Source organism: Stenotrophomonas sp. 169 (assembly GCF_014621775.1).
Lineage (GTDB): Bacteria > Pseudomonadota > Gammaproteobacteria > Xanthomonadales > Xanthomonadaceae > Stenotrophomonas.
Map to the genome: position 1 here is coordinate 3,206,442 of NZ_CP061204.1, position 109,365 is coordinate 3,315,806.

General features: G+C 63.5%; 108 protein-coding genes, 11 tRNA genes, 1 other RNA gene and 1 pseudogene (2 of these 121 running past the window's edge). 43 read left to right on the forward strand and 78 right to left on the reverse strand.

Translation table 11 applies throughout. The annotated features are described in order from the left end of the window. The 4 genes from ICJ04_RS13890 to ICJ04_RS13905 all read left to right on the forward strand — a co-directional run. A protein-coding gene (locus ICJ04_RS13890; protein ID WP_188324804.1) for a PQQ-dependent sugar dehydrogenase crosses the window boundary here: on the forward strand, positions 1-211 show its 3' portion. It extends 1,412 nt beyond the left edge of the window; the window shows 211 of its 1,623 coding nt (coding positions 1,413-1,623); the start codon falls outside the window, past its left edge; the stop codon is at positions 209-211. 71 nt (positions 212-282) lie between these two features. Beyond that, positions 283-873 (forward strand): DUF1349 domain-containing protein, encoded by a 591-nt coding sequence (locus ICJ04_RS13895; RefSeq protein ID WP_188324805.1) that lies wholly within the window; start codon positions 283-285, stop codon positions 871-873. A 122-nt stretch (positions 874-995) separates the two neighbouring features. After that, complete coding sequence (locus ICJ04_RS13900; RefSeq protein ID WP_188324806.1) at positions 996-2,084, forward strand: DUF5694 domain-containing protein; 1,089 nt, start codon at positions 996-998, stop codon at positions 2,082-2,084. A gap of 184 nt (positions 2,085-2,268) precedes the next feature. Further along, the gene (locus tag ICJ04_RS13905) at positions 2,269-3,495 is read left to right on the forward strand and encodes an MFS transporter (RefSeq protein WP_223202898.1); all 1,227 of its coding nucleotides are present in this window, start codon (positions 2,269-2,271) and stop codon (positions 3,493-3,495) included. On the opposite strand, the gene ICJ04_RS13910 is transcribed toward ICJ04_RS13905, so the two are convergent. Next, positions 3,470-4,363 (reverse strand): LysR family transcriptional regulator, encoded by an 894-nt coding sequence (locus ICJ04_RS13910; RefSeq protein ID WP_188324807.1) that lies wholly within the window; start codon positions 4,361-4,363, stop codon positions 3,470-3,472. The two genes, ICJ04_RS13905 and ICJ04_RS13910, sit on opposite strands and share 26 nt — an antisense overlap. A gap of 172 nt (positions 4,364-4,535) precedes the next feature. Here ICJ04_RS13910 and ICJ04_RS13915 point away from each other — a divergent pair, with 172 nt between their 5' ends. After that, a complete protein-coding gene (locus ICJ04_RS13915; RefSeq protein ID WP_188324808.1) occupies positions 4,536-5,573 on the forward strand; it encodes an alpha/beta hydrolase in 1,038 nt (345 codons plus the stop codon). Between the two features lie 127 nt (positions 5,574-5,700). On the opposite strand, the gene ICJ04_RS13920 is transcribed toward ICJ04_RS13915, so the two are convergent. Continuing rightward, a complete protein-coding gene (locus tag ICJ04_RS13920; protein ID WP_188324809.1) occupies positions 5,701-6,663 on the reverse strand; it encodes a LysR family transcriptional regulator in 963 nt (320 codons plus the stop codon). A 102-nt stretch (positions 6,664-6,765) separates the two neighbouring features. On the opposite strand from ICJ04_RS13920, the gene ICJ04_RS13925 reads away from it, so the two are divergent. Together ICJ04_RS13925 and ICJ04_RS13930 are read left to right on the forward strand one after the other, a co-directional pair. Beyond that, a complete protein-coding gene (locus tag ICJ04_RS13925) occupies positions 6,766-7,869 on the forward strand; it encodes an alkene reductase (RefSeq protein ID WP_188324810.1) in 1,104 nt (367 codons plus the stop codon). A gap of 52 nt (positions 7,870-7,921) precedes the next feature. Next, positions 7,922-8,305 (forward strand): nuclear transport factor 2 family protein, encoded by a 384-nt coding sequence (locus ICJ04_RS13930; protein ID WP_188324811.1) that lies wholly within the window; start codon positions 7,922-7,924, stop codon positions 8,303-8,305. Between the two features lie 187 nt (positions 8,306-8,492). Here ICJ04_RS13930 and ICJ04_RS13935 read toward each other — a convergent pair whose 3' ends face one another. Both ICJ04_RS13935 and ICJ04_RS13940 read right to left on the reverse strand, forming a co-directional pair. Continuing rightward, the gene (locus tag ICJ04_RS13935) at positions 8,493-9,695 is read right to left on the reverse strand and encodes an MFS transporter (protein WP_188324812.1); all 1,203 of its coding nucleotides are present in this window, start codon (positions 9,693-9,695) and stop codon (positions 8,493-8,495) included. Between the two features lie 32 nt (positions 9,696-9,727). After that, a complete protein-coding gene (locus ICJ04_RS13940; RefSeq protein ID WP_188324813.1) occupies positions 9,728-10,954 on the reverse strand; it encodes an MFS transporter in 1,227 nt (408 codons plus the stop codon). A 135-nt stretch (positions 10,955-11,089) separates the two neighbouring features. On the opposite strand from ICJ04_RS13940, the gene ICJ04_RS13945 reads away from it, so the two are divergent. Next, the gene (locus tag ICJ04_RS13945) at positions 11,090-11,674 is read left to right on the forward strand and encodes a TetR/AcrR family transcriptional regulator (RefSeq protein ID WP_188324814.1); all 585 of its coding nucleotides are present in this window, start codon (positions 11,090-11,092) and stop codon (positions 11,672-11,674) included. 318 nt (positions 11,675-11,992) lie between these two features. Here ICJ04_RS13945 and ICJ04_RS13950 read toward each other — a convergent pair whose 3' ends face one another. Together ICJ04_RS13950 and ICJ04_RS13955 are read right to left on the reverse strand one after the other, a co-directional pair. After that, entirely contained in the window at positions 11,993-12,463 is a 471-nt protein-coding gene (locus ICJ04_RS13950; RefSeq protein ID WP_188324815.1) for a DMT family transporter, read from the reverse strand. Positions 12,464-12,471: 8 nt separating this feature from the next. Further along, positions 12,472-13,866, reverse strand: a complete 1,395-nt coding sequence (locus ICJ04_RS13955) for an amidohydrolase family protein (protein ID WP_188324816.1) — start codon at positions 13,864-13,866, stop codon at positions 12,472-12,474. Positions 13,867-14,006: 140 nt separating this feature from the next. Between ICJ04_RS13955 and ICJ04_RS13960 the strand changes: the two genes are divergently transcribed. Beyond that, positions 14,007-14,912 carry a LysR family transcriptional regulator gene (locus ICJ04_RS13960; RefSeq protein WP_188324817.1) on the forward strand — a complete coding sequence of 302 codons (906 nt, stop codon included), beginning with the start codon at positions 14,007-14,009 and terminating at the stop codon, positions 14,910-14,912. Positions 14,913-15,124: 212 nt separating this feature from the next. On the opposite strand, the gene ICJ04_RS13965 is transcribed toward ICJ04_RS13960, so the two are convergent. Beyond that, the gene (locus ICJ04_RS13965; RefSeq protein ID WP_188324818.1) at positions 15,125-16,036 is read right to left on the reverse strand and encodes a type II CAAX endopeptidase family protein; all 912 of its coding nucleotides are present in this window, start codon (positions 16,034-16,036) and stop codon (positions 15,125-15,127) included. A 74-nt stretch (positions 16,037-16,110) separates the two neighbouring features. Here ICJ04_RS13965 and ICJ04_RS13970 point away from each other — a divergent pair. Then, a pseudogene (locus ICJ04_RS13970) lies at positions 16,111-16,529 on the forward strand (IS30 family transposase); the annotation flags it as partial. A 267-nt stretch (positions 16,530-16,796) separates the two neighbouring features. Further along, positions 16,797-20,225 carry a response regulator gene (locus ICJ04_RS13975; protein ID WP_188324819.1) on the forward strand — a complete coding sequence of 1,143 codons (3,429 nt, stop codon included), beginning with the start codon at positions 16,797-16,799 and terminating at the stop codon, positions 20,223-20,225. A 118-nt stretch (positions 20,226-20,343) separates the two neighbouring features. Here ICJ04_RS13975 and ICJ04_RS13980 read toward each other — a convergent pair whose 3' ends face one another. Continuing rightward, positions 20,344-21,684, reverse strand: coding sequence for a S41 family peptidase (locus tag ICJ04_RS13980; RefSeq protein WP_188324820.1), 1,341 nt, complete (start codon positions 21,682-21,684; stop codon positions 20,344-20,346). 198 nt (positions 21,685-21,882) lie between these two features. On the opposite strand from ICJ04_RS13980, the gene ICJ04_RS13985 reads away from it, so the two are divergent. Beyond that, entirely contained in the window at positions 21,883-22,371 is a 489-nt protein-coding gene (locus ICJ04_RS13985) for a hypothetical protein (RefSeq protein WP_223202899.1), read from the forward strand. A gap of 91 nt (positions 22,372-22,462) precedes the next feature. Here the strand turns inward: ICJ04_RS13985 and ICJ04_RS13990 are convergent, their stop codons facing one another. Next, positions 22,463-24,208, reverse strand: coding sequence for a hypothetical protein (locus tag ICJ04_RS13990; RefSeq protein WP_188324822.1), 1,746 nt, complete (start codon positions 24,206-24,208; stop codon positions 22,463-22,465). 109 nt (positions 24,209-24,317) lie between these two features. Here ICJ04_RS13990 and ICJ04_RS13995 point away from each other — a divergent pair, with 109 nt between their 5' ends. Next, positions 24,318-25,721 carry a S41 family peptidase gene (locus ICJ04_RS13995; protein ID WP_188324823.1) on the forward strand — a complete coding sequence of 468 codons (1,404 nt, stop codon included), beginning with the start codon at positions 24,318-24,320 and terminating at the stop codon, positions 25,719-25,721. Positions 25,722-25,823: 102 nt separating this feature from the next. On the opposite strand, the gene ICJ04_RS14000 is transcribed toward ICJ04_RS13995, so the two are convergent. The 5 genes from ICJ04_RS14000 to ICJ04_RS14020 form a co-directional block, all read right to left on the reverse strand. After that, positions 25,824-26,204 (reverse strand): YbjQ family protein, encoded by a 381-nt coding sequence (locus tag ICJ04_RS14000; protein ID WP_188324824.1) that lies wholly within the window; start codon positions 26,202-26,204, stop codon positions 25,824-25,826. A 129-nt stretch (positions 26,205-26,333) separates the two neighbouring features. After that, positions 26,334-27,242 (reverse strand): glycoside hydrolase family 43 protein, encoded by a 909-nt coding sequence (locus ICJ04_RS14005; protein ID WP_223202900.1) that lies wholly within the window; start codon positions 27,240-27,242, stop codon positions 26,334-26,336. Between the two features lie 169 nt (positions 27,243-27,411). Next, the gene (locus ICJ04_RS14010; RefSeq protein WP_223202901.1) at positions 27,412-28,128 is read right to left on the reverse strand and encodes a hypothetical protein; all 717 of its coding nucleotides are present in this window, start codon (positions 28,126-28,128) and stop codon (positions 27,412-27,414) included. A gap of 168 nt (positions 28,129-28,296) precedes the next feature. Beyond that, positions 28,297-28,713 (reverse strand): BLUF domain-containing protein, encoded by a 417-nt coding sequence (locus ICJ04_RS14015; protein ID WP_188324827.1) that lies wholly within the window; start codon positions 28,711-28,713, stop codon positions 28,297-28,299. Between the two features lie 102 nt (positions 28,714-28,815). Next, a complete protein-coding gene (locus tag ICJ04_RS14020; RefSeq protein WP_188324828.1) occupies positions 28,816-28,983 on the reverse strand; it encodes a hypothetical protein in 168 nt (55 codons plus the stop codon). A 307-nt stretch (positions 28,984-29,290) separates the two neighbouring features. On the opposite strand from ICJ04_RS14020, the gene ICJ04_RS14025 reads away from it, so the two are divergent. After that, complete coding sequence (locus ICJ04_RS14025) at positions 29,291-31,723, forward strand: membrane-bound PQQ-dependent dehydrogenase, glucose/quinate/shikimate family (RefSeq protein WP_188324829.1); 2,433 nt, start codon at positions 29,291-29,293, stop codon at positions 31,721-31,723. 266 nt (positions 31,724-31,989) lie between these two features. Here the strand turns inward: ICJ04_RS14025 and ICJ04_RS14030 are convergent, their stop codons facing one another. Then, on the reverse strand, positions 31,990-32,394 hold the full coding sequence (locus tag ICJ04_RS14030) for a hypothetical protein (protein WP_188324830.1): 405 nt from the start codon (positions 32,392-32,394) through the stop codon (positions 31,990-31,992). A 577-nt stretch (positions 32,395-32,971) separates the two neighbouring features. On the opposite strand from ICJ04_RS14030, the gene ICJ04_RS14035 reads away from it, so the two are divergent. Next, positions 32,972-33,277: a helix-turn-helix domain-containing protein gene (locus tag ICJ04_RS14035; RefSeq protein WP_188324831.1), complete on the forward strand. Its 306-nt coding sequence runs from the start codon at positions 32,972-32,974 to the stop codon at positions 33,275-33,277. Positions 33,278-33,425: 148 nt separating this feature from the next. Here ICJ04_RS14035 and ICJ04_RS14040 read toward each other — a convergent pair whose 3' ends face one another. The 15 genes from ICJ04_RS14040 to ICJ04_RS14110 form a co-directional block, all read right to left on the reverse strand. Continuing rightward, positions 33,426-34,067 carry a BRCT domain-containing protein gene (locus tag ICJ04_RS14040; RefSeq protein WP_188324832.1) on the reverse strand — a complete coding sequence of 214 codons (642 nt, stop codon included), beginning with the start codon at positions 34,065-34,067 and terminating at the stop codon, positions 33,426-33,428. Between the two features lie 633 nt (positions 34,068-34,700). After that, a tRNA-Val gene (locus ICJ04_RS14045) sits at positions 34,701-34,775 on the reverse strand. 66 nt (positions 34,776-34,841) lie between these two features. Continuing rightward, positions 34,842-35,195 (reverse strand): PilZ domain-containing protein, encoded by a 354-nt coding sequence (locus tag ICJ04_RS14050; protein ID WP_188324833.1) that lies wholly within the window; start codon positions 35,193-35,195, stop codon positions 34,842-34,844. Continuing rightward, positions 35,192-36,163: a DNA polymerase III subunit delta' gene (locus tag ICJ04_RS14055; protein WP_188324834.1), complete on the reverse strand. Its 972-nt coding sequence runs from the start codon at positions 36,161-36,163 to the stop codon at positions 35,192-35,194. The genes ICJ04_RS14050 and ICJ04_RS14055 overlap by 4 nt, the downstream gene beginning before the upstream one ends. Next, positions 36,160-36,825, reverse strand: coding sequence for a dTMP kinase (tmk, locus tag ICJ04_RS14060; protein ID WP_188324835.1), 666 nt, complete (start codon positions 36,823-36,825; stop codon positions 36,160-36,162). The genes ICJ04_RS14055 and tmk overlap by 4 nt, the downstream gene beginning before the upstream one ends. Beyond that, positions 36,822-37,883, reverse strand: coding sequence for an endolytic transglycosylase MltG (gene mltG, locus ICJ04_RS14065; protein ID WP_188324836.1), 1,062 nt, complete (start codon positions 37,881-37,883; stop codon positions 36,822-36,824). Before mltG ends, tmk begins: the two co-directional genes overlap by 4 nt. Before the next feature lie 144 nt (positions 37,884-38,027). Beyond that, positions 38,028-39,392 carry an aminodeoxychorismate synthase component I gene (locus tag ICJ04_RS14070; RefSeq protein ID WP_188324837.1) on the reverse strand — a complete coding sequence of 455 codons (1,365 nt, stop codon included), beginning with the start codon at positions 39,390-39,392 and terminating at the stop codon, positions 38,028-38,030. A 326-nt stretch (positions 39,393-39,718) separates the two neighbouring features. After that, entirely contained in the window at positions 39,719-40,981 is a 1,263-nt protein-coding gene (fabF, locus tag ICJ04_RS14075; protein WP_188324838.1) for a beta-ketoacyl-ACP synthase II, read from the reverse strand. A 151-nt stretch (positions 40,982-41,132) separates the two neighbouring features. After that, entirely contained in the window at positions 41,133-41,372 is a 240-nt protein-coding gene (acpP, locus tag ICJ04_RS14080; RefSeq protein ID WP_188324839.1) for an acyl carrier protein, read from the reverse strand. A 151-nt stretch (positions 41,373-41,523) separates the two neighbouring features. Continuing rightward, positions 41,524-42,267: a 3-oxoacyl-ACP reductase FabG gene (gene fabG / locus ICJ04_RS14085; protein WP_188324840.1), complete on the reverse strand. Its 744-nt coding sequence runs from the start codon at positions 42,265-42,267 to the stop codon at positions 41,524-41,526. Positions 42,268-42,346: 79 nt separating this feature from the next. Beyond that, on the reverse strand, positions 42,347-43,291 hold the full coding sequence (gene fabD / locus ICJ04_RS14090; RefSeq protein ID WP_188324841.1) for an ACP S-malonyltransferase: 945 nt from the start codon (positions 43,289-43,291) through the stop codon (positions 42,347-42,349). Between the two features lie 272 nt (positions 43,292-43,563). After that, on the reverse strand, positions 43,564-44,346 hold the full coding sequence (locus ICJ04_RS14095) for a serine/threonine protein phosphatase (RefSeq protein WP_188324842.1): 783 nt from the start codon (positions 44,344-44,346) through the stop codon (positions 43,564-43,566). Between the two features lie 73 nt (positions 44,347-44,419). After that, the gene (locus ICJ04_RS14100) at positions 44,420-45,397 is read right to left on the reverse strand and encodes a beta-ketoacyl-ACP synthase III (protein ID WP_188324843.1); all 978 of its coding nucleotides are present in this window, start codon (positions 45,395-45,397) and stop codon (positions 44,420-44,422) included. 90 nt (positions 45,398-45,487) lie between these two features. After that, positions 45,488-45,682 carry a 50S ribosomal protein L32 gene (rpmF, locus tag ICJ04_RS14105; RefSeq protein WP_042613380.1) on the reverse strand — a complete coding sequence of 65 codons (195 nt, stop codon included), beginning with the start codon at positions 45,680-45,682 and terminating at the stop codon, positions 45,488-45,490. A gap of 135 nt (positions 45,683-45,817) precedes the next feature. Beyond that, positions 45,818-46,333, reverse strand: coding sequence for a YceD family protein (locus ICJ04_RS14110; RefSeq protein ID WP_188327348.1), 516 nt, complete (start codon positions 46,331-46,333; stop codon positions 45,818-45,820). A 114-nt stretch (positions 46,334-46,447) separates the two neighbouring features. Here ICJ04_RS14110 and ICJ04_RS14115 point away from each other — a divergent pair, with 114 nt between their 5' ends. After that, positions 46,448-47,020, forward strand: a complete 573-nt coding sequence (locus ICJ04_RS14115; RefSeq protein ID WP_188324844.1) for a Maf family nucleotide pyrophosphatase — start codon at positions 46,448-46,450, stop codon at positions 47,018-47,020. A gap of 46 nt (positions 47,021-47,066) precedes the next feature. On the opposite strand, the gene ICJ04_RS14120 is transcribed toward ICJ04_RS14115, so the two are convergent. After that, the gene (locus tag ICJ04_RS14120) at positions 47,067-48,908 is read right to left on the reverse strand and encodes a glycosyltransferase family 39 protein (protein ID WP_188324845.1); all 1,842 of its coding nucleotides are present in this window, start codon (positions 48,906-48,908) and stop codon (positions 47,067-47,069) included. A gap of 67 nt (positions 48,909-48,975) precedes the next feature. On the opposite strand from ICJ04_RS14120, the gene ICJ04_RS14125 reads away from it, so the two are divergent. From ICJ04_RS14125 to ICJ04_RS14140, 4 genes are read left to right on the forward strand one after another with little or no spacing between them, the layout of a single operon-like run. Then, the gene (locus ICJ04_RS14125) at positions 48,976-49,902 is read left to right on the forward strand and encodes a MoxR family ATPase (protein ID WP_188327349.1); all 927 of its coding nucleotides are present in this window, start codon (positions 48,976-48,978) and stop codon (positions 49,900-49,902) included. Then, the gene (locus tag ICJ04_RS14130; RefSeq protein ID WP_223202902.1) at positions 49,899-50,855 is read left to right on the forward strand and encodes a DUF58 domain-containing protein; all 957 of its coding nucleotides are present in this window, start codon (positions 49,899-49,901) and stop codon (positions 50,853-50,855) included. Before ICJ04_RS14125 ends, ICJ04_RS14130 begins: the two co-directional genes overlap by 4 nt. Next, the gene (locus tag ICJ04_RS14135) at positions 50,848-52,791 is read left to right on the forward strand and encodes a DUF3488 and transglutaminase-like domain-containing protein (RefSeq protein ID WP_188324846.1); all 1,944 of its coding nucleotides are present in this window, start codon (positions 50,848-50,850) and stop codon (positions 52,789-52,791) included. The genes ICJ04_RS14130 and ICJ04_RS14135 overlap by 8 nt, the downstream gene beginning before the upstream one ends. After that, positions 52,788-53,312 carry a Slp family lipoprotein gene (locus ICJ04_RS14140; protein ID WP_188324847.1) on the forward strand — a complete coding sequence of 175 codons (525 nt, stop codon included), beginning with the start codon at positions 52,788-52,790 and terminating at the stop codon, positions 53,310-53,312. Before ICJ04_RS14135 ends, ICJ04_RS14140 begins: the two co-directional genes overlap by 4 nt. Before the next feature lie 65 nt (positions 53,313-53,377). Here the strand turns inward: ICJ04_RS14140 and ICJ04_RS14145 are convergent, their stop codons facing one another. Genes ICJ04_RS14145 through dnaX form a run of 4 tightly spaced genes read right to left on the reverse strand, consistent with a single transcriptional unit; the run spans position 53,378 to position 56,698 of the window. Further along, positions 53,378-53,737 (reverse strand): histidine triad nucleotide-binding protein, encoded by a 360-nt coding sequence (locus tag ICJ04_RS14145; protein WP_188324848.1) that lies wholly within the window; start codon positions 53,735-53,737, stop codon positions 53,378-53,380. Between the two features lie 17 nt (positions 53,738-53,754). Further along, on the reverse strand, positions 53,755-54,354 hold the full coding sequence (recR, locus tag ICJ04_RS14150; RefSeq protein WP_188324849.1) for a recombination mediator RecR: 600 nt from the start codon (positions 54,352-54,354) through the stop codon (positions 53,755-53,757). Between the two features lie 55 nt (positions 54,355-54,409). Next, positions 54,410-54,730: a YbaB/EbfC family nucleoid-associated protein gene (locus tag ICJ04_RS14155; RefSeq protein WP_188324850.1), complete on the reverse strand. Its 321-nt coding sequence runs from the start codon at positions 54,728-54,730 to the stop codon at positions 54,410-54,412. Between the two features lie 6 nt (positions 54,731-54,736). Further along, positions 54,737-56,698, reverse strand: coding sequence for a DNA polymerase III subunit gamma/tau (gene dnaX / locus ICJ04_RS14160; protein WP_188324851.1), 1,962 nt, complete (start codon positions 56,696-56,698; stop codon positions 54,737-54,739). A gap of 143 nt (positions 56,699-56,841) precedes the next feature. Between dnaX and ICJ04_RS14165 the strand changes: the two genes are divergently transcribed. From ICJ04_RS14165 to ICJ04_RS14175, 3 genes are all read left to right on the forward strand, one after another. After that, positions 56,842-56,934 (forward strand) — tRNA-Ser (locus ICJ04_RS14165). Between the two features lie 87 nt (positions 56,935-57,021). Beyond that, positions 57,022-58,557: a site-specific integrase gene (locus ICJ04_RS14170; protein ID WP_188324852.1), complete on the forward strand. Its 1,536-nt coding sequence runs from the start codon at positions 57,022-57,024 to the stop codon at positions 58,555-58,557. Then, positions 58,554-59,324 carry an NYN domain-containing protein gene (locus ICJ04_RS14175; protein ID WP_223202903.1) on the forward strand — a complete coding sequence of 257 codons (771 nt, stop codon included), beginning with the start codon at positions 58,554-58,556 and terminating at the stop codon, positions 59,322-59,324. Before ICJ04_RS14170 ends, ICJ04_RS14175 begins: the two co-directional genes overlap by 4 nt. Before the next feature lie 512 nt (positions 59,325-59,836). Here ICJ04_RS14175 and mobQ read toward each other — a convergent pair. Beyond that, positions 59,837-61,378 (reverse strand): MobQ family relaxase, encoded by a 1,542-nt coding sequence (gene mobQ / locus ICJ04_RS14180; RefSeq protein WP_188324853.1) that lies wholly within the window; start codon positions 61,376-61,378, stop codon positions 59,837-59,839. A 428-nt stretch (positions 61,379-61,806) separates the two neighbouring features. On the opposite strand from mobQ, the gene ICJ04_RS14185 reads away from it, so the two are divergent. Then, positions 61,807-62,337, forward strand: a complete 531-nt coding sequence (locus ICJ04_RS14185) for a DUF4760 domain-containing protein (protein ID WP_188324854.1) — start codon at positions 61,807-61,809, stop codon at positions 62,335-62,337. 1,380 nt (positions 62,338-63,717) lie between these two features. Here the strand turns inward: ICJ04_RS14185 and ICJ04_RS14190 are convergent. The 5 genes from ICJ04_RS14190 to ICJ04_RS14210 all read right to left on the reverse strand — a co-directional run bounded on the left by ICJ04_RS14190 (position 63,718) and on the right by ICJ04_RS14210 (position 67,210). Further along, positions 63,718-64,179: a hypothetical protein gene (locus ICJ04_RS14190; RefSeq protein ID WP_188324855.1), complete on the reverse strand. Its 462-nt coding sequence runs from the start codon at positions 64,177-64,179 to the stop codon at positions 63,718-63,720. A 688-nt stretch (positions 64,180-64,867) separates the two neighbouring features. Further along, positions 64,868-65,107, reverse strand: coding sequence for a hypothetical protein (locus ICJ04_RS14195; protein WP_188324856.1), 240 nt, complete (start codon positions 65,105-65,107; stop codon positions 64,868-64,870). Between the two features lie 51 nt (positions 65,108-65,158). Further along, positions 65,159-66,232 (reverse strand): Shedu anti-phage system protein SduA domain-containing protein, encoded by a 1,074-nt coding sequence (locus ICJ04_RS14200; protein ID WP_188324857.1) that lies wholly within the window; start codon positions 66,230-66,232, stop codon positions 65,159-65,161. Between the two features lie 35 nt (positions 66,233-66,267). After that, the gene (locus ICJ04_RS14205) at positions 66,268-67,002 is read right to left on the reverse strand and encodes a uracil-DNA glycosylase family protein (protein WP_188324858.1); all 735 of its coding nucleotides are present in this window, start codon (positions 67,000-67,002) and stop codon (positions 66,268-66,270) included. A gap of 61 nt (positions 67,003-67,063) precedes the next feature. After that, positions 67,064-67,210: a hypothetical protein gene (locus tag ICJ04_RS14210; RefSeq protein ID WP_188327393.1), complete on the reverse strand. Its 147-nt coding sequence runs from the start codon at positions 67,208-67,210 to the stop codon at positions 67,064-67,066. Positions 67,211-67,563: 353 nt separating this feature from the next. Here ICJ04_RS14210 and ICJ04_RS14215 point away from each other — a divergent pair, with 353 nt between their 5' ends. Continuing rightward, positions 67,564-68,955 (forward strand): site-specific integrase, encoded by a 1,392-nt coding sequence (locus ICJ04_RS14215; RefSeq protein ID WP_188324859.1) that lies wholly within the window; start codon positions 67,564-67,566, stop codon positions 68,953-68,955. Between the two features lie 69 nt (positions 68,956-69,024). On the opposite strand, the gene ICJ04_RS14220 is transcribed toward ICJ04_RS14215, so the two are convergent. From ICJ04_RS14220 to ICJ04_RS14230, 3 genes are all read right to left on the reverse strand, one after another. Beyond that, entirely contained in the window at positions 69,025-69,558 is a 534-nt protein-coding gene (locus tag ICJ04_RS14220; RefSeq protein ID WP_188324860.1) for an H-NS family nucleoid-associated regulatory protein, read from the reverse strand. Positions 69,559-69,689: 131 nt separating this feature from the next. Next, a complete protein-coding gene (locus ICJ04_RS14225; RefSeq protein ID WP_188324861.1) occupies positions 69,690-70,649 on the reverse strand; it encodes a toll/interleukin-1 receptor domain-containing protein in 960 nt (319 codons plus the stop codon). Positions 70,650-70,690: 41 nt separating this feature from the next. Beyond that, the gene (locus ICJ04_RS14230) at positions 70,691-71,020 is read right to left on the reverse strand and encodes a helix-turn-helix transcriptional regulator (RefSeq protein WP_188324862.1); all 330 of its coding nucleotides are present in this window, start codon (positions 71,018-71,020) and stop codon (positions 70,691-70,693) included. A gap of 127 nt (positions 71,021-71,147) precedes the next feature. Here ICJ04_RS14230 and ICJ04_RS14235 point away from each other — a divergent pair, with 127 nt between their 5' ends. The 3 genes from ICJ04_RS14235 (at position 71,148) to ICJ04_RS18385 (ending at position 72,621) form a co-directional block, all read left to right on the forward strand. Then, positions 71,148-71,903: a hypothetical protein gene (locus ICJ04_RS14235; protein ID WP_188327352.1), complete on the forward strand. Its 756-nt coding sequence runs from the start codon at positions 71,148-71,150 to the stop codon at positions 71,901-71,903. Positions 71,904-71,968: 65 nt separating this feature from the next. Continuing rightward, positions 71,969-72,283 carry a hypothetical protein gene (locus ICJ04_RS14240; RefSeq protein ID WP_188324863.1) on the forward strand — a complete coding sequence of 105 codons (315 nt, stop codon included), beginning with the start codon at positions 71,969-71,971 and terminating at the stop codon, positions 72,281-72,283. Continuing rightward, entirely contained in the window at positions 72,280-72,621 is a 342-nt protein-coding gene (locus ICJ04_RS18385; protein WP_223202905.1) for a hypothetical protein, read from the forward strand. Before ICJ04_RS14240 ends, ICJ04_RS18385 begins: the two co-directional genes overlap by 4 nt. A 112-nt stretch (positions 72,622-72,733) precedes the next feature. On the opposite strand, the gene ICJ04_RS14245 is transcribed toward ICJ04_RS18385, so the two are convergent. The 7 genes from ICJ04_RS14245 to ICJ04_RS14275 all read right to left on the reverse strand — a co-directional run bounded on the left by ICJ04_RS14245 (position 72,734) and on the right by ICJ04_RS14275 (position 80,473). Further along, positions 72,734-73,321, reverse strand: coding sequence for a hypothetical protein (locus ICJ04_RS14245; protein ID WP_188324864.1), 588 nt, complete (start codon positions 73,319-73,321; stop codon positions 72,734-72,736). 62 nt (positions 73,322-73,383) lie between these two features. Beyond that, complete coding sequence (locus ICJ04_RS14250; RefSeq protein WP_188324865.1) at positions 73,384-74,688, reverse strand: restriction endonuclease; 1,305 nt, start codon at positions 74,686-74,688, stop codon at positions 73,384-73,386. Between the two features lie 6 nt (positions 74,689-74,694). Further along, positions 74,695-75,792 carry an AAA family ATPase gene (locus ICJ04_RS14255; protein ID WP_188324866.1) on the reverse strand — a complete coding sequence of 366 codons (1,098 nt, stop codon included), beginning with the start codon at positions 75,790-75,792 and terminating at the stop codon, positions 74,695-74,697. Continuing rightward, complete coding sequence (locus ICJ04_RS14260; RefSeq protein ID WP_188324867.1) at positions 75,785-76,096, reverse strand: hypothetical protein; 312 nt, start codon at positions 76,094-76,096, stop codon at positions 75,785-75,787. The genes ICJ04_RS14255 and ICJ04_RS14260 overlap by 8 nt, the downstream gene beginning before the upstream one ends. Positions 76,097-76,373: 277 nt before the next feature. Then, entirely contained in the window at positions 76,374-78,596 is a 2,223-nt protein-coding gene (locus ICJ04_RS14265) for a class I SAM-dependent methyltransferase (protein ID WP_188324868.1), read from the reverse strand. Continuing rightward, a complete protein-coding gene (locus tag ICJ04_RS14270) occupies positions 78,593-79,663 on the reverse strand; it encodes a DNA adenine methylase (protein ID WP_188324869.1) in 1,071 nt (356 codons plus the stop codon). Before ICJ04_RS14270 ends, ICJ04_RS14265 begins: the two co-directional genes overlap by 4 nt. Before the next feature lie 435 nt (positions 79,664-80,098). Continuing rightward, complete coding sequence (locus tag ICJ04_RS14275; protein ID WP_188327394.1) at positions 80,099-80,473, reverse strand: hypothetical protein; 375 nt, start codon at positions 80,471-80,473, stop codon at positions 80,099-80,101. Positions 80,474-80,605: 132 nt separating this feature from the next. Here ICJ04_RS14275 and ICJ04_RS14280 point away from each other — a divergent pair, with 132 nt between their 5' ends. From ICJ04_RS14280 to ICJ04_RS14290, 3 genes are all read left to right on the forward strand, one after another. After that, a complete protein-coding gene (locus ICJ04_RS14280; RefSeq protein ID WP_188324870.1) occupies positions 80,606-81,148 on the forward strand; it encodes a DUF1543 domain-containing protein in 543 nt (180 codons plus the stop codon). A gap of 88 nt (positions 81,149-81,236) precedes the next feature. Further along, entirely contained in the window at positions 81,237-81,833 is a 597-nt protein-coding gene (locus ICJ04_RS14285; protein ID WP_188324871.1) for an NAD(P)H-dependent oxidoreductase, read from the forward strand. Positions 81,834-81,837: 4 nt separating this feature from the next. Then, positions 81,838-82,458 (forward strand): TetR/AcrR family transcriptional regulator, encoded by a 621-nt coding sequence (locus ICJ04_RS14290; RefSeq protein WP_223202906.1) that lies wholly within the window; start codon positions 81,838-81,840, stop codon positions 82,456-82,458. A gap of 64 nt (positions 82,459-82,522) precedes the next feature. Here ICJ04_RS14290 and sugE read toward each other — a convergent pair whose 3' ends face one another. Beyond that, positions 82,523-82,840, reverse strand: a complete 318-nt coding sequence (sugE, locus tag ICJ04_RS14295) for a quaternary ammonium compound efflux SMR transporter SugE (protein ID WP_188324872.1) — start codon at positions 82,838-82,840, stop codon at positions 82,523-82,525. Positions 82,841-83,112: 272 nt separating this feature from the next. Between sugE and ffs the strand changes: the two genes are divergently transcribed. Then, positions 83,113-83,209, forward strand: an RNA gene (gene ffs, locus ICJ04_RS14300) — signal recognition particle sRNA small type. A gap of 171 nt (positions 83,210-83,380) precedes the next feature. Here ffs and ICJ04_RS14305 read toward each other — a convergent pair. Together ICJ04_RS14305 and ICJ04_RS14310 are read right to left on the reverse strand one after the other, a co-directional pair. Next, complete coding sequence (locus ICJ04_RS14305) at positions 83,381-84,133, reverse strand: MBL fold metallo-hydrolase (RefSeq protein ID WP_188324873.1); 753 nt, start codon at positions 84,131-84,133, stop codon at positions 83,381-83,383. After that, positions 84,133-84,882, reverse strand: coding sequence for a 3-deoxy-D-manno-octulosonic acid kinase (locus ICJ04_RS14310; protein WP_188324874.1), 750 nt, complete (start codon positions 84,880-84,882; stop codon positions 84,133-84,135). Before ICJ04_RS14310 ends, ICJ04_RS14305 begins: the two co-directional genes overlap by 1 nt. A gap of 21 nt (positions 84,883-84,903) precedes the next feature. Here ICJ04_RS14310 and ICJ04_RS14315 point away from each other — a divergent pair, with 21 nt between their 5' ends. Then, positions 84,904-85,956: a glycosyltransferase family 9 protein gene (locus ICJ04_RS14315; RefSeq protein ID WP_188324875.1), complete on the forward strand. Its 1,053-nt coding sequence runs from the start codon at positions 84,904-84,906 to the stop codon at positions 85,954-85,956. A gap of 72 nt (positions 85,957-86,028) precedes the next feature. Here ICJ04_RS14315 and ICJ04_RS14320 read toward each other — a convergent pair whose 3' ends face one another. After that, positions 86,029-86,430: a DUF6165 family protein gene (locus ICJ04_RS14320; RefSeq protein ID WP_188324876.1), complete on the reverse strand. Its 402-nt coding sequence runs from the start codon at positions 86,428-86,430 to the stop codon at positions 86,029-86,031. A 107-nt stretch (positions 86,431-86,537) separates the two neighbouring features. Continuing rightward, positions 86,538-86,628: transfer RNA gene (locus tag ICJ04_RS14325), tRNA-Ser, on the reverse strand. Positions 86,629-86,797: 169 nt separating this feature from the next. Here ICJ04_RS14325 and ICJ04_RS14330 point away from each other — a divergent pair. Continuing rightward, a complete protein-coding gene (locus ICJ04_RS14330; RefSeq protein WP_188324877.1) occupies positions 86,798-87,502 on the forward strand; it encodes a protein phosphatase 2C domain-containing protein in 705 nt (234 codons plus the stop codon). 143 nt (positions 87,503-87,645) lie between these two features. Here ICJ04_RS14330 and dnaQ read toward each other — a convergent pair whose 3' ends face one another. The 3 genes from dnaQ to ICJ04_RS14345 are packed head-to-tail and all read right to left on the reverse strand — an operon-like array spanning position 87,646 to position 89,504. Next, complete coding sequence (gene dnaQ, locus ICJ04_RS14335; RefSeq protein WP_188324878.1) at positions 87,646-88,374, reverse strand: DNA polymerase III subunit epsilon; 729 nt, start codon at positions 88,372-88,374, stop codon at positions 87,646-87,648. 4 nt (positions 88,375-88,378) lie between these two features. After that, positions 88,379-88,834: a ribonuclease HI gene (gene rnhA, locus ICJ04_RS14340; protein WP_188324879.1), complete on the reverse strand. Its 456-nt coding sequence runs from the start codon at positions 88,832-88,834 to the stop codon at positions 88,379-88,381. Then, positions 88,821-89,504 carry a hypothetical protein gene (locus tag ICJ04_RS14345; RefSeq protein ID WP_188324880.1) on the reverse strand — a complete coding sequence of 228 codons (684 nt, stop codon included), beginning with the start codon at positions 89,502-89,504 and terminating at the stop codon, positions 88,821-88,823. Before ICJ04_RS14345 ends, rnhA begins: the two co-directional genes overlap by 14 nt. Before the next feature lie 11 nt (positions 89,505-89,515). Here ICJ04_RS14345 and gloB point away from each other — a divergent pair, with 11 nt between their 5' ends. Together gloB and ICJ04_RS14355 are read left to right on the forward strand one after the other, a co-directional pair. Further along, on the forward strand, positions 89,516-90,280 hold the full coding sequence (gloB, locus tag ICJ04_RS14350; protein WP_188324881.1) for a hydroxyacylglutathione hydrolase: 765 nt from the start codon (positions 89,516-89,518) through the stop codon (positions 90,278-90,280). Further along, positions 90,277-91,494, forward strand: coding sequence for a lytic transglycosylase domain-containing protein (locus ICJ04_RS14355; protein ID WP_188324882.1), 1,218 nt, complete (start codon positions 90,277-90,279; stop codon positions 91,492-91,494). Before gloB ends, ICJ04_RS14355 begins: the two co-directional genes overlap by 4 nt. 359 nt (positions 91,495-91,853) lie before the next feature. On the opposite strand, the gene ICJ04_RS14360 is transcribed toward ICJ04_RS14355, so the two are convergent. The 11 genes from ICJ04_RS14360 to ICJ04_RS14410 form a co-directional block, all read right to left on the reverse strand. After that, on the reverse strand, positions 91,854-93,812 hold the full coding sequence (locus ICJ04_RS14360; protein WP_188324883.1) for a peptidyl-prolyl cis-trans isomerase: 1,959 nt from the start codon (positions 93,810-93,812) through the stop codon (positions 91,854-91,856). A gap of 177 nt (positions 93,813-93,989) precedes the next feature. Beyond that, a tRNA-Asp gene (locus tag ICJ04_RS14365) sits at positions 93,990-94,066 on the reverse strand. Positions 94,067-94,171: 105 nt separating this feature from the next. After that, positions 94,172-94,248 (reverse strand) — tRNA-Asp (locus tag ICJ04_RS14370). A gap of 82 nt (positions 94,249-94,330) precedes the next feature. Continuing rightward, a tRNA-Asp gene (locus ICJ04_RS14375) sits at positions 94,331-94,407 on the reverse strand. A 27-nt stretch (positions 94,408-94,434) separates the two neighbouring features. After that, positions 94,435-94,509: transfer RNA gene (locus ICJ04_RS14380), tRNA-Val, on the reverse strand. Between the two features lie 11 nt (positions 94,510-94,520). Then, on the reverse strand, positions 94,521-94,793 hold the full coding sequence (locus ICJ04_RS14385) for an HU family DNA-binding protein (protein ID WP_042613351.1): 273 nt from the start codon (positions 94,791-94,793) through the stop codon (positions 94,521-94,523). Between the two features lie 199 nt (positions 94,794-94,992). Beyond that, the gene (gene lon, locus ICJ04_RS14390; RefSeq protein ID WP_188324884.1) at positions 94,993-97,458 is read right to left on the reverse strand and encodes an endopeptidase La; all 2,466 of its coding nucleotides are present in this window, start codon (positions 97,456-97,458) and stop codon (positions 94,993-94,995) included. 142 nt (positions 97,459-97,600) lie between these two features. Next, positions 97,601-98,890, reverse strand: coding sequence for an ATP-dependent Clp protease ATP-binding subunit ClpX (gene clpX, locus ICJ04_RS14395; protein WP_188324885.1), 1,290 nt, complete (start codon positions 98,888-98,890; stop codon positions 97,601-97,603). A gap of 126 nt (positions 98,891-99,016) precedes the next feature. Further along, complete coding sequence (gene clpP / locus ICJ04_RS14400; RefSeq protein ID WP_188324886.1) at positions 99,017-99,643, reverse strand: ATP-dependent Clp endopeptidase proteolytic subunit ClpP; 627 nt, start codon at positions 99,641-99,643, stop codon at positions 99,017-99,019. A gap of 69 nt (positions 99,644-99,712) precedes the next feature. Then, entirely contained in the window at positions 99,713-101,008 is a 1,296-nt protein-coding gene (tig, locus tag ICJ04_RS14405) for a trigger factor (RefSeq protein WP_188324887.1), read from the reverse strand. A 209-nt stretch (positions 101,009-101,217) separates the two neighbouring features. Further along, a tRNA-Leu gene (locus ICJ04_RS14410) sits at positions 101,218-101,302 on the reverse strand. Between the two features lie 200 nt (positions 101,303-101,502). On the opposite strand from ICJ04_RS14410, the gene ICJ04_RS14415 reads away from it, so the two are divergent. Continuing rightward, positions 101,503-102,729, forward strand: coding sequence for a GAF domain-containing sensor histidine kinase (locus tag ICJ04_RS14415; protein ID WP_188324888.1), 1,227 nt, complete (start codon positions 101,503-101,505; stop codon positions 102,727-102,729). 60 nt (positions 102,730-102,789) lie between these two features. Here the strand turns inward: ICJ04_RS14415 and ICJ04_RS14420 are convergent. The 3 genes from ICJ04_RS14420 to ICJ04_RS14430 all read right to left on the reverse strand — a co-directional run bounded on the left by ICJ04_RS14420 (position 102,790) and on the right by ICJ04_RS14430 (position 103,203). Then, positions 102,790-102,865: transfer RNA gene (locus tag ICJ04_RS14420), tRNA-Lys, on the reverse strand. Between the two features lie 102 nt (positions 102,866-102,967). After that, a tRNA-Lys gene (locus ICJ04_RS14425) sits at positions 102,968-103,043 on the reverse strand. Positions 103,044-103,126: 83 nt separating this feature from the next. Then, a tRNA-His gene (locus ICJ04_RS14430) sits at positions 103,127-103,203 on the reverse strand. Between the two features lie 458 nt (positions 103,204-103,661). Here ICJ04_RS14430 and ICJ04_RS14435 point away from each other — a divergent pair. Then, the gene (locus ICJ04_RS14435) at positions 103,662-104,084 is read left to right on the forward strand and encodes a hypothetical protein (protein WP_188324889.1); all 423 of its coding nucleotides are present in this window, start codon (positions 103,662-103,664) and stop codon (positions 104,082-104,084) included. Here the strand turns inward: ICJ04_RS14435 and ICJ04_RS14440 are convergent. Continuing rightward, the gene (locus ICJ04_RS14440; protein ID WP_188324890.1) at positions 104,081-104,353 is read right to left on the reverse strand and encodes a hypothetical protein; all 273 of its coding nucleotides are present in this window, start codon (positions 104,351-104,353) and stop codon (positions 104,081-104,083) included. The two genes, ICJ04_RS14435 and ICJ04_RS14440, sit on opposite strands and share 4 nt — an antisense overlap. Here ICJ04_RS14440 and ICJ04_RS14445 point away from each other — a divergent pair. Further along, positions 104,342-105,163: a LexA family transcriptional regulator gene (locus ICJ04_RS14445; protein ID WP_188324891.1), complete on the forward strand. Its 822-nt coding sequence runs from the start codon at positions 104,342-104,344 to the stop codon at positions 105,161-105,163. The two genes, ICJ04_RS14440 and ICJ04_RS14445, sit on opposite strands and share 12 nt — an antisense overlap. Before the next feature lie 28 nt (positions 105,164-105,191). Here ICJ04_RS14445 and ICJ04_RS14450 read toward each other — a convergent pair whose 3' ends face one another. Beyond that, a complete protein-coding gene (locus ICJ04_RS14450) occupies positions 105,192-105,554 on the reverse strand; it encodes a helix-turn-helix domain-containing protein (protein WP_188324892.1) in 363 nt (120 codons plus the stop codon). A gap of 345 nt (positions 105,555-105,899) precedes the next feature. On the opposite strand from ICJ04_RS14450, the gene ICJ04_RS14455 reads away from it, so the two are divergent. Next, the gene (locus tag ICJ04_RS14455; protein ID WP_223202907.1) at positions 105,900-106,367 is read left to right on the forward strand and encodes a GNAT family N-acetyltransferase; all 468 of its coding nucleotides are present in this window, start codon (positions 105,900-105,902) and stop codon (positions 106,365-106,367) included. Here ICJ04_RS14455 and ICJ04_RS14460 read toward each other — a convergent pair. The 3 genes from ICJ04_RS14460 to ICJ04_RS14470 all read right to left on the reverse strand — a co-directional run bounded on the left by ICJ04_RS14460 (position 106,354) and on the right by ICJ04_RS14470 (position 108,219). Further along, entirely contained in the window at positions 106,354-106,794 is a 441-nt protein-coding gene (locus ICJ04_RS14460) for a hypothetical protein (protein ID WP_188324893.1), read from the reverse strand. The two genes, ICJ04_RS14455 and ICJ04_RS14460, sit on opposite strands and share 14 nt — an antisense overlap. A gap of 291 nt (positions 106,795-107,085) precedes the next feature. Further along, complete coding sequence (locus tag ICJ04_RS14465) at positions 107,086-107,658, reverse strand: hypothetical protein (protein ID WP_188324894.1); 573 nt, start codon at positions 107,656-107,658, stop codon at positions 107,086-107,088. Positions 107,659-107,706: 48 nt separating this feature from the next. Then, positions 107,707-108,219 (reverse strand): hypothetical protein, encoded by a 513-nt coding sequence (locus tag ICJ04_RS14470; RefSeq protein ID WP_188324895.1) that lies wholly within the window; start codon positions 108,217-108,219, stop codon positions 107,707-107,709. Between the two features lie 41 nt (positions 108,220-108,260). Between ICJ04_RS14470 and ICJ04_RS14475 the strand changes: the two genes are divergently transcribed. The 3 genes in view from ICJ04_RS14475 to ICJ04_RS14480 are tightly spaced (at most 37 nt apart) and all read left to right on the forward strand, a layout consistent with a single transcriptional unit that may run on beyond the window. Then, entirely contained in the window at positions 108,261-108,581 is a 321-nt protein-coding gene (locus ICJ04_RS14475) for a hypothetical protein (protein ID WP_188324896.1), read from the forward strand. Next, positions 108,578-108,781, forward strand: a complete 204-nt coding sequence (locus tag ICJ04_RS18390) for a hypothetical protein (protein WP_223202908.1) — start codon at positions 108,578-108,580, stop codon at positions 108,779-108,781. The genes ICJ04_RS14475 and ICJ04_RS18390 overlap by 4 nt, the downstream gene beginning before the upstream one ends. A gap of 37 nt (positions 108,782-108,818) precedes the next feature. After that, positions 108,819-109,365, forward strand: the start of a protein-coding gene (locus ICJ04_RS14480) for an integrase (RefSeq protein WP_223202909.1). 638 nt of this gene lie beyond the right edge of the window; the window shows 547 of its 1,185 coding nt (coding positions 1-547); it begins with the start codon at positions 108,819-108,821; its stop codon lies beyond the right edge, outside the window.

Here is a 109,365-nt window from a genome sequence, read left to right on the forward strand (position 1 = left end):
CGGCAATCTGCTCGTGCCTGCACTGAAGGAACGCGCGGTGCGGCGTGTGCTGCGCGATGGCCGTCGCATCGTGGGACAGGAGCTGCTGCTGGCTGACCTCGATGAGCGCATACGCGATGTCAAGGTCGCTCCTGATGGGTCGATCCATGTGCTCACCGATGGGGTCGAGGGAAAGCTGCTGCGGCTGACGCCGCGCGCTGGCGGCGTGTGAGTCGCCCCCTCACCCCGCTGCACAGATGACCGCATAAACCGACCGCTTAACGAGAGACGACGAGCACCCACATGCATTACCCAACACTGCAGCACGGCATCTGGCACAACGCGCCGGCAGAACACCCGCTTGATGCGGACGGCCAGCTTCAGGTCGTCACCGCACCGGGCACCGATTTCTGGCGCGAAACCCACTACGGATTCACCCATGACAACGGTCACTTCCTTGCGGTGAAGGCCCCGGCTCGCTTCACCTGCCAGCTGCGTGTACGCGGTGACTACCAGGAACTCTACGATCAGGCCGGCATCATGGTGCGCGTGGACGAGCAGCATTGGATCAAAGCCGGCGTCGAACTCAGCGACGGACGGGCCATGCTCAGCAGCGTCCGCACCGATGGTGTATCCGACTGGGCAACGGCGCCCTACCCGGGCGACCCCACGGACTTCTGGATGCGCGCCACCGTAGACGCCGGCGTGCTGCGGCTGCAGGTTTCTGCGGACGGCACACACTGGCCCCTGGTTCGACTCTGCCCGATGCCCATTGCCGCGCATTACCAGGTGGGTCCGATGGCGTGCAGCCCGAAACGCGGGGGCCTGCGTGTCACGTTCTCGGACTGGACGCTGGGACCTGCTTCAGGAAAAGATCTACACGACCTGTCCTGACGGCATGCCGGCGATGCGGCAAACAGCGGGATGGTTGCAATGACCAAAGGGGCTTTCGTCCACGCTCCGTGTCGCCCAGCATCGGCCACAGGCAAGGCATCAGCCTTTGCAGAGGAAGCAGCATGATCAGGCGCATCGGCGGTATTTTCATCCTTGGACTGTGCAGCGCCACCGCACTGGCGGCCAGCCCCGGCTATCAGCCCGACTTCCACCCAGAGACCTTGAAGGGTCCGCCAGCGGGCCGCGCCAATGAGGTGCTGGTGCTCGGCTCGCCCCACTTGTCCGGGCTGCCGGACACCTTCACCTCTGCCCAGCTGGAGCCCCTGATGGAGCGGCTGACGGCGTGGAAGCCGGACGCCATCGCAGTGGAGGCGGTATCCGGCCTGCAGTGCGATTACATGCGGCGCTTCCCGTCCCGCTACGTCGACAGCATCGACAGTTACTGCCCGGATACCGGCCCTGCGCAGATCGCTGCCGGCCTGGACGTGCCTGCGGCGAACGCCGAAGCCGAGCGGCTGTTGGCCAGCCTGCCCGCCGCGCCCACCTCCGCACAGCGACGCCGACTGGCCCTGGTGCTGCTGGCGGCCGGCGAACGCAATTCCGCCATCGTGCAATGGCTGCGTCTTCCCCCGCCGCAGCGCATCACGGCCGACGGCCTGACCGGTGATCTGGTCGCCTACCTGGACAAACGCCTGCAACGGCGCGACGAGTCGATTCTTATCGCCGCTACGCTGGCTGCCAAGCTTGGCCTGGAGCGCGTGTGGGCCGTTGACGACCACACCGCCGATTCGGCCACACCGAAGGCGTTGGAGAAGGCCTCCGGCGAAGCCATCATGAAGGCATGGGACAACCCGTATACCAAGGCGCGCTCTGACGCCGACGATGCGCTGCATGCCAACCTCGGCAAGCCCGGCGGCCTGCTGGCGATCTATCGCGCGTACAACGCGCCGGAAGCGGCCCTGCAGACTTATCGCAGTGACTTCGGCGCCGCGCTGATCGAGCCGTCATCGCAGGGTTTCGGGCGCAACTACGTTGGCTACTGGGAAACCCGCAACCTGCGCATGGTGGCCAACATCCGTGATGTGCTGGGGCACGCGCCCGGCACGCGCCTGCTGGCCATCGTCGGCGCATCGCACAAGCCGTACTACGAGGCGTACCTCAACCTGATGCACGATGTGCAGCTGGTGGATGCCGAGAACGTGCTGCGCTGAGCCCGCGCGATGGCCCGTCCATCGCCAGCGCGCTGACTCCTGAGTATCACTCAACAGTTCATCCAGATCAGCCCCCCTTATCGGAGGCGGTGGAGCAGGAGATCATGGTCTCCGGTGCAGCGCGCCGGATGCTGTCGCATCCCATGTTGCGGCAGCACCCTGACTCCCCCTAAGGCTGTTTCCCATGAATCCTGTCACCACATCCGCCGCTGCGGAGCGTGTACCCGCGCCCGTTGCCGACGCCCCCGCGCACTGGGCCGGCGTCTTTGCCATGACCCTGTCCGTGTTCGGGCTGATCGCATCGGAGTTCATGCCGGTGAGCCTGCTGACCCCCATCGCGACGTCGCTCGGCGTCAGCGAGGGGTGGGCGGGCTACGGCATCGCCATTTCGGGCGCGTTCGCCGTCATCACCAGCCTGTCCATCCGTCGCATCGCGGGTGACCTGGACCGCAAGACCCTGCTCCTGCTGCTGACGGCGCTGATGGGCGTTTCCGGAGTCATCGTCAGCCTTGCCCCGAATTACCCGGTCTACATGGTCGGACGGGCACTGATCGGCGTCGTCATCGGTGGCTTCTGGTCCATGTCCGCCGCCATCGCGATGCGGCTGGTGCCACCGCAAAGCGTGCCCAAGGCGCTGGCGGTGTTCAACGGCGGCAACGCGCTGGCCACCGTCGTTGCCGCACCGTTGGGCAGTTACCTGGGCGGCATCATCGGCTGGCGCGGTGCCTTCATGTGCCTGGTACCAGTCGCGCTGGTCGCACTGGTCTGGCAGTGGATCAGCCTTCCTTCGTTGAAGGTAGCAACGCGCTCCGGCGTGACGCCCAGCGTCTTCGCCGTACTGAGGCGGCCACTCGTGCTGCGTGGCATGGCAGCTGCGGGCATGTTCTTCTGTGGACAGTTCATGCTGTTCACCTATCTGCGTCCATTCCTGGAGACCGTGACACGGGTGGATGTGGCCACGCTGTCCCTGATGCTGCTGGCGCTGGGCGTGGCGGGCTTCATCGGCACCGTGCTGATCGGCAGCTTCATCAAGACCAGTGTGTACCGCCCCCTGATGATCATTCCGCTGCTGATGGCCGCCATCGCCCTCACCCTTACGGTGGTCGGACAGTCCGGCAGCGCGGTTTTCGTCCTGCTTGCAGTGTGGGGACTGGTGGCTACGGCCGCGCCGGTGGCCTGGTGGGCCTGGCTGGCCAAATCGCTGCCCGATGATGCCGAGGCCGGCGGTGGACTGATGGTGGCGATCGTGCAGTTGGCGATCGCGCTGGGGTCCACGGTAGGCGGGCTGCTGTTCGACGGCAGCGGTTACCGCGCGACCTTCACCGCCAGCGCCGTCGTGCTGGTGGTCGGTGCGCTGCTGGCCGCGCTGACCGCACGTACGACGATCACGTCGGGTATCGCAGCGCGTTGACGAGCGCAGAAAACGCAGGCGATGGCTGGCGGCGGTTGGGATAGTAGAGGTGGTAACCGGCGAACGTCGGGCACCATGCATCCAACACCTGCACCAGTTCACCGCGGGCGATGTGCGAAGCGACAAGATCCTCGGTGACGTAGGCCAGGCCGATACCATCAACGGCCGCGTTGATGACGTGGTACATGCTGTTGAAAACGAGCTGCCCCTCACCCTTCACCGTGAACTCTTTCCCGTCCTTCTCGAACTCCCAGGCGTAGATGCTCCCCGTCGGGCGGTGGCGGATGTTGACGCAGGGCAGCCCGGTGATGTCATACGGCGTGGTGGGCGTGGCGTGACGCTGGAAGTACGCCGGCGAACCCACCACCACCAGTCGCCAATCCGGACCGATGCGTACCGCGATCATGTCGTTGCTCAACGCCTCACCCAAGCGGATCCCCGCGTCGAAACGCTCCAGCACGACATTGGAAAAGCCATAGTCGACATGGAACTCCAGCGTAATGTCCGGATAGGCCGCAAGGAAGGCGGCCAGCCGCGGACGTATCACCATCTCGATGGCATCGTCGCTGCAGGTGATGCGAAGGGTTCCCGCCGGTCGGTCGCGCAGGTCACCAAGCGCCTCCACGCTCGCACTGATGGCATCGAAATGCGGGCCGATGGAGCGCATCAGGCGTTCGCCCGCCTCGGTGGGCGCCACGTTGCGCGTTGTCCGCGCCAGCAGCCGCACACCCAGCCGTTCTTCCAGCTGCCGCATGGTGTGGCTCAGCGCCGACGCCGACACGCCCAGCCTGGCGGCCGCCTTGGTGAAGCTCTGCTCCTGCGCGACAGCGAGGAAGGCTTGCAGATCATTGGTCTTGAACCCTGCCATTGCTGATTCCGCCCAGGCGCCTACGTGGTGACCGACAGTATCACCGCGATTGGTGAGCAGGGCTCAGTAACCCTTCAACAATGCACCGGCTAATCAGGGGCATTGCGGGCGGCTACCGTGGACTGCGCCATTCCTGTGCGACGCCGCCCTGCCCTCTTACCGAGTAGACCCGATGAAACACCTTGCCCTGTTGCTGGCGCTCACCGCCAGCACATTCACCGCGATGGGAGCCACCATGCCGAACGGCGCAGACAATTTCTACCGAAGCGACGACGTCACCATCGAGAAAGTGAGCTTCAAGAACCAGTACCACATGGAGGTCGTGGGCAGCCTCGTGCGCCCCACGCATCCACCTGCCAGCACCGCCAACTTGCCCGCGGTGATCGTGGGCCACCCGATGGGAGCGGTCAAAGAACAGAGCTCCCTGCTGTACGCGCAGAAGCTGGCAGAACACGGGTTCGTGACCCTGGCCATCGACCTGCCTTTCTGGGGCGAGAGTGCCGGCGAGCCGCGTAATCTGGTGGCGCCGGAGATGTACAGCGAAGCGTTCAGCGCGGCGGTGGACTATCTGGGGACCCGTGATTTCGTCGACCGCAGCCGGATCGGCGTGCTCGGCATCTGTGGCAGCGGCAGCTTTGCCATCAGCGCCGCGAAACTGGATCCACGCCTGCGTGCCATTGCCACGGTGAGCATGTACGACATGGGCGCGGTGACACGCCACGGCCTGGGGAGTTCGGTATCGCTGCAGCAGCGCAAGGACCTGTTGGCGAAAGCAGCGGAGCAGCGCTATGCGGAGTTCACCACGGGCCAGGGCGTATTCCTCGACTATCTGCCCGTGGAACTGCCGGCCGACGCCGATCCGGTGACGCGGGAGTTCTGGGCGTTCTACCGCACGCCGCGCGGCATCTCGATTCCGCAGGGCCGTACGCTGGAAACCACGCAGAACCGCATGCTGACCAGCGAGGTGCGCTTCATGAACTTCTATCCGTTCACTGACATCGAGACCATCTCGCCGCGCCCCCTGTTGTTCATCGCCGGTGACAAGGCGCATTCGCTGGAGTTCAGCCAGCAGGCCTACGCGCTCGCCGGACAGCCGAAGGAGCTCTACCTGGTTCCCGGCGCAGGGCACGTGGATCTCTACGATCGCGTGGATCTGATTCCATTCGACAAGCTGGTGGCGTTCTTCACCCGCACGCTTGCAGGCACCTGAGGCTGCGTACAAAGCTGAAGTGCACAGTGGCATCGATGCGGGCGACTTTACCTTCCTGATCAGGGCGATGTAGCCGTCGTGGCCCGCGAGCTGCGGCTATCGCCCCTGAGCAGCTCGACCACGCTCGCTACGCTGCATTCTTGTCCGTCATGAAGTCGATGAATGCACGAAGCTTGCCTGGCATATGCGTTCGATGTGGGTAGTACAGATGGAATGCATCGTCCATTCCACTGTGCTGTTGCAGAACTCGCTGCAATCGGCCGCCCTCCAACTCCTGCTTCGCAAACTCCTCAAACACGAAGCCGATACCTTGGCCCTGGACGGCGGCATCCACGACAGACTTCATTTCATCGAAGAGGAGGCGTCCATGAACCTCGATCTGGACGGTCTGCCCATCAGCATCGAACTTCCAGTCGAACCATCGTCCTCCCCCGGAGTAGCGCTGTCGTATGCAGTCATGCTGCAGCAGATCGTCAATCGTCCTGGGCTCTGTCCGCCCCTGAAAGTAGTTTGGCGCAGCCACCACGATCCGTTTCTGCGCAGCCCCGAGCTGCTTGGCGACCATATCGTTCTGCACTCTTTTTCCCATTCGGATGCCGATGTCATAGCCACTACTGACGATGTCGCCAAGCACGTTGTCCAGTGATATCTCGACATGGATCAAGGGAAACCTGGCGAGGAACTCAGGAAGATGCGGCTCGATCAATGTCCGGTAGGCCACGTAGGAAGAATTGACCCGCACGGTGCCAGAGGGCTGGTCGGTCGCCTGCAGCGTCTCTGACAAGGAGTTCCTGATCAGCGCAAGCGCGGGTGACAACGTGGAGCTGAGTGACGCCCCCGCTTCGGTCAAGCTGACGCTGCGCGTGGTCCGGTTGAAGAGCCGGACATTCAACTGCGCCTCCAGGGCTTTGATGGTGCGGGACACCGCGGTCGGGGTAACGCCCAGTTCGCCTGCAGCCTTGGAGAAGTTCAGGTGACGGGCCACTGACTCGAACGTCAGGAGTCCTTGCAGATACACCGGGGGAGCAGAGTGACCATTTGCCGCACTGTCACCCTGCGCTACAGACCGGATTGTGAACTTATTGTCCATACCGTATGTCCCGTTGTGTCTATTCACGTCATTATCGCACGCTCGCATACTCCTGAAATCAGATGAATTCAGCAGGCAACCCGGTTGCCGAAAGGAACAGCGATGATGCCCAGCACCTCTCCCAGTGATCTCTTCTCTCCGGTAGCCTTCGGCGCGCTGAAGCTGGCGAACCGGATCGTCATGGCGCCGCTGACGCGAAGCCGCATGGGCACGGATGGTGTGCCGAACGAGATGCATGCGCGGTACTACGCACAGCGGGCCAGCGCCGGCTTGCTCATCAGTGAAGCCACCAACATCTCCGCTCAGGGGCGGGGCTACGACCTGACGCCCGGTATCTGGTCGGAAGAACAGGTGGCCGGCTGGAAAGTAGTAACCGACGCAGTACACGCGGCCGGTGGCCTGATCGTCTGCCAACTGTGGCATGTGGGGCGTTTCTCCCACGTGGACCTGCAGCCGGATGGAGCCCAGCCGGTCGCACCGTCGGCGATCCGGGCAGAAGGGCAGACGTTTACCGCGAAGGGAATGCTCGATGTCTCGCCACCCCGGGCGCTGGAGACGTCCGAGATTCCGGGCATCATCCAGCAGTATCGGCATGCCGCCGAATGCGCAAAGCGCGCCGGCTTCGATGGTGTGGAAGTGCATTCGGCCAACAGCTACCTGCTTGACCAGTTCCTGCGCGACTCCACCAACCAACGTGACGACGCGTACGGTGGCACCATCGAGAATCGCAGCCGACTGACGCTGGAGGTCACGGCTGCAGTGGTTGAGGTCTGGGGTCACGACCGGGTCGGCATCCGGATTTCGCCGGTGACGCCTGATGCAGGCAACACGCCCTTGGACAGCCAGGTGATGAAGACCTACGGCTACCTGATCGAGCAGCTCAACCGATTCCAACTGGCCTACCTGCACTTTGTGGAAGGCGCCACGGCAACCTCTCGCGTGGTGCCGGAAGACGTTGATCTGGACGCACTGCGCGCCCTCTTCAGCGGCCCCTATATCGGCAACAACAACTACGACCTGGCGTTGGCGGTGAAGCGTCGGGAAGAAGGCAAGATCGATGCCGTAGCGTTTGGCCGCCCGTTCATCGCGAATCCGGATCTCGTGCGTCGATTGAAAGAAGGTGCCGAGCTCGCCGTCGCGCCGCGCGATACGTACTACGGAAATGGTGAGAAGGGCTACACCGACTGGCCGACGCTCGCCAACTGACGCGAAAGCGTACCGAACGGCCTCAACCCCGCACGTCAATCAAGGAACCGTCATGACCGAATCAACCTACGTCCAGGATTACCGCGCCATCGCGGAGGTACTGAACCAGTACATCGCGGGCTGCAGGCAGGGCCAGAGCAGCATCATGAAGCCTGCATTCGCCCCGCAAGCAACGATGTACAGCATCGACCCCGAGGGCAAGCTGTCGGGTGGGGCCATCACGGTGCTGTTTGAAGGTATCGACACGCACTTCCACCCCTCTCCTGACGCTGAGGCGGAAGTCACCCGAATCGAAATCGTCGGCACAGCGGCCAGCGCCCGCATTGATGCCAATGGGATGTCGGGCCTCTCGTTCACTGACTTCTTCCACCTGCTGAAGATCGATGGCAAGTGGCTGGTCATCAGCAAAGTGTTTCAGACCCACGCGGCACCTTGACCGCGCGTCCGCACGGCAACTCCATACCCTCGTAGGTGCCTCAAGCAGTCGGCGCATGCCGCCGACTCCTTGAGCGCGCTGGCGCCAGGCACGCACAGTCAGGAACTTCTTCCGATGTAGGCGTGGCTGCTCAACCAACTCAGATTTGATGACCCCATTCTTTACGACGCTCCCACGCCCAAGACGATTACCCCCGCACCCACGGCACCGCGCGCGGCAGGCAGCGCGCAATCAGGCAGAGGATCAGTGCGGCCAGTGACAGCGCTGCCGCAATCCACAGATTCCCTTGGATCCCAGCGCGATCCAGCCACCAGCCTCCCGCCCAGGCTCCGGCCGCAATACCGATGTTGAACACGCCCACATACAACGATCCGGCAACCTCCATCGCCCGGGGGACGGCTTTCATCATCCAGGTCATCAGACCCACCGACACGCCTCCATACGTCAGTCCCCACACCACCAGCACGACGATAGCGCCCCCAAAGGACGTACCAACGGACAACAGCAGCAGCGGCGTCAACAGCAACCCGACCGAAAGCGCTACAACTGCCGGCCACGTACGACGCGCAGCGAGTGGGCCCATGACGAAGTTACCGGCAATCCCTGCGACGCCGTAGGCGAACAACAACGCGCCCATCCAGCGTGCATCGATGCCGGACCAGGCCGCAAGCAAGGGACGCACGAAGGTAAACACCACAAAGTGGCTGGACACCAGCAGCAAGGTCAGCAGCAGCCCCACCTGCAAGGCACGGTTGCCCAGTTGCTGCAGAAACAGCCGCGCAGTCGTACCCAGCGCTACGGGCAGTGCGGGCATGACGCCCAGATGCAGCAGCAACACCAATGCACTGAACGCCGACATCGCGAAGAATACGGCGCGCCAGCCGAGCGCCTCGCCGATCATCGTGCCCAGCGGGACACCCAGCACAGAGGCCGCCGCCACGCCGCCAAAGATGATCGAGGTCGCCAAGCCGACACGGTGTGCAGCCACCAGACGTGCAGCCAGCCCGCCCGCGATGGCCCACACGCCGCCCATGCACAGGCCCACCAGCGCCCGCGCCGCGAGCATCGATCCGATGCCTGGTGCCAGCGCCGATGCAAGGTTGGCCACCACCAGCAACGCCAGCAGTGCGCGCAGGATCAGTCGGCGGTCAAGCGTGCCGGCGGCGATGACGAGCAACGGTGCACACACTGCCGCCAGCAGTGCGGGCAGCGAGATCAGCCAGCCAGCGTCGCCGGCACTGATGCCCAGTGCGTCGGCAATGGGAGTCAGCAATCCCACCGGCAACATCTCGGTGGTGACTACGGAAAACGTGGACAGGCCTACGGCCGAAACGGCCAGCCAGGGATGACGCGCGAGCGGCTGGGCGGCCGCCGACGAGGGGGTGGGCATGGGAGTGACCTCTAACGGGACAGGAGTCGATATCAACCGGCGTCGGTGACGGTTCGCGCGATGGGTTCAACGCGATCCAAGCGCCCAACTGCGAGGCTGGCCATCAGGGCGCTGATCAGGACGAGGCCGCCCGCGCAGAGCGCAACAACGAACCCAGCCGACGGCCCCATGCGATCCACCGCTTGACCCGAGGAGGCAGCGCCTGCCGCCACGCCGACATTCAGGCCAGCCAACAGCCAGGTCATGCCCTCGGTAACGCGATGCGCGGGCACCTGCCGTTCAACCAACGACATGGCGACGATCATGGTCGGCGCGAAGAACAAACCGGCCACCAGTACCGCCAGTGCCAGCGGAACAACAGCCGCGACGTACAGCAACGGGAGCGTGGTGAGCGCGGTGGCGACGCCGCCCCACAAGAGCAGCCGATGCAGGGGAAACGGGAACACCCGCGCGCCGAACAGCAATCCTGCCGCGCAGGAACCGAGGGCGTATGCGGAAAGAACGAGGCTGGCTGCGGCGGGTTGGCCAAGGGATGCAGTGAAGGCAACACTGGTGATGTCGATGGTGCCGACAATGAGGCCCATCGCCAGCATCAACAGGACCAACCAGCGCACACCTGGCAAGGTGATCATCGATCGCTGTCTGCCCCGTGCCAGGGCGTTGGTTTCCACGGCAGGCTCGGTGCCCCGCTGCACCACCAGTGCGGCTACTCCGACAGCCAGCAGCACAGCCGCCGCCAGCACACCCGCTTGTGGCAGCAGCCCGATCGACAGCGCAACCGCGATGGGCGGGCCGGCAATGAAGCTGAGCTCATCGAACACCGTTTCCAAGGCGAACGCGGTCTGCAACTGCGGACGCCCCCGGTGCAGCGCGGTCCAACGTGCGCGGATCATCGCCGAGACGCTAGGCATGCACCCCGCAAGCAGGGCGCCGGCAAACAGCATCCAGTCCGGCGCCTGCACGAAGGTGCTGACGGCAAGGAGCAACAGCCCGGCGATGCTGATGGCCGTGGCAAGGGGAAGCACCCTGCCCTGTCCGTGCCGGTCGACCAGCCGCGAAACCTGCGGTGACACAACGGCGTAGGTGAAAACGAACACCGCCGACACCGCGCCTGCAAGCGCATAGCTTCCTTTTACGGCGGACAGCAGGGTGATGATGCCGATGCCGGTCATCGGCAATGGTACGCGTGCAATCAGCCCGGCCAAGGCGAGGGCGCGGGTGCCGGGCGTGTCGAAGAGCTCGCGGTAAGGCGTTGCCATTGGGTTCTCCAGAAGGGTCCGCGCTTGCCTCAGGCAGGATTGGACATGACAATACATACAGTGCGTATGAATAAGAGGCTACATTCATACGCCACGTATGTAAACGATCATGCATGCCCACCACCAGGAGCTCCGATGGTTCGCCGTACCCGTGCAGAGATGGAACAAACCCGTGCCAGCCTGATTTCTACCGCTCGACGGGTGTTCAGCGAACACGGCTACGCCGCGACCTCCATGGATGACCTGACGGCCCAGGCAGGGCTCACGCGTGGCGCGCTGTACCACCACTTCGGGGACAAGCGCGGCCTGCTGGCAGCGGTGGTCGACCAGATTGATGCAGAGACCGACGCACGTCTGCAGGCGATCAGCGACCAGATGGACGACCCGTGGGAAGGCTTCCGTCAACGCTGCGGCGCTTACCTGGACATGGCGCTGGAGCCGGACATCCAGCGCATCGTGTTGCGCGATGCACGTGCCGTGCTGGGCGGTGCCTCACCGGATTCGCAGCGCTACTGCGTGACGTCGATGCAACGGCTCATCGAAGGGCTCATCGAGCGCGGCGTGATTGCAAAGGTGGATGCATTGGCGCTGGCCTCACTGATCTACGGCAGCCTCGCCGAGGCCGCGTTCTGGATTGCGGAAGGCGATGACGGAAACGTGCGCCTGGTGCAGGCGAAGGCAGCGCTCGATCTGTTGTTGAGGGGGTTGAAGGTTGCGTAGAGTCAGGTTGTGTCCTGGCATGGCTGCAACGATGAGCGGACGCAGGTGCCGAGATGCTGCGGCGACTGCTCGACAACGATGGCTGGGTAGAGTCCACCGGCAGGATGGCGGCGCTGTGCCGCGACGTTCGCTGATATCCCTGGGTTGACTCAGGAGAGAGCTTGTACGCTATCCAGCGTCTGAAATACGCGGCGCTTTGGCGACGGAGATAGCTGACATTGGTGGGTCCGCTCCGGCGGCCAAGGCAAGGTCTGCAAGCGCGGACTATATGCTTGCCCCTCGATGCATGCCTGCGTCGGCCATCTCGCCGTCACGCAATCAATCTTGACAACGCTCTCCGAACAGAGAGATGGCAAGCCCCATCATCATGATCAGCGCACCTGCAAGCTTGATGATGGAAACAGGGCGATGGGCAGAACCCAGTAACGCAAAATGGTCGATGGCGAGTGAGGACAGCAGCTGCCCAGCGATGACCAGCCCCACCAGCGCGGCCATGCCAATGCGGGGTACTAGGATTACGTTGCTGAGCAATGCGAATGCGCCCATCACACCTCCCAGCAGCACCCAGGCCGGCTGCGCGGGGATGCCTGCGAGCAGGCTCAACGTATCACCCCGCACGAGGCCGATGATGGTGAGCGACAACAGACCCACCATGAATGAGAAAATGGCGGCTGCGACAGGGTCGCCACCCAGGCCTTTCGACAACTGTCCATTGAGCGTTGTCTGCAATGTGACGGCCATTCCCGCAACCATCGCCAACGGAAAGTCCCAAACGCCGAAGCTGTTCATGGTGGTCCTCAGTTCGGGGCGAGTGCGGGGAAGGACGTGCCGAACACGTCCGGCTCATAGCCGGCTGCAGAGAACAGGTGCTCGCAGGATTCGTCCACCGCAGCGCGCAGCTTGGTCAGATCCAGGCCGCACATCTCGCCACCCCGCTTCAGCACGCGGCCACCGACCATCACCGTGTCGATGTTGCTGCGCTCAGCGGCGTGCACCACCGTTCCGAACGCATTGTTGGACGGATACAGATTGATGTCGCCGGTGCGGAACAGCACGATGTCTGCCTGCTTGCCCGGCTTCAGGCTGCCGATCTTGTCCTGTAGCCCTGCGCAAGCCGCACCATCGAGCGTGGCGGCCTCGAGCAGGCGGTGGGAATTCAGCGGGTCCTGCTTTGTGCCAGCAGTACGTGGCGGGCGTGCGTTGACACGCAGCACGCGCTCCAGGTAATAGGCCACGCGCATTTCCATGAACATGTCGCCGCTGTAGGACGTCTCGTTGTCGACGCTGAAACCAGGGCGCAGCCCATGCCGGACCGCCGCATCCCAGGCAAACATGCCATCTTCGATGCCGTAGTGCGCGTCCGAGCGCGGGCAGACATTGATGTGCACACCGGCATCGCGAAGAATTTCCCAGCCCTCATCCTTAAGACAGGTGCAGTGGTTGAAGATGTTGTCCGGTCCAAGCAGGCCTTGGGCATGGAGCTCGGGGAGCTGGGCGCCCATCTGTTCACCGAAGAACTCGGTGACGATCGGGATGCCCAGCCGGCGCGCCTCGGCCCAGAGCTCCGGCTCGATGTTGGCCATGGTGGCCAGTGTGACCAACTCGTTGGCCGGGTCCTTGAAGTACTTTTCCTGCAGGCGCTCAAGATTGCCCGGCCAGTGTGCGCGGTCCCAGGTGCCAGAAACCGGCGCACCTGATGCATGCAGCGCACGGATACCGGCATCGAGCAGCGCGTCGACTGCCGCGTCGGAGTGCGCGGCAGTGCGGCTGTTGTGGGAATTGTCGATCACCGTGGTGATGCCCGCATCAATCGCTCCCAGCGCGGACAGCAGGGTGCCCACATACATGTCCTGCGGCCGGTAATGCTTGGCAAACGAGAAATGTGTGGCGTTGGAGTAGTGCTCCAGCGTCTCGGCGTTGGAGTTGATCCGTCGCAGCTGCCCCTCCCAGGCGTGGCGGTGGGAGTCCACCATGCCCGGAATGGCGATCATGTCGTTGGCGTCGATGATAACGGCGTCCTCTGCGCTCACGTGTTCCCCAACGGCAGTGATGGTGCGTCCCGTGACCAGGATGTTCCCCCGCACAAGGTTGCCCACGTCCGGGTCCATGCTGATGATGGTTGCGCCTCGGATAAGCGTCTTTTCGGCAGAAGATGCGGAATGCTGAAGGATGTCTCGCGAGTAGGTGCTCATTGAGGAAGGCTCGGCTTCTGGAATGCAGGCACTCTATTGCCGTCCTTCCGTGCGAAAAAGCCGCTTTTACCGGTTTTATTATTTGTAAAATCGGCATAATCTGGATCGAACGTGCCGTCAGCCCAAGGGGGGTGAGCGAAATGGATCGAATCCTCGCAATGCAGGTCTACGTGCGCGTGGTGGAAGCCAAGAGCTTCGTGCGTGCCGCCGAGGCCCTCTCCCTGCCTCCCTCCACCGTCACCGGTCTGATCAAGGGCCTGGAAAAGCACCTGCGCGTCCGCCTGCTCAACCGGACAACGCGCAGCGTCAGCCCCACCTCGGACGGCGAACGCTACTACGCCCAGTGCCGCGAGATCCTCAACCTGATCGAACAGGCGGAGACCGGCCTGAAGCCCGCGCCAAAGGACCTGCGGGGGCGGTTGAGGATCGACATGCCGGGCGGCATCGCGCACTCGGTGATCCTTCCGAATCTGGAAAGTTTCCGCCGCCAGTATCCCGAGATCTATCTGATGATCGGCGTGGGTGACCGACCGGTGGACCTCGTCCAGGAAGGCGTGGACTGCGTGATCCGGACTGGGCCGCTGGAAGACTCCAGCCTCGTGGCCCGGCCGCTGGGAAACTTCAGTTGGATCACCTGCGTCGCGCCAAGCTATCTGGAGAGATATGGCGTCCCGCAATCACTTGAAGACCTCGCCGGCCACCGCGCGGTCCACCATTTCTCCCCTGGTTCGAGGGGCGGCGGCAACCTGCTCTTCTCTGTCGATGGGAAGCGACGGGTGGTAGCCATTGACGGCTCGGTTGCCGTGAATGAGACCGAGCTCTACATCAAGCTGTGCATGCAGGGATACGGCTTGGCACAGTTGCAACGCGTACTGGTCGAGAAGCAGTTGCGCGATGGCAGCTTAGTCGAGGTGCTGCAGCAGTGGCGTCCGCCGTCGGTGCCGGTTTCGATCCTGTATCCGCATCACCGCTATGGATCGCCCATCGTCCAAACATTCACCGCTTGGGCTACAGCGCTTTTCTCCGCCAAGAGCGAGAAGGCATAGATCGCGAACTCAGCCGTCAGAGCACGCAAGGCCTTCCCGATCAGCAAGGGCCCGGCCGCGGGTCGGTCGATACCGAGAAACCCCGTAGCGGAGCGTTGATCGGCCCACCGAGCGCTAGCAGACGCTCCATTGCTTGGTTGTCGCCGGTACGGCGCGAACCAGCATCCGATCGGCGAGGGCCCGGACGGGGCGATGCCGCCCGGGCAGTGGCGTTACCTGCTGGTCGGCGAGAAGTTCTGAGCTCCGCGCGTCTTTCGCCACTGGATCCACGCGATCGCGGCGACGAAGAAGACGCTGCACAGGTAACTGCCTTCCGGCCCATGCGCGCCACCGGTCAGGGTGTCGAGGCCTTGCGGGCGCAGCGCCACCAGCAGCGCCGGCAAGTGCGCATCGATGCCGGTGACGGGCAGTTCGAAGCCGGTCGCGAGCAACCAGTTCCACCCCGCGTGCCAGCCCATCACGCCCCAGATATTGCCGGTCCGCAGCGCCCAGGCGCAGGCGAACAGCGAGAACAGGAACGTGCCGAGCATGACCCGGGGCGGCTGGTGCGGACTGAAATGCAGGAAGCAGAAAACGAGCGACACCAGCAGCACTGCCACCGCGACATTGGTCTTGCGCGCCACCACCGACAGCATCCAGCCGCGGAAGATGACTTCCTCCACGCTCGCCTGGAACATGAAACTCAATAGGAGCAGACCGATGTGCAGCAGACTGACGGGCGACCGCCAAGCCTGCCCCAAGCCCGCCGCCTGCATGCCGCCAGCCATCCAGATCGCGACTACGACCAGCGCGATCGTGCCGATTCCAAAGGCCAGTCCGCGCAGGAACGTTTTCAGCGGCGCCGGACCGGTCAGCCCGATACTCGCCAGCGAGCGCCCTTCGACGAAGCATACCCAGGCGAGCACGGCCGCCAGCGTCGGCGCGAAGCCGATCCACAGCAGCGCATACAAGCCAGCGAGGCCGATCGGATCGCCGCGCGGCGTCGACCAATGCTGCGCCTGCATCCACCCGTCCAGCGCGATCACCGGTACCGCGTTGAACAGGATCATCAGAATCGGCGTCAGCCAAGCCCAGGGCAGCCAGCCGCGCGCCGGATCGGGCGAATACAGGGCAACGGGGGTCATGCGGGGCTCCATGTCGACGTGATCGCCGCTGCAAGTTGCCGTCCGCGCGGGGGCGTAGCAACCCGTTTCCCGCGCTGGCGAGACGGGTAGCGGGCAAGCTGCAGCAGCAGTGGTCGCCCGAACAGATCGCTGGCTGGCTCAAGCGGACTTACCCGGACGATCCGAGCTGCCAGGTCTCACACGAGACGATCTATCGCACGCTCGTCATCCAGTCGCGCGGTGCCCGGAAAAGGAGCTGCTGGCGCATTTGCGGCGGACACGCGCGATCCGCCGGTCGCGCCACCGCACCCAGAAGACGGCGGACCACGGCCGCACCAGCCTCGCCACGGACATCCAGGTCTACTTCTGCGACCCGTAGCATCCTTGGCAGCGCGGCTCGAACGAAAACACGAACGGGCTGCTGTGTCAGTACTTCCCGAAAGGCGTTGATCTGTCGAGCTTCTCCCAAGCCAAGCTCAACAGCGTGACCAGGCAACTAAACGAGACACCACGCAATCAGGATGACCTGAGCGCTTCCACACCCCTCTCGCTTGATCACGCCCGCCAATCCAATTCCGTTGATCGCCGTCTCTGTCCGAGAGCAGATGTTTGTCTGATCAGTCCCACATGCCTGATCGAACCATGCCGTCGATCCCCCACCATCACCCGGCAACCAACCGCACCGCAAACCCAGCTCGACAACCCCGCCCCAACCCAGCCACCGGTCACCCACCCCACCGTGCTAATCTGAACGGTTGCATCCGCCGCCCCTTGCCACGCCATGCCCTCCTCGCCCAAACCCCGTGCAGCCATCCAGACCGGAACTGCCTCCCGCACGCTGTGGCCGCTGTTGGCGGTCATGGTGTTCTTCCTCGCCAGCGGGTTCCTGGCGGTCAAGAACATCCACACCATCCGCGAGGGCAGCGCGCTGGTGATCCGCTCCCAGGAGACGATGACCGCTTTGGCGGATGTCCTCTCATCGGTGCAGGATGCCGAAACCGGCCAACGCGGCTATCTGCTCACCGGCGATGACAACTACCTCGAGCCTTACCGGGCCGCATTGGGTGTGGCCAGCACGCGATTGGAGGCGGTAAAGGAAGCCTTGGCCGATGACCCGGCGCAACGGGACCGGCTCAAGTTGTTGGCCCGCAGGGTGCAGGACAAGCTGGACGAACTGCACGAGACGATCGAAGTGCGTCGCACGCAGGGGCTGGAGCCCACGCTCGCCGTGGTCGGCTCCAACCGCGGCAAGGCGGCCATGGATGACATCCGTGCGCGCTTGGCCGCCATGGGCGCAGTCGAACTGGACAAGCGCGCCCGGCGATTGGAAGAGATGGAATCTGCCTACAGCGCAGCGCTGAGCTCGGGTGCGGCAAGCGCCGTGCTGGGCATTGTGCTGACGATCTTCATCGCCTTCCTGCTCCGCCGCCATACGCGGGCACGCGAGCGCGATGCCTGGCTGCAGCGGGGCCGGCTGGAGCTGGCCACCGCCACCGGTGGCGACCTGGACAGCGTCGCACTGGCACGCGCCAGCCTCGGCTTCCTGACGCGCTTCACCGGCGCAGAGGCCGGCATGCTGTTCGAACCGGCAACCACGGGCTTCCGCCAGATCGGCGCGGTGGGCGCCGCGTCCTCCCCCGACGGCGCCAACGTGCAGCGTGACCGCGGCAGCCTGCTCGGTCGTGCGGTGGATGAGAAGCGCGTCCTGGTGGTCTCGGATGTGCCGCCGGGCTACTTCACGGTGGGCTCGGGTCTTGGGCAGGCGCAGCCGCGCCACCTGGTCATCGCTCCGAGCATCCACGAAGGCGAGGTGAGCGGGGTCATCGAGCTGGGCTTCTTCAGTGCGGTACCGGCAGAGGTCGTCGAACTGCTTGAACTGGCCTCCGCCGACATGGCGGTCGCCTTGCGGTCAGCGGCCTACCGGGCAAGGCTTTCCGAGCTGTTGGCGCAGACGCAGCGGCAGACCGAAGCGCTGCAGGTGCAGAGCGAGGAGCTGAAAGTTTCCAACGAGGAACTCGAGGAGCAGAGCCGTGCCCTGCGCGGCAGCCAGCACGAGCTGGAGGAACAGCAGGCCGAGCTGGAGCAGACCAACAGCCAGCTCTTCGACCAGTCACAACAACTCGAGGAAGAGCGCGACAAACTCGCGCGCGCCAACGCCGCCATCCTGGCCGAGTCGCACAAGGTGCAGCGTGCCAGCCAGTACAAGTCGGAGTTCCTGGCCAACATGTCGCACGAGCTGCGCACGCCACTCAACTCCGCGCTCATTCTGTCCAAGCTGCTGGGAGATAACCGCGATGGCAACCTCACCGCAGAGCAGGTGAAGTTCGCGCGGACCATCCACTCCTCCGGCACGGACCTGCTCGTCCTCATCAACGAAATTCTCGATCTGTCCAAGATCGAGGCCGGGCACATCGAGGTGCATGCCGAGCGCTTCGGCGTAGAGAAGCTGCTGTCCGGCATCGCAGCCCTGCTCGGCCCTGTGGCCAGTGAGAAGGGCCTGACGTTGGACGTACTGATGACAGCCGACTGCCCACCGGTGATCGAATCCGATCGCCAGCGCATCGAGCAGATCCTCAAGAACCTGCTGTCCAATGCCTTGAAGTTCACCGAACAGGGCGGCGTGACAGTCTCCGCTTCGGCCAGCGGCGATGGCCACATCGTGTTCTCTGTGACCGACACCGGCATCGGCATCGCACCCGAGCAGCAGACGCGCATCTTCGAGGCGTTCCAGCAGGCTGATGGATCGATCAGCCGTCGCTACGGCGGAACGGGCCTGGGGCTTTCCATTTCGCAGGAGCTTGCACGTCTGCTGGGCGGCGACATCACCGTGGAGAGCGAGCCGGGCAAGGGCAGCTGCTTCCGGCTGGTCGTTGCCACCCGGTTGGCGACCGCAGCGCGCCCTGCTGTCTCCGTAGCGGTCACGGCCGCAGCATCCGCTCGCGCCACGTACGTTGCCAACACCCCGGCGGCGACGCCGGAGCCGCGTCCGACCAGCGGCGGAGGTCACAGAGCCGACAGCACTGAGCGCGGCTTGATCCTGATCGTCGAGGACGACATCGCCTTCGGGCAGATCGTCAGCGACCTGGCGACCGAGATGGGCTTCCGCGCGCGCGTGGCGCAGACGGCAGGCGAAGCGTTGGCGGCTGCGCGCGCAGAGCCGCCGCATGCCATCGTGCTGGACGTCGGCCTGCCCGACCAATCGGGTCTGTCCGTGCTGGACGTGCTCAAGCGCGATATGCATACGAGGCATATCCCCATCCACGTGGTGTCCGCGCTGGATCATTCGCGCAAGGCGCTGTCGCTGGGCGCGGTGGGCTTCCTGGGCAAGCCTGCCACCCGCGATGAGCTCGCCGATGTGCTCCTGTCTCTGGAGCGCCGCCTTTCACTGCGTCCGCGCCTGGTACTGGTGGTTGAAGATGACGCCGTCCAGCTGGATGCCGTGCGCGAGCTGCTGGCCTTGGCGGATGTGCAAACGATCGGTGCGCGTTCGGCGGCGGAGTGCCTCCAGGCGCTGGGCGAACATTCCTTCGACTGCATGGTGCTGGACCTGACACTCTCCGATGCGTCGGGATTCGAGTTGCTGGAGATGCTCAGCGCGCAGAGCGCAGAGGCCCTGCCCCCGATCATCGTCTATACCGGCAGGGTGTTGTCGACCGCCGAAGAGGTGCGACTGGGCCGCTACTCCCGCTCCATCATCATCAAGGGCGCGCGCTCACCCGAACGTCTGCTCGATGAGGTGACGCTGTTCCTGCACCAGGTGGTCAGCGAGTTGCCGGAATCCAAACAGGGCATGCTCCGCACCGCGCAGCACCGGGACACTGCATTGGAAGGACGCCGCGTGTTGATCGTGGAGGACGACGTCCGCAACATCTATGCACTGATGAACGTGCTTGAGCCTCACGGTTGCAAGGTCACCATCGCGCGCAACGGCCAGGAGGCCATCGATGTCCTGACCGCTGCCGTCACCGGTCCTGCGCCCATTGAACTGGTGCTGATGGACATCATGATGCCGGTCAAGGATGGCCTGACCGCGAGCCGTGAGATACGCCAGGACGGGCGCTTCGACACATTGCCGATCATCGCCCTGACCGCCAAGGCGATGCCCGACGACCAGCAGCAATGCATCCAGGCCGGTGCGAACGACTACGTAGCCAAGCCGCTGGACGTGGACAAGCTGGTGTCGTTGATCCGGGTCTGGCTGACGGCCTGACCCGGCGAGCGCATCGTCCCCCCGCTGCGGATTCGGAAGAAACGATGCTGGCATCCTGCTGGCGCCTACGTCACAGCGATCAGCGCGCCGAACGCTGCGGCTGAGATACGCCACGCGTTCAGCGCATCGAGCGCAGCCACGCTGCGGCAACTTCAACGGCGTCCTGATCACGGGGCACCAGATGCTCAGGCTCGATGCCTTGGGGGTAGGCTTCACCATCACGGTCGAGCATTGCCCCGACGGTCAACCGAAGCATGCCGCCATCTGGAAGCGGGAAGCCACGATTGGACGTCGCGAGCCCTGCTGTGGTCTGCCCAAAGAACCGGGTTCCGGGACGTGCCCTGAACGCCACGGCGATGGCCTCCCCGGAGCTCGCCGTCTTAGGCCCCACCAGCACGGCCACGGGACTACGGGAGAGGTCCACACTGCATCCAGGCGTGGGCCGCGAGCGCCAGCGTGTCACGGCACCGTCCCGATTGCGGAATGCTCCCGCATCGTGGGACCCCAGCAAGGAATGCAGCCCGTTGAGCATGGGCCACATGTTGCCGCCCGTGTCCTGACGAAGATCGAGGATCCAGCCCTTTGATGAGGCTGGCGCGAGTGTGGTGATCCGCTCGCAGAGCTCTGCGGTAAATGTGGCACCGGCGCCCGCATTGTTTCCACGCAGGCCGGGCACCAGCACGTAGCCGATATCCTGCATCAACCTGGACTCGATGGGCCTGCTCGCAACCGCGCTCTGGCGGTAAGCGAGGGCCTCCCGTGGCATCTGAAGCAGGCTGTGGCGATCTGCCAAGGCATCCAGCACCTTGCGCAGCCTGCTATACGCCTCCTGCGCAGGAAGATCCTTCAGCTCCGGCGACAGCTGGACAGTCTCTTTGGCAGACCTATCGACGTTACCCGCGTTCAGTGCCTCGGCGCGAATGATGGGAAGCGCGTACGCCAGCATGTCATTAGCGGTAATCCCGGCCGAACTCACTGCCTCCTGCGTCAACCTGAGATTCTCCACTTCCACGTGCCCGACGCTGTTCAATGTCACGCCGAACTTGAGGCGGGTCGTGCCGACCGGCACATAGAGCAGCACCTCGCGCGCGAGTGGCCCCTCATGGGCGCGAACGGGTTCACGCCCCGAGTTGGCGAAACCCAACCGTCCATCGGGACCATCTGCACGAATCCAGATCGCGGCTTGACCCCTCCCTTGAGTAACCGTGAGATTGCCGGCCAAGCGAATTTCCCTTCCGCGAAAAGGACCAGCGTCCAACGAGGCAACCGCGCCGACGAAGGAATGCTCACCCGTTGATTCGGCGGACAGGGCGACCGCTGCGCCACTCGTGCCGAGAACGTCCCCCGATCCCGTGGTGATCGAATAAGTACTGGTACCTTCCCAGATCGTCGCTGCCTGCGCATCCGAGCTGAAGAGCGCCATGGCGAGAAGAACCGCTGTGCCACGCATAGTCAACATCCATGTTCACCTTGAACCACGATCCTAGTCCAGGCACATTGCACCGACAAGGCGACATGCGGACGCAAGGCCGGTGATGTTCCCGGCGTGGTTCGAGCGCTGACGATGATGTCCACGACGCTGTAGCACGCAGGCGTTGCTGCACGCAGTACTCATCGCAGATCATGACCGACCACGCCATGACTAATGGAGAAGGCTGTGAAAGGACTCTTGCTCAATAGTGCAATCTCGCTGACCGCCGTGGGCATCTCGTTGTTCGCTCTGCATCGGGCGGATCAGGCAAACGACCCGGCTCGCGTCATAGAAGCCCGAGGCTTGATCGTCAGGGACGCATCAGGCGTATCGCGCGTGGAGATAGGTGCGCCTGTAAACGGCCCCATGATCCTGGGCAAAAGAGAAGAGCGTGTGGCGCCTGCATCCGGCATCCTGCTGAACGGCCCGGACGGGAATGAGCGCGGAGGCTACCTCACCGTTGACCTCGGCGACGAGGCAGTGCTGACGCTGGACGGCGCAGGGAACGGCAAAGAAGTCTTCAAGGTAGTGGCGAACGAGAATGCGGGTGCATCCTTGTTTGTCATTCATCAGAACGACTCCGCCGCCATGCTGACGACGTACCAAGGGAAGCCGGAACTTCGATTCATCGAGCAGGATGGCCGGGTGAGTCTCTCGCAAAAAGGCGCAGAGTGACGCGACAGTACGGCACAGCGTGTCAGCCCGCTGACGGCCGCTCAGGCCGCCAGCAGGCACCACGCCACGGAACGCACGTCCATCCCAGCCATCAGGGATAGATCGGGAAAGTCCACTGGACGGGGATCGACGTCCACCGGTAGTGCCGCACCTGCAGTCGGGCAATCGGCCGGGGCGTCGCGATTTCAGTACGGATGGGCAACGTGCTGTTCTCCCAGGCCAAGGGCAGCTCGGCGAGCCGAGTGGGCTGCGCGGCTTTCAGCGGAGCGACCGATATCTGTTCGGATGGCATCACGTTGCCGTCCGCATCGAGTGGCACGACCACCGTGTACAGACCCGTTTTCTGTTTCCAGGTCTGCCGTCCCTGCACCAGCGTCACACGGTGGGCAGAGGGACTCAGCAGCGTTGCATCGGGATTGCGCGTAGCAATCGCGCCTGCCTCAAGGGTCTCCGACGTATCGAAGGCGTAGACCTCGGCATCCACCGACATGCGTACGGCTTCCACCTGCCCCAACAGCGCGCGCGGAGCACCGAGCGGCAGGTGGAACGGGAAGCTCAGCTCGTTCTGAGCGGCCGAGTACCTCTCTGACAAGAACAAGGTCGGCGTAACAAGCTGGGCTTCAAGGCCGATGATCGGTGCCGCCTGTGCGTCCAACATCTCAACGGTATGCAGCCGCGACATCAGCATGGGCTCGTGCTCGCTTCGACGCGCGCCTGCAGGGGCGGTGGCGGGCATGCGCGCACCGATGGCCAACCACCGTCCACTGCCGGTCTCTGCAGGGATCCACAGCGACCCCATGTGCGGCGCCAGTGCGGGAAGTACCTCCGCACCGACCATATAGCCCTCCAGCGCACCCAATGGCGCAGGATGGTGGGTATACGCAGACGACGCCGGGGACGGCGCGCTGAAGGGCGGCCTGGCAAGCTGCTGATTGATCTGTTCGACATAGCTGACGTAGCTCTCCACCTCGTCCGCCATCTGCAGCATCAGGTCATGGCGCATGTCGGCCAGATGGACACGATGACGGGTCGCCGGCGTTCGCTTGCTGCCCGGAAGGTTTACTTCCATGCGCAGCTCGATCGGCATGCCATCAACGCGCTGTACCACCATTCGCCCGTCGCCGTACGCGCCCGCGCCGTCGAGTGTCATGCCCATCAACACCGCCGTGTCCGTCACCTCGATGACGCGCAGCGTGGTCTTCAGGTTGCCGTAGGGCTCGATACGTTGCCAGCCGCTGATGCGGTCACCGACGGCCACCAGTGCAGGCAGCGGCACCGGGCGCAGGCCGGGTGCCTGATACATTGCCAGCAGCGCGCCAGCCTCGTTGGGCGATGTCTTCGTCAGCACCGACCAAGCGTGCTGGTCCATTGCACGCAGCGGCCCCGGCTCACCCTCTTTAGTCAGCGGCGCAGCAAACCCGTCGGTCAGTACATCGAGAACTTCGTCGTCCGTGCCTGGTTGCAGATCCAACAGATAACGCGTCACGCCCGACGCGTCGACCTGCCGCGTCCAGAGGGGAGCCAGCTCCAGCTGCGCAGATCCGCGACGTGAAGCATGCAGGTCTGCGCGGTAATAGCCGATGTTGGAGACCTCACCATCCTCGGCGGCCTCACTGCTGATCGTATGGCTGACGTAGTACACCGCCGGCCCTTCGAGGCTGTGCTGCGCTGCCAATGCCGGCGTTACACCAACAACCGCCAGCACCACCATCATCGCGGTGCTGAGAAAATGTCGCACTACATCCATCTGCACTGCTTTCCTGAAATCACTGACAACGCGGAAGTGTAGCAACGCAGGCCTCAGCCGCATCCGGTGCGCTGGCAGCCGCGCTGACATGGACGCCCGGCACGGCTTTCATCGCATCCTCCACTCGCCGGAGCTGCAGCAAGAGGAGCCGCGACGGCAGTAGACTGAGCGCTCTGCCAAGGACGGAATGGGTTGCAGCATGCGCGCGCACAAGCACTCCAATGGGCAACGCCGCAGCCTGCTGCGAAGGGTAATGATGTTGGCCGTTGCGGTAGCCACACTGCTCGTGCTCTGCGTCGCTGTCTGGATCGCATGGACGGTACCGAAGCCGTGGCGCACGGGCATAGCCAACGTCGGTGCGCCGTGCACTCAGAGCTTCGCCGGCAGCCCGGAATCCGCACGCGGCGCGGTGATACGCGTTGTGTCCGAACCAGGAGAGATCTGCGGCTACGCGTACGCACTGCGCCCAGAGGCAGGCGACGCCAGCCAGTACGTGCTCGACGTGGATACGGGCAGCGTGGACGATTCGACGACGCTGTTGGTATCACTGGCGTCCTACGACGGCTGGCGGCGACTTGATCGAGTTCGTCGCCGGATCGAGGGGCCTGCCGACCTGAAAGGCCTGAGGCTGGCCGTTGAGCATTCGCCGCGTACGACGCGCGTGGAGGTCGTTACCTCGGTGCGCGGCGGCGGCGCGTATGCACTGCAGGGCGTCACCGTGCATCCTTCGACTACCCCCGTTGCGCCGGGCATTGCGCTGTACCGCGAGGCGATGGACGTCATCGCCGACAATGCACTCAACGCCGCGAAACTCCCCGATGACTTCCGCACACAGTGGCAGCCCCGTGAGGATGCGACGTCCGGTGAGGCACAGCGCGCCATTCGCCAAGTGCTGAGAGCGTTGGGCGACCGGCACAGCGTTCTGCTGGACCCCGATCGTCTAGCGGCGCTGCCGCAGCAAGAACACGCGGTGTTCAAGCCCGCGACGTGGAAACTGCTCGATAGTGGCATCGGCTCCATCCAGGTACCGGGCTTCCTCGGTAGCGACCGTGCGCTTCGAGCGCGCTACACCGCGTCGATAACCGATGCGTTGCAGGCTGGAACCCGCGCAGGGGTACACGCGTGGGTCGTCGATCTTCGGGAGAACCGGGGCGGCAACATGTGGCCGATGTTGGACGGGTTGGAGCCCTTGCTGCGGGGCCAGACGCTGGGCTGGTTCCAGCGGCGGGATGGCAGCCGTACCGCGTGGCGCAACCGCATGACCGAGCATGCTGCACAGGTAAGCGATCTTGGCCGGCTACCTGTCGCGGTGCTCAGCTCCCATCACACCACCAGTTCGGGCGAAGCGGTGGTGCTTGCGTTCCGCGGCCGGCCCCGCACGCGCAGCTTCGGTACGCCCACCCATGGTCTTTCAACCGGCAACGCGGGCTTTACGCTGCAGGATGGGACGGTATTGCAGCTGACCACGACAACGTTCGTAGACCGAACCGGGCAGGCCCATGGCGGACCGATCGAGCCCGACGAGCGCGTTGATTCCTTGCCGCTGATGGATGACGCGGAAGTAGAGGCGGCGCGCTGGTTACGGCGGCAGCGCCTGCCCTGAAGGAAACATCACGACCGGCGTTATCTAGAACAACCGACCCTGCCTGATCGGTGCCCAAGCCGCCCGCACCTCCAGCCGCGGTCCAGAGGCCCGCATGGCCTGTCAGCGACTGGGCTCCACCACCACGGCCGTGCCATAGCACAGCACCTCGGTCAGCCCGGTCATGATGTCGGTGGCGTCGTAGCGCATGGCGATAACCGCATTACCGCCCAGAACGCGCGCGTGCTTGACCATGTCCCGATACGTTTCTTCGCGGGCCTGCTCGCACAGTTCGGTATAGATGGTGATGTTGCCGCCGAACAGGGTCTGGATGCCCCCCAGGAAGTTGCCGACGATGGAGCGCGAGCGCACGGTGATGCCGCGCACCACGCCGAGGTTGCGCACCACGCGGAAGCCCGGCAGCTCCAGCGCGGTGGTGACCATGGAATCATCCAGCAGGTGGCCGGTGGAAGGACGCGCTGCGCTGTTGTACGGATCGGCCATGGTGGCGGTTGCCTGTGGTCAGGTGGGAAAGCAGAAGGGTCGATCGGCATAGTGGACTGAACGCGCCACGCCCGCCACGCCGCTCACCCTGTGCGCTCGACCGCCCACGCCAGCGCCCTGTCCATCCTGTCACTTCAGCGGATGTGCCTTGACCCCTTCGTGCGTGATCTTCACCGGCAGGATGTGCCCCTGCGCGTCGAACGACATGCGCTCGATTGCCGTCGCGCGGTGGTGGCGGCTGGTCTCACCCAATGGGCGACGGTGGTAGACGATGTACCAGTCTTCGCTGCCCGGCGCATGGATCACCGAGTGGTGGCCGGCGCTGGTGGCGATGGCCGGATCCTGCTGCAGTATCGTGCCGATACGCTTGAACGGACCGGTGGGTGTATCGGCGATGGCGTAGGCCACCGCATAGTCCGGCTCCCCCCATCCGCCTTCGGACCACATGTAGTAATAGCGTCCATCTCGCTTGAACATCAGCGAGCCCTCCACGTATTCCGGCGCGGGGGTTATTTCCTTGTACAGCGTCCCATCCGGCAACGGCTGCAGACCGCTGAGATCGTCCTTCAAGCGCACGATGTTGGCGTGTTTCCAGCCGCCGTAAATCAGGTACCACGTGCCATCGTCATCCTTGAAGACGAACTGGTCGATCGGTTGTGCGCCGTTATGGAAAGTACCGATCAGCGGCTTGCCCAGATGGTCGCGAAACGGGCCTTCCGGCTTGTCCGCCACGGCGACCCCGATGCCGCCGACTTCGTCATCGTTCTTGATGTCATTGGCGGAAAAGAAGAAGTAGTACTTGCCGTCCTTTTCCACCACCGACGGTGCCCACAGCGCCTCTTTGGCCCAGCTGATGGCTTCAATCTTCAATACGGCGGAATGCTTGGTCCAGGTCACCAGGTCCGGCGAGGAAAACGCATCGAAGAACACCTGTTCCGCGTAGGGGCGCGAGGTGGTGGGATAGATCCAATAGGTATTGTCGAACACTGCGGCTTCTGGATCGGCGTACCAGCCGGGCAGGATGGGATTGCCAGACATCGCGTTCGTGCTGTCTTGACCCGCAGGCGCTGCGAGCGCGCCGAACGATAGGGTTGCTGCCATTGCCACAGCGATCAGTTTCCTGCCCAGCGCCATGCCCTGCCCTCCCCAAACCGGATTGATGGCTCCAGTATTAGATCGATCTAGGCGGAATGCACGGTGCGCTGCATCAAGGGCGTTCGCCCGGTGACGCGAAGACAGTTTCGACAAACTCGTCATAGCCTGGCCTGACCGGAGAATCGGCGTGCTCGGAGAGCGCGAGGCGATCCCACAGCCCCTGCTCGAGCACGCGCGCGCGAAAACGTTGTTCGGGGGCCAGGTGATAGTCGATGAGGGTGCTCTGTGCGAAGCCCGCCTGATCGCCCGCCCGTGCCTGCAACATGTAGTACGCGTTTGCCATCGCGGGATCTTGATACCCCTCCACCAGCATGTGGATATCGCCTGCGGTCTTCAATGCATAGACGGAACCCGCCATGGCACTGCTCTCAAGCAGTTCAAGTACCTGAGCGCGTGGTGCGCCCTGCCGCGCGATGCGGTACGCATAGATTGCCTTGGCAGGCTCATTTCCGTTGTTGGCCAGATCCTGCAGCGTCGGCAGCGGCAGGCCACGCAGGCGCATCTCCACATCCACGCCCGGAAGACCGTGGCTGTCCAGCCACGCTGCGTCCGCCTCACTGATCGCAATTCCGGGCCGCGCCGGATCCCACGGATGGCCCTGGACCCAACCGTGCAGGCCCGGCTGCGTCTCACCTGCCAGCGGTAGCGTTGAGGCGCCGGGGGTCTGCACACGCCCAGCATCCGCTGACACGCCCGATGAAGCTTCACTGGCCGACATCGCATGTGTCGTACCGATTCTCTCAGCTGCCGCCTCGCGCTTGAAAAACACGCCCCATATCGCGACGGCCACGGCTAGCGTCCCCAGCAACCCATACCCTCTGAGGGCCATCGTCCCTGCACTCATTCCAAACTCCGTTGGTAACCCACGTCATGCGTTTCTATCGCACGCCCATGGAGTCGGGTCAATGTCGTGCAGGCTGATGAGGGTGGATAACCCTTATGCAGGATCCAGCCGGCGACTCACCACATCGAGCAGGTGATCCACCGCACCGGGACGATGGTGCCCCTGCAGGAAGCCGGACCAGTCAGCACGTGCGATGGACCCCAGCACCATGCTGTCCACATCGAACCGTTTGATCGGCCAGTGGCGGAACAACCGCTTTCCGGCCACCCCTTTGGCGACTTCGATGATGTTCGTATGGCGGCTGGCTTGCCGCACGCGTCCATACGCATCGGTGAGGCCCCTGGCAGGGCCTTCGAGATACTGCAGGAAGCGCCCACCGTCGAACAGCAACACGCTGCTGACATCGGCACCGCTGTTGAATGCTTCGGCATCGGATACCAGCGCCTGAAGCTCATGGGGGTCGATACGCTTGCTGACCCGGCTTGTGTACACCACAGCTTCCAAGGACATGAAACTCCTTGCGCTTCTGAGCGGCCTAAGCCAAGCCGGAAGCGTATCAGCTGAACGCATTCATATTTTTGATGGAAGCTGAATAGGGGTCCGAAGAGAGGCTTAGATTACCGACCCACCAAGCCGCTGAAACAGGGCGGACAACTCCCCGGCCTCGCTCCAGATAAACCAGAAAATCACAATCGCCGCGATGTAGCGAGCGTCGCGCTTTTTGATTCGGAATGCGTAGTAATCCGAAGCGTTCGATTTCCCTGTGTCGGTTCTGTCCATTGTCGTCGCTCCGCTTATTCAAAAGAAATAGCCCATAGCGGCTTCGACACGACCTGTTGTTTCGCCAACAACCCGCGTCCCTGCAAGCCGCCCGATGCTGCAAAACAATCGCACGAAACAGGGCCCAAATTCCATGCCCTCTTCACTCCGGCAGGCATAGCCTTGCACGGTCATGCGGAGAGGGCATGGCATCTGGCGCCATGCCTCTGTGCAAACCGCGCAGTTACCTGGCCATCGGTTCCCTCCACCACGCGCCGCAAGACGGTCCGGATGGGTCACAGGGACGTCCACCTCCCTCGGAATTAAAATGAACTCCTCGGAAAAACCCATCACTCGCGCAGGCAGGTGGCTGCTGTCACTGTTACTGGGCGCGTTCGGCCTGTACATGATCGGCGGCGGTATCTGGCTGATATCACTGGGCGGCAACTGGTATTACGCCATCGCCGGCGTACTCAGCCTGGCCAGCGCGATCGCCTTGGCACGCGGGCGACCATCGGCCTCGCTGTGGTTTGGCACCATGTTCCTGATCACCTTGGCGTGGACCATCTGGGAAGCCGGTACGCGTTACTGGGCGTGGGTGCCGCGCTTTGCGCTGGTGCTGGTCTTTGCCATTGCGTTCTCACTGCTGCTGCCCACGCTGCATGCGCGCATCAGCCGCCGCAAGGCCGGTGCAGTGACCGGCGTGCTGGTGGCGGGTTTCCTGGTGGCCACTGGACTGGCATTCGTGCCGCACGGCGTAACCGAAGCAGACAACGTGCCCGCCATCGCTGGCAACGTGTTCGAAGCCGGTACCGGCGAAGGCACCGACAGTGCACTGCCCTCCTCCGATTGGCCCAGCTACGGCGGCAACCAGGCCACCATGCGTTATTCGCTGGCCAGTCAGATCACCCCTGAAAACGTAAAGAATCTGAGCGTTGCCTGGACCGCGGAAGTCGGCAAGACACCCACAGATTCGCGCTGGGGTGTACAGAACACGCCGCTGAAAATCGGCGATTCGCTGTTCGTCTGCGGTTATCTCAACACGGTGACCGCACTGGACGCCGCCACCGGCAAGACCAAGTGGACCTTCGACCCCGGCGTAACCTCCAAGGCCGTGCCGTATACCCCGGCCTGCCGCTCGCTGGCTTATTTCGCAGAGCCCGCCGCCGCGCCCACCACCGACGTCGCCGCCACCGGGGGTGCGTGCGCGGCCCGCATCATCGTGGGCACACTGGACGCACGGATCATCGAACTGGATGCACGTGACGGCAAGCGTTGCGCATCCTTCGGCAACAATGGCGAAGTGAAGCTGACCGAAGGCATGGGCGAGGTCTACCAAGGCTACGTGGCCATCACCTCCGCTCCCGTCGTGGTGCGCGATACGTTGATCGTTGGCCACACCACCATCGACGGCCAGCGCGCGTACGGCCCGTCCGGCGTAACCAAGGCGTACGACGTGCGCACCGGTAAGCCGAAGTGGGCGTGGGACGCTGCAACGCCGATGGATACGGCACCGCGTACCGGCACGGACGTCTACAAGCGCGGTTCGCCGGATGTGTGGAGCTCGTTCACCGGCGACAACAAGCTGGGCCTGGTCTACCTGCCGGTGGCCAATGCGTCGGGTGATTACTATTCCTCCGAGCGCACACCCGAAGAGCTGAAGTATTCGCCGTCGCTGACTGCGCTGGACGTGGAAACCGGCCAGCCGCGCTGGACCTTCCAGAACACGCACGACGATGTGTGGGACAACGATCCGGGCTCACCGCCTACGTTGTTCGATTATCCGCAGGCCGATGGCACGCGCGTGCCGGCCGTGATCTTCCCGACCAAGAGCGGTGACGTGTACGTGCTCAACCGCGAGACCGGCAAGCCGCTGTTCCCGGTGGAAGAACGCGCTGTCCCGCAGGGTGGGTTCGAGCCGGCTGCGCGCTCGAAAACGCAGCCGTTCTCACTGTTCAACAGCCTGGCCAAGGGTGACATGACGCCGGAGAAAACCTGGGGCCTGACGCCGCTGGATCAGCTGGCGTGCCGTATCCAGTACCACCAGGCGGATTATCGCGGTCAGTACACCCCGCCCAGCGTGGACAAGCCGATCATCAATTATCCCGGCTACAACGGTGGATCGGATTGGGGTGGCGTCGCGCTGGATCCGGCCCGTGGCCTGATCATCGCCAACTACAACGACATGCCGAACTACACCCGTCTGGTGACGCGTGCAGAGGCTGACAAGAAGGGCTGGAAGGCGCCGCAGATCATCAATGATCCGGGCTACAAGGCACACGGCGAAGGCGACGGCGATCCCCAGGAAGGGCTGCCGGTTGCGGTGGACGTCAACGCTGGCTGGCAGATGAAGTTCACCGGCATGCTGTGCAAGGAACCCCCGTACGGCGGCATCCGCGCGATCGACGTCCGCGACGGCCGCACCGTGTGGGACCGCCCGTTGGGCACCGCCCGCAAGAACGGACCGTTCGGTCTGCCGACTGGCCTGCCGATCGTCATCGGTACACCGAACAACGGTGGCTCGGTGGTGACCAAATCCGGCTTGGTGTTCATCGCCGCAGCCACTGATGACCTGATCCGCGCCATCGACATCACCACCGGCAAGACCGTGTGGTCGGCCCCGCTGCCCGCCGGCGGCCAAGCCATGCCGATGATCTACGAAGAAGGCGGCCGGGAGTACCTGGTGATCACCGCAACGGGACACCACTTCATGCATACCCCGCGCGGCAATTACGTGGTGGCGTACGCGCTGCCCAAGTAAGCAGGTAACGGGGTCGCATCCCAACGGATGCGGCCCCGTCTGCGTTTTGGCTTCCGGCTACGCCTCAACTTGCGGTAATGACGGCCGCTGGCCATCCCAGCTTTCGGTAGTGACGGCCGCTGGCCGTCCCGCTTCCCGCGAGCCAGCGACACCCCTCAGATTCCATGCCACCAAGGCATCGCAACCAGCATCTACGGCGCGTCGGTGACGCGCTCTGGATCAGGCCACGCGTGCGCCCGCTTTCGAACTGGACGGTGAGGAACCCGTCATCGCAGGGACAACTGCGTGCCTGCCGATGCCTTGATCAACTCGCGTCCGGCGATCAGCAACCCCTCCAGCAGATGATCACCCAACAGTGTGCCGTCATCGCCATCGCGCCGCGCTATCTGTTCGGCATGGAGAATCTCCAGCGCTGCATCCAGTGCCTGCATCACGCGCAGGGGAACGGCGACCTTGCCGTGCCGCTCCAGGTCCTCGAAGCACGGGGTTACGGCGGCCCGCGCAGCGGGCACGACCATTCGACTGCTGAGATGACCTACCACGGGCGTCAGCCGCTCGAACTCCTGCAGCCGACGCTCCAGCTTTGCAATGAAACAGGACGGCACGTCGTGGATCTGCTCGCCCAGCAGCGCCGCCACGCGCGCGCTGCCCAAAGGCTGTTCGGCTGTCATCGATAGGACCTCGCATGCGTTGAGACCACCCGCGCGAGGGCGCAAGGTGGCGGGCGATGCGGGTTGCCATACCGGAGAAGAAATCGAGAAACCGGCGGATCAGGGATCCCCCGCACCGCCCGCCATGTAACCGGAGGGCAGCGCAGTGCATTCTCCGCCGTGCCCCGAGGGCAGAACAGAGCTTCACTGATTTCTTCTGACAGGATGGCAATCCCGGCTGCCACCCCGTGGCGACAGCGTGGCTATCGTGCGCAGCGGTAAGTGCCTGCGTCCATGAGGAAAGTTGGGAAGTGGGTGTTTCGGATTCGTGCCCATCGCATCAGGTCGAATCGACGCATTTCCCCTGGACTCGACCTTTCCTCGCAAAGGCGCTGAGAGGGCGTGTTCATTGGCACGAGGAGCATGCGACACGCAACAAGGCTGAGGAGGCTCGACATCCATGGCCCGACCTACGCAAGCTTCCGCAGACCCAACAACCCGGCACACGTGGGCTGGACTGAAAATCCTTACGATCGTGGGGAAAATCACCCGCCGACGTCGATGAAGCTGAAAATCCGCACGATCGCAAGGATTCCCGATGAAGATAAGGCTGCACCGACCCGAGGATCTAGGACCCTTGGTGCGCGCCACGCGCAAGCAGCAAGGCATGCGGCAGGATTACGCCGCTGAAGGAATCGGCGTCAGCGAGAACTTCCTCGCCAAAGTGGAACGTGGCGGCGGCACCGTTCAGTGGGAGAAGCTCTTCACCGTGCTGACTGAGCTCGGCCTGCACGTCGTGATCGACGTGCCGGATGCGGTAATGGCGTCCGTGGAGAGCAAGACCGGGACGAAGCTTCGAAGACGGCAACCGTATAAAAGTCGCACGCATGGGATCGATACTTGATTGCGCAGCGCCGCTAGACAATCAGCCCGAGCCTATCCGTTAATAACTACAATGAGATCGCCTTCAGTCTTGCAGCATTCTCACAGCAGTGGTCACTGGTACTTTCGCGGGGGCTTGGCTTGTCGCCTGCGGCGGGCGCTTCAGCTTATCAACTCAGACCTGCTGACCAATGACGTTCGGCGACAATCGATATGGGAAGCCCCTGACTACGAAGGTCGATGGTCGCTTGAATTTTGCGACCAGCATTGCTGTTGATCCAGTCCCTGGACCCCAAGTCACCAATAATCAGATAGTTCATCTTTCGTGAGACATTACTCGCGACACGTCCTCCCTGCGCCTCAATTACCGAATGCACCTCTCGGCGCGTCCCGTAGGAGAACGTACCCGTCACCAAGAAGGTCTTCTCCGGATAGAAAATGGTGGGCTCTGGAATACAGAGTGGGAGTGAGGTGGAAACCGATGCAGCGCCGTTCTCAGGGTCCGACACTTCTCCGCCGACGAAGCGGATAAGCGTGTCATGCAGGTCGCCAGACTCGTCGAGGTCTATGAAGCCATCGCTGAGAATGTCAGCGAGCAGGCTGTAAAGACGATCAAACGGATATTCACCGATGAACTCGGAGTTCCGTTCTATCCATCCTTTTAGAAATTCGGCCTCTTGCTGGGACACGTGTCCGTCGGCAAGCAGGCCCCTACAGATGCCTACCATCTCGTCAGTGGTTCGATCCAAACGCCGCGAAGAGGTGATCCTGGCGGCAGGCGCCTTACCGGCATCATGCAAACTATTATTCATCCCTGACTCCCTGTTTACCTTGAGCGACGAGTTGTTTGAGACAGGCCTTCAAGCACCCAGTCAGGGATAGTACTGACGCCAATCCTTGACGATTTGATCTTATTCCGGCACGGATGTTCCAGCAAGCAGCGTGAGATCGGTGGCGAACGTGACGGCCCCGACTGGAGACGGCGCCTGCGTGCCATGACGCGAAATTTGCTTTTTAGCGGGACATCCTGCCGACATAGGAGCTGAGATGCACGGCCACAGGAGAGTCTGCGGGCATCCTCAAATCATGTCACCCTGTCTCGTCTGCAGTGCGGCCGGCGAGAATGTCAGTCTGATTAACCGGAAGACAAGTTCGACGGTCAATATCATTCGTTAGCGGTCACAGCGCCTGGCTGAGGCGCCTGGATGTAGAGAAGCCAGCGTCGATCAAGGCACAGGCCCTTATCGATAGCCAAGTTACGCATCTCCGGTGATTAGACGTGCTGCCAGTCCGTGGATCGGTTAACGGGCTCAATACGACAGGCGCTTCAGCCGACCTTTCTGCGAAACAACTAACTCTTGGGATGCCGTGCCGGGTGATCTGCAGACCCCAGCCCCACAGACACAAAAAAGCCCCCGTTTCCGGAGGCTTTTTCGACTGAATCATGGTGGGCGGTACAAGGTTCGAACTTGTGACCCTTGCCGTGTGAAGGCAATGCTCTACCGCTGAGCTAACCGCCCGATGCTGCTGAGCCGCTCATTATAGGAACTTTTCCGAGAGCGTCAACACTTTTCACATCGCCGATTTCACATCGTGTGCGTCGGCTTTTCCGACGTGGTCAGACCCGCCAGCAGCGTCTCGATCTTGTGCCGCACGCTCTCCCCTTCCTGGCCGTCTGCCAGCTGCACGCCGATGCCCGCCGTGCGATTGCCCTGCGCTCCGGCCGGGGTCACCCAGATCACCTTGCCAGCCACCGGCAGGCGCTCGCTGGAATCGGGCAGGGTCAGCAGCAGGAACACTTCATCACCCAGGAAGTAGCGCTTGGGCGTAGGCACGAACACGCCGCCATTCTTCACGAACGGCATGTAGGCGCTGTACAGCGCGGCCTTGTCCTTGACGGCAAGGGACAGGATGCCCTGTCGGGCGTTGGTGGCACTCATCGATTACCCCTTGGGTGCTGCCGTTCGTTGACCTTGTTCCAGGCCAGCAACAGTTCCACCACGGCCAAGTCCGCGCGCACGGTGGTGCGCAGCAGGTCGCGGGTCCGGTTGGCAGCGTCGAACCAGGCTGCCAGCTTGTGCAATCGCTCCGGCGCGGTCAAGCCATCGCTGCTGGCCTGGGCCAGCGCGAGGTCCGCCGCGAAGCGCAGACGCAACGCCGCATCGTCATCGCCGGTCCATTTCTGCGCCAGCGCTACGGCTCCGGTGCGGCCGGCAGCCAGCTGCTCCAGGTCCTTGGTGACTTCGCGGCGCAGCTCCAGCCCCTCTTCGCGCAGCCAGGAATCGGCCAGCCCGGGGTGGCCGCGCGCGGCGTCCAGCGCTTCAAGGGCGTCGATTTCACGGTGCCCCTGCTGTTGCAGCCAGGCCAGCGCTTCTTCGCGCGGCGGCAGCTTGAACTCCAGCCGCTGGCAGCGACTACGCACGGTCTGTGGCAGCCGAGCCGGGTCGCTGCTCACCAGCCACAGGTAGCGGCCGGGCTGCGGTTCTTCCAGGGTCTTCAGAAGCGCATTGCAGGCCGCGCGGTTGATCGCATCGGCGGGATCCACGATGACCACCTGCGCGACGCCATATTGCGGGGTCAACGAGAGCTTCTGGCCGATCTCGCGCACCTGTTCGATGACGATCTCGGTGCGCAGCTTGTCGCCGCTTTTGTTGGGAATGAAGCTGATGATCTGCAGGTCCGGGTGGGTGCCGGCGGCAATCAGCTGCCGGGTACGCTCGGCCTGCGGGCCGCCGCCCTGGCTCAGCACGTGCAGCGCCAACGCATCGACCACGGCACGCTGCCCCAGCCCGGCCGGTCCGCAGATCAGCAAGCCATGGCCCAAGCGCCCGGCATCCAGTGCCGCAATCATCTGGTCGTAGGCGCGCTGCTGCCACGGTGAGAATCCGTGGAGGGGTGTCGTGCTCATGCGCGCTCCTGTTCCTGCAGCCACTGCTCAACGCGCGCCACCACATCGGCAGCGACGCGGTCCTGCGGCTGGCTGGCATCGATCAGCGCGAAGCGCTGTGCATCGTGGCGGGCGCGGTCGCGAAAGACTTCACGTACGCGCTGGAAGAAATCATCCTGCTCGTTTTCGATGCGGTCCGGCCACATGTCGCGGCTGTTGGCGCGTGCGCGGCCTACATCCACATCCACGTCGAGCAGCAGCGTCAGCCCGGGCAGCAGGCCGACCACGCGGCGCTCCAGATCGGCGATCCAGTCGGCCTCCAACCCGCGGCCACCGCCTTGGTAGGCATAGCTGGAATCGGTGAAACGATCCGTCACCACGTAGGCGCCGCGCTGCAGGGCCGGCTGGATGATCTGGCGCACGTGCTGTGCGCGTGCAGCGAACACCAGCAGCAGCTCGGCCTCGGCACTCAGCGGTTCGTCGGCGATGTCGGCGTCGGGCTTGAGCACGATGGCGCGGATGCGTTCGGCCAGAGGCGTGCCGCCGGGTTCGCGGGTCAGCACGACCTCGTGTCCGCGCGCGCGCAGGGCGGCGTGGATGGCATTGATGGCGGTGGTCTTGCCAGCGCCCTCGCCGCCTTCCAGGCTGACGAAACGCGGGTGGCGCAGTAGCGCGGAACTCATTGCGCCGGGGTCTCCTTGCTGCGGTTCTGGCGCAACTGCTGCAGGTAACGCGCTACGGCCACGTTGTGCTCTGCATAGCTGGCCGAAAAAATGTGCGCGCCACTGCCATCGCCCACCGCGACGAAGTACAGCGTGTTGCCGGGCGCCGGCTGCGCGGCCGCATTGAGTGCATCACGGCTGGGCATGGCGATCGGGGTCGGCGTCAGGCCGGTGCGGGTATAGGTGTTGTACGGCGTGTCGGTGGTCAGATGCACGCGGCGGATGTTGCCGTCGTAGGCCGGGCCGATGCCGTAGATCACCGTGGGGTCGGTCTGCAGGCGCATGCCCATTTTCAGGCGACGGGCGAACACCCCCGCGATCTGCGGACGCTCGCTGGCCAGGGCCGTTTCTTTCTCGATGATCGAGGCCAGGGTGAGCAGTTCGTACGGCGAATTGATCGGCAGGTCGGCGGCGCGATTTTCCCAAGCCTCGGTGAGGGCCTTCTCCATGGCGGCATGCGCACGCTTGAGGACGTCCAGATCCGTGTCGCCGCGCTGGTAGACGTAGGTTTCCGGCAGGAAACGGCCTTCCGGGTGCTCGCCGCCGAAGCCGAGGCGCTGCATCAGCGCGCTGTCGTCGAGATCATCGGTGGTGTGCACCAGCGGCGTAGCGCGCTTGAGTGCGGCGCGCACCTGGCGGATGTTCCAGCCTTCGATGATCGTCAGGCGGTGCTGCAGCACGCGTCCTTGGCGCATGCGCAGCAACAGCTCGCGCGGAGTCAGCGACGCGTCAAGCGCGTACTCGCCCACTTTCAGCTTGCCGGCAGCATCGAGCTGGCGCGCGAGCAGTTGCCACTGCGCGTCCTGGCCTTCGTCCACGCCGGCGGTGCGCAGCTTGCCGAGCACGGTGTTGAAGCCATCGCCGCTGGCGATGACCATGCTCTCCTCGCTGGGGGTCAGCGGGGTATCGGCGAATTGGCGTTGTTCGTAGTAGAACCAGGCCCCGGCACCAACTGCGATGGCGCCCAGGATGATCAGCGTACCTACGACAAACAGACACCCGCGCTTGGCTGCCGCCATGGATTACCTCGGGATTTGAATCAGGAGAGCAGGATACCGCGAACGTGCAGGCCGAGCCGTGCGCGGCGTGAGCGACGCCGGGGCAACGGCTGACGGCCAGCGGCCGTCACTACCGGGTCAAGCGGCCGTCGTTACTGGGTGCGGTCAGCCGGTCTGGCCGAGGGCGCGCATCAGGCCGCGGGCCTTGGCCCGGGTTTCGTCGAGTTCTTTGTCGGGCTCCGAATCGACGACGATGCCGGCGCCGGTGCGGAAGCTGACCTCGTGGCCGTCCACTTCGGCGGTACGGATCAGGATGTTCAGGTCCAGGTCGCCGTCGCGGTTCAACCAGCCGAAGGCGCCGGTGTAGGCACCGCGTGACACCTGCTCCAGTTCGCTGATGATCTGCATGCAGCGGACCTTGGGGCAGCCGGTGATGGTGCCGCCGGGGAAGGTGGCCGCGATCACCTGGCCGGGCGTTACCTCCGCACGCAGCTGGCCGCTGACGTTGCTGACGATGTGGTGCACGTGGGCATAGCTTTCCACGGTCATCAGTTCGTCCACCACCACGCTGCCGGGGGTGCAGATGCGGCCCAGGTCGTTGCGCTCCAGGTCGATCAGCATCACGTGTTCGGCGCGCTCTTTGGGGTGGCCGACGAGCTCCTGGATGCGGGCGGCATCGTCGTCGCCATCAAAGCGCGGACGGGTGCCGGCGATCGGGCGGGTCTGGGCATGGCCACCGTGCACCGATACCAGCCGTTCGGGCGATGAGCTGACCACGTGGCGGCCGTGGCCGGTGAACAGGCCGGCGAACGGCGCGGGGTTGGCGCGGCGCAATTGGGCGTACAGCGCCTGCGGGCTCACCGGCTCGGCGAAGCGTGCGCACCAGCGCCGCGACAGGTTTACCTGGAACACGTCGCCGGCACGCAGGTAGTCGATGATCCGCCGCACGCCGTCGGTGAAACGGATGGGCGCGTCTTCTTCGACGCTGACGGGCGGTTGCCAGCCCTCCCCTGCTTCGGCTTGCGGCTGCGTCAGCTGCGCGCGCAGGGCCTCCAGCACCGCTTCCTGGCCGGCTTCGGCGATCAGGTGGCTTCGCCCTTGCTGGTGGTCGTGCAGCACCGCGGCGCGGCAGCGCAGGGCCAGCGCGGTGGGCTGGCCGTCGGTACGCGCCATCGGCGGCAGCACGGTTTCGATCTGGCTGGCCACTTCGTAGTCCAGCAGCAGCGCCCAGCCACCGCGGAACGGCAGGCTGCGGTCGGTGGACGACGGGAGACGCTCGGCGTGCCACGCGCCGTCCAGGGCGTCGAGGAAGCTGCCGTCGCGCGCGCGGCCGTGGTGGTCGCGGGTGACGCCGTCGGCGTCCAGACGCAGGTATTCCTCGCTGGCGACCAGCAGCAGGTCCCAGCGGCCTTGGGCGGTGCCCGATGCCGTGGATTCCATGAGCAAGGGGAACCGCGCCGGGTCGGCCTGCTGCAGGGCGAGCAGATCGACGGGGGTGCTCAGGGACTGGATCAGGATCGGATCGGGCATGGCGCGGAAGCCTGAGCGTGGGGTCGGATCGGGCATGGTGCGGAAGCCTGAGCCTGGAGTCGAATCGGGCATGCTGCGGAAGCCGGAGCCTGGAGTCGGATCGGGCATGCTGCGGAAGCCTGAGCCTGGAGTCGGATCGGGCATGCCGCGGAAGCCTGAGCCTGAGGGTAGCGCCGAGCCATGCTCGGCGAGCGAAGCGGTAGTTGTCACACCGAAGGCTACGGCAGCCGACTGAAGTCGGCTCTACCAGGGCCGGGCGGTGGCGGCCGCCCTGCGGGCTACGGCAGCCGACTGAAGTCGGCTCTACCGGAGCCGGGCGGTCGCGCTCAGGCGCGTTTGAACACCAGGGTGCCGTTGGTGCCGCCGAAGCCGAAGCCGTTCGACATCACCACGTCGACCTTGGCCTGGCGCGCTTCGTTGGGCACGTAGTCCAGGTCGCAGCCTTCGCCCGGCTGGTGCAGGTTGATGGTCGGCGGGATCACGCCGTCCTGCAGGGCCAGCACGGAGAAGATGGCTTCCACGCCGCCGGCGGCGCCGAGCAGGTGGCCGGTCATCGACTTGGTGGAGCTGACCAGCATCTTGTAGGCGTGGTCGCCGAAGGCGGTCTTCATCGCCATGGTCTCGCCCAGGTCGCCCAGCGGCGTGGAGGTGCCGTGCGCGTTGAGGTAACCGATCTGATCCGGGTTGACGCCCGCGTCCTTCATGGCCGCGACCATGCAGCGCGCGGCGCCTTCGCCGCTCTCTGCCGGGGCGGTCATGTGGTACGCATCAGAGCTGGCACCGAAGCCGGCCAGTTCGCAGTAGATCTTCGCGCCGCGTGCCTTGGCGTGCTCGTACTCTTCCAGGATCAGGATGCCGGCGCCATCGCCCAGCACGAAGCCATCGCGGTCCTTGTCCCACGGGCGCGACGCTTCGGTCGGGGCATCGTTGCGGGTGGACATGGCCTTCATCGCGCAGAAGCCGCCCAGTGCGGTCGGCGAAGAGCCACGCTCGGCGCCACCGGCGACCATCACGTCGGCATCGCCGTACTGGATCATGCGCATCGCGGTGCCGATGGAATGGTTCGACGTGGCGCACGCCGACACCGCCGAGAACGACGGGCCCTTCAGGCCGGCAATGATGCTCAGCTGGCCCGGCAGCATGTTGATGATCGTCTTCGGCACGTAGAAGGGCGAGATCTTCTTGCCTTCGTGGAAGTCGATGGTCTGTTCTTCAATGCCCAGCAGGCCGCCGATGCCGGCGCCGACGATGGCGCCAATGCGCTCGGCATTGCCTTCGTTGATCTCAAGACCCGAATCGGCCAGCGCCATGAACGATGCGCCGAGGCCGTAGTGGATGAAGGGATCCATCTTCTTCGCGTCCTTGCCGGACACGCGGTACTTGCCGAACAGTTCGTTGTCGGCGGTGATGTCGAAATCCTTGACCTCACCTGCAATCTTGGTGGTGAAACGGTCCAGGTAGGAGTCTGCAACGTGGGTCAGCGGGCCGATGCCCGAACGGCCCTCGGTGATACCTTGCCAGCTGCTGGCCAGGTCATTGCCCAGTGGCGAAACCATGCCCATGCCGGTAACGACGACGCGACGCTTCATTGCTCTCTCCTGACCCGAAGGTGGTGCGGGTATGACGCGGGGTGGTGCTCAGTTTGTGGAACCATGCAAACACACAGGGCCGCATGCGCGGCCCCATGGAGTGCCGTGCGCGGGTACGGGCAGGCCGTCTCCGCGCACCAGCGGCCGTACATCAGTTCTTGATGTGTGCCTTGACGTAGTCGATCGCCGCCTGGACGGTGGTGATCTTCTCCGCTTCTTCGTCCGGGATTTCGCACTCGAACTCTTCTTCCAGCGCCATCACCAGTTCAACGGTGTCCAGCGAATCGGCACCCAGGTCATCGACGAACGATGCGGTGGTGACGACTTCTTCTTCCTTGACGCCAAGCTGTTCGACGACGATTTTCTTGACGCGTTCTTCGATGGTGCTCATGGGGTATCGCTCCAGATGGAGTAGTGGTTCAAAAAAGACGCCATCGGTGGCGATGGCCGTGGGATAGTGTAGTGGAAACCGGCAGCGCCTTGCATGCTTGCAAAATGCGATCCAGATCAACCACTTGCGGCGCGGTCCGTGCGCCCGGTGCTTACGGCATGTACATGCCGCCGTTCACATGGAGGGTTTCTCCGGTGATGTAGTTTGCCGCCGGGCTGGCCAGGAAGGCCACCGCATGGGCGATATCCTCCGGCGAACCCAGGCGTTCCAGGGCGATGTTGCCTACCAGCGCAGCGCGCGCTTCGTCCGGCAATGCCTTGGTCATATCGGTATCGATGAAGCCAGGCGCGACGACATTGACGGTCACACCGCGCGAGCCGATCTCCTTGGCCAGCGACTTGGAGAAGCCGATGATGCCGGCCTTCGCCGCGGCGTAGTTGGCCTGGCCGGCATTGCCGGTCACACCCACCACCGAGGCGATGTTGATGATGCGGCCCTTGCGGGCCTTCATCATGCCGCGCATGACGGCCTTGCTGGTGCGGAACACGCTGGTCAGGTTGGTGTCGATGATCGACGCCCAGTCCTCTTCCTTCATGCGCATCAGCAGGTTGTCGCGGGTGATGCCGGCGTTGTTGACCAGGATGCTGATCGCGCCGAATTCCTTGGCGATGTCGGCCAGCACGGCGTCCAGCGCAGCGGCGTCGGTGACGTTCAGCGCGCGGCCATGGCCACCTTGTGCCGCCAGACGCTCGCCGATGGCGGCAGCGCCGGAATCGGTGGTGGCCGTGCCGATCACCGTGGCGCCCTGGGCGGCCAGCAGATCGGCGATGGCGGCACCGATACCGCGGCTTGCGCCGGTGACCAGTGCGATTTCACCCTGCAGGGGCTTGCTCATGATGGAGTCCTCGAAACAGTTCGGTAACCCGCGCACGGCCCTGCCAGGACGGCACGGCTCGGCGGGTAACGGGAAGGGGTCAGGCCGACCATGCCTCACGGGCGGCTTCAACGTCGCCCGGGGTAGCCAGCGAACGGCCGTCGATGGTCTTATCGATACGCTTGATCAGGCCAGTCAGCACCTTGCCCGGGCCACATTCGGCAATGCGGGTGACGCCGCGTGCGGCCAGCGCCTGCACGCAGCCCGTCCACTGCACCGGCTGGTACAACTGCTGCACCAGCGCTTGGGCGATGGCTTCCACGCCGTCATGCACCTTGGCATCCACGTTCTGCACCACCGGCAAGCGCGGCGCCTGCCAGGCCAGGCCGCGCATGGTTTCGGCCAGGCGGTTGGCAGCTTCGCGCATCAACGGGGTATGCGAGGGCACGCTGACGGCCAGCTTGACCGCCTTGCGCACGCCCTTTTCAGCGAGCAGCGCCAGCGCGCGATCCACTGCAGCGGCGTCGCCCCCGATCACGATCTGGCCGGGCGAGTTGTAGTTGGCCGGCACCAGCACCTGGCTGCCAGCGGCTTCGGCACAGACCTCCAGCACCAGGGCGTCTTCGGCGCCGAGCACGGCAGCCATGGCACCCACGCCGGCCGGCGCGGCTTCCTGCATCAGTTGGCCACGCAGGCGCACCAGGTGGGCACCGTCGTGCAGGCTCAGCGCCCCAGCGGCAACCAGCGCGGTGTACTCACCCAGGCTGTGGCCGGCCAGCACGGCAGGCTGTGCGCCGCCGAGGGCCTGCCATGTGCGCCACACCCCGATGCTGCCCGCCAACAGGGCCGGCTGGGTGTACTCGGTGCGGTTGAGCATTTCCTCCGGGCCACCCTGGGACAGCGCCCACAGGTCGACACCGGCGCCATCGGATGCTTCGCTGAACGCCTCACGCACCTGCGGGTGCAGCTCAGCCAACTCGGCCAGCATGCCCACAGACTGGGAGCCCTGGCCGGGGAACACGAACGCAAGAGTGGAATCGGTCACGCGGTCATCCGCTTGGTTTAATCGAAGCAGGCCATGATAAAGGCGATTGCCGTCGGCCGTCTGTACGTGCGCGTATGCAGGGGGGCGCACCGGGGCACGGGCGGGAGCTCGCAGGTGGTTGCGCCGAGCTGTGCTCGGCGGAATGTGTGCGGCGCGCGGGAGGTAAGGCAGCCGACTGAAGTCGGCTCTACCCTCGGCTCTGCCGGGAGGTCGGCTCGGCGGAATGAGTGCGGCGGGGGGTAGTGACGGCCGTAGGCCGCCAGCCCGGTCGGTCAGGTCAGCAGTTCAAGCAGGTCCAGGTGGCCGTCGGCCAACCAGTCCACGCACACCATCAGCACCATCAGCACGCCCAGCGTGGTGGCCCCGTGCACGATCAGGATGGCGTTGGCCAGCGCACGCGCCGAGCGACCCAGCTTCTTGCTGGCCTTGGCGACGTGCTGCAGGCGGCCGGTCACCGCATGCGCATGCTCACGCACGGGTTCGTTCGCGCCGTCCATCGCCGCGGCCATCAACGCCTGCAACTGCTGCGGCCGGTCAGCGTAATACTTGGCCACGCCGTAGCCGAACATCAGCCAGTCACGGGCCTGCGCCTGCGCCAGGTCCATCACTTCCAGCGGATCTTCTTCGAAATCAATGAAGCCGACACGCTCGCCATCCCAGGTGAGATTGCGCGGCAGCGGTTGACCGAAGTAAGCACCTTGCGCATGCGCGTCCGCCATGGCCTGCATCGCAGCAGCCACCAGCCGATCACGACCGGCGTCATCGGCTTCTCGCAGACAGGTATTGAACGAGCTGCCGTTATCGCCCAGCACCAGCGCGGCGTGGCCAGTGCCCAGCACAGCGGGTACGTTCACCCCTTGCGCCTGCAACTCACCCAACCGACGCGCCTCGGTACGCGCAGCGGCATCACCCCCGCGGTGCGGCGGCGGGCGCAGTGCATCCAGATGGAAGCGATTGGCGACGAAATTGAGCAGGCCCAGCGCAACAGCGCGACTGCCTTCCCCGTACTGTTTCAGCCAGGCGCGCTGGCCTTCGAGGGTGATGGGTTCGACCACGGGGTTTCTCCATAACGCACTACGGCCCCGAAGGGCCGTAACGACGATCTAACGATGTCGTAACAGAGGGGTATCAATAACGCAGCAGCGCCGAACCCCACGTGAAGCCGCCACCGAAAGCTTCCAACAGCAGCAGTTGACCACGCTCCACACGGCCCGAACGCACCGCGTGATCCAGCGCCATTGGCACCGAAGCCGACGAGGTGTTGCCGTGCTGGTCGACCGTCACCACTACCTGGTCCATCGACAGGTCCAGGCGCTTGGCCGTCGCTTCGATGATGCGCAGGTTGGCCTGATGCGGGATCAGCCAGTCCAGGTCGTCCTTGGTCAGCGCATTGGCTGCCAGGGTTTCATCGACGACCGAGTCCAGCGCCTTCACTGCGTACTTGAAGACGTCGTTGCCCTTCATCAGGATCGCGCCGCGGGCTTCTTCGCCCTTACCGAACCCGACGGAGATCCCGACCGGATTCCACAGCAGCTCTTTCTTGCTGCCATCCGAATGCAGGTGGGTGCTGAGGATGCCGGTCTCTTCATCGGCCTTCAGCACCACCGCACCGGCACCGTCACCGAACAGCACGCAGGTCGTGCGGTCTTTCCAGTCGACGATACGGGTGAGGGTTTCCGCACCGATGACCAGCACGTGGCGTGCATCACCGGAACGAATGAATTTGTCGGCCACGCTCAACGCGAACACAAAGCCGGAACAGGCGGCATTGACGTCGAAAGCGGGGCAACCGCTCGCACCGAGCTTGGCCTGGATCAGGCACGCGGTGGACGGGAAAATCAGATCGGGCGTGGTGGTACCGACCACGATCATGTCCAGCTGGCTGGCATCGATGCCGGCCGCTTCCAGTGCCTTTACCGCAGCGTGGTAGCCGAGGTCACTGGTGGTTTCTTCATCAGCGGCGATGTGCCGCTCTTTGATGCCGGTGCGCGAAACGATCCACTCGTCCGACGTCTCGACCATGCGTTCCAGGTCGGCGTTGGTCAGCACTTTCTCCGGCAAATAGCTACCGGTGCCCGCGATCCTCGAGTAGATCCGCTTGCTCATCGACATTCCTGTTGCGCGGGTGACCGCGGACGGTAACCCGGGAAGATACGGCAAAGGCCGCTGCCTGGACGGCAGCGGCCTTCACTCACATCAATCTTCTTCGACGGAAGAAGTCTTGGTCTGGATGACCTTCTTGCCGCGGTAGAAACCATCGGCAGTGATGTGGTGACGCAGATGCACTTCGCCCGTGGTCGGGTCGGTCGACAGCTGCTTTGCGCTCAGGGCGTCATGCGCACGGCGCATGCCGCGGCGGGACGGGGTAACACGGGATTTCTGCACAGCCATGGGATTGCTCCAAACTCGGTTCGATTTTCTTCGTCGTTTCGTCGCACAGGACGCCAGCGTCCAGCACACTTTTCGCTTTCGCCGCAGCCGCCGACGATACCCGGCTGCAAATTCGTCAGTCGAGCGAACTCGACATCACGGATCTTTTTTCTTCAGAGAGGCCAGCGCCGCGAACGGGTTGACCTTGTCCGTTTCTTCCTTCGTCGGTGCCCATTCGCGCTCGACTGCTTCGCCATCGGGCGAGAGGGCTACGACCGGAACCGCCAACACCAACTCGTCCTCGACCAGCTCCAACGGTGCCAACTGGCCATCTACCGGCACCAGCAAAGCCTCGAAGTCTTCCGGAAGCGACGATTCCTCGTCTTCCTCGCGGATCAGGCCGATCTTCTGCACCAGCTTCACCGGCAGCAGGAAACGCTGCAGGCTGCGCTGACAGATCAGCGGCAGCTCGGTATCGATGGTCAATTCCACATAGGATACCCGCAGGATGTCGTCGTGCGAGAATTCCAGCGCAAACGTGCACTGACCTTCCGCATCGGCAACGAGGCCTTGCAGGCGGGTGAATTGAGCCAGATCGACTTGGCCGTCGAAGCGCCTTCGCGCTGCGACCATCCGCCAAGCATCCAGCGTTTCGGGCACGTTCGCGGACATAAGCCGCTGAATGTTAAGGATCGCCGCCGCCCCTGTCAAATGCCGATGACTTCAGGCTTGTCGCGGGGGCCGCGCAGGGGCCAGACTGGCCCGCCCAGACTGTCATCATGCCGCATGAGCACCCTGCTGCTGGCCTCTACGTCCCCCTACCGCCGCGCGCTGCTGCAACGGCTGGCCCTGCCCTTCGACTGCGTACGGCCCGATGTGGATGAATCGCCGCTGGCTGGCGAGCCACCGCGTGCGCTGGCGGTGCGGCTGGCGGCAGCCAAGGCAGCGGAGGTCGCCAAGCGGTACCCGGGCGCCTGGGCGATCGGATCGGACCAAGTCGCCGATCTGGACGGCCAGCCATTGGGCAAGCCCGGCAGTGTGCCGGCCGCGCAGGCGCAGTTGGCGGCCATGTCCGGCAAGATGGTGCACTTCCACACCGCGATCTGCCTGATGCGTGATACGGAGCAATTGCACGCAGTGGACACCACCAGCGTGCGCTTCCGCGATCTGCAGGCGGCGGAGATCGCGCGCTACGTGGACGCCGAACAGCCGCTCGACTGCGCCGGCAGTTTCAAATGCGAGGGCCTGGGGATTGCCCTGTTCGACGCGATCGATAACCGCGATCCCACCGCGTTGGTCGGGCTGCCGCTGATCGCACTATGCGGGCTGCTGCGGCAGGCCGGCTTCGCCGTTCCCTGAGCGCCCAGGCCCGGCCTCACCAACCGGAATCCCGGCAGCTATCGCCCTACCGCGCAGGCACCACGAACGGCTGTTCCTGCCATGTCTCCACGCTGCCGTCGTGACCGTGCAGCCGCAGGCCCAGCCAATGCCGGCCGGGTGCAAGCGTGGTGGTGTCGATGCGCGCGTCGAAGCCCACCTGCGGATGCTGCGGATCGGTCGACTGCGGCCAGGCCGGGCGGATATCGAACGTGCGCCCGTACACCGCGTCCGTGACGTAGCGGCCGTCCACCAGCACTTCCACGCGCGACAGCCCCACCCCGTCCTTGAATGCCCATCCCTTCACCGGCATCTGGGCATCCACGCGGTCGCCCGAGGACGGCGTATCGAACCACGCCATCGCCGGGGTCACGCACGGCCGCTCGTCGCGCTGCGGCGGCAAGCGGAACAGCAGGAAACGCTGGAAACCGTGATCGTTGCTGACCACGCGAGGCGGCGGCAAGGGGCCGACCTGCGTGCAGATGGCGTGGTAGCGGTCCAACAGTTCGCGGTAACGCTGGTCGCTGGGCGACAGCACCAGCAAGCGCGGGCCATCGCGCCGACCCTCATGCAACAGGCCCCACAGTCCCAGCTGCACACTCCGGCCGTGCTTGTCGTTCAACGGGTGCGGCAGCACCTCGATCTCCGCATTGCCCAGCTGGAAGCCCAGTTCCGCGCCGACCTTGAAGTTACCGGCCAGCACCCTGGTTTCCGGCGGCATCTGTTTCAGTTCATCGCGCACTGCCGCGGCCAGCGGCTCCCAGCCGGCGAAGTTGCGCGGGTAATACTTGTAACCGGCAAGCTGCTCGCGCAGCGCCGGTGAGGACACCATCAGGTAGTAACTGAAGGCCAATGCCAGACCGACGCCTGCGGTCCACCAGGCGGTACGGCGCAGCCAGCGCGGCCAACCGTTGAGTACGACCGGCACGGCCACCAGCAGCGCCAGGTACCCCGGCAGCGGCCAGTGGAAGCTGATGCGCTCCACGTCGGTGAAGAAGCCCAGCACGAAGATCGCCAGCGTGGACACCCCGCCCACCAGGCCGAAATAGCGCCACTGCGCGCGCGCGCCGTCGCCTGCGCGGGTGCCGGCCACGGCCACTTTCCACATCGCGATGCACAGCAACGGGGTGACCAGCATGGGCTGGATCAACAGGAACCACAGCCCCGACCACTGGAAATCCCAAGGATGGCGATCCACCACCTGGAATTTCAGGCCAGCCTCGTGGTTGTCTGCATTCCACGCCAGCAACGGCAGCCATGCGAGCACACCTACCGCCAATGCCACCCAGATGCGCGGATCGCGCAGCATGCGGCGGCCCTGCGGCATCAACAACAGCGCAACGAAGCCCACCGCGATCACGCCGATGAAACGGTAATGACTCAATGCGCCGATCAGCAGGCCGAGCGCCAGACGTACCGCCGCGGCGGCGTCAACCTGGCGCAGCAGGCGCGCACCGGCACCCAGGCACAACACCGCCGCCATCGCCATGGGCACGTCCGGCACCGCCAGCATGCCCAGCGTGGCCGACAGCGGCATCAGCAGCGTCAGGCTGCCTGCCTGCCAGCCGGCTACATTGCCGAACCAGCGCGTGGCAATGCGCGAGACCGCCCACGGCAGCCAGGCGCCGATGGCCAGGAACGGCAGCCGCAGCGCGAGCACGTGATGGCCACCGATCTCCACGCCCACCCGCGCCAACCATGCGGTGAGCCCGGGCAGATCGGAATACGCAGCGGCCAGATGCTGACCTTCCTGCCAATAAAACGCTTCGTCCACGAACAACGGCAGACGCGCCGCCACGACCAGCTTCACAGCCGTGATCAGCGTCCATAACCACAGAAATATCGTGCGTGCGCGTTGTTCGCCCTGCATTGCTCTATAGAATCGAAGGAAGACCGAGCCAGAGACGACGATGGAATCTTCGCCCCGCGTGTCCCGCATGCTAACCGATGAACTGCTTCAGGCCCTGCATGCTGCGCAAGAGCAGGTCAATTCACTGGTGCTGGGCAAGGCCCATGAGGTGCGGCTGGCCTTCGTGGCGCTGCTGTCCGGCGGGCACCTGCTGATCGAGGACCTGCCCGGCCTGGGCAAGACCACCCTCGCCCACGCGCTGGCATCCAGCCTGGGGCTCGGCTTCCAGCGCGTGCAGTTCACTTCCGACCTGCTGCCTGCCGATGTGCTGGGCGTGTCGATCCTCGATCCCGGAAGCCGCGAGTTCGCCTTTCATCCCGGGCCGGTGTTCACCCACGTGCTGCTGGCCGATGAAATCAACCGCGCCCCGCCCCGTACGCAGAGCGCCCTGCTGGAAGCGATGGCCGAGCAGCAGGTGACGCTGGACGGGCAGACCCATGCCCTGCCGGACCCGTTCTTCGTGATCGCCACGCAGAACCCGGTGGACCTCTCGGGCACCTTCCCGCTGCCGGATTCGCAGCTGGACCGTTTCCTGCTGCGGCTGGCGATGGGCTATCCGAACGTGGATGCCGAACGTGAGCTGTTGCGTGGCGTGGACCGCCGCGATTTGATCGCGCGCGCCACCCCGAAGCTGGACGACAACCAGGTACGGCAGTTGCGCGATGCCGTGCTGCAGGTACACGTCAGCGATGCGCTGGTGGACTACGTGCAGGCCCTGCTGACCCGCAGCCGCCAGCATGCCGGCGTGCGCGTGGGCCTGTCGCCGCGTGCCGGGCTGGCCCTGTTGCGCGCGGCCAAGGCCCATGCCTTGCTGCTGGGACGTGCGCACGTGGTGCCCGAAGATGTGCAGACGCTGTTCATTGGGGTCGCCGGCCATCGCCTGGTGGGCGAGGCGGAATCCTCCGCCGGTCCTGCGCTCGCACGCGCCATCCTGCAGACGGTGCCGGTGGATTGAACGCGCCTGCGCCTTCGCGTCGGCAGCGTCTGCTGGCGCTTGCCCAGCCGCGTCAAACTGAAACCCTGCCACAGCGGCTGCATCGGCGGCGCATCTACGTGCTGCCCACGCGGTTCGGGCTGTTCGTCGCGGCGCTGCTGTTGGCGATGCTGCTGGGGGCGCTGAACTACAACAACAATCCCGCATTGCTGCTGGCCCTGCTGTTGTCTGGCGCGGCAGTAGCCAGCACGATCAGCGCCCACCTTGCGCTCTCCGGGGTAAGCCTGGATGCGGTGGCCGCCGAGCCGGTGCCCGCCGGTCATCCCCTGCGGCTGCGGCTGGCCTTGTCGCAGCGCGAACAGCGCAACCGCCCTGGCCTGCAGCTGGATCATGGTGATGCCCGCAGCTGGGTGACGCTGCCGGCCAGCGGCCGCGTGGAAGCCACGCTCGACCTGCCTACCGAACGGCGCGGTTGGCTGGACCTGGAGCGCATCCGCCTGTCCACCACGCAGCCGCTCGGCCTGGTACGCGCATGGGCATGGTTCTGGCCGGACCAGCCATTGCTGGTGTATCCACACGCGGAAACGCAGGGACCGGGACTACCCGAACAGGGCAGCGACCCGCTGCACAGCCGCATGGACGCCGCCGGCGAAGAGCTGCATCAGCTGCGTCCGTATCGCGCAGGGGATCCTCGCCGCAGCATTTCCTGGAAGCATTCCGCGCGCCGCGACACGCTGCTGGTGCGCGAGTACGAAAAACCGGTAGGGATCGATGCCGTACTGGACTGGCGCCACCTGCAGGGACTGGGTACAGAACAACGTGTTGCCCGTCTGGCGCGCTGGGTCGACCTGGCCGAACGCCAGGGACGGCGCTACACCTTGAAGCTGCCGGGGCAGCCGCCGCTGGGTCCGGCCCAGGGCGCGCCCCATCATCACCTCTGCCTGCGCGCGCTGGCGCTGCTGCCTCATGACTGAACCCGCCTCTTTGCTGGATCGCCACGCACGCGGTTGGGCATTGGCCAGCACCGCGCTGGCCTTGCTTCCGCTGTTGTTGCAGTTGCCCACGCTGCTGGCGTCGGCCATTGCCGGCACGGCGGTGCTGACCGCGCTGGTATCGCGTCGCGGCCTGCTTCCGGTGCCCGTGAGATTGCTGCTGGTGGTGGCGATGCTGGCGTTGATCTACGCGCAGATGGGCATGCGGCCTGGACGCGATACCGGCTGCGCGCTGCTGGCGGCCATGCTGGCGATCAAATCCAGCGAACTGCGCACGCTGCGTGATGCCCGCAGCCTGCTCGGCTTTGCTTTGTTCGCGCCGTTCGCCGCCTTCCTGCTGGACCAGGGACCGATCACCACCGTGCTGGCGGTACTGGCCGGCACCTGCGCTCTGCTGGCCCTGCAGCGCTTGGCACAGGCCGAAGGACATGCACCGCCACCGGCCCTGCGCACGCAACTACGCGGCGTGATGCGCCTGTTGCTGATCGGCCTGCCGCTGGCGATGGCCACGTTCTGGCTGTTCCCGCGGCTGTCGCAGCCGTTGTGGGGTCTGCCCGAGCGGGCGGTCGCCCGACCCGGCCTGTCCGACAGCATGGAACCCGGGCAATGGCTGGATCTGATGGCCGACGACACCCCCGCCCTGCGCGCGCAGTTCCGCGGGCCGGTGCCGGCGGCCGAACAGCGCTACTGGCGCGGCCCCGTGCTGAGCCGTTTCGACGGGCGCCGCTGGCAGCGCGATCGCGGCCTGGAACAGGCCCCGCCGGCAGCGGTACAGCCCGGTGCGCAGCGCTGGGACTACACCATCGATTACGAACCCACCGACCGCCGGCAGCTGGTCGCGCTGGATCTGCCCGGCGCAGCGCCCGAAGGCAGCCGGCTGACAGCGGACTACAGCCTGGTCAGCGACCGCCCGCTGAGCGCACTGACCCGATGGACGCTGCAGTCCGCCCCCCCGCAGGTATTTGCCGGCGACCTGTCACCGTTTCAGCGCGAACTGGCCCTGCAGCTGCCTGCCAACTTCAACCCGCGCACCGCCGCACTGGCAAGGCAATGGCGCGCGCAGGCCGGCACCGATGACGCCGCACTGGTACGCCGCAGCCTGGAGTGGATACGCGCCGAGTTTGCGTACTCGCTGGAAACCCCGCTGCCGGGTCGCAACGCCGTGGACGAATTCCTGTTCGACCAGAAGGTGGGATTTTGTGAACACTTCAGCTCTGCCTTCGTGGTGCTGATGCGCAATGCGGGGGTGCCGGCACGCGTGGTGACCGGCTTTGCCGGCGGCGTGCGCAATCCCATCGGCGACTACTGGGTGGTGCGCCGCATGGACGCTCACGCGTGGGCCGAAGTGTGGCTGGCGGGGCGCGGCTGGGTTCGCGTGGACCCCACCGCTGCGGTGGCACCAGAGCGCATCTACGACACCCTCGACGATCGCCTGGGCGCCAATCCGGGCGGCGTGCAGGGGGCGTGGCTGCAGACCGGACAAGCCCTGGACTGGCTGCGGCGTGGCTGGAACGACCTGGTGCTGTCCTTCGATGCCAACCGCCAGCAGCATCTGCTGCGCACCTTCGGCATGCCGGACCTGAAGCCGGGGCAACTGATCATCGGCTTCGTGGTCATCGCGTTGCTTGCCGTCGGTGCCATGGCGTGGGTGCTGGCACGCGGCGAACGCGAGCGCGACCCCCTTCTGCGCGCGTGGCATCGCCTTGGGCGGCGGTACGCGCGGCGCGGTCTGGGACGCGAACCGGCCGAGCCTGCCATGGACTGGGCACGCCGCGTTCACGCCCAACGGAGCGACCCTGCATTGCTGGCGCTCAGCCAGCGTTTCGTCGACGCGCGCTACGCTGGCACTCACGTCGACCACGCCTCATTATTGGTCGACCTGCGCAGGCATCGTCCGACTTCCGGAGCCACACCATGAACCTGAAACTTCTGCTTCCCTTGGCGGCTTCGCTTGTACTGGCCGCCTGCGCAACGGCGCCCAAGCCGCTGCAGGGCCAGTTCAACCCCGTCACGCCCCGTGACTCGGTATCGACCCAGCAGGTCGGTGCGCCGGTGCGCTGGGGTGGCCGCATCATCGAGACCATGCCGGTGCAGGGCCAGACCTGCTTCCAGATCATCTCGCGCCCGCTGACCGCCAGTGGCCGCCCGACCTCCACCTCGACCGACGCCAGCGATGGCCGGTTCGTGGCCTGTCGCGCCGGCTTCTACGATCCGGCCGTGTTCGAAGAGGGCCGCGATGTGACCTTCATCGGCCGCGTGGACGGCTTCGAGAGCGTCAAGATCGGAGAGTACGACTACCGCCTGCCCAAACTCGCCGCCGACGTGATCTATCTGTGGCCGGTGCAGCGTCAGGTGGACGTGGTGCCCTACCCGTATGGCCCGTGGGGTCCGGGTCCGGCATGGGGCCCGTGGGGCTATGGCCGTTACGGCTGGTGGTAAGCCACCTGCCGTTTCGTTGCTGACCAGAAAGCCGCCTTCGGGCGGCTTTTTCGTGCACGGCGTACTTACTTGCCCGGCGCGCCGAAGTGACCCAGCGGCGCACCGGCCAGCAGGTGCAGGTGGATGTGGAAGACGGTCTGGCCCGCATTCTCGCGGCAGTTCATGACGATACGGTAGCCATCCTGTGCCAGCCCCTGGTCACGCGCATACGAGGCGGCCGCCAACGCCAGCTTGCCGATCAGGTGGGCCTGCTCGGGCTGAAGGTCATCCAGGGTGGGGATGATGTGCTGCTTGGGAATGAAGAGCACATGCACCGGCGCCTGCGGGGCGATGTCGTTGAAGCCCAGGACCTCCTCGTCTTCATAGACGATGGTGGCAGGGATTTCCCGGCGGATGATCTTGCTGAAAAGCGTTTCGTTGCTCATGGCTGCCTCGATGATGGTTATTCCCGCACTTCACTGCGCGTACCGAACGCATGCGACAACGTGCCGCGATCGACGAACTCCAGCTCACCGCCCAGGGGCAGGCCCTGCGCCAAGCGGCTGGGCCGCACGGTGCGTGCACGCGCCAACTGCGCGAGATAATGCGCGGTCGCTTCGCCTTCCACGGTGGCACTGGTGGCGATGATCATCTCGCCGATTTCGCCCTGCGCCAGGCGCTGGTCCAACTGCTCCAGCCCCAGCTCGCGCGGGCCGATGCCATCAAGCGGCGACAAGCGCCCCTGCAGCACGTAGTACACGCCACGGAAACCGGTTGCGGTCTCGATGGCCAGGCGATCGGCAGGTGACTCCACCACGCACAACTGGCCGCGATCGCGGCTGCCGTTGGCGCAGGTCGCGCACAGTTCGGTTTCGCTGAAGTCCCGGCACTGCGCACAGTGGCCGATGCGCTCCATCGCCTGGGCCAGGATCGCCGACAGCTTCTCGCCGCCCTCGCGCTCACGCTCCAGCAGGTGGTACGCCATGCGCTGGGCCGTCTTCTGGCCCACGCCCGGCAGCACACGCAGTGCATCGATCAACTGTTCAAGCAGGGGGGCGGTCATGGTCGCGCTTCGATGGAGCGGGCCGACGGCCCGCTGCAGGTGATGGAGCCGCTGCTCAGAACGGCAGCTTCATGCCCGGCGGCAACTGCATGCCGGCGGTGGCCGAACCCATGCGCGTCTTGGACTCCGCATCGACCTTGTTGGAGGCGTCGTTGAACGCAGCCGCCACCAGGTCTTCCAGCATTTCCTGGTCGCCCAGCAGCGACGGATCGATACGCACCTTGCGGCACTCCTTGGCACCGGTCAGGGTGACGCTGACCATGCCGCCACCGGCAACACCGGTGACTTCAAGCTTGGCGATTTCTTCCTGGGCCTTCTGCAGGTTCTCCTGCATCTTCTGGGCCTGCTGCATCATCTGGGCGATATTGCCGCGCATGGTTCTTTACTCTTCAAAGGGACGGATGGATTCGGACACGAGCCGCGCACCGTGCTGTTGGATCAGCACCTGTACTTCCGGATCGGCCATGAAAAACGCCTCGGCCGCCTGCTGGCGTTCGCCACGCTGACGGTCCGAGCGCTGGTGCAGGGTCTCGGCCGACGCCTGCGTGGTATCGACCACGATCTTCGGCGGCGAACCCAGCGCCTTGCCCAGCATCTCCGACAGCGCACCCAAGGCGCGCTCGGAGCTCAGGTATTCAAATCCGGGCGACAAGCCCAGTTTCAAGACCCCATGCTGGAAACTGATGAAGGCCGCATTGGCGGCGAGCTGCCGCGAGGGACCACTCAGGCCGCTGCCAGCCACCAGTTCCAGCCAGTCTTCGGCGCACGCCAGCGCTGACAGCTCGCCGGCTGCAGACGACGCGTCCGCCTTCTTGGTCGCGACCGGCGCGATGGCGATGCCTTCGGCCTGGAACGGCGTGGCCGGCGCGGGTGCCGGCTCTGCCGGCGGCTGCCACGGCGCCACCATGGCGGCGTCCGGGCCGGCCATTTCAGCCGCCAGGGCGGCATCACGCTCATCATCGCCCTCGGCTGCCTGCACCTGCCACGGCGGCAGATCGGCATCATCCGGGGACGACGGCGGCGGCTCTTCCACCGGCACGGGCGGTGCCGGCGGAGGATCTTCCACAGGCGGTGGTTCCTGCACCGGCTTGGGGTCCGGCGCTGCCTGCTTCACGGCCACGGGGGCCGCTTGCTTCGGTTGTGGCGCGTCCTGCTCGGCGGATGCGGCCGCGATACCCGTCGGCCCCGGATTCACCCCCGACCCTGACGAGCCACCCGGCTGCGCGCCCTCGCCCCCTTCCGGCGCACGCGGCACAGGCGGCACCGCAGCGGCCGGACGGAAGGCCAGCATGCGCAGCACGGCCATTTCAAAGCCTGCGCGCGGGCTCGGCGCCAGCGACAGGTCACGCCGACCATTGAGCGCCATCTGGTACCAGAGCTGCACCACTTCCGGCCGCACACTGTCCGCGAAACGGGCAAGGTCCAGACCGTCGGCGGCGATCGCGCCCGGCACCAACTGCTGCACCTGGATGCGATGCAGCGCCTCGGCCAGCGCTTCCAGCACGCCACTCCAGTCCGGCGAAAACTCCGCCAGCGCCGCCACCACCTTGAGCAGGCGCTGACCATCGCCGTCGGCCAGCGCTTCCAGCATGGCCGCGACCTGGGTGCGATCGACCGTCCCCAGCATGGTGCGCACCACGTCTTCGCGCAGCGCACCGCCGGCGTAGGCAATGGCCTGGTCGAGCAGGGACAGGCCGTCACGCAGGCTGCCATCGGCGGCCTTGGACAGTTGCACCAGCGCGCTCTCGTCGGCTTCGATGTCCTCGGCCGCCAGGATGCGGGTCATCTGCCCCTGGATCTGATCTTCGTCCAGGCGCTTGAGGTTGAACTGCAGGCAGCGGCTGAGCACGGTCACCGGCAGCTTCTGCGGATCGGTGGTGGCCAGCAGGAACTTCACGTGCTCCGGCGGTTCTTCCAGCGTCTTCAGCAGCGCATTGAAGGCCGCCTTGGACAGCATGTGCACTTCGTCGATCAGGTAGACCTTGTACTTGCCGCGCGACGGCATGTACTGCGCGTTCTCGATCACCTCGCGGACATCGTCCACGCCGGTGTTGGACGCCGCATCGATTTCCAGCAGGTCGATGTAACGGCCCGAATCGATATCCAGGCACGACGGGCACTGACCACACGGATCCGCGCTGGTGCCCTGTTCGCAGTTCAGCGACTTGGCAAAAATGCGCGCGATGGTGGTCTTGCCCACGCCGCGGGTACCGGTAAACAGGAAAGCATGGTGCACGCGGCCGCTGTCCAGCGCATTGGTAAGCGCGCGGACCACGTGTTCCTGGCCCACCAGCTCGGCAAACCGCTTCGGACGCCACTTGCGGGCAAGGACGAGATAGGACATCAGGCCACCGTCTTCATCAGGACGTCCATTGTGCCACGCCTGTCCAGTCCCCCCGCCTGCCACCGAAGGTGCTTGTGTCCGGCCGCGCAGCCAGCTAGAATCTGCGGCCCCTGCAACGGCATTGTCGTTCCGCAGGGGAATCCGGAGAGGTGTCCGAGCGGTTGAAGGAGCACGCCTGGAAAGTGTGTAAGCGTCTAAACCGCGCTTCGGGGGTTCGAATCCCCCTCTCTCCGCCAGATTAAGCAAACCCCTGTTTACGCAGGGGTTTTTGCTTTTCCCGGAATGACTGCTGGTGCTGATGCAAGCCGGGACACACCTCCCTTATGCGCATCCCCCATCATTTGGTTCGAGCCCGCTCTGGGCTCTGGTCGTTCCGGCAGCGGGTTCCCACGGACCTTCAGGCCCTCATCGGCAAACGCATCCTCAAGCGCACCCTGCGCACTTGCGAAATGGCCGTGGCGCAACTGCGCGCCCTGACGCTGGCGGCACGCTATGCTCAAGCGTTCAGCGTGTTGAGGGAGCAACGCATGGGAAATCAGGACGAAGACATCGAGACGCTGCTCGAGCGCCTCACCAACGCAGACAACCTGCAGCAGCTGACGCTAAACCGCACCCGCGCGGCGGACGGCACCATCACCGAGCATTGGCAGATCGACACGCCGGAAGACGTGAAGCTCTACCAGCAGATCATGGATCTCGCCGCCTCCCAGCCCAGCCCGCTGGCAGCCATGTTGCGCAAAGAGCTCCCGCCTCCTTTAGCTGCCCCGACCCGCACAGCCAAGCCGTCCATCGAGACCATCGCCTTGGGTAAGGCCAAGGATGCGTGGCTGGCCAGCATCAAGGGCAGCAGCCTGCCCAAGACTTGGACCATCAAAAGGACAGCGGTCGAACTCCTGACCCGCTTCCTTGGCGAGAAGACCAAACTGCACTCGCTCACTCGGTCCGACCTAGCCCGGTGGTATCAGCACATGCGCGATGAAGGGGCATCGACCCCCACCCTGACCAACAAGCAAAGCTATGTGGGTGGCAAAGGCGGCTTTTTCGAATGGGCCATGGCCTCGGGCTACTACCCGAAGGGCGACAACCCGGCTTCTGGCCACGTGAGCTACTCGACTCGGGAAAAGCGGGCCCGACGCAGGTTCGGCTTCAAGGCTTACGACTCCCATCAAATCCAAGTCCTCTTTGCCCCGGCGGCGTTCGAGGCCCTGCCCTTGCCGGCCCGCTGGGCAGCGTTGATTGGCCTTTACACGGGTGCCCGGGCCTCCGAAGTCGGGCAGCTGATGACCAGCAACATTACTGAGGAAGGCGGCGTCCCCTGCATCCAGATTTCTGACGAGGGCGAGCACCAGCGGGTGAAGACCGATGTAAGCGTCCGCACCGTGCCAGTCCACCCCGACTTGGCAGCGCTTGGCTTCTTGGAATGGGTCGAGGGCATGCGGGCCGAGGGCCATACCCGTTTGTTCCCTGGAGCCAAGGCCGAGGCCAAGAACGGCCAGGGCAACTGGGTGTCCAAGGCCTTCAGCCGCTACTTGGCCGAGGTGGGCAAGAACTGGCCCACCGCCAAGCGCGGGTTCCACTCCTTAAGGAAAACCCTGATTCAAGAGCTCCAAGGCTTGGGTGTGGTCTCGGAGCTGCGGGCGCAGATCGTCGGCCACGAACTGGACGACGAGCACCACGCCACTTATAGCCGTGACTTCACCGTCAAAGAGAAGCTGGACGGACTGGGCGCTCACTCCCCTGGCCTTCGGACGCTGGGCTATAGGCTCAACCTGGAAACGCTGCGGCCCTTGGTGGATCCAGCACTGCTGCCCGAAGGCAGCCTTCCTACAAAGCGTCACAAGGCAAGGAGCAACGCGTGAGCATCCACCCCATCGAGAGTCGAGTGGCCGTCCTCTTGGATTGCGATAACGTTCCACCGGAGGTTGTAGACCACGCCCTCCTGATGGCCGCCCAGTTCGGACGAGTGGTGCTCCGCCGTGGCTACGGCAATCACTCCACTCTGGCCAAGCGCTGGCAGGAGACCTTGGTCCGGCAGGCCTTTACCCCATGCCTCCAATACCAATACGCAGCAGGAAAAAACACCGCTGACATGGCATTGGCCTTAGATGCCTTAGAGGCAATGTTTGATCAGCGGGTCGACACGTTTTGCCTGGTGACGAGTGACTCAGACTTTGCCTACCTCTGTCGCAAGCTCCGAGAGCGCGGCGCAACGGTGTGCATCGTGGGAGAAGCCAAGACGCCAGAGGCGTTGCGCAACGCCTGCGACCAGTTCTTTGAATGGAAGCCTTGCGAGCAGAAGCCCGAGACGGAGGACCAGGCCCCAGCCTTGAAAGAACAGCCACAAGCAAAGGCGGAACCCCTCAAACCCCTTCCGAAGCGCCGCCCCCGCTTCTTGGTCGACGCCGTAGCACTCCTCGCCGACGGCAGCCCGGACGGAAAAGTCATCGTCAGCGCCCTGGGCAACTACCTGAAGCGAACAGATCCCTCGTTTTCGCCCAATGCTTATGGGCACTCGGGCCTGCTCAACATGGTCAAGACGTATGACCTGCTCTTAGCCTCCCAAGCTCCAGGAAGCCATTGGTTGGTGAAGCTGGCGCTGGAGCAAAGCGTGGCAGAACAGGACTGAGGCCCAAGGAAGGCCAACGCCTAAGGTGATAAATCCGAAGGAAGAAACTGTGACGCATTGCGTCATCAGGCGCTTGCGCATTCCCGCTTGGGTGCTTCGATGTGAAGACCCTTCACTAGATGATTTACCAATGCCCGCAAACGTCGAACTTCGCATCGCCAGCCAACTTCTTCAGGCCTTGCTTCCTCAAAGCGGCACACGGGATGCCGCTGAGCGAGAAGTGGATGCTCAACACGCCCTGGATGTCGCCAAAATACTGCTGCGCCGGTTCGCAGCCTCCCCTGGAAGCCAGGCCCCTCAAGCCCTGACCTACTCTCCGTCCACCAATGGTGCTTCGCGAGCCGCACCGGTTGACCGGAATCAAGTCCCGCAAAGCTTCCCCTCTACTGACGCTTGGCGTGCGGCTCGTGGCTTGCCCCCAGTGAAGCCTGCCCCCACCAGAGTGCCATCAGCGGGCCCCGGCCGTCGATGAACAACAGCCCCGCGAAATGCGGGGCTTGTTCTATCTGTCATCAGTGGAACTTTGGCCCGCGATGACTCGGCGGAGGTGAAGTTAAAGCGCCGGCCGCCACGGGCTGCGGAGCATGAGCCTGCCCAACCAAGACCTGGGGCGGCGAGGGCAATGCCTCGAGCAGCGCTGCCTTTCTGACGATTTCCGCATCAATCAGGCTCAGCTCCTGCTCTGATGCCCTCGCCTGCGCCGACTTCAACTCGGTCGCGCGCGTTTCCAGCACTGACAGCCGCCGCCCCCGGCGCTGGGTCCACTCTGGCTTGGAGTAGCAGGTCGAGCCCAGTGGGTAGTCAGAGTTGAAGCGCTCCCACTCCTGCTCAGCCATGTGATTCAGCCGCGTGGCCCTGCCGAGGGACAGCAGCCGGCGAGCTCGTCCCACAATCAGATTCCTGAGGGCACGGACCTGAAGAACGGCCTTGGTGACCCACTGGCGTAACTCGGTGGTCTCGGGCTCGTGTTCCAGCTGTTGCTTTACCCACTCCAGAGCCGCTCGGATCTTCCCCATCGCCAAATCGGCCCTTGCCCTGGAGATCTCTTCCACGTCTCGCAGGGACTGGGCGACCCAATGGGCCAAGCTGACGGGGCCGTGCTCCGGCGGCGCATGAGAGGTGCTCAGCACGTGCTGAAGCCGCACCCCCGACACCCCCCGCATCTCCAAGCCAAGCGGGAGCCCGGCCGTTTCCTTGTTGATCACGCGCGCCCCGTCCCCGGCCCCCTCTCCTTGGCCCCGGGTTGGCACGGGTTTTCCAGCCAGCCCGGCTTTACGCACCAAGTAGTCGTAGTGCTCCTGGTTGTCCTCAGCAATCTGGTCGTTGGTTCTCGCCTTGACGGCCTCCTCCCCTTTGCCAACCATCGCAGCTGCCCATTTGCCTAGGTGCTGGGTCGGCTCGCGAGAGAGTGCCGCCGCCGCCAAGTCATCCCCCCGTTCCATTGCCGACCGAGCCTGCTCGGCCAGGCTTCGGTGGTCAATCGCGCTGGTATGCCCGGCGGCCTCCAGGTGGGCGTTTGTCGTCGCTGCGACCATCTCCCGAATCCACTGAACTTGGACCTTGCCGGACGGCCCTACGTCCAGCTCCCTGGTTTTCTCGCCAAGCCCATCAGGCCCAAGGCGCCGCGTGGTGGCCAGGATGTGGACATGGTGGTTGAGCCCATCCGGCGTGCCAGGGGCATGGATGCTCGCTTGGACAGCGAACCCGTATCGGTCGACCAGCGCATCGGCGAGTGAAAACGCCAAGTGTGCCCGTTGCTCCTCGGACAACTCGTGGGGCAAGGAGACTTCGAACTCCCTAGCTACGGTAGCGTCCTTTCGGCGCTCGGCGGCTTCGGCGACGGCCCAGAGCTCCCGAGGGTCTAACGCCCACTCGGGAGCGTCTGGCGGGGCGAGGCAGAAGCTTTCAACGACACCGCTGCGACGGCGGTAGTCGTGCTGTTGCCCGGTGAGCAAGTCCGCGAGCAACAGGCCGCCCCGATAGGCGGCTGCGGCGACGGCGGATTGCCCCCGGCTGCGGCTGAAGGTTTTGATGGAGGTGTGGAAGATGGCCATAAAGATTCCTGTGAAAACAGGATTCTTTATGGACCAGCTTTTGCCGTTGGCAAGCCTCGCAGAGGCTTGGGGTTCCAGGGGCGGAGCCCTTGGCGCACGCGTTCCGGAGGAACGCCTAAGTGCGCTCTTGCCCTCCGGCATTTACATTAATGAACGCGGGCCGAATCACGAAGACGAAGCCACGCTTATACAGTTTGTATGATGACAAGCCCTCGGTGTGCCAGCACGGTAGCAGCTTGACAAAAATACAAGTATCACGTATAAAAAGGAGGCGAGCACTAAACGCCCGCTTCCAATAGGAGGATGTATGCGCGACGGATTTGATGGCATTTAACAAAACAACAAACTGATCCAAATACCGATTGCCCGCCAATGGCGGGCAATTTTGATTGTGAAGAAGCCATGGAAGGTCTATGAACATTTTAGGGATGGAACTCAAGGACCTGACTGTGGTCCTAGGTGTCGTCGTGGCAGTTGCGACATTGCGAACCAATATTGGCTTGGCGCGCAGAAAACAAAGTTCAGACCTTGTCTTCGCTGGGAGAGACGATCAATCTTTCGTCACCGGAATTAGACTACTCCGCAAGTTTAAGGCGAGCGGAGATATCGCCTCATTCGCGACTTCAGCAAATGCGATGTCGGAGGATGCCATTAAAATAAGGTATGTGCTGAACTATTTCGAAGCACTCGCCATCGGCGTCCGGAAGAGCATTTATGATGAAGACATTCTTTACTTAAACTATAAAACAACCGTCAAGCACATGATGGGCGCCGCCACCCCATACATCAGAGCATTAAGATCCAATCAAGACGTCCCATCGCTTTATTGCGAGCTTACGTGGCTGGCGGATCGATGGCATGCTGCGGAACACAGCACCTTTGCGCAACTCAGGATTGCCATCACCTATTCTCGAATTCTAAGGCTCGTATCCAAAGGCAGGATTGACGTTCGTCCCTAGCTATAATCATCGAAAACTTCAAAAATGGTAGTAGAGGTTTTTTGACGATGCCCACAAGTCATTGAGATACATCGACATGAAGCTTCGTTTCCCAAGCACTTATGGCGAGATTTGAGACGTTAAGCCACCTGACCCGCGTCTTCGCACAACCTCCTCCATTTCAGCCAGGGTCACGCTGGCTCCATCCGCAAACCTGAAACAACCTTCCCACGCCATGGCGACAACAAGGGCCGGGCCTTCCTTGCGGTCGATGACGATGGCCCCAGGGCGATAGAGATGCCGAGAGGTCCCAGGCGTAAAGTGCCCATATGCGGACGGCACCAACCTTGCGTCAATCTCTGAAGCAAGGCGGTCGTCCAAGGATGCAAGGAGGGCCATGCCATGGACGGCGACATATGCGCCTGCCAGAGACGCTCCCTCGGGCAGCATTCGATACAGTGGCATTACGCTACCCCCTCCGGACGCTCGGTGGCCAGGGTCGATGCCGTCGACGGAGTAGAGCCCTACGTCAGAAGGGAAAGGTGCTTGACCAAAGATGGAAGCCACCACTTCGGGAGCCGGCTTTAGCTTTTCTCGTCCCAGCCAGCCCGCAGCAGCAAAATTCACTAGGCTATTGAATAACCATCGCTCCAACAGATGACCGTCGAGGTAAAGACGATCATTGAAAGTCGGGTCACTGCTGTCTGCCTCGAACTTGGAGAGCTTGCCCACACAGGTATCAAGTGGACTCAACATGGAGTTGTGCCGGCGGCAAAGAATGTTGAATTTCTCTGCATTTGCGGTGGGAAGACCGTCTCTGATGCGCCGGACCCCTTCGATCACTACAGGGCACCCACAGCCAGGACTGAAGACGGCACTGCTGATGACGTGCTCTCCAGACATCGAGTCGCAGCCTCCTAATGAATGCGCCCAGCACCTAGACTTCATTAGCTGTCTCCCAACAGACGAGAGACCCAACTCATCCATCCCGACTCCGAATAACCGGCAGACGCCCTGAGGCCACTGCCAGCTCGGTGGACGGTCAACGAAACAAGCTCATCTTGGGACTGTAGAAAGAAAGGCCCATTCACGCCCATCACAAAGTGGTCTCCCTGCAGGGCGTCACAGTGGGAACAATGGTTGGCCCAATAGTTGACGCCGGCAGTCTGCGACTGGCCGATACGCAGGAGTGGTGCGGCCTGGACGACGAACGCCTCGGCGGCTGCGTCCAAGGATTCGACATATTGCAGGACAGCAGCATCAGCGACCTCCAGTTCGCCCTCCTCATCGAACTCTGTGAGGCGTGGCACCCAGATGGCAGTGACTAGGGTAGGTAAGCCACATTTCCAACAGCCCATGGGAGCTTGGAGCAAAGCAAAGCTAGGCGCGTTAAGATTGAAGTCAGTCACGACCAGAATCCAGATAGTCTCCACGGTCCCAAGATCGGTAGCGCCAAGGGAGGACCTCCTCCAAGGCCGTTATCCGCGGCTCTGGCATCAGTGATAGCGCACGGGTGCCTAAAAGCAAGCGATCCACGCGCTCGTTGGGAACGAACAGCCATGGCTGAAGCGTCCAATCGGCGGGGATACCACAGTCCCTCGCCAACGGCTCCTTCAAGGCAAGCCAGTGCTGATCCCGGCTTTTCAGGCCGTTCAATAGCGCGGGTAGGCGGACCGCGTAAGAGATTTCGCAAAGGTAAACCGCCCGGTCGCGGACACTCACAGCGACCGCATGGCAATACCAGTGAAGGCCACTGGTATCGGGATTGCTCCCAGGGCTCAGCTGGATGCACCACTGCGCATTGATGAACAGCCCGCGATCCGCTCGAAGGTAATCGAGAACCACCCACTCAAAGTGGTCCATCCCCAACTCCTGCTTCAGAGCTGACGAGATCCACCCCCCTTCAACGACTCGGCGAGCCTACTAGCGCACAACGGGCGACCATCAGGGCGGGCATTTGCCACCGCACGAGCCGCCAGCAGAGACGCGACTAAAAGGTCTCCGCGAGATCGCGAACCATTTGACCAATCCGCAGGAAGTGCCGACAGCGCGGCTAAAGCCTCCTTACCGGCTAGATGCTGTATGCATGTCAGCCATGTCCACTGAAGACCGATCTCAGCGCGCAACCGTATTCCCAGACCCTTCTCATCCACCCTCTTCTCAATGAGATCGAGGAAGCCGATGGCTGCGGCGATCGCTTTCCCGGACGGTGATAACCGACTCTTCTTCGTCCGCCAAGCGCTACGCATTGCCTCTGACCTCCTCCATCATCGCGTCACATAGAGGAGTCACCTCTAGGCTACATAGACACGCTGCCACGTCGACTGTGGAAGCGCATGCATGGGAGACATCTAGGCCAAAAGCACTGAGCCGGCCGATATGGCTAAACCGAAAATTCTGCATATCCTCCCCCGAAAAAACGTAGAAGCGAGGAAGTTTACCAACAGTCCCGCCCACGAGATCCACGCGCTAGCGAATGTAATCCAGCCTCCATGGTTAGCACGGAACCGCGCCGCTGCCCCATGCGCACTTCTGAGAAGTAGGCGTGATCTCAGATATGACTTCTACCGCGCTGAATCACAAAGACCAGTCCCGCCTTCTTCAGACGACGCGTCAAGTCCTCAACTTCATCCAGCGAGGGATTGTTAGCGAACTCCAAGCGAATATCAGCGTCCTCAAGCCCTGGAATGGTCAAGTATTCCTCGAACGCGATGTATGGGGTCGTGCCCAACTCCGGGCTCCCTTCACACACCTTTAGGTGGGGGAAATCCCTGTGCACTGAAACGCTCATCTAAACCTCCATCGTGACGGGCTGGAAGATCTCTTTATACATCGCCAAGGCCTACCAGGGAATGTCGTCGTCGAGTTCGACGCCATCGACCGACGCGGCCTCGGGACCCGCTGCGGGGGACAACATTTCCAACAACCGCTCCCCTTGCGCCAGTAGATGGTCATAGGTCATGACGGTGATACCGTTCATCCGCCGATTGAGCCCATGGAGCGCGCGTTGCCGCTCATCGCTCCAATCATGGGAGCGACCAATAACGATCGTGGCACGCGGGTGATAGGCCACTACCTCTTTGTGGTCCTGCAGTCCTTTGTCAGCAAACTCGTAAAGCATGTCTAGGTATCGGTGGCATTGACCCACGGCCCTGGATACATCTGCGGAGAAGTAGAAGTTCTTGTGTGCCTTGTCATAGAGAAGCACCTCCATGTCGGGCCGCTTCAGCTCAACGATATCTCGATAGCCCGCAATGACGTTAGGCAACATCAGATCGATGTTGTCCCCAGTGGTGATTGCACGCACCTCATCCCGGACCACGTAGGCATTGCCGAAGGCCCAGCAGTGCTTCTCGCACCATGACTGGTAGACCTGCTCAGCCGACTCCGCACGCCCTAGGCTGGAACGCAGCTCAGCAACTGCGGAGCGCATCTCACTGAGACGAATAGATCCCCGGAGCGCGGTGGTCAGCTCATGAGTGAGCTCTGTGTTGGCCAGGTGCTGGACCAAATCCGAGTGAGAGAGGACTTTGGTGAGCGCTCCGACGAGGGACTGGGGGTCATGCCCGGTCAGATCCGCTGCGCCGTTTGCGACCTTGATTAGGATGAACTCACCGGCTTCCGATTGCTGCGTCAACGGAAGATGGGTCTGAAGGTATTTAAAGAGCTTCAGCGTTGAGATTTCAGTCAGGCTGATAGTCTTCGGCTTGTCTTCCTCCCAAGGCGAAGCTTTCGTCTTCTTGAACCCCTCCAGCTTGATGGAGAAGCCGGTGTGGTCACTGTGCGGAATCAGCCAGCCGACGACATGAAGCTTTGTCCTGGACGTTTCGTTGAGCACGACGACGGGGACGTAGTCCAACTTGCCACTGCTGGCCGTCTTCCTTACAACCTTGGTCAGTTCCGTTGTATCGCTCATTGAACTACTCTTCTCCCACTGCGCAACGCGCATTGTTAGTTCTGTTTGGCAATCGCTATCAGATGACGCAGGGCGGCACTCCGGTCCTGCCATGTGTCCACATGCCAAGATGGGTGATAGACCCACGTCATCAGGGCTGACCCACCCTCGTAGTCCAGCGACCAGACCTCTCGGGATTCAATATAACGCCGCTTGCCCTCCCCTCGATTGACATGTCGGGCGTTGAAGGGCTCCAACCCCGGCTGGGGCTTGCCATGACTGAAGAGTCGCCAAGCCGTCCGGCCCAGAACCAGCACGACGTTAGGCTTCAGCACCGGCAGGATTTCCTGCCACAGAACATCACCACCGTCACGCAGCGCCTGATTCCGCGGCCGATGACTTGCCTGCGAACCTGCGAACGCCTGGGAGAGGTTCAAGAATGCCACGCGCCTCCAGGCTTCGGCGGCTTCCTGGCGCTGGAAGTCCTGCCGTCCATTGAGGAGCAAGTCTAGTGCCTTGAAGAAGGGACCGTCGCCCGCTTTTCGGACCTCCGTCGCCATCTCACGGAAGGTATCTTGCGTGAAGGGCCTGGTCACTTCGAGCGCATCGCTGAGCCCCTCATTTCGGTAGTGTGACTCCCCCAGCAGCAGGACACGCACCCCGTCCATGCCCTCCCAGTAGAGGTCACCCCAATAGGGGATGAAGCGGACTGCATCAGGCCATTGGTAGCCGTCGAGGTTCGCCCCAGCTGAGCTGTTCGGCCTATGCACTCCTGGACTATCCCCTGTCATCGTCATTCCTCGAACAAGACACTTCGGAGAGACCGGCGCCGGATGGCGCCGGCCAATGAAACTACTTCTTGGTCTTCTTGCCCTTGTCCGGCGCCTGGCTCAGGGCAGAGCCCGCCGCAGTCTTGGACTTGCTGCCAGTTCGATCATCACGCAAAACGCTACTTGCGGCCTTAGCTGCCTTCGGGCCCGTCTGCTCGTTCTTCGCCATGCGGTCTCTCCTCACCACCATGTGGTGGCAAGCCGAGCATAAGAAAAACTTACACATAAACTAACAACCCCTCCACCTCATTTATCTAGAGTTCAGGTTATAAAGTGGGTTTAGTTAGCCTATATCAGTTAAACAGTACCAAAATGACTCCGGAGGTTTCACCCCCTTCCCCTCTCAAGTCATTGATATAACAAGAATCACCTTTAAAGAGGACGCCGGTACAAACTTGGCGCTTCATTTAATCCGCCATTGGCGGTGGCAACGCTTACGGTGTTCAAGTCGCAGGCGATTTTGTATTGACCATTTTTTGAGCTGTCTTATTGGTACTTCCATCATTCGATGGAAGCCAAGCAATGCAAACCCCCGCTCTAGAACACCTCCACCAATACCTGCTCCACCCGATGGGCACTCTCCAGCTGAGGGGCGTCCAGATGGGGAACCTTCGTATCGAAGAGTTGAACATCACTGGGCGAGAAGCCGCCATCCACGCCCAGGAGATGCTGGACCGGGCAGACGACCGCCAGCGCCGCAGCCGTAGAGCCAATGGATGCACCCAGTATCCAGCCCCACTCCCCATCGCCTCGGCGCCTCGCCTCCTTTCGGTGGAAATCGCCGATTACGTCAGGTCTCGCGATGACCGCGGCCTAGCGAAGGACACGACCGGCTCGACCTTCCGCACACTCAACCTACTCAAGATGGCCTGCGGCGACATTCCGGTTTCTCGAATCGACCATGCCCACATCTATCGACTGTGGGACTTGCTCCGCTGGGCTCCGCCGTTGCTTCTTTCGGACCCCAAGTATCGCGACTACACATATGAAGAAGCGGTCGCGCTGGGCAAAGAGCTTGCCGTGCAACCACTGGCACCCAAGACGCTTGAGAAGCACCGTCGCTTCCTCTCCACCTTCTTCAAGGGCCTGGTCGAGGCCAACGCGATCCCCGCCTCCCCCATGGCAGCCTTCAAGAAGTTCAAGGACGACCTGGCCGAGGACGCGGATAAGGCAGAGCGCTTGTTCGATGAAGCTGACCTCCAACGCATTTTTGCTCCGGAGACCTTCGTTCCTTGGGCAAAGAGCCATCCGCATCGTTGGTGGATGCCAATGATTGGTCTTTACACCGGGGCTCGCATCAACGAAGTCGCTCAGCTCAAGCTAGCTGACATTGTGCAGATTGATGGCACTTGGTGGATACGCATTCGCGTGACAATCGATCCAGACCTCGCGAATAAGAGTCGAGGCCGGAGTCGTCAACGCCTAAAAGGCAAATCGGCCATCCGGGACGTGCCCATCGCACAGCAGCTGATTGATGCAGGCTTCCTGGACTTCGTTGAAGACATTAGGCAGTGCGGGCATCCGCGCCTCTTCCCGCACCTCTCGGCGGGCGTGAACCGCGCGACGGGCGACTCGAATGCTCGATACAGCCAGGCCGCACTCAACCAGTTCAGCACCTACATGAAACGCTTAGGCTTCAAGAAAGGCGTCGGTTTCCATGCGTTCCGCCACACGATCGCCACAGAGCTTCATCACCAGGACATCCCGGAAGAAGTCATTGCGCTGATTACGGGGCACTCTCCCAACAAACGCGTCGCTGTCTTGCACGAGGCCTATTTCCACAAGAAGCCAGCCTTGGCGCAGAAGAAAAAGCTCCGGACGATCAAGCGCTACAAGCCCAGTGTTGAGTTGCCTAAGTATCAGCGAGGTCAGTTCGCAGATCAGCTGTCAGATCCAGCCAAGTTCTATCCCTGATACTCCTCGCGCGCCTGCCCCGCCACTGGACTCAGTTGCCAGTGGTGGGTGACGAAGGTCTGGCAGCTCTTATTTCGCAATCTTCTTTACCGCAACCCTTGTGGCCTTCTTTGCGGCCTTCTTGGTCGAAGCGCGCTTGGCAGGCTTCTTTACGACCTTCTTGGCAGCTTTGGTCGTCTTTTTCGCCGGCTTGGCAGTGGACGTCCCCGCACCCTCTGCCGCTGGGAATTTGGCATCAGGGTGAGCCTTAGCCCAGGCCCGGCCTTCGCCAGATTTCGCCCAGGCAGTGAAGACCTTGGGTGACAGACCGCGCCCCGTCCAGGTCTCACCGGTCGGCAGCCGGTATTTCGGAGCGACCGATCCGAGCTTGCGTCCCTTCATTGAGCCCCGGAGTGTAGCGGTAGCGCGCCCGGATTGAACCTCAACAGTTTCGCCGGCGATCTTAGCCACCTGCCGGCGCTGGGCCGGGCTAAGCACCTTTGCATAACGCTGGAGCACGGCCAATGCCTTTGGCACCTCGCCATCTCGTTTCTCGACCAGTTTCTTCTGGGCTTCGAGCTGCTTGATTTCTGCGTTGAGCGATTTCAGGGTCGTGAGGGCCAAAAGGGCTACTCCATCAATAAGGCCAGGATTGATTTATAGCCCATCCAGGCGACCTTCCGCCATCAAGGACCTCTGACGGCGGAGGATCCTGATACGTGAAACCGACAACCGCCAAAGCCGCTGAACCGACGTTATGCGGACAGCTCCCGTCGGAGCGAAGCTCCAACATGGTAGATCGTTTGTCTTTCTTGAAGACCTTTAGTCAGCTTGATCCCGCCTTCGTGTTCAAGCAAAGAGAGGATGTGGTTTGTTAGGTAGACCGGCAATCCCAAGTGTTCTGAAAGAGCAATATTTGAGGTCAACTCTGAGTTGACGATGCCTCGCACAACATTGCACCTCATCTCCGAATACCCTGGAATGGCTTCGCGTGCGTAAAGCTCAAATCCAGACTCGGTGATCCGAAACGGTCTAATGCCAGGATCAATCCCTTTGAGGCTCTCAATCGCGCCGTCATCCTCGAGGATCTCTAGGCAATCACGGAGCTCTTGAACTGGAAGCTTGGGAGAGCCGTTGAGATCAAAAGCCTCCACGGGATAGACATATTGATCTTCATCCTCCAGGGCCTTTTCGCAAGCGACGTGGATCACCAGGCTGTCTGACGCGCTTCGGCCTGCCATTCGGACAGGAGAAGGATGCGCATAGGCGGGCAGCGCCCCCAGAGGAGGCTTGGAACTCAGGTTGAAGATGGCTGAAAGAACGCGATCGAAGGACGCATTGTAGTTTTCTGGCCTATCGAACTTCTCATACAGCGTTGCCGTCAATACGCCAGGAATTTGGCAATCGTCGATTACGACCGGGATCAACTTCATCCCATTGGAAATTCTTTTCACAGCAGCAACGTCGAGCTCTTCTCGAACCCACGGCTTTGTGACGCTCGTCGTGGAAAGAACGATGATGAAGGCGTCTGGCGCTTTAAGGCCCTCCTCAAAAATCTTATGGATGAGCTTGTCGCCGGGAAGCATTTCCCACTTATCAACCCATGCGTCGACGCCGTGCGCGCGAAGCTTTGTTGCAAACTCGAGAACAAAACTGTCCTTGTCCTCGCTTGCATGACTGACGAAGACCTTCGGATTATTAGCAACTAAATCCATCTCACTTTCCTTGTCAAAAATGGTTAGACCACCACTATCGCTCAATCAGCGGATTTGCTGCTGAGAAGCTGCTTGTACAACTCCCTGCGCTCGGCCTGAGTCATCTTCTTCAACGCCAAGATGAAGGCGGCCGTCGCATCGTCCTCGGCTACCAGATAAGCCATCGGAACGCCTAAAACGTCGGCGAGTTTTCCCAGTCCATCCAAGTCGATACCACTGACTTCCGTCTCATATCTGTTCACGCGGCTGCTGGCCAGCTTCTTATCAAGCCCCATCAAGACCCCCAAGGCTCGCTGACTGGCAATGCCACGGAGTTCCCTGGCCTGCTTGAGACGGGCAGCGAATAAAGAGCGGGGGGAGGGCTTGGGCAAGTGAACGGAAGTTGAAAACTTGGGTGGACAGCATGACGTGGTCCCTCAATGCATGGCAGACTCTTCATGAAATGTAGCACCCTACCGACCAACCACAGGGGTTTTCATGAAGAAGAGCGAGACAAGGATGGCCGCCGGCCTGGCTGCCGCGCTGCTGCTGACCGCCTATAGCGCAGCCGCACAAAGCCAACCTGAGCAGGAAGAGATACCCAACAAGCCTGGCTTCTTTCGCCAGTTGGGAACCAGCCTCAGGAATGCCGGCCAAGAAATGGTGGGGGGCAAGCAGGTCGAAGGCCGCGCCAAATCGGCTGCCGGCGGCGGGGCCATCTACGCCCCAGTCAGCGGCGCGGGGAAGATCCAGGGCCTCTTCAAATCCGACAATCATCAGTTGGCCCAGCAGGGCAAGCTCGACTGGCCCCGTGTTGCACTCACCTACACCGAGTGGGGTGCCTCCCTGCCCTGCTGGTCCGTCGAAGCACGGATCTGGACGAGCCCCTCCGCGTCGACCACCGAGACCTTCCGGACTTGCGCCAATGCCGCCATGACCGAGACCGACGACCTGGGCGATGTGGCGGAGCTCAACACGTCGGCCCTTTGGAAGGGACGGGACGCTCTTATGGGCGTTCAAGTGCCTGCCGGCAAGCCCAACACCGGGGCCAACCGGTCCACGGGCCCCAACTCGCCCGCGCAGCCGTTCGTCATCAACGTGTCCCGCCCTGGCGTATCCGACCGGGCCGTCGATGTGGCCCTCCGGGTCGCCTGGGTCTCTGGGTTCATTCAGACCGCCGACCTGCACCCCGGGGCCTCGGGGCTGCTGACCCCGTTCAAGGATTCAAGGATGTGGATCGCCGGGTTCAAGCCCGAAGGCAACCGCGACCGCTAAGCAGATACCTCGTCGCAATAACTTTGGGGGGCCCTTCGCCGCCCCGCCCATCTCAAGGAATGACCATGAAAGCAACGAAGTTCATCTTGGCCGGCTTGGCCGTTGCCCTCACCCTGACCGCCTGCGGTGGTCCGCCTTCCAGCAGCGATGCCGAGAAGGCCTTGGCAGCCCTGCTTACCCAGAGTGGCGCAGGTCAGATCACCGGAATCCAAGAGTTCCAGCTGTCCGGCTGCGTTGAAGCCCAGGACATGGAAGGCTACCGGTGCGACGCCACCGGAAAAGTATCCATCGACATCGGCGGCCGGCAGGTGCCGATCCCTGTCAACAAAAACCTTCGGTATGTGCGTGAATCGGGGGTCTGGAAGGCCTACGCCAAATGAGTGCCCATCCGCCTCCCCTCCTTGGTCAAGCGCCCTCTGCACGCCGCAAGCTCATGACGCCTAGAGATCGTTTCTTCTGGTGGTATACCGGGGCCCTACTCTTCCTGGGACCTTTCGGGTTCATTGTCGGGCCGCTCATGGCCCGGCGAGGAACGCGGAAGGCGGCGCTTCGGTATCCGATCGAGGCACGGGCAGCTCAGGCCCGAGACGTCGGGTTCTCGTGGTGGCAGTGGTGGATCATGACGCCCATGACACTTCTCGGCGCATTCTGGGTATTTGGGCTGCTCAGTGGACTGCCCATGTTTCTATATGTCCTCTACGCTCAGTTGGCCAACTGACCCGCTGATTCAGTTCGGCCCAGGAGTGATGGAAATGCTCCTCGGCCGATGGCATTGCTGCTACGGAAGCTGCGTCAGCAGAAGAGGGGCCGCGACTGAAGGGTTGAACCGTTCAATTGTGGTCGTTCCAGCCTGCAACAAGGTCCAAGAAACCCGCCGCCGTTGCATCCGACCTCGACTTACGAGGGGCGCTGCAAACCTGTGCAATGAACGTGGCAATTGGCCCTGGCGGCATCGTATTTAGAGTGGTGAACACCGGCACCAGCTCTCCAGCGTTCTCTTGGACCAGAACAAGAATATCGGTGTCGCTTGGGCCAGCTTGCGGTACAGCAAGCGCGATCGGGGACTTCCCGCTGACCTTGGTGAAGCGCCACTCAGCGCCCCGAACGTCAGTGGGGTTCTCGAAAAACGCCTCATCCGACAAAGACGGTCCAAATGTGTGTTTAAGGCTACCTTGGTAGGCATCTATCAGTTTAGGCGCGCCACCTCTGGTCCTTCGAATGAGCTTCGTAGGAAACAGGGCACTTGCGACGAGCTCAAAATCGTTAAAACCATTGTATCGGAGATCTCGAGCGCCGCCCCCCGCACTCGGATTGTTATTTGAAGTGCCTGTAAATTTCCTCCAGTCCCCGCCAGGAACTGTCTTGAAAAGAATGCGCTGAGCCATTCCAAAGATGTTTCCACCTATCACCGCTGCCATGAGACCCTCCTATTGGTCCGCGTTGAACGTCCTATAGGACATCCATAGCTCACAAGCGACAGCTATTTCAAGAGTTCAGACAACTTATCCAGGCCGTGTTTCATTTCTTGAACAAAGCTGGCTAAGGCGCGACGGCCGGATATCCCACGAACTTCAATGGAGATGGCGACGATCCGCCCACAGCCAGATATCCTAACCTGCTCCAGCACTTCAACAGTCCCTACAGGAAGCAATGGCGCTGAAGCGAGCCGTGGATAGGCCAGTATCACTGGCAGCCCGTTGCTTGCCATGGAAAAAGCCATGGCTTCATAGATGTCCGACTCGGCGGCGCACACCCGTCCACGGTCAACGCGGCCTTTATATTTCGCATCCACATGGAACCGGCGCCCGTCTGAAAAAACGGATGTGTCAGGCCTGACATTGAGCTTACCTGCCTTGCCATTCGGATACTGCCTCTTGCCCAGCTCCAGAGGCTGCTCCGCTAGCACGTTGCCTGCGCCGAACCCTAAACGAAGACCAATGGTGACGAGATCCTGCCATAGCTGCCACGTCCCCATGACAAACCCTGGAGCCCTCGCCTCTCCTTCGTTGAACCCCATGCCGAAACCGTTTACCACATCCACTGACAGATCCATCAGCGCCTGCCAACGCCTCGACCTACCGGGAACTGCTTGCGGAAGCAAGTGGCCACGAGACAAGCGGGGCTGAACTCCCAAATGCGCTCTCACTCTGGATAGCTCTGCGCTTGCTGTTGGGGTTCGAACGTGCCGACGGGCGACTCCTGCAGCAGCGGAAATGATGGCGTTGTGTCGGTTGGCTCTGCTGTATCGAATGACCTCTTGTGGATATCCAGCTGGCCCGGGGACGCGCAGATCGAATGGGTCGACGTCGCCGTCGAGGAAGAAATCGTGCTCGATGGTCCTTTTGTAGGACCTGATTGGGCGGTGGTGATGCTCCCAATACATATCCGTGATTGCTCGAGCCAGCAGCGAGTCTAGATCGCTGTCTGCGGCGGTGTCCGCTCGGATGCGATCGGAGGCAAGGACGTGTCCATGCCTGGAGAGCATAGCGAGAAAGAAAAAATCTTCACGCCATCCCGCGCCACCAGCGTGCTCGCCCAAGAACTTGGGCGCAATCTCAAGCTCGCACGATCGCCCCAAGTGAAGGAGGCCTGCGACTTTACTAGAAGACACGAGCGGGCCGCTCACTTCAATCGGCGACTTCTTAAGCCCGACCTGGCGGGCTACCCGTGCCCCAGCATCAGAGAGGTGCCGCGCCGCCTCCGCAGTCCCTCTCCCCATTGACGCAGCAATGGCAGGAAGAAGATTCGCCGGAGACCCGTATTCAACGACGGAGAAGCGAGCCATCCGGCCCTACGTCCCCGCAATGCTACGGAGACCTCTATACAGAGCGTCCCGCGTCCACAGGCTTTCGCCTTCCAGGGCGTATCGAAGCTCGGTTCCGAACGTGTGCTCAACGAGCTTCAAGGGCGACTCTTCGCCAGAGGACTCAGTGGCGTTCAGGGTAATCGCCATGCTTCGGATGTCTCCATAGAAGACCTCCGCAACATGGGCCATTAGCTTGTCCCAGGCTTTAGCCAGTAGCATCGTTGCTTCAGCGACGGAAAGAGCTGTAGACCAAGCTGGCATCAGCACACCGTGCCCGATCTGAAAGTCCCCGCCGCGCCCTATGGCTATTCTCTTGTTGACCGCTGCCCATGCACGAATGCTCGCCTCCGCAAGGTCAGCCACGGCACCCGGCTGCTCCGGAAGATCACGCTGCTGGCCCCCTTCGATCTGAAAGTGGCTTCGCAGCACGGCTTCGTCCGGATCGAGTCGATATGGTTCAAACCGCCGCAGGAACGCGACGTCCATGGGCTCCACCGAGCTATCAGCTTGGTTCTGAACCGCAAGGATGAAGAGTCGATCCGGAAGCGCGTATTCCTCGATCAAGCCCGACGGAGGGACCATCACCTCAAAGAACTGCGTGAGCCCATGAGGACTACCATCGGGACTTAGGCGCTTGTCCGCCTCGATCGCCACCATGGAGCCGCCAAAGACTTGGACTGCCGGTCCTCTGTTGATTTCATCAATGACGAGCAGCGAAGCGCAACCCTCTTGCCGCGCGTGCTGCGCGGCGCGGAAAAGTGTCCCTTCCACGATGGTGAACTGACCAGCCTTCCCCTCCCCGACAGCGGGAGCCAGTCCGGTAACGAAGTCTCGATACTTTGAGTTTTGGTGGAAAACCGTCCGAAAAACTTTTGCTTCTTCCGCGTCTTGGATGGCCACGTCATCGCCGTGGCTTAACGTGGGCATGCCCTGTGAACCAAGCTCGCCGGCTGCAAAGGCCGCAGCGATCTCTGATAGAAGACGCGTTTTGCCGACGCCTGGAGGCCCGGAAAGCAGGACATTCTTTGAAGACGCCAGAAGGCGAAGAACCTCGTGAGCCGCGGTAGATGGTGAATCAGACATGGCAGTGCATTCGCCCATTTTGAAGGTCAAAGAAGCCGTATGAAGCGCGGCGCTCAGACTTTTTACTGTCTAGGCATCCCAAGATGTGCTGCTTGACCGCTGCACTCCATTTGTCTTTGCGAAGCGACACATCCGTTGTAAAGCGCGGCCAGATGTTGCCGTCATCGGTCTGAATCAGCAGCAGGAGCACACGCTCGCCCGCATTTGCAGGCGGGAGCGACCCCTGAAACACCTCGTAGGTGTGAACACGGGTGATGCGCCACTCACCCTCACGGGCGCTGGTGGGCGGCTCAATGTAAGCCACTTCAGAGCGGGTCCGTTGACTCGGCCCGGTCCCAGAGCGCCAGCAAAACAGACCACGGTGCCGGCTAATGACCGCAGACACGCCGTTCCGCCGACGGTTGGCCTGCTCTTGAGCAGGAAACATCGCCAAGACAATAGCCTCCAGCTCCTTATCTCCACGGAACCGGAGGTCTCTAGCCCCACCCCCCGTGTCAGAGTCATGAGATTGCGCGACGAACTTTCTGCGGTCCCCCGGAAGGATCTCCTTCCAAAGAACTCGGGCAATGCCTGCCGCCCCTTTACGTTGACTCGACCCGCTCTGCTCCATAAGTGCCCCCTTCCTCCGGCTCGAAGCTTGAATGCTGAGCTGGCACAAAGGCGATTGCCCCTGCAGCCTGCGCAGCAACCACTCGCCGTTGCCAAGGGTCCTTGCCGCCAGACACAACAGCGAGCACGGAATCCCAAGTGATCGTCGACCGGCTCTCCCGTTCCAAGGAAGGCTGTCCCCGATCCAACAACGGGAAATCAGAGGACATTAGATCAAGTTCTGCAAGGGTGACGCTATAGGCACGGGCTACCTCGACCTCAATCTTTGTGCGCAACCCTGCCGCCTCCCGGTCAGTGTCGGGGGTCCTGGGAGCCATATTGAGGTCGTGAAGCTCCCGCGCAGCGGCGGCCAGACGCCTCCAAGGCAACCCTTTCGGCTTTATCGAGGGCATCGGGATACCCAAAAGCACAAAATAGTTGATGCTTGTGGTTAAAACCCGGCGGATCATCCAATCAAAGGTCAAACTATTGACGACTGCGAGCCATACGAAAAGTCGGTCACCATCGGGGTCGTTGGGGAACAGGACCGTGGGGACTTTGTTGCCGCACACGTAGCCCGGCTCTATCAGGGCAGCCATCATTGAACGCTCGTTCGTCTGGCCTGCAATATCACAGAAGCCAACTCTACGTTGCTGAATGCGCTCTTGGGCTTTCCCAGGGCAGTCCTTAGCCGCGATGTAGAACTGAGGCACAACCTCAGCCCCCCCCAAGGGAAGGCTCTCCCACACCGCTGAACGGCCAGAGCCAGCCACATAAGCCTTGGCACCGAAGCGGTGTTGCTGAATATGACGACCCTCAATAACCCCGAGCCGCGCCTTCCCCGGGGAGCGCGTGAAGCATTCACGCTGAGCGGTCATGTCTACCTCACGACAGAACTCGGCAAACCAAAGCGAATGGGGGTCGTCCATCCGCTCTCCGCGCTCAACCAAGCGCTGGAACAAAGCCCAGCTCGCATTGCTGTGAACCTCTGGCACGCTGAGATCGGGCCTTGTCGTTCGCAACGCCTTTCGCCCAATGCGGACTCGGTTGGACGCTTCCGTCCCGGCATCTGTCCCACACTCACGGGTGAGAAAAAGTGGCTCCTTGGTATGTGCCCCTTCGTGCTGGGTGAAGTTAAGCGCCAAGAACTTAAAGCGGGTATCGATGCCAAAGAAGCGGGCGCGGTTGTCGAAGACTGCCATCTCCAGACGCTCCGCGCGGTCGAATAGCGCCTCTCGCAACGCTTGCGTGCCTTGCGAACGAATGAGCCCGCCAGGAACCAGGACCGAGGCTTGCCCGCCGGGCCTGAGGAGATTTAGGTAGAGCGCCATGAACGCTGCATACAGATCAGGCTCCCCTCGAACCAAGAGGGGAAAACGTGTTGCCAGAAACTCCGCGTAGGACCTTACCTCGCCAGAAGATGCTTCGAACGCCGCACGGTCCATATGTTCGAGATCAGAGCCGTAGTGACGAGTTGCTCCCTTTCCCAGGAGGAACTCATGTTTGGTCAGACGAACTTTCTCCCACGGCGGGTTCGCAATGATTGCGTCGAAACCGCCGGGAGCCTTGCGCTCCCACTCGGAAGCGTCGACTGCCAAACTGTCGCCCGCCGTCCAACGACTGCGCATGTCGACGATTGCGCTGAGGTCATCAGTCAGCGCTGCCAAGGACAGCGTCGCCCCTCGAAGAGCAGCCTCAGACAAGTCCATTGCATAGACGCCATTACGCAGCCACTGAGCTGTCATCCGGCGATCGCTCCCGCATACAGCCAAGGTCAACGCCACAAGCAAAATACCGGAACCCGATGCGGGATCGATGACCTTGCTTTTGGCGGTCAGGCTTGGAGCCAAGACTCTGGCCAAGCGCTGAGCGAGTCGAAAGTCGGTGTGATACGCCCCAGTGCTCTTTTGCTTGGATGCGGTGAGCCCCTCTCGGGAGAGGGCACTCAGAGCGAGGGCAGGTTCAATACCGGCCATCCGAATGCGGGCGAGCACTGCGCCGGCGACTTCGTCCAACTGAGCAGCGGACGTGATCAAGTTCCGCCCAAAGGCTTCTTGGAAGGCCGCAACGTCGTGCGAACCAAGCCGCGCTGCGGCAGCTTCTAACAGCTGGAACCGCGCCTCTTCCTGTTCAGCTTTGAATTGGTTTGAAAAGTCGCGGACTAGGGTCGCCGCAGCTCGAAGTCGAGCCTGTTCCAATGTTCCGGGTGAACTCATTTCCGCGCCGTCGCACTCTTTTTTGTCATTGAGGCCACCGCCTTCGGCTCGATGACGACGAGGTATTCGCTGACCTCGGAAGCATTGTCACTCGCTTTCTGATTTGGTCGGTAGCGACCAATGCTGGCCAGCGGCTCGACCTTCACGTCGCCCACATCAACCAGCCGGTCGGTCAACTGGGCTAGATCCACGTGACCTTCGTTGCTATAGGACAAAAGGATGCGGCGTGCGCCAATGCCCTGGATCAGGTCTACCAATGCACCAAGCGCTTTGCGCTTGTAACAAAAATCAGACGCTAGGTGCTGCCAGGGGCGAAGTCCCGCAACGCCCTCAACCACCGGGGCGTCGCCGTGGACGATGGTCTCAAGAAGGTGGTAGTAGGAGGCGTATTGGCGCTTGGTGTAGGGGGGGTCCAAGTAAACAGTGTCATCGGGGGCGATATCGACGTTTATCACATCCCCCACTGAGATATCGACTGGCATCCCCTCCTCAATCAAGTCACGAGGACGCAGTGCCAAAGTGCCCTGACTTTGAGAAGTCCAACGCGAAAGGAAGCATCCATAGGTGCCCGCAATATTGGCTACGCGATTGGCAGCCGATAGCAGATCAGCCAGCAGGACTCGCTCTTCCGAAGGGTTGAGCAGCCCACTCTTGCTCCAGTCGAAGATCTGCGAGCGGCAGCTATCAATGTGCGCGGCATTGGCCTCGGTAAAGTAGCGGCGCTCCACCCCGGCACGGGAATGGGCCAGCGAGGCTGGGCTGTATTCGCTCCAAATGAAACCACGCCGACCATCCAGACCGTTGAGCCGGTCTATCGCTGAGGTGTAGCCCCCCAGTTCGGCAAAGGACGCCTGATTCCGGGCAGTCAGCCGCGCGGAACTCATGATGGCAGCGTAGGAAAGGTGGTCGTTCAGCAAAACAGGCCAGCCCAGCTGAGCCGCCTGGGCCGCCACCGATCCCATGCCGCAGAACGCGTCGACAAACCGTCCGCGTCCTGAGTATTGACCAATGAAGCGTGCCAAGCCGTCGACCAGGCGAGTCTTCGAACCGATGTATCGCAAGGTCACTGAAGCTCTCCTAAGGGCCCACAAAGTGCTCTAACAGACTGAACAGCCAAGGATTCCAAACTAACGGAATCAATCGTGCAGTCAAGGGCCGGACAGCGGCGGCGATTGTAGCATCTGGACGACCGGCAGCTCTGCGCCCTCCCCGGGCCTCCAGGCCCCCTCGTGATGAAGATAGACGTTCTGCCAGCAACGTCGAACTGGCTGTCAGGCCAGCCCAAGGCTATGATTGACGGGACACAACACAGGACACACGTCCGGTTTGCGCTCTGCGAGCAGTCAGGGAGTGAGGTCTTCGGATCAGTACCTCCCCCTCTCTCCGCCAGACAAATGAAAAGGGCTGCCCATCGGGCGGCCCTTTTTATTTGTCTGGCGCTGCCGCTTTGCGCGCACGGGCGGCCGCTGCGCTCGCCGACCCTGGGTCGGCACCACCCGGGGTCAGTCGCCGGCGGCGTACAGCAGGGCGATGTCACGGTGATGCGATGCGCACTCTGGACCTTCGCTCTTCACCACGGCCCGCTTGGGTTCGATGACCACCACACAGCCGTTGTTGAACTGATATTCGCGCTCGCCTGCGGCATTGGTCTTCTGCTTGGGCACTTCGTCCATCGGTCGCTGTGCTGCAGGCGTGGCGGCGTGCACGGGCTGATCTGTGTCCGGCGTCGCGGACTCCGCTGGCGATGAAGCCGCGCCAGTGTCGGGCGGTGCGCCCGCACCGCAGGCGCCCAGCGCCGACGCCACGGCCAGGCCACCACACCAGATGACCAGGCGGGCGCCACCGCCGTGCACGGACGCAGTTGCAGAAGTTCGCATCGGGTACTCCTCGTCGATGAAGTTCGTGTTTCCACGGTAAGACCCACGGCATGTGCATCACGCGAACGCGAAGGCGTCGACGCACCATGGCACTGCTACGCTGGCTGCTCGCTCCCGCATCAACTGCCTGCCATGCCGACTGCCTCGCTCTTTCCGCCGCGCTTGTACCAGTTCTACATCGGCGGTACGGCCGGCCGCGCCAACATCGAGCTGCACGATGTGCAGTTCGCGGCAGTCGCCCGCGTGCAGGACGCCTATCCCGCGCTGCGCGAGGCATGGTTCGGCGACCCCTCCAGCCTGCATCTGGATGGCTACGTGGACATCACCTGGGCCGACGGATTCGACGTGCGCATGGCCGATGGCCCGGATCCGTCCGGCCTCACCCTCTTCTTCGTCAACATGGGCGGTTACCGCAAGGACACGCTGGCGGAGCTGCACGAGTTCGGCCTGTTTGTCGCAGCGGATGCCGCCGGCGCCAAGGCGAAGGCGCGCAGGCAGTTGCTGCAGGGCGCGGATCAACTGCACAAGGATGATCTGCGGGAGGTGGACAACTGCTTGGCGCTCAGCGATTTCAACGGCAGACAGGTGCACCTCACGCCCAATCCGTCTGGCACGGCACCGAAGCCGGAGTGGCAGGGCTACCGGCCCATCGGGCGACGATCCAGCATGGCATGAGGTGCCAGCGTTCCATCCATGCAGTTGCGCCCGGGCGAATACCTACGGATAGTAGGTTACTAATGGTAACTCACCACCAAGGATGTCCATGCATACCCTCATCGTGATCTCGCACCCCAATCCCGACTCCCTCACCCATGCCATCGCTGAGCGCGTGGCGGAAGGCATCGCCAGCGCAGACGCTTCAAACACCTTCGAAATCGCCGACCTGGCCGCCGAAGGATTCGATCCGGCCTTCTCGCCTGCCGACCTCGCCTATTTCGAGAAGCGCGCCCCGGCCCCGCCGGAGATCGCCCATGAGCACGCGCGCCTGGACCGGGCGGACAGGCTGGTGATCGTCTACCCGATCTACTGGTGGTCGTTCCCGGGTTTGCTGAAGGGCTGGATCGATCGCGTGTTCTCCAACGGCTGGGCCTACGAAGAGAACCCGGAAGGAAAGGTCATCAAGAAGCTGCAGCGATTGCAGGTGCATCTGGTAGCCAACGGCGGCGCGGACCAGGGCATGATCGATCGCCATGGCTACGCAACCGCCATGACGACCCAGATCGACCACGGCATCTTCGACTATTGTGGTGCCCCTGTTATCAGCTCCACCCGGCTGCTCGCGTCGGATCCCGGCTTTCCCGCTGCGCATCTGGATACCGCCTTCGACATTGGGCGCCGCATCGTTTCACCCAAGGATTGACGCATTGCCCAAGCACCCTGCCCCGTTGAATCCAGCACCCGTAGCACCTGCGCGCCAGCGCCTGCCACGCGGGCAGCGCACGCGGCAGCTGCTGGACGTTGCATGGGCGCTGATCAGCGACGAAGGCAGCGACGCCCTGTCGCTGGGGCGCCTGGCCGACGCTGCGGGCGTGACCAAGCCCGTGGCGTACGACCACTTCGGTACGCGGAACGGTCTGTTGGCGGCGCTGTACGAGGACTACGACGTGCGACAGACGATGGTCTTCGATGCAGCGGTCGATGCCGCGCGTGCGACGCTGCAGGACAAGGCCCGCGTGGTGGCAGACAGCTATGTCGCCTGCGTGCTCACCCAAGGGCGCGAAATATCCGCGGTGGTAGCCGCGTTGGGCGGATCCGCGGAACTGCTGGAGGTGAAACGCCGGTACCAGCAGGCCTTCATCGAGAAGTGCGAAGGCATCTTCGCCCCCTTCGCTGGAAGGGACGGCGTGCCCTCTGCGGGCATGTGGGCCGTGCTCGGGGCGGCCGATACGCTGTCGCAGGCCGCGGTGGATGGCGACATCAGCGAGGCGCAGGCGAAAGACGAGCTGCGGTCGGTGATCCTGTCGGTGGTGAAGCGCAGCGCGTGATCGCACTACGCCTGCCAGGGCCAGATCCCTTCGGTTACGCGAAACGGACCTGACCCCGGGCTTGTCAGCTGCTCGACAGTTTCATCAGCACCAGCCCGCAGACGATCAGCACGGCGGCGGCGATACGCATCGCGCTCACCTGCTCGCCCAGAAACACGATACCGATCACGAACGCACCGACAGCGCCGATGCCGGTCCAGATCGTGTATGCGGTACCCAGTGGCAACGTACGCATGGCCACGGCCAACAACCAGAAACTGGCGATCATGCCGACCAGGGTGATGAGCGTCGGGGTGAGCTTGCTGAAGCCTTCGGACTGTTTCATCGAAACGGCCCAGACGATTTCGAGAAGACCAGCGAACAAAAGATAGATCCAGGCCATGGCGGCCTCCTTTGCAGGGGCCAGGCCGTCCTGGACATTTCAACCCGGTGCGGGGGAGGCCGTTCCTCCACCGATGATTCTAGCAACGGCAGGCAATTCGCGACGCCGCTGCATACTGAAGGGTTACAGGCGGTTCACTGCATTGTTGTGGCTAACGCGTAGGCGCATGCGCTAGAATGCGCGCCTGCCGTCGCTCTGCGATGTGCAGCCAGGACCGGTGAGGTTCGGCGCACGGCGCCACTACTCCCGCTGTCCACGTCTCTATGGCGGCCCCGTCGGCCCCTCGCGACGCTAGATCGAAAATCCCGCCAGGGCCGGAAGGCAGCAACGGTATCGATCGACGCGGGCGCCGAGGTCAGCCGGCGGGGTCGCCACCTTTTTGGGCCACTGAAACGCGATGCCGTGCGGCTACCTGCCCTTGGTAGCGCCGAGCCACGCTCGGCGAGGACTGCACGCGGAAACATGCCGCCGAGCATGGCTCGGCGCTACCGATGCGCGCATCGCGCGACTCAGGACTGCACACGCAAAAACCGGTCGGGGTCAGGCGACCTGCATGGCGGTCGGGGTGGCCAGCGGCACGCACTCGCCCGGCATCGCCACGCGATGGCCGCGCGCGCGCAACGCATCGCCATCCGCTGCGCTGGCGTAGTGGTACAGCATCATCCGCGCCTGCTGTTCAGCGCTGTATTCGCGCTCCAGGTCATCCACGCCGGTGTGCGACGGGTTGCCGTGCAGCCCGCAGTCGTGGGCAATCAGTTCGTTGTCATCGGCAAAGCGCGCCAGCATTTCGGGAATGGGCCGCGTATCGCCACTCCAGGTCAGTGCCCCTTTCAGCCGCAGGCCATAGGCGGTCTCCGGCCAGTGATGGCGTGCGGGGAATACCTCCAAGCGCACGCCCTCGTGCCAGAACGCATCGCCCACCACGATCAGCTGGAAGGCATCCCAGAAATTGGCGCCGCCTTCGGCCAGCACGTTGGGGTAATCCCCGATGCGCCTGTGCAGCAGCGGCACCACCGGCGCGGGCACGTACAGCCGCACTTTGCCGCGACGCTGGGCGTTGAAGAAGGTATCCACGAACAACCGCTCGAAGCCGGCCACGTGGTCCAGGTGCACATGCGTGACGAACAGCGCCTGCGGCAGGTGGCCGTAGTGTGCCTGGAACGCGGTCAGGCCTTCACCGCCGCAATCGATGGTCAGCCAGGGCTGTCCGTCGCGTTCGATCACCGACATCGGCGAACCGAGCTCCACCGCCGACGCATTGCCGACGCCCAGGAAACGCAGCGACCAGTCCATCAGGTGCCCCGGTTCCAGGCCAGGTCGTAGGCACGGCGCAGCCGCGCGAAGTCCTTTTCCACTTCATCGGTGCTGCGTTCGCCGCGCAGCTTCAGCAGCGAGCGCAGCAGGCGCTTGAGGTTGCGCTCCCGCCACGCGGTGGCCGGGATACGCTGCACGCAGCGGTCGAAGTCGATCAGCCAGCCATGGCCGTTGCCATCGAACAGGATGTTGTGGGCATTGAGGTCGGCATGGTCCAGCCCGGCGCGATGGAAACGGGCGATCAGCCGCCCGGTTTCTTCCCACGGTGCGCCGCGGCCGGCGACCAGCGCGCGGTCGGCCAGCGAACGTACGCCCTCGATGCGCTCCATCAGGATCGCGCAGCGGTAACGCAGGCCTTCGCGCATGTAATACGCCGCGATGGGCCGGGGCACGGGCAGCTTGAGCTCGCGCAGTGCGCGCATCAGGCGGAATTCGGCAAAGCTGCGGGTGCGCTGGGAGCCACGCCACAGGTAACGGTCATGGCTCAGCTTGGCCACCAGCCCGCCGCGCCGGTAGTGCCGCAGCACACTGGCCCCGAAGGGCGCATCCACGAACCACGCGCTGCCGCGACCGCCCTCGCCTACCGGCCGCGCCCGCTCGCCCCAGTGCTGAGGCGAGAACAGGCTGGCGTCGGCTTGCCGCAGCCGTTCGCGGTCGAACAGAATGGCACCCATGCCGCGTCCTTCGCGGCAAGGCGTCATCGCTTCATTGGCGTCGAATGCGACCATTCCTTCGAGTCTAACAACACCATGGCATCAACGTCCTCTTCCCTGTGCCTTTTGCGTTTGTCCGCGCTGGGTGATGTGACCCACGTGGTGCCGCTGGTGCGGACCCTGCAGGCCGCGCGTCCGGGCACGCCGATCCATTGGGTGATCGACAAAATCGGGCTGAAACTGCTCGAAGGCCTGCCAGGCGTCACCTTCCATCCGTATGACAAGAAGACGGGACTGGCCGGCATGAAGGCCCTGCGCGCGCAGCTGCCCGAGGGCCGATTCGAGGCGCTGCTGCAGATGCAGGTCGCTTTTCGCGCCAACGTGCTGTCGGCCTTCATTCCCGCCCGTCGCCGGATCGGCTATGACCGCAGCCGCTCCAAGGATCTGCATGGCCTGTTCATCAACGAGCGCATCCCGGACCGTCCGGGCATCCACGTACTGGATGCGATCGGCAGCTTCTGCGAGCCCCTGGGGATCAAGCAGACGGAGGTCAGCTGGGGAGACTTGGCGGTGCCGCCCGCGGCGCACGAATGGGCGCAGGCCCAGTGGCAGGATGACGGCCGCCCGGTGCTGATGATCTCGCCGTGCTCCAGCCATGAGCGCCGCAACTGGTATGCCGACCGCTATGCGGCCGTTGCCAACCATGCGGCGTCGCGCGGCTGGCGGGTGGTGCTGTGCGGTGGACGCAGCGAGCTGGAGCGCAACACCGCCGACGCCATCCAGGCGCAGTTGCAGCAGCCGGCGCTGGACCTGGTGGGCAAGGACACACTGAAACAACTGCCGGCCCTGCTGGCGCGGGCCGCGTTGGTGATGACCCCGGATTCGGGCCCCATGCACATCGCCAACGCCGTGGGCGCGAAAGTGCTGGGCCTGCACGCGGCCAGCAATCCGCACCGCAGCGGCCCGTATTCGGATCGCCGCTACTGCGTGGACCGCTATGACGATGCCGCGCGGAAGTTCCTCGGCAAGCCCGCAAGCGCGCTGAAATGGGGCACGAAGATCGAGTTCGACGACGTGATGCAGCTGATCACGGTGGAGGACGGGATCGCCGCCTTCGAGCGCTACGTGGCAGACCGGCCAGCCCGGTAGTAACGGCCGCAGGCCGTCAGGTTTTCCGGTTTGACGGCCAGCGGCCGTCACTACCGGGCGTACCGTGACGGGTCAGCTGGCGCGGTAATCCTTGTACGACTTCTCTTCCACGTACACCGAGCCCAGCGCCAGGTTGATGGCCTTCTTGATCCGCGCGCGTTCGTCGTTGCGCAGGTAGACGCTGCGCGCCAGCTCCACGAAGGTCGGACCGAAGTCGCCGGCTTTGTCCTGCAGGCGGATGGTGTCTTCGATGTCCCACAGCTCCTCGTTGACGGCCTTGAGGTCCGCGCGCAGCTGCGCAACGTCCTTGCCCCCTGCGGGATGGGACATCCAGGTGCTCTCCAGCGCGGAAAGCTCTGCACGCACGTTGGCCAGCTTGCCTTCGTCGCTGATGCGCTCGGACTTGATCTGCAGGATCGAGATCTTGTCGAGCAGCTCGCCGAAGGCGACGGGAACGAGGATTTCAGCAGTCATGGAGGCACTCTCTGGAAGCAGAGGGGGATGATAACGCGTGGTGCATGTGTCCCCGGTGGACGGAAAAGAAAAGGGCCACCCGATGGGCAGCCCTTTTCTTTTTTATCTGGCGGAGAGGGGGGGATTCGAACCCCCGAGGCGCTATAAACGCCTGCCTGATTTCGAGTCAGGTACATTCAACCGCTCTGCCACCTCTCCGTTTCCCCGGCGTACCGGGGACGCGCATGATACGAGGATGCGCGGATATTCACAAGTCATCACGCGCAGGAAAGTGAAACTTCCCTGACTACCGCGCTTGTCGGATGTCCTGCCCGCCGCGATGATGGCGTACTGCCTGGTAGACCCCCCTTTCGCTGCCCCCCCACTCATGATCGAATTCGGACACCTGACCCACCCCGGCCTGCGCCGTGCCCTCAACGAGGACACCTATTACGGTGATGGCGAACTGGCGCTGTGGCTGGTGGCTGACGGCATGGGCGGCCATGCCTGTGGCGAGGTGGCCAGTGCCTTGGCGCGGGAAACCATCGTGCGCGAGATCCGCCGGGGGGCGCCGCTGGCCCAGGCCATCCGCACCGCCGATGAAGAGATCATCCGCGCGTCGCGTCGCCGCAACGACACGCTGCCCATGGGCACCACGGTGGTGGCTGCCCGCGTGCAGGGCAACCGCTACGAAGTGGCCTGGGTGGGCGACAGCCGTGCCTACCTGTGGCGAGACGGCCAGCTGGCGCAGCTGAGCCAGGACCACAGTGTGGTGCAGGAGATGATGACCCAGGGCAACCTGACGCCAGAACAGGCGCGGGCGCATCCGCATCGCAACGTGGTGACCCAGGCACTGGGTGTGACCGACCCGGCGCATCTGAATGTGGCGACCACGGCCGGCGAGCTGCGGCCGGGCATGCAGCTCCTGCTGTGCAGCGACGGTCTCACCGAAGAGCTGGATGACAGCGGTATCGCGCGCACACTGGCCTTCGACGATGCGAGCGCGCAGGAATGCGTGGATACGCTGGTGGCGGCGGCGCTGGACGGCGGCGGATCGGACAACATCACCGTCGTGCTGGTGCGCTGCCACTGAGCAACCGCCAGCCCAGGCCGCGCTGCCTTGCTGCCTGGTAGAGCCGACTTCAGTCGGCTGGGCCTGAAAGCAGCCGGCTGAAGCCGGCTCTACCGTAGCGTCTGGAGCAGCCGGCTGAAGCCGGCTCTACCGTCCGGGCGCTTTCAGGCGACGGCGGCTTCTTCGATCTTCGGGCCATCCCAGATGGCGTGGCCGGCTTTCTTGCGCAGGCGCTCCAGGCGGGCGGCATGGGCTTCCAGTTCCGAGGCGGTGGCCTGCACGCGCGGGCGCGGCAGCAGCTTGGCCGGGTCGAAGCCCTGCATGGTGGCCACGCGCTTGGCGCCGTCTTCGTCCATGTCAAAGCCAAGATCATCCTGGCCCGAGGTCAGCGCGATGTAGACCTCGCCAAGGATCTGCGCATCGAGCAGCGCGCCGTGCAGCTGGCGGTGCGCGTTGTCCACGCCCAGGCGCTTGCACAGCGCGTCCAGCGAATTGCGCTGGCCAGGGAAGCGCTCGCGCGCCAGCGCCAAGGTATCGACCACGGTGCAGCGGTCGGTGATCTTGCCGAACTGCGGTCCCAGGCGGGACAGTTCGTTGTCGAGGAAGCCCACGTCGAACGCAGCGTTGTGGATGATCAGCTCGGCGCCGTCGATGAAGGCCAGGAAGGCCTCGGCCACCTGGGCGAAATCCGGCTTGTCGGCCAGGAAATCCAGGGTAAGCCCGGTGACTTCCTGCGCGCCGGGCTCGAAGTCCACGTCCGGTTTCAGGTACTGGTGGTAGTGGTTGCCACTGGGCCGGCGCTTGAACAGCTCCACGCAGCCGATTTCGACGACGCGGTTGCCCTTCTGCCAGGCAAGACCGGTGGTTTCGGTATCAAGGATGATCTGACGCATGTGCTCAGTTTACCGCCTTGCCGGTCGCGCGCACCTGGGTGGCCGCCTCGCGCGCGAGCACGTCCACGCGCTCGTTGTCGGGGTCGCCGGAATGCCCCTTCACCCAGCGCCAGTCGATCTGGTGGCGCAGCGTGGCCGCGTGCAGGCGCTCCCACAGCTCGCGGTTCTTCACCGGCGAGCCACCCGCGGTCTTCCAGTTCTTGCGGATCCAGCCCGGCATCCACTCGGTCAGGCCTTGGCGCACGTACTGCGAATCGGTGTACAGCACGATCTGGCAGGGTTCGCTCAGCGCCTCCAGTCCGGAGATGGCCGCCATCAGCTCCATGCGGTTGTTGGTGGTATCCGGCTCGCCGCCGCTCAGTTCGCGCTCATGCGTCTTGTAACGCAGCAAGGCTGCCCAGCCGCCCGGGCCGGGGTTACCGAGGCACGAGCCGTCGGTGTGTACTTCAATGGTCTTCATTCGGTTCCAGAATCGATCGGGTCATGCCGGGCGTAGCCATCGGGCCGGCCCAGCGTACCTTCAGGGGCGTCGGCCCCGGCAAGGCAAAGGTGCGTTTTTCCGCACTGAACAGACAGGCCGCCCGCAGCGGCGCCAAACTGCCGGAGCGCGCGCTGCCGGCCGGCCACATCGGGCCGATGTAACGGGTGTCGCCACATGCCAGTCCCACCCGGTCGATCAGCTGCCGCAAGCGCTGCGGCGTGCGCACCACCATCCCGTGACGGCGCCACTGGGTGCGGTAGGGGCTGAACGGATTGAGGCTGCTCAGGAACAGCCGGCCGCCCGGCATCAACACACGCTCGCACTCGGCCAGCAGTTGGGCCGCATTACTGGCCGTCACATGCTGCAGGACGATGGTGTACACGCTCTCGTTGGGCAGCGGTAGCGGCAACGCGCAGCGCGCTTCACCTGCGTAACCTCCGCCTTCCGGGTGCAGGCGCAACCCACGCCCGGTCAGGGCCGCCCCCTCCAGCCACCGCGGGCTGGGAGCAACCCACAACCAAGGCTGGCTGGGCAGGCTGGCGAGCTGCGGCAACAGCAGTTGTTGTTCCAATTCATAGAGAAGCTGCGCAGGTTCACTGTCGAACCACGAGGCGGGCGTTGCTTGACGGAGACTCGGCAGGACGGGCATGGTCCGATTCTATGCGACTCATGACCCTGCCCGCATTCGCGGACAACTACATCTGGTGCCTGGTCGGCGATGACGGCACCGCCGTGGTCGTCGATCCCGGCGATGCCGCCCCTGTGCTGGCGGCAGCCGACGATGGGCTGCGCCCGCAGGCCATCCTGCTCACCCATCATCACGATGACCACATCGGGGGCGTGGCCGCGCTGCAGGCCAGATTTCCCGGTATCCGGGTGATCGCGCCCCAGGAATCGCGCATTCCGCTGGCTACCGAACGCGTGGCGGATGGTGAACACGTTCAGGCAGCGGGGCGGATGTTCCACGTAGTATCCGTGCCCGGGCACACTCACAGCCATGTCGCGTTTCACACTGATGAACATCTTTTCAGTGGCGATGCCTTGTTCAGCCTGGGCTGTGGGCGCCTGTTCGAAGGTACGCCATCCCAACTGCTCGGTTCCCTGAGCAGGTTGGCGTCCCTGCCGTCGCAGCTGCTCCTGTGCTGCGGCCACGAATACACCGTGTCAAATGCCGTCTTCGCGCGGCATGTCGACCCCGCCAACGTTGCCCTGCGGCAACGCCAAGAGGAGGCCCTGGCCATGCGCCGCGATGATCGCCCTACCCTGCCGGTTTCCCTGGCAACTGAAATACAGTGCAACCCGTTCCTGCGTACCCACACCGCGCCCGTACGCGCTGCGGTGGCGGCTTTCCTGGGGCGGGAGGTCAACGACGATGTCGACGTAATGGCCGGACTTCGGCACTGGAAAGACGGCTTTCGCGCATGATGCGCCGAAGTCTACCGCTAGCCCTGGGGATTCTGCTGGGGCTGGCCGGGACCGCAAACGCGCAGTCACTCGGTGCTGGCATCAGCCAGAACATGGCCGGTCTCGGCGCCCTTCCGTTGGATCCTGCAACCTTGCCGCCGCCCAGCGTGCGCAATGGCCAGGACATCTTCGCCAGCTTCCGCGAGGGCCTGGCTGAACCGACCTGCGACGCCGAGGCGACCAGCCCGCGCTGGCAGAAGCAATTCGCCCATGCGCCTGCGCGGCTGGCGAACCAGAACGACGATGCGCTGGTGCTGTTCGGCTACGTGGTGGAAGAGCTGCGCAAAGCCAGCCTGCCCACCGAGTTCGCGCTGATCCCCTTCGTGGAAAGTGGCTACCGACCCAATGCGCGCAGTGGCGCGGGCCCCGCGGGGCTGTGGCAGTTCATCGCCAGCACCGCCCGCAACCATCGGGTTCCGATGAGCGAGGGCTACGATGGCCGCCTGTCGGCGGTTGATTCCACCCAGGCGGCCGTGCGCTATCTCAAGACGCTGCACGGCATGTTCGGCGGCGACTGGCGCTTGGCCACGATGGCCTACAACGCCGGCGAATACCGGGTGCTGCAGGGCCTGCGCAAGGCCGGCATGAACTCCACCAACGCCGTGCCGGCCGATCTGCCTGGCATGTCACCGATCACCCATGCGTATGTGGAGAAGCTGCATGCGCTGGCCTGCGTCCTGGAGAATGCCGAGGAGCAGCCGGCGGTGATGGCGTCGCTGGACCGGACGGTGCCCGTATTGAAAAGCCATACCCTGCCGGCCGGCACCAGCGTGCAGCAGTGGGCCGCTCAGCGTGCGCTGGACCCGGCACGCATCGCGCGGCTGAATCCCGCAGCGGATGGCCGTGGCCGCCCGCAGAATGCGCCGGTGCGCCTGTTGGCGCCGGTAAGCGCGCCGGAGACGGCGTCGGTGGCGGCGATTGCTTCGACGGGCAGCGTGACTGACCAGACCGCAACTGCCGCTGTGGCGGCCGTGTCGCCCGCACCGGTGGTGGCACGCACGGTGGCCAGTGCCGCCGATCGGCCACGCACCCGCCGTCACACGGTGCGCAACGGTGAGTCCGCATGGACCATCGCGCGCCGCTACGGCATGCCGGTGAAGGCACTGCTGAGCTTGAACGGATTGAGCGGCCAGAGCGTGTTGAAGCCTGGCGCACAGCTGCGCGTCGAAGACTGAAGGTCGCCGCGATTCTTTGGTAGCGCCGAGCCACGCTCGGCAGAATGTATCCCTGTGCAGGGTCCCGCCGGGCGCATAGCCGATTCCCTGGTAGCGCCGAGCCGTGCTCGGCGGAATGGATCCGTGTGCAGGCCCCCCGCCGAGCGTGGCTCGGCGCTACCGGATCGCTCCCGTGTGCAAGCCTCCGCCGAGCGTGGCTCGGCGCTACCGGATCGTTGCGTGTGCAGGCCCCCGCCGAGCGTGGCTCGGCGTTTCCGGATCGTTGCGTGTGCCGGGCGTGGCGCGGCGACAGGATGCGCGAGCACACAAAAAAAGGCCCGGCGTTGCCGGGCCTTTTCATTGCGATGTCGCCCGTCCCGTTACAGGTTGGCTTCGGTGGTCTGCACCAGGAAGCGCTTGCGGGTGGACTTGATGAACGCATCCGCTGCGGCCATGCCATCGAGCTGGCTCAGCTGCTGCTTGAGCTGCTGGCGCTGCTCGGCCGTCACGTCCTTCAGGTCGCCGGGGGTCACCTTGGTCACGGCGAACACCACGGCGCGGCCCTGCACGTCAATCTTGCCGTAGCTCGGCTTGCCTTCGGCCGGCAGCGCGGCGCTGAACACCGCACGGTTGATCTCGGGCGTGGGCACCGGCTGGGTGCGCGGCAGGCCGGGCATCGGGCTGACCTGCAGCTTTTCACTCTCTGCCAGGCCCTGCAGGGTCTGACCGCCCTTCAGCTTGGCCAGCAGTGCATCGGCTGCCTTTTCTGCCGCCTGGCGGGTGCGGTCTGCGCGGATCGCGGCGGTCACCTGCTCACGCGCCTTGTCCAGCGGGATCGCCTGTTCCGGGGTGTGCTCTGCCACGCGGATCACCACGCTGTGGTTGCCGCTCTCGTCCAGCGCAATGGGGTCGCTCGCGGTACCGTCCTGTACCAGGACGTCCGAGAACGCGGCACGCAGTACGGCCGGATTGGTGGCAATGCCGCTCGCGTCCTGGCGGGTGAACGGGCCCACGGTCTGCAGCGGCAGACCCACGGTCTTCGCCGCCGACGCCAGATCGCTCGGGCTCTTGTTGGTGGCATCGACCACGCGGCCGGCCAGCTCGGTGTAACCGCGCTCGCGATCGGCCTTGATCTGCTCGGCCAGCAACTGGTCGCGCACTTCCTCGAACGGCTTGCCTTCGCCACCGCGCACTTCGCGCACCTGGATCACGTGATAACCGAAGTCGGTCTTCACCGGGCCGATGATGTCGCCGGCCTTCGCCGCGAACACCGCATCTTCGAACGGCTTCACCATCGCGCCGCGATCCACCCAGCCCAGATCACCGCCCTGCTCCTTGGAGCCGGTGTCATCGGAGTTGGCCTTGGCAAGCGCCGCGAAGTCCGCACCCGCTGCCTTGGCCTCGGTCGCCAGCTTGGCCGCCTTGGCTTCGGCACCTTCGGCGGTGCTGATCAGGATGTGCGAGGTCAGACGCTGTTCGGGCGTGGCGAAGCGCGCCTTCTCATCGTTGTAGCGCTTGCGCAGGCTGGCCTCATCGGGGGCTGCCGGCGGCGGCAGCGTGGCCCCGTTGATTTCCACGTACTCCAGCTTGACCGACTCGGCCTGGCGGAAATCCTTGGTATGCGTGTCGTACCACTGCTTGATCTGCGCATCGGTGACCGGTGCGGTGTCGGCCGGCTGCTCTGGCAGCATGGCGATCTCCACGTCACGCGTCTCGCCCAGCAGCTTCAGCAGACGCTCGGTCTCTGCTTCGGTGACGAAGCCCGAATTCTGCAGCGCGCTCGGAATGATCGACTGCTGCAGGCTGGTGCGCACCAGCTGCTCGAACATCGCCGGCGTGCGCGGCGGGTTGCCGCTGGCCAGGGCGATGCGGTACTGGTCGCCGTTGAACTTGCCATCGGCGCCCAGGAAGGCCGGGATCGTTGCGATGTACTCGCGCACGGCCACGTCACCGATCACCACGCCAGCCTGCTCACCCGCCAGACGGACGACTTGTTCGTCGACCAGCTGGTCGAGCACGGCGAGCTTGTTCTCCACGCTTTCGAACGCACGCGGATCGAAATCATCTCCCTGCTGCTGGCGCACACGGGCACGCTCTTGTTCAAAGCGTTCGCGGAATTCCTGCGAGGTGATTTCGTTGTGCTTCCAGAACAGGCGGGCCGGCCACCAGGACGGAGCGGATGACCACCAGGATGGCGGCGCGGATACCCTGGCCACGTTCTGTGCGCCGACACCACCCAGATAGCTGGAGTCGATGACGAACAGGAACGGGATCATCAGCAGCCCCAGGATCACGGTGACGATCCAGCCCGAGGTCTTGTCGCGAAGTTTCTGCAGCATGGGAAAAATCATGGCCTGAGTGGCGAGCCGGGCAGTGTAACCCGCTTCAGGGCAGGCTCCAAAAGAGGCGCGCACACGGCATGGGGCCAGATCCGTCACGTCGGGCGAAAGGGATCGGCTCCCGTCGGAAAAAGCATAAAAAAAAGCCCCTGGCTTTCACCAGGGGCTTTCCATTCGTGGCGGAGCGGACGGGACTCGAACCCGCGACCTCCGGCGTGACAGGCCAGCATTCTAACCAGCTGAACTACCGCTCCGCGTTGAAACTTTGCAGGCGCTCATTCTATCCGAAGATAATCTGATTGCCCAGCCCGATGAACACTTTTTTCAGAAGTTTTTCACAAGGCCTTACTTGGATGCAGTGGCGGAGCGGACGGGACTCGAACCCGCGACCTCCGGCGTGACAGGCCAGCATTCTAACCAGCTGAACTACCGCTCCATACTGCAAAACCGTGTTTCCGCATCGGCCAGGCCGGTGAGAAAACAAAGCCCCAGGATGAACCCGGAGGCCTCGTTGAAACTGGCGGAGCGGACGGGACTCGAACCCGCGACCTCCGGCGTGACAGGCCAGCATTCTAACCAGCTGAACTACCGCTCCACATTTCAAACTTTTACTGCGGTGCTGTGGTGGGTGCTGAGGGTTTCGAACCCCCGACCCTCTCCGTGTAAAGGAGACGCTCTACCACTGAGCTAAGCACCCCAGCGAGCCGCTTAGTTTACAGCATCCTTCAGGGCCTTACCAGCCTTGAACGACGGATTCTTCGAAGCCGCGATGGCGATGGTGTCGCCGGTCTTCGGGTTGCGGCCGGTGCGCGCAGCGCGGTCACGGACCTGGAAGGTGCCAAAGCCGACCAGCGTCACAGCATCACCGCTCTTCAGTGCCTTGGTGACGGCAGCAACGACGGCGTCGACGGCGCGGGCGGACTCGGCCTTGGTCAGGTCGGCGGTCTCGGCAACGGCGTCGATCAATTCGGTCTTGTTCATTCTCTACAACTCCTTATGCGGGGGTCCGCGGATTAGCCAGGGAAGCCAACGTTCGATGCAACTGGAACGCGGGCGTTGGATCGGTTCGCTCAATTCGGTCAAGCTGATTCGCGAGTGTTGCTTTTATACCAGTGGCCCTACACCCACGCAAGCCGAAACCCAGCAATGACGCGGGTTTCGGCCGATTACAATGCACCAATCAGTGCTTGACTCGCGTGGTGGAAGCTGTCTTGCCCTTGCTGCGAACCGTGACACGCTGCGCGGTCTTGCGTGCCTTCTTCGGCGCGAGAGGACGCTCCAGCGCCAGCTCCAGCACTTCCTCGATGTACTTCACCGGGATGATCTTGATGTCGCGGGTGACGTTGGCCGGGATATCCGCCAGGTCTTTGCGATTCTCTTCCGGGATGATGACCGTCCGGATGCCACCGCGCAGCGCGGCCAGCAGCTTCTCTTTCAGCCCGCCGATCGCAGTGACACGGCCACGCAGGGTGATTTCACCCGTCATCGCCACATCGGCGCGCACCGGCACCTTGGTCAGGATGGACACCAGCGAGGTCACCATCGCAGCGCCCGCACTGGGGCCATCCTTCGGCGTCGCGCCATCCGGCACGTGCACGTGGACGTCCTGCTTCTGCAGGAAGCCGGCATCGATGCCCAGCTGCACGGCACGCGAGCGCACCACCGACAACGCAGCCGATGCAGACTCCTTCATCACGTTGCCGAGCTGGCCGGTCAGGATCAACTGACCCTTGCCCGGGACCAGCGTGGATTCGATCTGCAGCAGATCACCGCCGACTTCCGTCCATGCCAGACCCGTCACCAGGCCGATCTCGTTCTCTTCTTCGGCACGGCCGAAGTCGAAGCGACGCACGCCCAGGTAGGTATCCACGTTGCTGCCGTCGACGTTGACCAGCGCGGTCTTCTTCGACTTCTTGCCCTTGGCCAGCTTGGCCGGCTTCGGCATGCCGCCCGGACCGGCCAGCGCGATCTCCTTGACCACCTTGCGACAGATCTTGGCGATCTCGCGCTCAAGGCTGCGCACGCCGGATTCGCGCGTGTAGTAGCGCACGATGTCCTGGATGGCGGCTGCATCGATCTCCAGTTCCTCAGCCTTCAGGCCATTGGCCTTGATCTGCTTGGGCACCAGGTAGCGCATGGCGATGTTGAGCTTCTCTTCCTCGGTGTAGCCGGGGATGCGGATCACTTCCATGCGGTCCAGCAGCGGGCCCGGAATGTTCAGCGAATTGGAGGTTGCTACGAACATCACTTCGGACAGGTCCAGGTCCACTTCGAGGTAGTGGTCGTTGAACGCATTGTTCTGCTCGGGATCAAGCACTTCCAGCAGCGCGGACGACGGATCGCCGCGGAAATCCATCGACATCTTGTCGATCTCGTCGAGCACGAACAGCGGGTTCTTGCTGCCGCACTTGTTGAGGTTCTGCACGATGCGGCCCGGCATGGAGCCGACATAGGTGCGACGGTGGCCACGGATCTCGGCCTCGTCACGCACGCCACCCAGGCTCATGCGCACGAACTTGCGGTTGGTCGCCTTGGCGATGGACTGGCCGAGCGAGGTCTTGCCCACGCCGGGCGGTCCCACCAGGCACAGGATGGGGCCGCGCATCTGCTTGACCCGCGACTGCACCGCCAGGTATTCCAGGATGCGGTCCTTGACCTTCTCCAGGCCGTAATGGTCGGCATCGAGCGTGTCCTGCGCGGCCTTGAGGTCCTTGCGCACCTTGGTGCGCTTCTTCCACGGCACGCCCAGGATCCAATCCAGGTAGTTGCGCACCACGGCCGCTTCGGCGGACATCGGCGACATCTGCTTGAGCTTGGTCAGCTCGGCCTTGGCCTTGGTCTCCACCGGCTTGGGCATGCCGGCTTCGGCGATCTTGCGGGCCAGCTCTTCCAGCTCGCCCGGCGCATCATCCAGGTCACCCAGTTCTTTCTGGATGGCCTTCATCTGCTCGTTGAGGTAGTACTCGCGCTGGCTCTTTTCCATCTGCGACTTCACACGGCCGCGGATGCGCTTTTCCATCTGCTGCACGTCGATTTCGCCATCGACCAGACCAACCAGCATTTCCAGACGCTCGCCCACCGGCAGCACTTCCAGCAGACGCTGCTTGTCGGCCAGGCGCACGCTGATGTGCGCGGCGATGGTGTCGGCCAGACGTGCCGGCTCTTCGATGCCCGCCAGCGTCTGCAGCAGCTCCGGCGGCAGCTTGCGGTTGGTCTTCACGTACTGCTCGAACAACGACATCAGCGAGCGTGCGATCGCTTCGATCTCACGGGCCTCGCGCGGGTCCTCGGCCTGGATCTCCACAGCCTGGCCCTGCAGCGCGCCGTCCAGCTCGCCCACGTGGCTGACCTGCACGCGCGACAATCCTTCGACCAGCACCTTGATGGTGCCGTCGGGCAGCTTCAGCAGCTGCAGCACCTGCGCCAGCGTGCCTACCTGGTACAGATCCGATTCCTGCGGATCGTCGGTCTCGGCCGACTTCTGCGCCAGCAGCAGGATGCGCTTGTCCGCTTCCATCGCCTTTTCCAGCGCGTGCATGGACTTGTCACGGCCGACGAACAGCGGGATGACCATGTGCGGGAACACCACCACGTCACGCAGCGGCAGTACCGGCAGGTCGAGAGTCTCAGTTGGGGAACGGGCCATGGGGGCTCCAGGAAGGGGGGAATGCCATCTCAGGTCCACACGGGGCCAGAGACAAAAAAGCCGATGGCCCCGTTATGGGGCCATCGGCGTGCGGATGCAAGATGCTCCGAAAAACAACTTTCAAATCAATCGATTGAAAGAATCACTCAGCGCCCGCTGCCTTCTGTTCAGGTGCAGGCGGCGTCTGATAGATCAGGTAGGGCTCGGACTTGTGCTCGATCACCGACTCGTCCACCACCACCTTGGTCACGTTCTCCTGCGAAGGGAGTTCGTACATGGTGTCCAGCAGGACCGATTCGACGATGGTGCGCAGGCCGCGGGCACCGGTCTTGCGCTTGAGCGCCTTGCGGGCGATCGCTGCCAATGCATCGGGGCGGAACTCGAGCTCGACGTTCTCCATCTCGAACAGCTTCTTGAACTGCTTGGTGATGGCGTTCTTCGGCTCGGTCAGGATGGTGATCAGCGCCGTCTCGTCCAGCTCTTCCAGGGTAGCAACCACCGGCAGGCGGCCGACGAACTCCGGAATGAGGCCGAACTTGATCAGATCTTCGGGCTCGACTTCAGCCAGCAGCTTGCCGATTTCCTGCTTGCGCTCGCTGCTCTTCACCTTCGCCCCGAAGCCGATGCCGCCCGCTTCGGTGGAACGCTGCTGGATCACCTTGTCCAGGCCGGCAAACGCGCCGCCACAGATGAACAGGATGTTCTTGGTGTCGACCTGCAGGAATTCCTGCTGCGGATGCTTGCGTCCACCCTGCGGCGGAACGCTGGCCACGGTGCCTTCGATCAGCTTCAGCAGGGCCTGTTGCACGCCTTCGCCGGACACATCGCGGGTGATCGACGGGTTCTCGCTCTTACGCGAGATCTTGTCGATTTCATCGATATAGACGATGCCCTGCTGCGCCTTCTCGACGTCGTAGTCGCACTTCTGCAGCAGCTTCTGGATGATGTTCTCCACATCCTCGCCCACGTAACCGGCTTCGGTCAGCGTGGTGGCGTCGGCCATGGTGAACGGCACATTCAACAGCCGGGCCAGCGTTTCGGCCAGCAGCGTCTTGCCCGAACCGGTCGGGCCGACCAGCAGGATGTTCGACTTGGCCAGTTCGACCTCATCGTTCTTCTGCCGGCTCTCGATGCGCTTGTAGTGGTTGTACACGGCCACGGCAAGCGTGCGCTTGGCGCGCTTCTGGCCGATCACGTACTGGTCCAGGACCTCGAGGATCTCGCGCGGCTTGGGCAGCGAACTGCGGGCCGACTGCGCTTTCTCTTCGAGTTCTTCACGGATGATGTCGTTGCACAGCTCTACGCATTCATCGCAGATGAACACGCTCGGGCCGGCAATGAGCTTACGCACCTCGTGCTGGCTCTTGCCGCAGAACGAGCAGTAAAGAATCTTGCCGCTGTCCGTGGAACGACCTTGGCGGTCTTCGCTCATGCTTCGCTTACCCAGTTACCCCACCCGTGCGACGGGGGTTCAATTCGAGAATAACACAGGGTCGAGAGGGCACCAGCCCTGCCCGACCCTGCATGTCCAGTCGGAAAACCGACCGTTGCGCTGTAATCAACCAGCCTGGATCGAGTCTTCCGGACGACGTTCCAGCACCTGATCCACCAGACCGTACGCTGCCGCCTCGACCGCGCTCTTGAAGTTGTCGCGCTCGGTGTCGCGCGCGATGGTCTCCAGCGACTGGCCGGTGTGCTTGGCCAGGATCTCATTCAGGCGGGCGCGCAGGGTCAGGATTTCGCGGGCGTGGATGTCGATGTCCGTGGCCTGACCCTGATAGCCGCCCAGCGGCTGATGGATCATCACACGCGAATTCGGCAGCGCATACCGCTTGCCCGGGGCGCCCGATGCAAGCAGCAAGGCCCCCATCGAGGCAGCCTGACCGACGCAGATGGTCGCCACGTCCGGCTTGATGTACTGCATGGTGTCGTAGATCGCCATGCCGGCCGTTACCACGCCACCGGGCGAGTTGATGTAGATGCTGATGTCCTTTTCCGGGTTTTCCGCTTCCAGGAACAGCAGCTGCGCCACCACCACGTTGGCCATGTGATCGTCGATCGGGCCCACGAGGAAGATCAGGCGCTCTTTCAACAGGCGCGAGTAGATGTCATAGGCGCGCTCGCCGCGGGCGGTCTGCTCGACCACCATCGGAACCAGATTGAGGGCTTTGGTTCGGTTGTCCATATCGTGAGGCACCTGTGTTGGGGGGAACTACCCCGCGCCTTGCAGCGCGGGGCCTGGCTTGCGCAGAACTCAGCCGCGGATCGCGTCCTGGAAGGACAGCGTTTCCTCGGTGTGCTGGGCGCGCTCGGCGATCCAATCGATCACCTGCTCTTCCATAACGCGGCTCTGCAGACCCGACATGAGCTGGGGGTCGTTGCGGTACATCTCAATGACCTGCTCCGGCTCTTCGTAGGTCGAAGCGATCAGGCGCATGGTTTCATTCAGACGCTTCGGCTCCAGCTTCAGATCGTTGATGCGGGCCACTTCGCCGACCAGCAGGCCGACCAGCACGCGCTTGCCAGCAGCGTCCTTGAAGTTTTCGTGCGCATCGGCCGGCACCTGGCCCGGATCGCGACCGCTGCGGCGGATCTGGTCCACCTGCTGGGCCAGCATGGCGCGGGCTTCGTTCTCGACCAGGCGCGGCGGCATTTCGACCGAGCTGTAGGCGGCGATCAGCTGCTCACCGACTTCGCGACGCAGGCGGTTCATCAGCGCGCCCTTGAGCTCGCGCTCCAGGTTGGCGCGGATGTCGCTGCGGAACTGCTCCACATCACCCGCCTTCACGCCGAAGCTCTTGATGAACGCATCGTCCACCACCGGCAGCGACTCTTCGGACACCTCGGTGACCTTCACGGTGACCTGCACGGTCTTGCCCGCCAGGGCCTCGACGCGCCAGTCAGCCGGGAAATCGACGTCCAGGGTCTTCTCTTCGCCCTTGGCCAAGCCGACCAGGCCCTTCTCGATGGCCTCGAACATCATGTTCTGGCCGATGATGATGGTGCCCTTCTCGGTGCCTTCGGCCGGCAGACGCTCGTCGCCCGCCTGCGAGAAGGTCTCCAGCGCGACCAGGTCGCCTTCCTGTGCGCCACGGCTGACCGGGGCCCAGGTACGACGCTGCTGGCGCAGGTTTTCGATCATCTGGTCGATGTCGGCATCGCCGATCTCGGCCACGTGGCGGACCACGCTCAGCTTGGTCACGTCGATTTCGCCGAACTCCGGCAGCAGCTCGACGGTGGCCACGAACGACAGTTCACCCTGCTCACCCTTGTCGATGCGCGGGCTGCCGACGACCCGCAGGTCGTGCTCGCGGATGGCCGCGTCGAAGGTTTCGCGCAGCAGGCCGTCAACGGCTTCGCCACGGACCTGCGCGCCGAAGCGCTGCTCGATCACCTTGGCCGGCACCTTGCCCGGGCGGAAGCCCTTGATGCGGGTGGTGCGCGCGATTTCGCCCAGACGACCACTGACGTGGGTGTTCAGGCGATCTTCCGGCAGCGAGAAGCTCAGGCGGCGTTCCAGGTTGCCGGTGGATTCGATCGAAGCTTGCATGTTGACTCCTGCCACCGGTGGCCCTTCTGGCCCCCGGTTCGATGTGATGGACGAATACGGGTTGTTCGGACGCGGCGTTTGAAGGCGCTCGTCCGCCGCAGCCCTTTAGTTTGGACGATATCGGGCGGCACTGCCAGCGGGGGCCAGTCAGGGAGGCGGCCAGCCCTGACAGGCGCCGCGCCGGCCCCCGTGCGGGGCCAGCAGTACGGTGGTGCGAAAGGGGGGACTCGAACCCCCACGCCTTGCGGCACTGGAACCTAAATCCAGGGCGTCTACCAATTCCGCCACTTTCGCAATGTCCAGCCGGATATTGTCGCAGCCCGAGGGCCTTCTTGGGTAGAGCCTGTGCGGGCCCGGCTTTCCGCGACACGCCGGGGCCGGCACACCGGCGCCGTGCACGGCATGCTCTAGAATGGGCCCGTAGTCGCAGACCACATCCCGCCACCCCCACTTCTCCGTAGCCCTACCTGCCCGCCGAGGAGGCGAGCGTTCCCATGCAGCAGCTGGACGCATCATCGCTGGGCGAGGACATCCTCAAGGACATTGCGCAGATCGGCGCGATCGCCGCCGTGCCCCGCATCCTTGAAACCGTGGCGCATATCACCGGTTCGCGCTTCGCGGCCGTGGCCCGCGTCACCGACAGCAAGTGGATCGCCTGCGCGACGTACGACACGCTCGGTTTCGGCCTGGACGTCGGCGGGCAGCTGGTGCTGGAAACGACGATCTGCAACGAGATCCGCCAAGTGCCGCAGCCGGTGATCTTCGGGCACGCGAGCGCACATCCGCGTTTTTCCACGCACCACACCCCGCGCATGTACGGGCTGGAAAGCTACGTCTCGGTGCCTATCTACCGGCCGGACGGCAGCTTCTTCGGCACCTTGTGCGCCATCGACTCGGTGCCCGCCACCTTCGATGAGGCGCATGTGGTCCGGTCGCTGGAACTGTTCGCAGAGATGATCGGCAATTACCTGCACAACGAGCTGAAACTGCAGCAGGCCGTTGCCGATCTGTCCGCTGCGCAGGACATCGCCGGGCTGCGCGACCAGTTCATCGCCGTGCTCGGCCACGACCTGCGCAGCCCCCTGCAGGCGGCCAGTGTCGCCACCGAGCTGCTGGAGCTGGAACCCTTGTCCGAGCGCGCGCAACGGTTTCTCGCACGCATTCGCGGCAGCCTTGGGCGCATCGATGGTTTGGTGAACGACGTGCTGGATTTTGCCCGCGGCCGACTGGGCGGCGGCATTCCGGTCACGCTGTCGTCCAACGCCGATCTCGTCGCGCAGCTGATGCAGGTGGTGCAGGAAGTCGCAGCCGCCACCGGGCGTACCGACATCCAGACGAACATCGTGCTCGGCGGTCCGCTGCTGTGCGATGCCAACCGCCTGGCGCAACTACTGGCCAACCTGCTGACCAATGCGGCCCTGCACGGCGCCGCCGACGAACCCATCACGCTGAGCATCGATGCGGATGATGAGGAGTTCGTTCTGCAGGTTCACAACGGCGGGGTGATCGCCGCGGACAAGGTGGACAAGCTGTTTACCCCGTTCTCGCGAGAGATCGGGACGGAGCCGCGCCCCGGCCTTGGCCTGGGGCTGTACATCGCCGCAGAGATCGCCAAGGCGCACGGCGGAACGCTTTCGGTGAAGTCCGATGCCGAGCACGGCACCCGATTCACGTTCCAGATGCCGGCGCTGGCGCACGAGACGCTTGCCCTCCCCGCCTGACGACGGCCACTGAACGCCGCGCAAGAAAAAAGCCACCAGGATGACCTGGTGGCTTTCGTCTGGTGGGCCGTCAAGGATTCGAACCTTGGACCTATTGATTAAGAGTCAACTGCTCTACCAACTGAGCTAACGGCCCGAAAATCGGGAGGCGAATTATGACGTATTCGCTACACGGCCTGCAAGTACTAATTTCGGTAGCCAAGAAAAAAGCCACCAAGCGAACTTGGTGGCTTCTGTCTGGTGGGCCGTCAAGGATTCGAACCTTGGACCTATTGATTAAGAGTCAACTGCTCTACCAACTGAGCTAACGGCCCGAAAAACTAGACGGATACTTTACCTTGCATCCCGTCTTACTGCAACGATCGACCTGCTTTCGGCAGGGACGATCCTGTAACAGTGGGGTGGCTGAGGGGATTCGAACCCCCGACCACCGGAATCACAATCCGGAACTCTAACCAACTGAGCTACAGCCACCACTGAAACGTTTGATCCGGTTGCGCTGATGCGTGCCACCGGACCAGAAACTCTGCTGCAGACTGTGCCCGAAAGCGACGAGTGCTGAAGCAAGTCCGCTATTTTTACGAAGTCGCCGGGGAATTGCAAGCTTTTCTTGATGGCAATTTACGCGTGCGCATCCCCGGTTGCAGGACGACCTCCAGGCGGCGTCAACCACGCCCACCGGCACTTGTCGCCATCCGCCCTTGGCTGCCGGTCATCGCCGGGCATCGACTGCGTTGACGCGCTTGTCCATGTCCCCGCCCGCCCGGCTACACGATCAAGGGCTCCCAAGGCTTCGCATCTCTTCCCCGCGCGTGCCCCGCCGGTGCTGTCAGCAGCAGAAATGACGTTCTAGCGTCTTGGCACCGTACATGGCTGGAGCATCGCCGTGGACCGTGTCAGCGTGGAACTTCCATGATCTGACTTAGCCACGCATGAACACGTTCCGTCCAATCCGCATTCGATCGCAGCACGCCCCTCCCCTGCCCCTGACTTCACGCTTCGACGCGCCTGCCCGGCGGTCACGGTCCGACCTGACGGAGGGCTTCCATGCAGCGGCCGCAGGCTGGTGGCTGACCCGCATGCTGATGCAATCGCGGGAACTGGACGGGCTGATATCCGACCTTCGCATCCAGCAGCGAATGCTCACCCTCGACAGATCCCGACCGCCACTGCGTCCTCCCTGCTGGCTTGAAGCCTCGCTGTCGCCGCGACTGATGCGGAGCGAATACGACGCGTTGATCCAGACACTGAGTGCCCGGCGCGCCGAGCTGGGGCGCACTTACCTGCCGCTGATGAACGCCTTGGCAAACGGCGGGCCGGTGCCGTCTGCGGTGACATCGATCATCGTCGCCTAGCGATTCGGCGTCGCGTGAGAAATGACGGCGAGCGAACGCGGCAGCAGCGACAGCGGCACATCGAGTGTCGTAGTCGCCACGGTGATGCCCTGCTGCTGCGCCAGAAAGACCAGTGCCGTGCCGACTTCGAACGAGACGGTTTTCTGGGTTCCGCGCTTGATGCGATGGATCGTCGACTGTGATGTGCCGCACGCGGCGGCGATGCGAGCCTCGCTCCACAAGGCGTTGCCTAACGCAACGGCGGCGTGGCGGGGGGAATGAATAACCATCAGGGGATGCTATTCGTTGGGGAATATCATTTTCAATACATAAACGAACTATCTCAATTACAGGGCCATCGAAACAATTCATATATGCATAAAGTGGCCATCAACCTTCGCCAACTGATGAAGGCCCACGGACTGAGCGAAAACGCCCTTGCGCGCCACGTGGAGGTGCCGCAACCCACCGTCCACCGCGTGCTGGCAGGAGGGGTTGCCGACCCACGGGACAAGACGCTGCGACCGCTGGCCACCTGGTTCGGCGTGTCCGTTGAACAGCTGCGCACCGATCTGCCGGAGATGGAAATCCCAAGCAAGGATGGTGGGCTGTATCGCATCCGGCCGGCCAAAGCCGCGCTGATGCTGCGCGACCGCGAACCGGATGTCGCGGTGATTGAAGTGGTCGGACGCGTCACAACCGAGGGCAATCGGCCTGCGGTGGAGCTGGCCGCTACGGGCAGGCATCACCCCTATCCTGCCGACTGGTTCACCCAGCAGAACGCCGCGCCGGTGAATGTGCGCGTGCTGTCGATATCCGGCGCAGCGATGACGCCGACGCTGTTCGAAGGCGATCAGATCGCGGTCAACCTGGCGGATACGCGCATCCATGACGGGCGCGTGCATCTGCTGATCAGCGGCGGCGGCGAACCGGAGCTGATGGTCCGGCGCCTGTTCAAGACCCCGGACGGCAAGGTGCGTGTGGTGTGCGACAACCCGGATGCGTCGCGCTATCCAGATGACCTGCTGGATGCGGAGGACTTGGAGAAAGTGGTGATCGTTGGACGCGTGATCGATCGCCGGGGCGCGGGCGGTCTGTGAGTGCATGGCCACTCCGGTGCCGTCGCGATCATGGCAATTGCTGCGGAGTGTGTGACCCCTTCGCGGCGTTGCGAGGTGCGCACAGGTGCCCGCCGCAGCAACCAGACGTGGGCACCTGCAGGCCCAGGTGGTGGGCTGTCATGACCAGTGCAGCACCGACTTCGTAGGTCACGGTCGCCTGCACGCCGCACTTGAAACGGTGCACGGTGGATTGCGAGCAGCCACAGGCGTGCGCAATGCGCGCTTCGGACCAGCGCGCGTGACTGAGCGCCAAGGTGGCGCACCGGGGACAGGACAGCAGCATCTGCGGCGTCGGCGCGATGCCGGCCTCGCGCGCTGCGACGTCCATCAACGTGGACACGCGATCAAACGCATCGATCTTCGCTGGCATGATGACCTCGCATGGCATGAAGCCACCTGTACCGAGGCACGAGGTGGCGGGCGATGCGGGTTGCAGTACCGGCAAGAATGACCGAACAAACCGGCGGATCGAGAGACATCCCCGCGCATCGCCCGCCATGGAACTGGCAGGGTGATGCATTCTCCGCCGTGCCCGAGGGCGACAACAGAGCTTGATCGGCCATTCTGAAATCAGGACTGCAATCCCGGCTGATCGTTGCGGATCAGCACCGTTATCGTGGCAGTGGCGGCTCAGCGGCATCCATCAGGGAAGTTGCAAAGCGACAATGCGTCATTCGCTATGCTTGGCTGCTTGCAACAGGGAGTGGTGATTTCAATGACTGACGGAATGGGCGCTGTTCGACTGGCAACGGCGCACGATGTGGACGCGATCTTCGACGTGAGAGTGGGCGTGCGCGAGAACATACTGACGCGTGCCGAGCTTACCGAGCGGGGCATCACCCGCGACGCGGTGCTCGCGATGATCGGAGAAGCTTCCTGCGTGTGGGTGGTCGAGGTCGACAGCGAGGTCGTCGGCTTTTCCATGGCGGACGCCGAGGACGCCTGCGTGTTCGCCGCGTTCGTGCGCCCCGATCAGGAGGGACGCGGACTAGGCAGCGTGTTGATGGCCGCCGCGGAAGCGTTCCTGTTCCAGCATCACGAGCGTATCTGGCTGGAGACCGCCTACGCGAGCCGAGCGCGGGAATTCTATGAAAGACGCGGCTGGGTCCAGGTTGCAGAACTGGCCGACGGTGACGTGCGGATGGAGAAAGTGCTGCCGGGACGTGCCATCAGTCCAGGTTGAGCCTGGAGAGGGTGGCATCGGCGGGGATGATGTCGACTCTGCGCATGCAGCCGAAATCAAGGCCCTGAAACCAGAAGCCAATGACGGCATCGCCTACGTGCACGACGAACGTGTTCCATTCCAGCTCACTTCTGCCGTGGCTGCGGTTGATCACCAGCAGCTTCGGGTAACGCGCGCGGACTGATGCGAACGGAACGCAGCTGCCTGAAAGACGGAAGGAGATCGGTTCCGGGCGACCGTTCCGGTCCAACACGGGCACGATCGCTTCGGCAAACAGCGACGGTCCAATGTCAGCGGGCACGATACGCGCGCTGTCTGCGAGCGTGCGATCGGCCTGCTGCGGACGATCATCTTCACGATCAGGCATCGTCTCGGCGAGCCGCTCTACAAGGGCGAAGGCCCGGGGCGGCCAGGTGGCAACCATCATGCAGTCGGGCGGCGCCCGCCCTTGGTGCTTGGGCACGACGAAGCACGGATATCCGAGGCACCCCCTCTATGTCCGCAGTGATCAGCAGCTGGTGGAGTGGCAGCCCAATGGTTGAGCGCATGCGCAACGTCATCAGCTCCACTCCCTCAGGCAGGCAGTACAGCTGCCTCCTCCCCTGCGGGCACACCGTCACCTGCACCGCCGTCCCCGTCAGCGGCTCCCGCTTCTCTCAGCGCGCGCTGTTCACCGCTGCTTGCGACCAGTGCTCAACTCGGATTCACCGCTATGGCATCACGTCAGCAAACTGACAGACCAGGACTGGCGACTAAGCCTTTTGAACTCGACTGCGCGACGGCCTGCGGCCGTCCATATCTCAAGGAGGGCCGCTTCTATGGCGTCTGCAACCCTATCGAGTTCGTCCAGATCATGGAGGGGCAAGTAATGCCTCTGCATCTCCTTATTGAGAAGCTCTCTTGCGTCAACGTCCTCTTCGACTTCTACAACCGAGTCTATTTCACGAGCGTGCGGCTTGGCATGAGCGTGCGCGTCACGCGCCTCCATAAGCCGCTGAACATCGGACCACGGGCTGGCGCCGAAATCGGCCTTCAGACCGACTTTTCTCGCAATGGCCTTGATCTTGTCCTTAACTGTGCTCCGATCCTTCCACTCAGCGCCGAGAATCGCCGGGCCGAGGGTTTGACAGAACGCCTCAACCGAGAAGGCAGTCATCACCACTGCCGCCGTAGTCGTGTGCGCGCTGCCGGGCAAGTACTCACGGGCTACGGCGCGAACAGATCGTGCTGCATGCGCCATCTCCTGCCAGGCCTCGTAGTTGTACTGCCCCTTGACGCGCAGCCTCTTCACCCCCGGCTTTCCCACATCGATTTCCTGACTAAGCGAGTGTGGTCAATCCTACGCGCGCACTCGTTTGCTCGCCATTGCTGTTCTCAGGGTCTCCAACTCATTCAATACTTCGGCCAAGCCGCGGTTGCTGGCCAGCGCGCGCGCATGCCGGCTCTGCCCGTGCTCGCCCGCATCCAGCCACGCCGCCGCATGCGTCCGCAGGGTGACGTTCGCCGCCTCCAGCACCACATGGTGCCGGGCGTTCCGCTGCAGCTCGACCAGCTTCGGACCGAATACGCCTAGGAGCGATGCTGCCGGATCCTTCAGCAGCTGCTCGGCGTCGCCCTCTATGCGCGCGCCGTGGTGCACCTGCTTGGCCAGCATGTCGAGCAAGTCCGCCAGCTCCCGGTCCCCGCCCGGAGACGGCGCCCGGATAAATCGTCGCTGATGGTGCGTGACGCGGCGCTTATCCAGCAGCCGATCCTGCACGTGAGCGCTGGTCCGCAACAGGCCGGCGAGACCTACAGCAGTGCCGTGCAGTTCCGCATGCGTCGAGTTCGTGAAGTTATTCGTCCGTCCCATCGGGCTCTCTTTTCTCCCTCGCTTTCCAATCGAGGTGCCCAATGACCCAGTGCAAGATCGACCATCCCGAGGGCCTGTCGCCCTGCGCCGCTGGTCACAGCGCGCGGCACATCCATGACGGCCGCAGCTCCAGCGCTGGTGGCGGCCACTTCGTTGAGTGCCGGTGCACGAAGACGGCCAAGCACGCGGCTCCAGACGCGGCGCTGCCCAGCTGGCGTCAGATGAATCGCCCGGTGCGCAGCACGCGCAAGGCTGTGGCGCACGTCGAGCCTGACAACGTTCTGCAGTTCAAGCTCACCATCGCCGAGCCGGCCACGAAGCGCACCCGTGTCCGCGCCAGCGCTCAAGGAGGCCGACCGTGATCGGAGAGGTTCTCCAGTTCCGCGACCTGCAGGAGCTTTGTCGGCCCGGCAAACGGCCGCGGCACGCCACCGTGGAGCGCTGGGCCAGGCAGCGAAAGATCCGAGTGCAGTACGACGGCCAAGGCGGCGTCTGGACCACCACTGCAGCGCTCAACGAGGCACTGGGCCTTACCTCCCCAGCTTTCGAGAACGAGAGCTAGCCCGCTTCGCTGATCTGAAAGGACGCACTGCCGCACCATGGCTAGACCACGCAAGGCCGCACCCAACCTGCCCTCGCACATCGACCACACCCAGCTGCCGGCGGGAATCTATTGGGATCCCACCGGTCGTGGCAAGCGGTACGTCCGCGTGACGCATGAAGAAGGCTACGGTTCCAGAATCAAGACGGTCGCCGGGCCGACAGCGGGCATGTCAGGCCTGCACGCGATCATGGAAGCACGCCGAGGCGAAGCCCAGCGCGGAACAGTGGCCTTTGTCATCGACCGGCATGCCGAAAGCCTGGCGTTTGCCCAACTCAAACCGTCGACGCAGCAGGGCTACAAGGACTATGCCCGCGCCATCAAGGCGTACCCGCTCAAGAACAACACAACGCTGGGCGAGGCCACCGTGGACAGACTGACGCCTGGGTTCATTCGCCGGCTGATTGACGTTATCGCTCAGGGAAGGCCAGGCGCAAAGCCGGGCGCCCCGGCCATCCCCGGTCACCCCACGAAGGCCAACCACTTGCTGCGCCTTCTGCGGCGCGTGTTCGGCTGGGCACGGGAGCATGACCACGCCAGCACCA

What these genes read in the sequence shown, in the direction of transcription:
- ICJ04_RS13915 (WP_188324808.1), top strand. Translation starts at nt 4,536, where the DNA reads ATGAAACACCTTGCCCTGTTGCTGGCGCTCACCGCCAGCACATTCACC.
- ICJ04_RS13990 (WP_188324822.1), bottom strand. Translation starts at nt 24,208, where the DNA reads ATGTCAGCGCGGCTGCCAGCGCACCGGATGCGGCTGAGGCCTGCGTTG.
- ICJ04_RS14195 (WP_188324856.1), bottom strand. Translation starts at nt 65,107, where the DNA reads ATGAGCGTTTCAGTGCACAGGGATTTCCCCCACCTAAAGGTGTGTGAA.
- mobQ (WP_188324853.1), bottom strand. Translation starts at nt 61,378, where the DNA reads ATGGCCATCTTCCACACCTCCATCAAAACCTTCAGCCGCAGCCGGGGG.
- ICJ04_RS14110 (WP_188327348.1), bottom strand. Translation starts at nt 46,333, where the DNA reads ATGTCCGCGAACGTGCCCGAAACGCTGGATGCTTGGCGGATGGTCGCA.
- tig (WP_188324887.1), bottom strand. Translation starts at nt 101,008, where the DNA reads ATGCAAGCTTCGATCGAATCCACCGGCAACCTGGAACGCCGCCTGAGC.
- ICJ04_RS13945 (WP_188324814.1), top strand. Translation starts at nt 11,090, where the DNA reads ATGGTTCGCCGTACCCGTGCAGAGATGGAACAAACCCGTGCCAGCCTG.
- ICJ04_RS13975 (WP_188324819.1), top strand. Translation starts at nt 16,797, where the DNA reads ATGCCCTCCTCGCCCAAACCCCGTGCAGCCATCCAGACCGGAACTGCC.
- ICJ04_RS14445 (WP_188324891.1), top strand. Translation starts at nt 104,342, where the DNA reads ATGAATAACCATCAGGGGATGCTATTCGTTGGGGAATATCATTTTCAA.
- ICJ04_RS14285 (WP_188324871.1), top strand. Translation starts at nt 81,237, where the DNA reads ATGCATACCCTCATCGTGATCTCGCACCCCAATCCCGACTCCCTCACC.
- ICJ04_RS14470 (WP_188324895.1), bottom strand. Translation starts at nt 108,219, where the DNA reads ATGGGACGGACGAATAACTTCACGAACTCGACGCATGCGGAACTGCAC.
- ICJ04_RS14055 (WP_188324834.1), bottom strand. Translation starts at nt 36,163, where the DNA reads ATGAGCACGACACCCCTCCACGGATTCTCACCGTGGCAGCAGCGCGCC.
- ICJ04_RS14050 (WP_188324833.1), bottom strand. Translation starts at nt 35,195, where the DNA reads ATGAGTGCCACCAACGCCCGACAGGGCATCCTGTCCCTTGCCGTCAAG.
- ICJ04_RS14070 (WP_188324837.1), bottom strand. Translation starts at nt 39,392, where the DNA reads ATGCCCGATCCGATCCTGATCCAGTCCCTGAGCACCCCCGTCGATCTG.
- ICJ04_RS14190 (WP_188324855.1), bottom strand. Translation starts at nt 64,179, where the DNA reads ATGGACCACTTTGAGTGGGTGGTTCTCGATTACCTTCGAGCGGATCGC.
- ICJ04_RS14345 (WP_188324880.1), bottom strand. Translation starts at nt 89,504, where the DNA reads ATGCCCGTCCTGCCGAGTCTCCGTCAAGCAACGCCCGCCTCGTGGTTC.
- ICJ04_RS14320 (WP_188324876.1), bottom strand. Translation starts at nt 86,430, where the DNA reads ATGACTGCTGAAATCCTCGTTCCCGTCGCCTTCGGCGAGCTGCTCGAC.
- ICJ04_RS14310 (WP_188324874.1), bottom strand. Translation starts at nt 84,882, where the DNA reads ATGGTCGCATTCGACGCCAATGAAGCGATGACGCCTTGCCGCGAAGGA.
- ICJ04_RS14200 (WP_188324857.1), bottom strand. Translation starts at nt 66,232, where the DNA reads ATGAGCGATACAACGGAACTGACCAAGGTTGTAAGGAAGACGGCCAGC.
- ICJ04_RS14415 (WP_188324888.1), top strand. Translation starts at nt 101,503, where the DNA reads ATGCAGCAGCTGGACGCATCATCGCTGGGCGAGGACATCCTCAAGGAC.
- ICJ04_RS13995 (WP_188324823.1), top strand. Translation starts at nt 24,318, where the DNA reads ATGCGCGCGCACAAGCACTCCAATGGGCAACGCCGCAGCCTGCTGCGA.
- ICJ04_RS14355 (WP_188324882.1), top strand. Translation starts at nt 90,277, where the DNA reads ATGATGCGCCGAAGTCTACCGCTAGCCCTGGGGATTCTGCTGGGGCTG.
- ICJ04_RS14275 (WP_188327394.1), bottom strand. Translation starts at nt 80,473, where the DNA reads ATGCGAACTTCTGCAACTGCGTCCGTGCACGGCGGTGGCGCCCGCCTG.
- ICJ04_RS14280 (WP_188324870.1), top strand. Translation starts at nt 80,606, where the DNA reads ATGCCGACTGCCTCGCTCTTTCCGCCGCGCTTGTACCAGTTCTACATC.
- ICJ04_RS14215 (WP_188324859.1), top strand. Translation starts at nt 67,564, where the DNA reads ATGCAAACCCCCGCTCTAGAACACCTCCACCAATACCTGCTCCACCCG.
- ICJ04_RS14035 (WP_188324831.1), top strand. Translation starts at nt 32,972, where the DNA reads ATGAAGATAAGGCTGCACCGACCCGAGGATCTAGGACCCTTGGTGCGC.
- ICJ04_RS14040 (WP_188324832.1), bottom strand. Translation starts at nt 34,067, where the DNA reads ATGAATAATAGTTTGCATGATGCCGGTAAGGCGCCTGCCGCCAGGATC.
- ICJ04_RS14240 (WP_188324863.1), top strand. Translation starts at nt 71,969, where the DNA reads ATGAAAGCAACGAAGTTCATCTTGGCCGGCTTGGCCGTTGCCCTCACC.
- sugE (WP_188324872.1), bottom strand. Translation starts at nt 82,840, where the DNA reads ATGGCCTGGATCTATCTTTTGTTCGCTGGTCTTCTCGAAATCGTCTGG.
- ICJ04_RS13925 (WP_188324810.1), top strand. Translation starts at nt 6,766, where the DNA reads ATGATGCCCAGCACCTCTCCCAGTGATCTCTTCTCTCCGGTAGCCTTC.
- ICJ04_RS13905 (WP_223202898.1), top strand. Translation starts at nt 2,269, where the DNA reads ATGAATCCTGTCACCACATCCGCCGCTGCGGAGCGTGTACCCGCGCCC.
- ICJ04_RS14210 (WP_188327393.1), bottom strand. Translation starts at nt 67,210, where the DNA reads ATGGCGAAGAACGAGCAGACGGGCCCGAAGGCAGCTAAGGCCGCAAGT.
- ICJ04_RS14435 (WP_188324889.1), top strand. Translation starts at nt 103,662, where the DNA reads ATGAACACGTTCCGTCCAATCCGCATTCGATCGCAGCACGCCCCTCCC.
- ICJ04_RS14100 (WP_188324843.1), bottom strand. Translation starts at nt 45,397, where the DNA reads ATGAGCAAGCGGATCTACTCGAGGATCGCGGGCACCGGTAGCTATTTG.
- ICJ04_RS13930 (WP_188324811.1), top strand. Translation starts at nt 7,922, where the DNA reads ATGACCGAATCAACCTACGTCCAGGATTACCGCGCCATCGCGGAGGTA.
- ICJ04_RS14170 (WP_188324852.1), top strand. Translation starts at nt 57,022, where the DNA reads ATGCGCATCCCCCATCATTTGGTTCGAGCCCGCTCTGGGCTCTGGTCG.
- ICJ04_RS13910 (WP_188324807.1), bottom strand. Translation starts at nt 4,363, where the DNA reads ATGGCAGGGTTCAAGACCAATGATCTGCAAGCCTTCCTCGCTGTCGCG.
- ICJ04_RS14115 (WP_188324844.1), top strand. Translation starts at nt 46,448, where the DNA reads ATGAGCACCCTGCTGCTGGCCTCTACGTCCCCCTACCGCCGCGCGCTG.
- ICJ04_RS14015 (WP_188324827.1), bottom strand. Translation starts at nt 28,713, where the DNA reads ATGTCCTTGGAAGCTGTGGTGTACACAAGCCGGGTCAGCAAGCGTATC.
- tmk (WP_188324835.1), bottom strand. Translation starts at nt 36,825, where the DNA reads ATGAGTTCCGCGCTACTGCGCCACCCGCGTTTCGTCAGCCTGGAAGGC.
- rpmF (WP_042613380.1), bottom strand. Translation starts at nt 45,682, where the DNA reads ATGGCTGTGCAGAAATCCCGTGTTACCCCGTCCCGCCGCGGCATGCGC.
- ICJ04_RS14125 (WP_188327349.1), top strand. Translation starts at nt 48,976, where the DNA reads ATGCTAACCGATGAACTGCTTCAGGCCCTGCATGCTGCGCAAGAGCAG.
- ICJ04_RS13895 (WP_188324805.1), top strand. Translation starts at nt 283, where the DNA reads ATGCATTACCCAACACTGCAGCACGGCATCTGGCACAACGCGCCGGCA.
- ICJ04_RS14005 (WP_223202900.1), bottom strand. Translation starts at nt 27,242, where the DNA reads ATGTCTGGCAATCCCATCCTGCCCGGCTGGTACGCCGATCCAGAAGCC.
- mltG (WP_188324836.1), bottom strand. Translation starts at nt 37,883, where the DNA reads ATGGCGGCAGCCAAGCGCGGGTGTCTGTTTGTCGTAGGTACGCTGATC.
- ICJ04_RS13920 (WP_188324809.1), bottom strand. Translation starts at nt 6,663, where the DNA reads ATGGACAATAAGTTCACAATCCGGTCTGTAGCGCAGGGTGACAGTGCG.
- ICJ04_RS13950 (WP_188324815.1), bottom strand. Translation starts at nt 12,463, where the DNA reads ATGAACAGCTTCGGCGTTTGGGACTTTCCGTTGGCGATGGTTGCGGGA.
- ICJ04_RS14475 (WP_188324896.1), top strand. Translation starts at nt 108,261, where the DNA reads ATGACCCAGTGCAAGATCGACCATCCCGAGGGCCTGTCGCCCTGCGCC.
- ICJ04_RS14450 (WP_188324892.1), bottom strand. Translation starts at nt 105,554, where the DNA reads ATGCCAGCGAAGATCGATGCGTTTGATCGCGTGTCCACGTTGATGGAC.
- ICJ04_RS13935 (WP_188324812.1), bottom strand. Translation starts at nt 9,695, where the DNA reads ATGCCCACCCCCTCGTCGGCGGCCGCCCAGCCGCTCGCGCGTCATCCC.
- ICJ04_RS14255 (WP_188324866.1), bottom strand. Translation starts at nt 75,792, where the DNA reads ATGTCTGATTCACCATCTACCGCGGCTCACGAGGTTCTTCGCCTTCTG.
- ICJ04_RS14030 (WP_188324830.1), bottom strand. Translation starts at nt 32,394, where the DNA reads ATGACAGCCGAACAGCCTTTGGGCAGCGCGCGCGTGGCGGCGCTGCTG.
- ICJ04_RS14140 (WP_188324847.1), top strand. Translation starts at nt 52,788, where the DNA reads ATGAACCTGAAACTTCTGCTTCCCTTGGCGGCTTCGCTTGTACTGGCC.
- ICJ04_RS13960 (WP_188324817.1), top strand. Translation starts at nt 14,007, where the DNA reads ATGGATCGAATCCTCGCAATGCAGGTCTACGTGCGCGTGGTGGAAGCC.
- ICJ04_RS14155 (WP_188324850.1), bottom strand. Translation starts at nt 54,730, where the DNA reads ATGCGCGGCAATATCGCCCAGATGATGCAGCAGGCCCAGAAGATGCAG.
- ICJ04_RS14440 (WP_188324890.1), bottom strand. Translation starts at nt 104,353, where the DNA reads ATGGTTATTCATTCCCCCCGCCACGCCGCCGTTGCGTTAGGCAACGCC.
- ICJ04_RS14245 (WP_188324864.1), bottom strand. Translation starts at nt 73,321, where the DNA reads ATGGCAGCGGTGATAGGTGGAAACATCTTTGGAATGGCTCAGCGCATT.
- ICJ04_RS14235 (WP_188327352.1), top strand. Translation starts at nt 71,148, where the DNA reads ATGGCCGCCGGCCTGGCTGCCGCGCTGCTGCTGACCGCCTATAGCGCA.
- ICJ04_RS14385 (WP_042613351.1), bottom strand. Translation starts at nt 94,793, where the DNA reads ATGAACAAGACCGAATTGATCGACGCCGTTGCCGAGACCGCCGACCTG.
- ICJ04_RS13965 (WP_188324818.1), bottom strand. Translation starts at nt 16,036, where the DNA reads ATGACCCCCGTTGCCCTGTATTCGCCCGATCCGGCGCGCGGCTGGCTG.
- ICJ04_RS13900 (WP_188324806.1), top strand. Translation starts at nt 996, where the DNA reads ATGATCAGGCGCATCGGCGGTATTTTCATCCTTGGACTGTGCAGCGCC.
- lon (WP_188324884.1), bottom strand. Translation starts at nt 97,458, where the DNA reads ATGGCCCGTTCCCCAACTGAGACTCTCGACCTGCCGGTACTGCCGCTG.
- ICJ04_RS13940 (WP_188324813.1), bottom strand. Translation starts at nt 10,954, where the DNA reads ATGGCAACGCCTTACCGCGAGCTCTTCGACACGCCCGGCACCCGCGCC.
- ICJ04_RS14250 (WP_188324865.1), bottom strand. Translation starts at nt 74,688, where the DNA reads ATGGCTCGCTTCTCCGTCGTTGAATACGGGTCTCCGGCGAATCTTCTT.
- clpP (WP_188324886.1), bottom strand. Translation starts at nt 99,643, where the DNA reads ATGGACAACCGAACCAAAGCCCTCAATCTGGTTCCGATGGTGGTCGAG.
- fabF (WP_188324838.1), bottom strand. Translation starts at nt 40,981, where the DNA reads ATGAAGCGTCGCGTCGTCGTTACCGGCATGGGCATGGTTTCGCCACTG.
- ICJ04_RS14315 (WP_188324875.1), top strand. Translation starts at nt 84,904, where the DNA reads ATGGCATCAACGTCCTCTTCCCTGTGCCTTTTGCGTTTGTCCGCGCTG.
- fabG (WP_188324840.1), bottom strand. Translation starts at nt 42,267, where the DNA reads ATGAGCAAGCCCCTGCAGGGTGAAATCGCACTGGTCACCGGCGCAAGC.
- ICJ04_RS14120 (WP_188324845.1), bottom strand. Translation starts at nt 48,908, where the DNA reads ATGCAGGGCGAACAACGCGCACGCACGATATTTCTGTGGTTATGGACG.
- clpX (WP_188324885.1), bottom strand. Translation starts at nt 98,890, where the DNA reads ATGAGCGAAGACCGCCAAGGTCGTTCCACGGACAGCGGCAAGATTCTT.
- dnaX (WP_188324851.1), bottom strand. Translation starts at nt 56,698, where the DNA reads ATGTCCTATCTCGTCCTTGCCCGCAAGTGGCGTCCGAAGCGGTTTGCC.
- ICJ04_RS14360 (WP_188324883.1), bottom strand. Translation starts at nt 93,812, where the DNA reads ATGCTGCAGAAACTTCGCGACAAGACCTCGGGCTGGATCGTCACCGTG.
- ICJ04_RS14135 (WP_188324846.1), top strand. Translation starts at nt 50,848, where the DNA reads ATGACTGAACCCGCCTCTTTGCTGGATCGCCACGCACGCGGTTGGGCA.
- dnaQ (WP_188324878.1), bottom strand. Translation starts at nt 88,374, where the DNA reads ATGCGTCAGATCATCCTTGATACCGAAACCACCGGTCTTGCCTGGCAG.
- ICJ04_RS14265 (WP_188324868.1), bottom strand. Translation starts at nt 78,596, where the DNA reads ATGAGTTCACCCGGAACATTGGAACAGGCTCGACTTCGAGCTGCGGCG.
- ICJ04_RS13955 (WP_188324816.1), bottom strand. Translation starts at nt 13,866, where the DNA reads ATGAGCACCTACTCGCGAGACATCCTTCAGCATTCCGCATCTTCTGCC.
- ICJ04_RS14185 (WP_188324854.1), top strand. Translation starts at nt 61,807, where the DNA reads ATGGAACTCAAGGACCTGACTGTGGTCCTAGGTGTCGTCGTGGCAGTT.
- ICJ04_RS14460 (WP_188324893.1), bottom strand. Translation starts at nt 106,794, where the DNA reads ATGATGGTTGCCACCTGGCCGCCCCGGGCCTTCGCCCTTGTAGAGCGG.
- ICJ04_RS14225 (WP_188324861.1), bottom strand. Translation starts at nt 70,649, where the DNA reads ATGGATTTAGTTGCTAATAATCCGAAGGTCTTCGTCAGTCATGCAAGC.
- ICJ04_RS14020 (WP_188324828.1), bottom strand. Translation starts at nt 28,983, where the DNA reads ATGGACAGAACCGACACAGGGAAATCGAACGCTTCGGATTACTACGCA.
- rnhA (WP_188324879.1), bottom strand. Translation starts at nt 88,834, where the DNA reads ATGAAGACCATTGAAGTACACACCGACGGCTCGTGCCTCGGTAACCCC.
- ICJ04_RS14205 (WP_188324858.1), bottom strand. Translation starts at nt 67,002, where the DNA reads ATGACAGGGGATAGTCCAGGAGTGCATAGGCCGAACAGCTCAGCTGGG.
- ICJ04_RS14000 (WP_188324824.1), bottom strand. Translation starts at nt 26,204, where the DNA reads ATGGCCGATCCGTACAACAGCGCAGCGCGTCCTTCCACCGGCCACCTG.
- ICJ04_RS14145 (WP_188324848.1), bottom strand. Translation starts at nt 53,737, where the DNA reads ATGAGCAACGAAACGCTTTTCAGCAAGATCATCCGCCGGGAAATCCCT.
- ICJ04_RS14305 (WP_188324873.1), bottom strand. Translation starts at nt 84,133, where the DNA reads ATGGACTGGTCGCTGCGTTTCCTGGGCGTCGGCAATGCGTCGGCGGTG.
- acpP (WP_188324839.1), bottom strand. Translation starts at nt 41,372, where the DNA reads ATGAGCACCATCGAAGAACGCGTCAAGAAAATCGTCGTCGAACAGCTT.
- gloB (WP_188324881.1), top strand. Translation starts at nt 89,516, where the DNA reads ATGCGACTCATGACCCTGCCCGCATTCGCGGACAACTACATCTGGTGC.
- ICJ04_RS14025 (WP_188324829.1), top strand. Translation starts at nt 29,291, where the DNA reads ATGAACTCCTCGGAAAAACCCATCACTCGCGCAGGCAGGTGGCTGCTG.
- ICJ04_RS14330 (WP_188324877.1), top strand. Translation starts at nt 86,798, where the DNA reads ATGATCGAATTCGGACACCTGACCCACCCCGGCCTGCGCCGTGCCCTC.
- recR (WP_188324849.1), bottom strand. Translation starts at nt 54,354, where the DNA reads ATGACCGCCCCCCTGCTTGAACAGTTGATCGATGCACTGCGTGTGCTG.
- ICJ04_RS13980 (WP_188324820.1), bottom strand. Translation starts at nt 21,684, where the DNA reads ATGTTGACTATGCGTGGCACAGCGGTTCTTCTCGCCATGGCGCTCTTC.
- ICJ04_RS18385 (WP_223202905.1), top strand. Translation starts at nt 72,280, where the DNA reads ATGAGTGCCCATCCGCCTCCCCTCCTTGGTCAAGCGCCCTCTGCACGC.
- ICJ04_RS14455 (WP_223202907.1), top strand. Translation starts at nt 105,900, where the DNA reads ATGACTGACGGAATGGGCGCTGTTCGACTGGCAACGGCGCACGATGTG.